General features: G+C 44.8%; 104 protein-coding genes, 1 tRNA gene and 1 pseudogene (1 of these 106 running past the window's edge). 63 read left to right on the top strand and 43 right to left on the bottom strand.

The annotated features are described in order from the left end of the window. A protein-coding gene (gene nagE / locus IJ23_RS17220; protein ID WP_005384985.1) for an N-acetylglucosamine-specific PTS transporter subunit IIBC crosses the window boundary here: on the top strand, nt 1-915 show its 3' portion. The gene continues 579 nt to the left of window position 1, outside the view; only the last 915 of its 1,494 coding nucleotides appear in the window; its start codon lies off the left edge, out of view; the stop codon is at nt 913-915. 276 nt (nt 916-1,191) lie between these two features. Continuing rightward, nucleotides 1,192-2,862, top strand: coding sequence for a glutamine--tRNA ligase (gene glnS, locus IJ23_RS17215; protein WP_005382124.1), 1,671 nt, complete (start codon nt 1,192-1,194; stop codon nt 2,860-2,862). Nucleotides 2,863-3,083: 221 nt separating this feature from the next. Here the strand turns inward: glnS and fcrX are convergent, their stop codons facing one another. Further along, nucleotides 3,084-3,533 carry a ferric iron uptake transcriptional regulator FcrX gene (gene fcrX, locus IJ23_RS17210; RefSeq protein WP_005382141.1) on the bottom strand — a complete coding sequence of 150 codons (450 nt, stop codon included), beginning with the start codon at nt 3,531-3,533 and terminating at the stop codon, nt 3,084-3,086. Between the two features lie 200 nt (nt 3,534-3,733). Between fcrX and IJ23_RS17205 the strand changes: the two genes are divergently transcribed. Further along, nucleotides 3,734-4,237: a DUF4442 domain-containing protein gene (locus IJ23_RS17205; protein WP_005382144.1), complete on the top strand. Its 504-nt coding sequence runs from the start codon at nt 3,734-3,736 to the stop codon at nt 4,235-4,237. Between the two features lie 52 nt (nt 4,238-4,289). On the opposite strand, the gene fldA is transcribed toward IJ23_RS17205, so the two are convergent. The 3 genes from fldA to IJ23_RS17190 form a co-directional block, all read right to left on the bottom strand. Further along, a complete protein-coding gene (gene fldA / locus IJ23_RS17200; protein WP_005382146.1) occupies nt 4,290-4,823 on the bottom strand; it encodes a flavodoxin FldA in 534 nt (177 codons plus the stop codon). A gap of 48 nt (nt 4,824-4,871) precedes the next feature. Next, nucleotides 4,872-5,093, bottom strand: coding sequence for a DUF2788 domain-containing protein (locus tag IJ23_RS17195; protein WP_005393038.1), 222 nt, complete (start codon nt 5,091-5,093; stop codon nt 4,872-4,874). A gap of 112 nt (nt 5,094-5,205) precedes the next feature. Then, nucleotides 5,206-5,973: an alpha/beta fold hydrolase gene (locus tag IJ23_RS17190; RefSeq protein WP_017819953.1), complete on the bottom strand. Its 768-nt coding sequence runs from the start codon at nt 5,971-5,973 to the stop codon at nt 5,206-5,208. 92 nt (nt 5,974-6,065) lie between these two features. Between IJ23_RS17190 and seqA the strand changes: the two genes are divergently transcribed. Then, entirely contained in the window at nt 6,066-6,608 is a 543-nt protein-coding gene (gene seqA, locus IJ23_RS17185) for a replication initiation negative regulator SeqA (RefSeq protein WP_005382149.1), read from the top strand. Between the two features lie 92 nt (nt 6,609-6,700). Next, the gene (gene pgm / locus IJ23_RS17180) at nt 6,701-8,347 is read left to right on the top strand and encodes a phosphoglucomutase (alpha-D-glucose-1,6-bisphosphate-dependent) (protein WP_033906916.1); all 1,647 of its coding nucleotides are present in this window, start codon (nt 6,701-6,703) and stop codon (nt 8,345-8,347) included. 61 nt (nt 8,348-8,408) lie between these two features. Here the strand turns inward: pgm and IJ23_RS17175 are convergent, their stop codons facing one another. Then, nucleotides 8,409-9,182, bottom strand: coding sequence for a DUF1853 family protein (locus IJ23_RS17175; protein ID WP_033906915.1), 774 nt, complete (start codon nt 9,180-9,182; stop codon nt 8,409-8,411). Between the two features lie 231 nt (nt 9,183-9,413). Here IJ23_RS17175 and IJ23_RS17170 point away from each other — a divergent pair, with 231 nt between their 5' ends. Continuing rightward, nucleotides 9,414-10,172 (top strand): Nif3-like dinuclear metal center hexameric protein, encoded by a 759-nt coding sequence (locus IJ23_RS17170; protein ID WP_033906914.1) that lies wholly within the window; start codon nt 9,414-9,416, stop codon nt 10,170-10,172. A gap of 92 nt (nt 10,173-10,264) precedes the next feature. On the opposite strand, the gene IJ23_RS17165 is transcribed toward IJ23_RS17170, so the two are convergent. Then, nucleotides 10,265-11,554 carry a citrate synthase gene (locus IJ23_RS17165; RefSeq protein WP_005382163.1) on the bottom strand — a complete coding sequence of 430 codons (1,290 nt, stop codon included), beginning with the start codon at nt 11,552-11,554 and terminating at the stop codon, nt 10,265-10,267. 396 nt (nt 11,555-11,950) lie between these two features. Between IJ23_RS17165 and sdhC the strand changes: the two genes are divergently transcribed. The 8 genes from sdhC (at nt 11,951) to sucD (ending at nt 21,660) form a co-directional block, all read left to right on the top strand. Further along, nucleotides 11,951-12,343, top strand: coding sequence for a succinate dehydrogenase cytochrome b556 subunit (sdhC, locus tag IJ23_RS17160; protein WP_017634811.1), 393 nt, complete (start codon nt 11,951-11,953; stop codon nt 12,341-12,343). Then, nucleotides 12,337-12,681, top strand: a complete 345-nt coding sequence (gene sdhD / locus IJ23_RS17155) for a succinate dehydrogenase, hydrophobic membrane anchor protein (RefSeq protein WP_005382169.1) — start codon at nt 12,337-12,339, stop codon at nt 12,679-12,681. Before sdhC ends, sdhD begins: the two co-directional genes overlap by 7 nt. Next, the gene (gene sdhA / locus IJ23_RS17150; protein ID WP_005382172.1) at nt 12,682-14,448 is read left to right on the top strand and encodes a succinate dehydrogenase flavoprotein subunit; all 1,767 of its coding nucleotides are present in this window, start codon (nt 12,682-12,684) and stop codon (nt 14,446-14,448) included. A gap of 15 nt (nt 14,449-14,463) precedes the next feature. Next, on the top strand, nt 14,464-15,174 hold the full coding sequence (locus tag IJ23_RS17145; protein ID WP_005382174.1) for a succinate dehydrogenase iron-sulfur subunit: 711 nt from the start codon (nt 14,464-14,466) through the stop codon (nt 15,172-15,174). Nucleotides 15,175-15,345: 171 nt separating this feature from the next. After that, nucleotides 15,346-18,171, top strand: coding sequence for a 2-oxoglutarate dehydrogenase E1 component (sucA, locus tag IJ23_RS17140; protein WP_005382176.1), 2,826 nt, complete (start codon nt 15,346-15,348; stop codon nt 18,169-18,171). 28 nt (nt 18,172-18,199) lie between these two features. Further along, entirely contained in the window at nt 18,200-19,408 is a 1,209-nt protein-coding gene (gene odhB, locus IJ23_RS17135) for a 2-oxoglutarate dehydrogenase complex dihydrolipoyllysine-residue succinyltransferase (RefSeq protein ID WP_005382177.1), read from the top strand. A gap of 213 nt (nt 19,409-19,621) precedes the next feature. Continuing rightward, nucleotides 19,622-20,788, top strand: coding sequence for an ADP-forming succinate--CoA ligase subunit beta (gene sucC, locus IJ23_RS17130; RefSeq protein WP_005382179.1), 1,167 nt, complete (start codon nt 19,622-19,624; stop codon nt 20,786-20,788). Beyond that, complete coding sequence (gene sucD / locus IJ23_RS17125) at nt 20,788-21,660, top strand: succinate--CoA ligase subunit alpha (RefSeq protein WP_005382181.1); 873 nt, start codon at nt 20,788-20,790, stop codon at nt 21,658-21,660. Before sucC ends, sucD begins: the two co-directional genes overlap by 1 nt. Before the next feature lie 119 nt (nt 21,661-21,779). Here sucD and znuB read toward each other — a convergent pair whose 3' ends face one another. After that, the gene (gene znuB, locus IJ23_RS17120) at nt 21,780-22,565 is read right to left on the bottom strand and encodes a zinc ABC transporter permease subunit ZnuB (RefSeq protein WP_005382183.1); all 786 of its coding nucleotides are present in this window, start codon (nt 22,563-22,565) and stop codon (nt 21,780-21,782) included. Beyond that, complete coding sequence (gene znuC / locus IJ23_RS17115; protein ID WP_005382185.1) at nt 22,558-23,346, bottom strand: zinc ABC transporter ATP-binding protein ZnuC; 789 nt, start codon at nt 23,344-23,346, stop codon at nt 22,558-22,560. Before znuC ends, znuB begins: the two co-directional genes overlap by 8 nt. Nucleotides 23,347-23,424: 78 nt before the next feature. On the opposite strand from znuC, the gene znuA reads away from it, so the two are divergent. From znuA to IJ23_RS17090, 5 genes are all read left to right on the top strand, one after another. Beyond that, entirely contained in the window at nt 23,425-24,312 is an 888-nt protein-coding gene (znuA, locus tag IJ23_RS17110) for a zinc ABC transporter substrate-binding protein ZnuA (protein ID WP_033906913.1), read from the top strand. A gap of 202 nt (nt 24,313-24,514) precedes the next feature. Next, nucleotides 24,515-27,892, top strand: coding sequence for an AraC family transcriptional regulator (locus IJ23_RS17105; protein WP_033906912.1), 3,378 nt, complete (start codon nt 24,515-24,517; stop codon nt 27,890-27,892). 832 nt (nt 27,893-28,724) lie between these two features. Next, nucleotides 28,725-28,952, top strand: a complete 228-nt coding sequence (locus tag IJ23_RS17100) for a FeoA family protein (protein WP_005382190.1) — start codon at nt 28,725-28,727, stop codon at nt 28,950-28,952. Next, nucleotides 28,952-31,228, top strand: a complete 2,277-nt coding sequence (gene feoB / locus IJ23_RS17095) for a Fe(2+) transporter permease subunit FeoB (protein ID WP_033906911.1) — start codon at nt 28,952-28,954, stop codon at nt 31,226-31,228. The genes IJ23_RS17100 and feoB overlap by 1 nt, the downstream gene beginning before the upstream one ends. Beyond that, on the top strand, nt 31,225-31,455 hold the full coding sequence (locus IJ23_RS17090) for a FeoC-like transcriptional regulator (RefSeq protein WP_005382192.1): 231 nt from the start codon (nt 31,225-31,227) through the stop codon (nt 31,453-31,455). The genes feoB and IJ23_RS17090 overlap by 4 nt, the downstream gene beginning before the upstream one ends. A gap of 108 nt (nt 31,456-31,563) precedes the next feature. Here the strand turns inward: IJ23_RS17090 and IJ23_RS17085 are convergent, their stop codons facing one another. The 3 genes from IJ23_RS17085 to argS form a co-directional block, all read right to left on the bottom strand. Next, nucleotides 31,564-32,085 (bottom strand): YqhA family protein, encoded by a 522-nt coding sequence (locus tag IJ23_RS17085; protein WP_005382193.1) that lies wholly within the window; start codon nt 32,083-32,085, stop codon nt 31,564-31,566. Nucleotides 32,086-32,235: 150 nt separating this feature from the next. Beyond that, nucleotides 32,236-32,664: an HIT family protein gene (locus IJ23_RS17080; protein WP_005382194.1), complete on the bottom strand. Its 429-nt coding sequence runs from the start codon at nt 32,662-32,664 to the stop codon at nt 32,236-32,238. A gap of 124 nt (nt 32,665-32,788) precedes the next feature. Continuing rightward, complete coding sequence (gene argS / locus IJ23_RS17075; RefSeq protein WP_025517318.1) at nt 32,789-34,522, bottom strand: arginine--tRNA ligase; 1,734 nt, start codon at nt 34,520-34,522, stop codon at nt 32,789-32,791. Between the two features lie 220 nt (nt 34,523-34,742). Between argS and IJ23_RS17070 the strand changes: the two genes are divergently transcribed. Beyond that, nucleotides 34,743-35,342 carry a VOC family protein gene (locus tag IJ23_RS17070; RefSeq protein ID WP_017634806.1) on the top strand — a complete coding sequence of 200 codons (600 nt, stop codon included), beginning with the start codon at nt 34,743-34,745 and terminating at the stop codon, nt 35,340-35,342. Nucleotides 35,343-35,416: 74 nt separating this feature from the next. On the opposite strand, the gene purU is transcribed toward IJ23_RS17070, so the two are convergent. Then, complete coding sequence (purU, locus tag IJ23_RS17065; protein WP_005382206.1) at nt 35,417-36,250, bottom strand: formyltetrahydrofolate deformylase; 834 nt, start codon at nt 36,248-36,250, stop codon at nt 35,417-35,419. A gap of 218 nt (nt 36,251-36,468) precedes the next feature. Here purU and IJ23_RS17060 point away from each other — a divergent pair, with 218 nt between their 5' ends. The 7 genes from IJ23_RS17060 (at nt 36,469) to rnd (ending at nt 43,961) form a co-directional block, all read left to right on the top strand. Then, nucleotides 36,469-38,409, top strand: a complete 1,941-nt coding sequence (locus tag IJ23_RS17060; RefSeq protein ID WP_005382210.1) for an ATP-dependent DNA helicase — start codon at nt 36,469-36,471, stop codon at nt 38,407-38,409. 29 nt (nt 38,410-38,438) lie between these two features. Next, complete coding sequence (gene tsaB, locus IJ23_RS17055) at nt 38,439-39,140, top strand: tRNA (adenosine(37)-N6)-threonylcarbamoyltransferase complex dimerization subunit type 1 TsaB (RefSeq protein WP_033906910.1); 702 nt, start codon at nt 38,439-38,441, stop codon at nt 39,138-39,140. A 60-nt stretch (nt 39,141-39,200) separates the two neighbouring features. Further along, the gene (locus IJ23_RS17050) at nt 39,201-39,506 is read left to right on the top strand and encodes a hypothetical protein (protein ID WP_033906909.1); all 306 of its coding nucleotides are present in this window, start codon (nt 39,201-39,203) and stop codon (nt 39,504-39,506) included. A gap of 41 nt (nt 39,507-39,547) precedes the next feature. Then, nucleotides 39,548-40,105: a Slp family lipoprotein gene (locus tag IJ23_RS17045; RefSeq protein WP_005382214.1), complete on the top strand. Its 558-nt coding sequence runs from the start codon at nt 39,548-39,550 to the stop codon at nt 40,103-40,105. A 6-nt stretch (nt 40,106-40,111) separates the two neighbouring features. Further along, nucleotides 40,112-40,966, top strand: coding sequence for an alpha/beta fold hydrolase (locus IJ23_RS17040; protein ID WP_005382215.1), 855 nt, complete (start codon nt 40,112-40,114; stop codon nt 40,964-40,966). A gap of 106 nt (nt 40,967-41,072) precedes the next feature. Continuing rightward, nucleotides 41,073-42,764: a long-chain-fatty-acid--CoA ligase FadD gene (gene fadD / locus IJ23_RS17035; RefSeq protein ID WP_033906908.1), complete on the top strand. Its 1,692-nt coding sequence runs from the start codon at nt 41,073-41,075 to the stop codon at nt 42,762-42,764. Nucleotides 42,765-42,842: 78 nt separating this feature from the next. Then, nucleotides 42,843-43,961 (top strand): ribonuclease D, encoded by a 1,119-nt coding sequence (gene rnd, locus IJ23_RS17030; protein ID WP_031777213.1) that lies wholly within the window; start codon nt 42,843-42,845, stop codon nt 43,959-43,961. A gap of 77 nt (nt 43,962-44,038) precedes the next feature. Here the strand turns inward: rnd and minE are convergent, their stop codons facing one another. From minE to minC, 3 genes are read right to left on the bottom strand one after another with little or no spacing between them, the layout of a single operon-like run. Next, on the bottom strand, nt 44,039-44,302 hold the full coding sequence (gene minE, locus IJ23_RS17025) for a cell division topological specificity factor MinE (protein WP_005388332.1): 264 nt from the start codon (nt 44,300-44,302) through the stop codon (nt 44,039-44,041). A gap of 2 nt (nt 44,303-44,304) precedes the next feature. Beyond that, on the bottom strand, nt 44,305-45,117 hold the full coding sequence (minD, locus tag IJ23_RS17020; protein WP_005388331.1) for a septum site-determining protein MinD: 813 nt from the start codon (nt 45,115-45,117) through the stop codon (nt 44,305-44,307). Between the two features lie 17 nt (nt 45,118-45,134). Further along, the gene (minC, locus tag IJ23_RS17015; protein WP_005382304.1) at nt 45,135-45,797 is read right to left on the bottom strand and encodes a septum site-determining protein MinC; all 663 of its coding nucleotides are present in this window, start codon (nt 45,795-45,797) and stop codon (nt 45,135-45,137) included. Between the two features lie 197 nt (nt 45,798-45,994). Between minC and IJ23_RS17010 the strand changes: the two genes are divergently transcribed. From IJ23_RS17010 to IJ23_RS16995, 4 genes are all read left to right on the top strand, one after another. Continuing rightward, on the top strand, nt 45,995-46,276 hold the full coding sequence (locus IJ23_RS17010) for a YcgL domain-containing protein (RefSeq protein WP_005382303.1): 282 nt from the start codon (nt 45,995-45,997) through the stop codon (nt 46,274-46,276). Nucleotides 46,277-46,324: 48 nt separating this feature from the next. Further along, on the top strand, nt 46,325-47,296 hold the full coding sequence (locus IJ23_RS17005; RefSeq protein WP_033906907.1) for a lytic murein transglycosylase: 972 nt from the start codon (nt 46,325-46,327) through the stop codon (nt 47,294-47,296). Between the two features lie 88 nt (nt 47,297-47,384). Further along, the gene (locus tag IJ23_RS17000; protein WP_033906905.1) at nt 47,385-48,329 is read left to right on the top strand and encodes a LysR family transcriptional regulator; all 945 of its coding nucleotides are present in this window, start codon (nt 47,385-47,387) and stop codon (nt 48,327-48,329) included. 257 nt (nt 48,330-48,586) lie between these two features. Then, nucleotides 48,587-49,786: a NupC/NupG family nucleoside CNT transporter gene (locus IJ23_RS16995; RefSeq protein WP_005382298.1), complete on the top strand. Its 1,200-nt coding sequence runs from the start codon at nt 48,587-48,589 to the stop codon at nt 49,784-49,786. 68 nt (nt 49,787-49,854) lie between these two features. Here the strand turns inward: IJ23_RS16995 and folD are convergent, their stop codons facing one another. Next, complete coding sequence (folD, locus tag IJ23_RS16990) at nt 49,855-50,715, bottom strand: bifunctional methylenetetrahydrofolate dehydrogenase/methenyltetrahydrofolate cyclohydrolase FolD (RefSeq protein WP_005382297.1); 861 nt, start codon at nt 50,713-50,715, stop codon at nt 49,855-49,857. A 203-nt stretch (nt 50,716-50,918) separates the two neighbouring features. Between folD and IJ23_RS16985 the strand changes: the two genes are divergently transcribed. Further along, nucleotides 50,919-50,995: transfer RNA gene (locus tag IJ23_RS16985), tRNA-Arg, on the top strand. Between the two features lie 163 nt (nt 50,996-51,158). Then, complete coding sequence (locus IJ23_RS16980) at nt 51,159-52,850, top strand: class I SAM-dependent methyltransferase (RefSeq protein ID WP_033906904.1); 1,692 nt, start codon at nt 51,159-51,161, stop codon at nt 52,848-52,850. Nucleotides 52,851-52,944: 94 nt separating this feature from the next. Here the strand turns inward: IJ23_RS16980 and IJ23_RS16975 are convergent, their stop codons facing one another. Genes IJ23_RS16975 through IJ23_RS16895 form a run of 17 tightly spaced genes read right to left on the bottom strand, consistent with a single transcriptional unit; the run spans nt 52,945 to nt 68,159 of the window. After that, nucleotides 52,945-54,168 carry a beta-ketoacyl-ACP synthase gene (locus IJ23_RS16975; protein ID WP_033906903.1) on the bottom strand — a complete coding sequence of 408 codons (1,224 nt, stop codon included), beginning with the start codon at nt 54,166-54,168 and terminating at the stop codon, nt 52,945-52,947. Beyond that, a complete protein-coding gene (fabG, locus tag IJ23_RS16970; protein WP_033906902.1) occupies nt 54,165-54,890 on the bottom strand; it encodes a 3-oxoacyl-ACP reductase FabG in 726 nt (241 codons plus the stop codon). Before fabG ends, IJ23_RS16975 begins: the two co-directional genes overlap by 4 nt. Next, nucleotides 54,887-55,351 (bottom strand): hotdog family protein, encoded by a 465-nt coding sequence (locus IJ23_RS16965; RefSeq protein WP_033906901.1) that lies wholly within the window; start codon nt 55,349-55,351, stop codon nt 54,887-54,889. Before IJ23_RS16965 ends, fabG begins: the two co-directional genes overlap by 4 nt. Continuing rightward, a complete protein-coding gene (locus tag IJ23_RS16960; RefSeq protein WP_033906900.1) occupies nt 55,344-56,531 on the bottom strand; it encodes a beta-ketoacyl-[acyl-carrier-protein] synthase family protein in 1,188 nt (395 codons plus the stop codon). The genes IJ23_RS16965 and IJ23_RS16960 overlap by 8 nt, the downstream gene beginning before the upstream one ends. A gap of 20 nt (nt 56,532-56,551) precedes the next feature. Beyond that, nucleotides 56,552-57,163 (bottom strand): DUF3261 domain-containing protein, encoded by a 612-nt coding sequence (locus IJ23_RS16955; protein WP_005388318.1) that lies wholly within the window; start codon nt 57,161-57,163, stop codon nt 56,552-56,554. Beyond that, nucleotides 57,160-59,502, bottom strand: coding sequence for an MMPL family transporter (locus IJ23_RS16950; protein WP_005388317.1), 2,343 nt, complete (start codon nt 59,500-59,502; stop codon nt 57,160-57,162). The genes IJ23_RS16955 and IJ23_RS16950 overlap by 4 nt, the downstream gene beginning before the upstream one ends. Next, the gene (locus IJ23_RS16945; RefSeq protein ID WP_025766971.1) at nt 59,474-60,094 is read right to left on the bottom strand and encodes a LolA family protein; all 621 of its coding nucleotides are present in this window, start codon (nt 60,092-60,094) and stop codon (nt 59,474-59,476) included. Before IJ23_RS16945 ends, IJ23_RS16950 begins: the two co-directional genes overlap by 29 nt. After that, a complete protein-coding gene (locus IJ23_RS16940; protein WP_005388315.1) occupies nt 60,094-60,540 on the bottom strand; it encodes an acyl-CoA thioesterase in 447 nt (148 codons plus the stop codon). The genes IJ23_RS16945 and IJ23_RS16940 overlap by 1 nt, the downstream gene beginning before the upstream one ends. Beyond that, on the bottom strand, nt 60,540-62,093 hold the full coding sequence (locus IJ23_RS16935) for an HAL/PAL/TAL family ammonia-lyase (RefSeq protein WP_005396014.1): 1,554 nt from the start codon (nt 62,091-62,093) through the stop codon (nt 60,540-60,542). The genes IJ23_RS16940 and IJ23_RS16935 overlap by 1 nt, the downstream gene beginning before the upstream one ends. After that, nucleotides 62,077-63,783 (bottom strand): glycosyltransferase family 2 protein, encoded by a 1,707-nt coding sequence (locus IJ23_RS16930; protein ID WP_031781190.1) that lies wholly within the window; start codon nt 63,781-63,783, stop codon nt 62,077-62,079. The genes IJ23_RS16935 and IJ23_RS16930 overlap by 17 nt, the downstream gene beginning before the upstream one ends. Continuing rightward, nucleotides 63,776-64,144, bottom strand: a complete 369-nt coding sequence (locus IJ23_RS16925; RefSeq protein ID WP_005388312.1) for an ApeI family dehydratase — start codon at nt 64,142-64,144, stop codon at nt 63,776-63,778. Before IJ23_RS16925 ends, IJ23_RS16930 begins: the two co-directional genes overlap by 8 nt. A gap of 10 nt (nt 64,145-64,154) precedes the next feature. Next, nucleotides 64,155-65,555, bottom strand: coding sequence for an AMP-binding protein (locus tag IJ23_RS16920; protein WP_033906899.1), 1,401 nt, complete (start codon nt 65,553-65,555; stop codon nt 64,155-64,157). A 4-nt stretch (nt 65,556-65,559) separates the two neighbouring features. Continuing rightward, nucleotides 65,560-66,120 (bottom strand): hypothetical protein, encoded by a 561-nt coding sequence (locus tag IJ23_RS16915; protein ID WP_005388307.1) that lies wholly within the window; start codon nt 66,118-66,120, stop codon nt 65,560-65,562. Continuing rightward, on the bottom strand, nt 66,120-66,377 hold the full coding sequence (locus tag IJ23_RS16910; protein WP_005382279.1) for an acyl carrier protein: 258 nt from the start codon (nt 66,375-66,377) through the stop codon (nt 66,120-66,122). Before IJ23_RS16910 ends, IJ23_RS16915 begins: the two co-directional genes overlap by 1 nt. 15 nt (nt 66,378-66,392) lie before the next feature. Continuing rightward, nucleotides 66,393-66,653 (bottom strand): phosphopantetheine-binding protein, encoded by a 261-nt coding sequence (locus IJ23_RS16905; protein ID WP_005382278.1) that lies wholly within the window; start codon nt 66,651-66,653, stop codon nt 66,393-66,395. Between the two features lie 13 nt (nt 66,654-66,666). Next, nucleotides 66,667-67,434, bottom strand: coding sequence for a lysophospholipid acyltransferase family protein (locus IJ23_RS16900; protein ID WP_033906898.1), 768 nt, complete (start codon nt 67,432-67,434; stop codon nt 66,667-66,669). After that, on the bottom strand, nt 67,431-68,159 hold the full coding sequence (locus IJ23_RS16895; protein ID WP_033906897.1) for a beta-ketoacyl synthase chain length factor: 729 nt from the start codon (nt 68,157-68,159) through the stop codon (nt 67,431-67,433). The genes IJ23_RS16900 and IJ23_RS16895 overlap by 4 nt, the downstream gene beginning before the upstream one ends. A 76-nt stretch (nt 68,160-68,235) precedes the next feature. Between IJ23_RS16895 and IJ23_RS16890 the strand changes: the two genes are divergently transcribed. The 13 genes from IJ23_RS16890 (at nt 68,236) to IJ23_RS16830 (ending at nt 84,814) form a co-directional block, all read left to right on the top strand. Continuing rightward, nucleotides 68,236-68,634 (top strand): hypothetical protein, encoded by a 399-nt coding sequence (locus tag IJ23_RS16890; protein WP_005382272.1) that lies wholly within the window; start codon nt 68,236-68,238, stop codon nt 68,632-68,634. A gap of 27 nt (nt 68,635-68,661) precedes the next feature. After that, nucleotides 68,662-69,729, top strand: coding sequence for a class I SAM-dependent methyltransferase (locus IJ23_RS16885; RefSeq protein WP_033906896.1), 1,068 nt, complete (start codon nt 68,662-68,664; stop codon nt 69,727-69,729). 7 nt (nt 69,730-69,736) lie between these two features. Further along, entirely contained in the window at nt 69,737-70,981 is a 1,245-nt protein-coding gene (locus tag IJ23_RS16880; protein ID WP_033906894.1) for an NAD(P)/FAD-dependent oxidoreductase, read from the top strand. A gap of 210 nt (nt 70,982-71,191) precedes the next feature. Then, entirely contained in the window at nt 71,192-71,932 is a 741-nt protein-coding gene (locus tag IJ23_RS16875; RefSeq protein ID WP_081008346.1) for a transglycosylase SLT domain-containing protein, read from the top strand. 99 nt (nt 71,933-72,031) lie between these two features. After that, nucleotides 72,032-73,240, top strand: a complete 1,209-nt coding sequence (locus IJ23_RS16870) for a DEAD/DEAH box helicase (RefSeq protein ID WP_033906892.1) — start codon at nt 72,032-72,034, stop codon at nt 73,238-73,240. A 250-nt stretch (nt 73,241-73,490) separates the two neighbouring features. Then, nucleotides 73,491-74,153, top strand: a complete 663-nt coding sequence (locus tag IJ23_RS16865) for a potassium channel family protein (protein ID WP_005388291.1) — start codon at nt 73,491-73,493, stop codon at nt 74,151-74,153. After that, a complete protein-coding gene (locus IJ23_RS16860; protein WP_025766961.1) occupies nt 74,150-75,517 on the top strand; it encodes a TrkH family potassium uptake protein in 1,368 nt (455 codons plus the stop codon). The genes IJ23_RS16865 and IJ23_RS16860 overlap by 4 nt, the downstream gene beginning before the upstream one ends. A 360-nt stretch (nt 75,518-75,877) precedes the next feature. Continuing rightward, a complete protein-coding gene (locus tag IJ23_RS16855) occupies nt 75,878-78,862 on the top strand; it encodes a M6 family metalloprotease domain-containing protein (RefSeq protein WP_200877257.1) in 2,985 nt (994 codons plus the stop codon). Nucleotides 78,863-79,034: 172 nt separating this feature from the next. Next, nucleotides 79,035-79,847 (top strand): hypothetical protein, encoded by an 813-nt coding sequence (locus IJ23_RS16850; protein ID WP_033906890.1) that lies wholly within the window; start codon nt 79,035-79,037, stop codon nt 79,845-79,847. Nucleotides 79,848-80,023: 176 nt separating this feature from the next. Continuing rightward, the gene (locus tag IJ23_RS16845) at nt 80,024-81,493 is read left to right on the top strand and encodes a protein adenylyltransferase SelO (protein WP_033906889.1); all 1,470 of its coding nucleotides are present in this window, start codon (nt 80,024-80,026) and stop codon (nt 81,491-81,493) included. A gap of 212 nt (nt 81,494-81,705) precedes the next feature. Next, complete coding sequence (locus IJ23_RS16840) at nt 81,706-82,704, top strand: TRAP transporter substrate-binding protein (RefSeq protein ID WP_017634784.1); 999 nt, start codon at nt 81,706-81,708, stop codon at nt 82,702-82,704. A 70-nt stretch (nt 82,705-82,774) separates the two neighbouring features. Continuing rightward, nucleotides 82,775-83,449: a TRAP transporter small permease gene (locus IJ23_RS16835; RefSeq protein WP_005382256.1), complete on the top strand. Its 675-nt coding sequence runs from the start codon at nt 82,775-82,777 to the stop codon at nt 83,447-83,449. Nucleotides 83,450-83,452: 3 nt separating this feature from the next. Continuing rightward, nucleotides 83,453-84,814, top strand: coding sequence for a TRAP transporter large permease (locus tag IJ23_RS16830; RefSeq protein ID WP_005382255.1), 1,362 nt, complete (start codon nt 83,453-83,455; stop codon nt 84,812-84,814). Nucleotides 84,815-84,847: 33 nt separating this feature from the next. On the opposite strand, the gene IJ23_RS25605 is transcribed toward IJ23_RS16830, so the two are convergent. The 3 genes from IJ23_RS25605 to IJ23_RS16820 form a co-directional block, all read right to left on the bottom strand. After that, a complete protein-coding gene (locus IJ23_RS25605) occupies nt 84,848-85,030 on the bottom strand; it encodes a hypothetical protein (protein ID WP_021034161.1) in 183 nt (60 codons plus the stop codon). 78 nt (nt 85,031-85,108) lie between these two features. Continuing rightward, on the bottom strand, nt 85,109-86,446 hold the full coding sequence (locus IJ23_RS16825; RefSeq protein WP_033906888.1) for a sigma-54-dependent transcriptional regulator: 1,338 nt from the start codon (nt 86,444-86,446) through the stop codon (nt 85,109-85,111). Between the two features lie 4 nt (nt 86,447-86,450). Beyond that, entirely contained in the window at nt 86,451-88,256 is a 1,806-nt protein-coding gene (locus IJ23_RS16820) for an ATP-binding protein (protein WP_033906887.1), read from the bottom strand. Nucleotides 88,257-88,295: 39 nt separating this feature from the next. On the opposite strand from IJ23_RS16820, the pseudogene IJ23_RS25600 reads away from it, so the two are divergent. The 8 genes and pseudogenes from IJ23_RS25600 to IJ23_RS16785 all read left to right on the top strand — a co-directional run bounded on the left by IJ23_RS25600 (nt 88,296) and on the right by IJ23_RS16785 (nt 97,720). Beyond that, nucleotides 88,296-88,508: pseudogene (locus tag IJ23_RS25600) on the top strand (hypothetical protein). Between the two features lie 274 nt (nt 88,509-88,782). Further along, a complete protein-coding gene (gene tig, locus IJ23_RS16815) occupies nt 88,783-90,090 on the top strand; it encodes a trigger factor (protein ID WP_033906885.1) in 1,308 nt (435 codons plus the stop codon). A gap of 105 nt (nt 90,091-90,195) precedes the next feature. Then, nucleotides 90,196-90,822 carry an ATP-dependent Clp endopeptidase proteolytic subunit ClpP gene (gene clpP / locus IJ23_RS16810; protein WP_005382347.1) on the top strand — a complete coding sequence of 209 codons (627 nt, stop codon included), beginning with the start codon at nt 90,196-90,198 and terminating at the stop codon, nt 90,820-90,822. 70 nt (nt 90,823-90,892) lie between these two features. Continuing rightward, a complete protein-coding gene (clpX, locus tag IJ23_RS16805) occupies nt 90,893-92,173 on the top strand; it encodes an ATP-dependent protease ATP-binding subunit ClpX (RefSeq protein ID WP_033906884.1) in 1,281 nt (426 codons plus the stop codon). 130 nt (nt 92,174-92,303) lie between these two features. Beyond that, on the top strand, nt 92,304-94,655 hold the full coding sequence (gene lon, locus IJ23_RS16800; protein ID WP_005382343.1) for an endopeptidase La: 2,352 nt from the start codon (nt 92,304-92,306) through the stop codon (nt 94,653-94,655). A 191-nt stretch (nt 94,656-94,846) separates the two neighbouring features. Further along, nucleotides 94,847-95,119: an HU family DNA-binding protein gene (locus IJ23_RS16795; protein ID WP_005382341.1), complete on the top strand. Its 273-nt coding sequence runs from the start codon at nt 94,847-94,849 to the stop codon at nt 95,117-95,119. A 201-nt stretch (nt 95,120-95,320) separates the two neighbouring features. Further along, the gene (ppiD, locus tag IJ23_RS16790) at nt 95,321-97,180 is read left to right on the top strand and encodes a peptidylprolyl isomerase (RefSeq protein WP_005382334.1); all 1,860 of its coding nucleotides are present in this window, start codon (nt 95,321-95,323) and stop codon (nt 97,178-97,180) included. A 255-nt stretch (nt 97,181-97,435) separates the two neighbouring features. Beyond that, nucleotides 97,436-97,720, top strand: a complete 285-nt coding sequence (locus IJ23_RS16785; RefSeq protein ID WP_031777211.1) for a ComEA family DNA-binding protein — start codon at nt 97,436-97,438, stop codon at nt 97,718-97,720. Nucleotides 97,721-97,818: 98 nt separating this feature from the next. On the opposite strand, the gene rrtA is transcribed toward IJ23_RS16785, so the two are convergent. Next, on the bottom strand, nt 97,819-98,370 hold the full coding sequence (gene rrtA, locus IJ23_RS16780) for a rhombosortase (RefSeq protein WP_005382331.1): 552 nt from the start codon (nt 98,368-98,370) through the stop codon (nt 97,819-97,821). A 3-nt stretch (nt 98,371-98,373) separates the two neighbouring features. Between rrtA and IJ23_RS16775 the strand changes: the two genes are divergently transcribed. Further along, nucleotides 98,374-98,988, top strand: coding sequence for a tRNA-uridine aminocarboxypropyltransferase (locus IJ23_RS16775; RefSeq protein WP_033906883.1), 615 nt, complete (start codon nt 98,374-98,376; stop codon nt 98,986-98,988). A gap of 6 nt (nt 98,989-98,994) precedes the next feature. Here the strand turns inward: IJ23_RS16775 and IJ23_RS16770 are convergent, their stop codons facing one another. The 3 genes from IJ23_RS16770 to IJ23_RS16760 all read right to left on the bottom strand — a co-directional run bounded on the left by IJ23_RS16770 (nt 98,995) and on the right by IJ23_RS16760 (nt 102,222). Next, nucleotides 98,995-100,317 (bottom strand): anti-phage deoxyguanosine triphosphatase, encoded by a 1,323-nt coding sequence (locus IJ23_RS16770; protein ID WP_033906882.1) that lies wholly within the window; start codon nt 100,315-100,317, stop codon nt 98,995-98,997. Nucleotides 100,318-100,332: 15 nt separating this feature from the next. Next, the gene (gene yfbR, locus IJ23_RS16765) at nt 100,333-100,917 is read right to left on the bottom strand and encodes a 5'-deoxynucleotidase (RefSeq protein ID WP_017634778.1); all 585 of its coding nucleotides are present in this window, start codon (nt 100,915-100,917) and stop codon (nt 100,333-100,335) included. Between the two features lie 90 nt (nt 100,918-101,007). Then, nucleotides 101,008-102,222 carry a pyridoxal phosphate-dependent aminotransferase gene (locus IJ23_RS16760; RefSeq protein WP_005384283.1) on the bottom strand — a complete coding sequence of 405 codons (1,215 nt, stop codon included), beginning with the start codon at nt 102,220-102,222 and terminating at the stop codon, nt 101,008-101,010. 217 nt (nt 102,223-102,439) lie between these two features. Between IJ23_RS16760 and IJ23_RS16755 the strand changes: the two genes are divergently transcribed. From IJ23_RS16755 to IJ23_RS16725, 7 genes are all read left to right on the top strand, one after another. Then, the gene (locus tag IJ23_RS16755) at nt 102,440-103,747 is read left to right on the top strand and encodes an isochorismate synthase (protein WP_033906881.1); all 1,308 of its coding nucleotides are present in this window, start codon (nt 102,440-102,442) and stop codon (nt 103,745-103,747) included. Beyond that, nucleotides 103,744-105,462 carry a 2-succinyl-5-enolpyruvyl-6-hydroxy-3-cyclohexene-1-carboxylic-acid synthase gene (menD, locus tag IJ23_RS16750; RefSeq protein WP_033906880.1) on the top strand — a complete coding sequence of 573 codons (1,719 nt, stop codon included), beginning with the start codon at nt 103,744-103,746 and terminating at the stop codon, nt 105,460-105,462. Before IJ23_RS16755 ends, menD begins: the two co-directional genes overlap by 4 nt. Continuing rightward, nucleotides 105,449-106,276, top strand: coding sequence for a 2-succinyl-6-hydroxy-2,4-cyclohexadiene-1-carboxylate synthase (gene menH / locus IJ23_RS16745; RefSeq protein WP_033906879.1), 828 nt, complete (start codon nt 105,449-105,451; stop codon nt 106,274-106,276). Before menD ends, menH begins: the two co-directional genes overlap by 14 nt. Then, a complete protein-coding gene (gene menB, locus IJ23_RS16740; RefSeq protein WP_005382318.1) occupies nt 106,269-107,135 on the top strand; it encodes a 1,4-dihydroxy-2-naphthoyl-CoA synthase in 867 nt (288 codons plus the stop codon). The genes menH and menB overlap by 8 nt, the downstream gene beginning before the upstream one ends. Nucleotides 107,136-107,260: 125 nt before the next feature. Then, on the top strand, nt 107,261-108,250 hold the full coding sequence (gene menC / locus IJ23_RS16735) for an o-succinylbenzoate synthase (protein WP_033906878.1): 990 nt from the start codon (nt 107,261-107,263) through the stop codon (nt 108,248-108,250). After that, on the top strand, nt 108,235-109,662 hold the full coding sequence (menE, locus tag IJ23_RS16730) for an o-succinylbenzoate--CoA ligase (RefSeq protein ID WP_033906877.1): 1,428 nt from the start codon (nt 108,235-108,237) through the stop codon (nt 109,660-109,662). The genes menC and menE overlap by 16 nt, the downstream gene beginning before the upstream one ends. A 100-nt stretch (nt 109,663-109,762) precedes the next feature. Continuing rightward, nucleotides 109,763-109,951 carry a hypothetical protein gene (locus tag IJ23_RS16725; RefSeq protein ID WP_033906876.1) on the top strand — a complete coding sequence of 63 codons (189 nt, stop codon included), beginning with the start codon at nt 109,763-109,765 and terminating at the stop codon, nt 109,949-109,951. Here IJ23_RS16725 and IJ23_RS16720 read toward each other — a convergent pair. From IJ23_RS16720 to IJ23_RS16710, 3 genes are all read right to left on the bottom strand, one after another. Continuing rightward, complete coding sequence (locus IJ23_RS16720) at nt 109,948-110,877, bottom strand: YeiH family protein (RefSeq protein WP_152560946.1); 930 nt, start codon at nt 110,875-110,877, stop codon at nt 109,948-109,950. The two genes, IJ23_RS16725 and IJ23_RS16720, sit on opposite strands and share 4 nt — an antisense overlap. Before the next feature lie 114 nt (nt 110,878-110,991). After that, nucleotides 110,992-112,866: an MFS transporter gene (locus IJ23_RS16715; protein ID WP_033906874.1), complete on the bottom strand. Its 1,875-nt coding sequence runs from the start codon at nt 112,864-112,866 to the stop codon at nt 110,992-110,994. A gap of 13 nt (nt 112,867-112,879) precedes the next feature. Then, complete coding sequence (locus tag IJ23_RS16710; RefSeq protein WP_005382308.1) at nt 112,880-113,470, bottom strand: TetR/AcrR family transcriptional regulator; 591 nt, start codon at nt 113,468-113,470, stop codon at nt 112,880-112,882. Nucleotides 113,471-113,863: 393 nt separating this feature from the next. Here IJ23_RS16710 and IJ23_RS16705 point away from each other — a divergent pair, with 393 nt between their 5' ends. Then, nucleotides 113,864-114,736 carry a Tim44 domain-containing protein gene (locus IJ23_RS16705; protein ID WP_005384268.1) on the top strand — a complete coding sequence of 291 codons (873 nt, stop codon included), beginning with the start codon at nt 113,864-113,866 and terminating at the stop codon, nt 114,734-114,736. Nucleotides 114,737-115,343 lie beyond the last annotated feature (607 nt).

The raw sequence follows: 115,343 nt of genomic DNA, 5'->3' as shown, positions 1-115,343 counted from the left end.
GAAGCAGGTGCAGGTGTTTACGCATTCTTCAACCGTCTTCTAATTCCTGTTGGTCTGCACCATGCACTAAACTCAGTGTTCTGGTTTGATGTTGCTGGTATTAATGACATTCCAAACTTCCTTGGCGGTGCGAAATCATTAGCTGAAGGCACGGCAACGGTAGGTGTTACGGGGATGTACCAAGCGGGCTTCTTCCCAATCATGATGTTTGGTTTACCAGGCGCTGCTCTAGCGATGTACCATACTGCGAAATCAAAGAATAAAGAGAAAGTGGCATCTATCATGATTGCAGCTGCGTTTGCTTCATTCTTTACAGGTGTAACAGAACCACTTGAATTTGCATTCATGTTCCTTGCTCCAGGACTGTACGTTCTTCACGCAGCGCTGACTGGTCTATCAGTTTATATCGCGGCATCAATGCAGTGGATTGCAGGTTTCGGTTTCTCTGCTGGTTTAGTCGACTTAGTATTGTCGACTCGTAACCCGCTAGCGGTAAACTGGTACATGCTCATTGTACAAGGTCTTGGTTTCTTTGCGGTTTACTACTTCGTGTTCCGTACCGTGATTGTTAAGTTTGGCCTTAAAACACCGGGACGTGAAGATGATGAAGAAGCTTCATCTAACGTGGCTGGATCAAGCAATTCTTCAGAGCTTGCTCGTCAGTACTTGAAAGCACTTGGCGGTCATGACAACCTAAGTTCTATCGATGCCTGTATTACTCGTTTGCGCCTTTCTGTGAAAGATATGAGCGTTATCAATGAGAAAACTCTGAAAGATCTTGGAGCTATGGGAGTTGTGAAGCTAGGTACAAACAACCTACAAGTTATCCTTGGTCCACTAGCAGAGATTGTTGCTGGTGAGATGAAGAATGTATCTAAAGATGAAGACTTAAGTGGTGTTCAGCTACCAGCTTAACTGTTTAATAGTGGTGTGATTGTTTGTTATTGGTATTGCAAACAATTGATACTACAACATCGCAAAAGGCCTCCGCAGGAGGCCTTTTTTCGTTTAGGCCCTTTGAATCTGCTTTGCTTTCACGCTAACTCGATAAATATTGTCGTTTTAGAGCGAGTTCTTGTTGTCTAATTGCTTAGAATTGTGGATCATTAGGAACAATGTACTCTGTGAAACCATACTTGGATACAGGGTTCCGTTTTCTCTGACAATACTAATATTTTTGAGGTGCTATAGATGAGTGAAGCTGATGCTCGTCCATCAAACTTTATTCGCCAGATCATTGATAAAGATCTAGCGGATGGTAAACACACTAGCGTGCATACTCGATTCCCGCCGGAGCCAAATGGCTACCTGCATATCGGTCATGCTAAGTCTATCTGTTTGAACTTCGGTATTGCTCAGGACTACCAGGGTCAATGTAATCTGCGTTTCGACGATACAAACCCTGAAAAAGAAGACATCGAATACGTTGAGTCTATCAAGAAAGATGTAAACTGGTTGGGCTTTGAGTGGAGTGGTGAAGTATGTTACTCATCAAACTACTTCGATAAGCTTTACGAATATGCAATTGAATTGATTAACAAAGGCTTAGCGTACGTAGATGAGCTAAGTCCAGAGCAAATTCGTGAATACCGCGGCACACTAAAGGCGCCAGGTAAACCAAGTCCATACCGTGACCGTTCTGTTGAAGAGAACTTGGCGTTGTTTGAAAAAATGCGCGCTGGTGAATTTGAAGAAGGTAAAGCGTGTCTTCGTGCTAAAATCGACATGGGTTCTTCATTCATGGTCATGCGCGATCCAGTTTTATACCGTGTGCGTTTTGCTACGCACCACCAAACTGGTGATAAGTGGTGCATTTACCCAATGTACGACTTTACGCACTGTATTTCTGATGCATTAGAAGGCATTACGCACTCTATTTGTACGCTTGAATTCATGGATAACCGTCGTCTGTACGATTGGGTTCTAGACAACATCACGATCGAAAGCCGTCCACATCAATACGAGTTCAGTCGTTTAAACCTTGAATACACAGTGATGTCTAAGCGTAAGCTTAACCAGCTAGTTACTGAAAAACTGGTTAATGGTTGGGATGATCCACGTATGCCGACTGTCTCAGGTCTGCGTCGTCGTGGCTTCACACCTGCATCTATTCGTGAGTTTTGTAAGCGTATTGGTGTAACGAAGCAAGAAAATATGATCGAGTTTAGTTCATTAGAATCTTGTATTCGTGATGACCTAAACGAGAACGCTCCGCGTGCAATGGCTGTACTGGATCCTGTTAAAGTTGTTATCGAAAACTTTGAAGCAGGCGCAGTAGAAAACTTGACAGTTGCCAACCACCCAAATAAACCTGAAATGGGCGTGCGTGAAGTGCCATTCACGCGTGAATTGTGGATTGAGCGTGAAGACTTCCGTGAAGAAGCGAACAAAAAGTACAAGCGTTTAGTGCTAGGTAAAGAAGTTCGTTTACGTGGTGCTTACGTGATCAAAGCTGAGCGCGTTGAAAAAGATGCCGAAGGCAACATCACAACGATCTTCTGTTCTTACGATGCAGATACGCTAGGTAAAAACCCAGCAGATGGTCGTAAAGTGAAAGGCGTTATTCATTGGGTGTCAGCTGATAAAGCTCTTCCAGCGGAAATTCGTCTGTACGATCGTTTATTTACGGTGCCAAACCCAGGCGCAGCGGAAGATTTTGCTTCTACTATCAACCCTGAATCATTAGTTGTGATCAATGGCTTTGTCGAGCCTAGCCTAGCTTCTGCAGAAGCAGAAAAAGGTTACCAATTTGAACGTATGGGTTACTTCTGTGCAGACTCGAAAGACTCTTCAGCAGATAATCTAGTATTCAACCGCACGGTCGGTCTACGTGATACCTGGGCAAAAATTGAGAATCAATAATCTCGATTAATGCTGAGAATGATGAAAAAATGCCAGCAAACGCTGGCATTTTTTATACCTACTCCCACAGAGCGCTATATAGATGTGCAAGACTGTGGAGAAAAAGATGGGCGTTTAGTAGCTTTTGTTCTGTAACCAAAGTGCTGACGTCTAAGGTACTTACTTCTAGAAACAAAAAACGCCAGCATGTGCTGGCGTTTACTTTTTAAATTAACAAACCCTTATTTTTTCGGTTTGTGTGCATCTGGATTGTCTTTACAACCACCATCGCTACACTTGCCGTACAAGTATAAGCTGTGGTTTGTTAGTGTGACATTGTACTTAGCTGCAATCTCTTTTTGACGTTCTTCAATAAGATCGTCAGAAAATTCAATTACCTCACCACAGTCTAGGCACACTAGGTGGTCGTGGTGATGTTGAGTCGATAATTCGAAGACTGACTTTCCACCTTCAAAGTGGTGACGAGTTACAATACCAGCATCGTCGAACTGGTTTAGAACTCGGTAAACAGTTGCTAGGCCAATTTCTTCACCTAGATCAATCAACTTTTTGTACAAATCTTCAGCACTGATGTGCTGGCAGTCTGGCTGCTGAAGTACTTCTAGAATTTTTAGCCTCGGAAGGGTTACTTTTAAACCCGCATCCTTCAGCGCCTGATTATTATCTGACATATACTTTCCCGTTGGATCATCTGCAGCGATTTAACAGAATTCAATCTTCCTACCATTATAGGATAAGCGTTCGGAACATTAAACCACGAACTTCAAAGGGTTAATAGAATCTTTTTGTAAATTAGAAACAGGTCCATTATATTACAGCTCTGACCAGTTACAATTGTGTAACATTAAGCTTGGAGAGGGCAGGGATAGCGATGAATAGGCGACTAGCGAAGATATACAAACCAGGAATTGTAAAGTTCGCACTCAATATTTGGCCTCCTTTTTGGGGGGCGGGTATTAAAATCTTACATATTTCTCAAGACTTCCGTACTGTAAAGGTACGTTTAAAGCTTCGCTGGTGGAATAAAAATGCCAATCGCACCCAATATGGCGGCAGTATTTTCTCTTTAACTGATCCTATTTACTCGTTGATGCTGATGGGGATTCTACGAGAGGAATATTATGTGTGGGATAAAGAGGCAAGCATTAACTTTATTAAGCCGGGGCAAAGTGATTTGTTTGCAGAATTTGAGGTCACTGAAGGGATGCTGGAAAACATTTATCAAATGACACGGAATGGAGAAAAGTGTTTTCCTGAGTTTATTACTCATGTAAAAGATAAACAGGGGAATGTGGTTTCAGAGGTTCAACGCAAGCTTTATGTAAGAAAGAAACCTCAGTATCGCGAAGAGGAAGTACTTACCGATGCTGTGTGACAATACATACAAAAAGACCTCCAAGTGGAGGTCTTTGCATCATTCAATTTGATTAGCCTTCTAGCTCAGCTAAACACATCTCTTCATAGATCTGTTTAACCCAGCTTTCAACACGCTCGTCAGTCAATTCTGGTTGGCGGTCTTCATCAATACATAGACCTACGAATTGGCTTTCGTCACCTTCAACAAGTGCTTTAGACGCTTCAAATTCGTAGCCTTCTGTCGAGGTATGGCCAAGAATTGTGCCGCCTTTAGATTCAACGATATCACGGACTGTGCCCATCGCGTCACAGAAGTATTCTGCGTAGTCTTCTTGGTCGCCACAGCCAAAGATAGCCACTAGCTTAGTAGAGAAGTCGATTTGCTCAAGCTCAGGGAAGAAGTCATCCCAATCACATTGTGCTTCGCCGTAGTACCAAGTTGGGATACCTAGAAGAAGAAGATCGAAGTTATCAATGTCTTCTTTGCTGCTTTTCGCGATGTCTTGAACGTGAACTAGATGTTTACCTAGTTGCTTTTGAATCATCTTTGCAACGGCTTCAGTATTACCTGTGTCGCTACCGAAGAAGATACCTACACTTGCCATAGAGTCTATACCTTTACATTGTTTGTTATTGGCGATGCTACTAAGGGTTTAACCTAACCCTGAGCCTTCCCAAGTTAGCTGAATTACACCTTTTGCAATAAAGCCAGCACAGCCTAGGAAAAGGACTAACCACACAATACGACGACCAAAAACAGGTACATTGCCTTGCTTTAGCACATCTTTTATCGCCATCCCGATGAAAAAAAAGATAGCAGCAAAAAGAAGATCGAGTCCAATAGACTCGAGCATATCCATATAGTCGTAAAGCATTTTAGCCCTTCATGCCGAAAAATCTTGGGCGCACTATACCACTGTTAAACGGTAAAGTTAATGCACTACAAGAAGGGTTATTTCAATAATCTAGTGTTGCTTTTCGAATTTGTTAACTCGAAATGTATTTTCGAATGACTCTCATTACTTCTGTCGGTTTCTCGGCGTGTAACCAGTGACCAGTGCCAGCGATAATGTGTGCTTTAGCATGGTTAAATTGTCGCTTCACTGCCGGCTGATGTTCTGGCATTAAGTAGTCAGAGTCGCCGCCTTTGATAAACAAAGTTGGGATATCTGTTGGTGTGATTTCTTGCCAGCCAATAATTTGGTCATAATTCTCAAAAAGGCTCGGTACGTTAAACCGCCAATCCATCTTATCGCCATTTTTGTACAGTGATTTAGAGAGAAATTGTCTTACACCATCGAGTTCAATATGTTGAGCTAGGATATCCATGGCTTGCTGTCGATTTGCTGGTTTTTCATTAATAACAGCATGTAAGCCGTTAAAAACATTATCGTGACGGTTCGTAGTGTAGGCAACAGGCGCCATGTCGAGAACGACTAACTGCTTGACTACATTTGGCGCAATGTCCACAAGAGCCATCGCGACTTTTCCGCCCATGGAGTGACCAATAACAATAGATGGCTCAACGTTTAAGTGCTGAAGGAGCTGAGCCACATCTTTTGCCATATCGGTATAGTTATGGACTTCGGAGTGGAAAGAGAGGCCGTGATTTCTCAGATCAATACTGATCACCGTGTGATCTTTAATAAGATCGCGGGCGAGTAGACCCAGATTACTTAAACTACCAAACAATCCGTGAATCAAAACAACTGTTTGGCCTTGGCCTTCCTGCTTATAGTTGAGTAATGCTGACATTTTATCTTATTCGTGATGGGTTTAACGTGGAGTATCCGCGTGGATCTCGTTATAATCCCCCAGAGTTTAAACATTGAGAATGTGAAAAGCGAATGAAAACAATTGAGGTTGATGAGGATCTATACCGTTATATAGCTAGTCAAACTAAGCATATCGGTGAAAGCGCCTCGGATATTTTGCGACGCCTTTTAAACCTTGATGGTCAGTTGCAGGAAGCTAAAGCCGCGCCTGTAGTAGAGAAGCCACAAGGGATTGTAGTAAGTAAAGATGCGGGTAAAACGGAATCTGTTGATGTAGTGAAAGAAATGCGTTCGCTGCTTATTTCTGATGAGTTTGCCGGTCTAAAAAAAGCGATTGATCGCTTTATGTTGGTATTATCGACCTTACATAAATTGAATCCAGAAGGTTTCGCCCAGGCTACGAATGTAAAAGGACGCAAACGCGTGTACTTTGCAGATAATGAAGAAACCTTGCTAGCAAACGGTAATACGACCAAGCCAAAAGCCATTCCTGGCACACCGTTTTGGGTTATCACGAATAACAATACAAGTCGTAAAAGACAGATGGTTGAACAAGTGATGGCACACATGGGGTTCCAACCTGACTTAATAGAAAAAGTAACAGGTTCAATCTAAGAAACCTGATAGAAGCCTCATAATGCGTCGCAGTGAGCGGATATTATGAGGCTTTTTTAATTTTATTTGTATTGAAAGAAAGGATGTCAAACATGGCTATGCACCCTCGTGCTGGGCAAAAAGCGCAGCAGGAAGATCTTCACAATATCCCAGCACTCGTTGCTAACTACTTCTTACTTCAACCAGACGCGGCAAACGCAGAACACAAAGTTCAATTTGGTACTTCTGGCCACCGCGGTACTGCAGACAAGCACACTTTTAACGAAAACCACATTTTAGCGATCGCTCAAGCGGTAGCAGAAGTTCGTTCTGAGCAAGGCACAATTGGCCCGTTGTTTGTGGGTAAAGACACGCATGCGCTATCTGAGCCTGCTTTCTCAAGTGTGATTGAAGTACTGATTGCAAATGGTGTGAAAGTGATTGTCCAACAAGACAACGGTTACACGCCAACACCGGGTATTTCACACGCGATTCTGACTTACAACATCAAACACGATGAAAAAGCAGACGGTATCGTTATTACTCCATCACATAACCCACCACAAGACGGCGGTATCAAATACAATCCGACACATGGTGGTCCTGCAGAAGCTGAGTTGACTCAAGCTATCGAAGATCGTGCGAACGAACTGATTGCTGAAGGTTTACAAGGTGTGAAACGCCTACCACTAGCAGAAGCAAAAGCATCGGATCTGTTTGTAGAGATGGACTTGGTGAAGCCATACATCGATGACCTGGTGAACGTTATCGATATGGAAGCAATCCAAAAGGCGAACCTGAAGATTGGTGTAGATCCATTGGGTGGCAGCGGTATCGATTACTGGCGTCAAATTGGTCAGGCATACAACCTAGACCTAACGCTAGTAAGTGAATCGATCGATCCTTCTTTCCAATTCATGTCGCTAGATAAAGACGGCGTTGTGCGTATGGACTGTTCTTCTCCTTACGCAATGGCGGGTCTATTGGCACTGAAAGACGAATACGATTTAGCATTTGGTAACGATCCTGACTACGACCGTCACGGTATCGTTACGCCAAAAGGTTTGATGAACCCGAACCACTTCTTAGCCGTTTGTATTGACTACTTGTACCGTCATCGTGACGCGTGGGGTAAAGACGTCGCTGTTGGTAAAACACTAGTTTCAAGTGCGCTGATTGACCGTGTTGTTGCGGATCTAGGTCGTGAGCTATGTGAAGTGCCTGTTGGTTTCAAATGGTTTGTAGACGGTCTGTACACTGGTAAGTTTGGTTTCGGCGGCGAAGAAAGTGCTGGTGCGTCTTTCCTTCGTAAAGATGGCACACCTTGGTCAACAGACAAAGATGGCATCTTGCTATGCCTTCTAGCAGCAGAGATCACTGCGGTAACGGGTAAGAACCCTCAAGATTACTATGAAGAGCTAGCGGCGAAGCACGGTGAGTCGAAGTACAACCGTATTCAAGCTGTAGCAAATGGCCCACAAAAAGACGTATTGAAGAAGTTGTCACCAGAAATGGTTGCGGCTGAAACTCTAGCAGGTGATGCGATCACTGCTCGTCTAACGCATGCACCAGGCAATGGTGCTGCGATTGGTGGCCTTAAAGTAACGACGGCTAACGGTTGGTTCGCTGCTCGTCCATCAGGCACAGAGGACATCTACAAGATTTACTGTGAAAGCTTCAAAGGTGAAGAACATCTGAAACAAATCGAAGCTGAAGCACAAGAGATCGTTAATCAAGTGTTTGCAGCCGCTGGTTTGTAAAACATCCAATGGTCAATGTATCTAGCAAAGGGTTGATGTGAAAACATCAACCCTTTCATGTTTAAGTGCCCCGAACCGCTTTATCTCCGGGCCATGAATCTGGTACCACAAACCAGAATTGACCGTCTTCCGTTTGTGCGTGTATGAATCGATCTAAAGGCTTTTCAATAGGTTGAGAGAAATCGTCTGTACCGGTCGCCCAGCATGGTTTATGTAAATGATAAAGGGGTTTACCAATTAAATCCCATTGACGTTGATAGCACCAGTAACCACTAATCTGACTTGGATTTAATTCATAACCCAAGCACTCCTTAGGAGTTGGCTCTGGAGTAAACGGATTAATATAGAGTCGTCCTTGCATCATTAGGCGCTCTTCTGGAGAGTCGTTTAAAGGAATTATTTTTTGAAATTCCGGGCGATCGCTCATTTTCAGCTGATGCGTGAGCATTCTATCCAATTTTACATGTAACTGGTCGTGAGCATTCGGGCCATACCAAATGCCGTTGTAAAGAAGATAAAACTTAATCGCCACTTCCCAATGTTCTATCTGATTTGATTCTGTATTCCTCAACACTAAATCGACAGCACCAATGGTCTTACCTTCCGCGTCGTTTAACTGAATTTCTTCGGCAATAATCTGATATCGTTCTGAATTAGAAAGAGCCGCAGTGCATAGGTGCTGATATAAAAAACCCAGTCTCGGATTACCATTGTATTGTTCTGAGCTATTCAAAGGTTTGACCGAGATATCTTCTAAGGTTGCAAACGGAGGGGTTAACTTGAAAAGCGGAGGTGAAGTGGCGATCCATTGGTAAAAGCGTTGCAGTTGGTTCATCCGTATCCCTAAATTTATGGTGAGGCGACAAGCTTTGTTATTGTAACTAAATTTGCTTTTGAGGGTAGGGTGGCTAGCATCGATATTAGGGTTCGAGATACACTTTAAAGACCTAAATGATATCAAGGTGCCAGATGTCAAAACGTTGTTGTATCAACTAGGTTGCATTCTTTCGTCTGATTCCATCAAGAGGTTATTTAGGTTTACATGCGCTAGAAATTGGAAGTAATAATGAATAACTTAAAGCTAGAACAGATTCTTAATGACAAACTGTCACCGCAGTTAATTAAAGATTACGCACCAAATGGGTTACAGGTAGAAGGGAAATCAGCGGTAAAGCGTGTTATCACTGGCGTAACCGCCTCTCAAGCCTTAATCGATAAAGCGATTGAGCTTAATGCAGACGCATTGCTTGTTCATCATGGCTATTTTTGGAAAGGTGAGCCTGAGCCAATTCGTGGCATGAAAGGTAAACGAATTCGTAGTCTGATCAAAAACGATATCAACTTATATGGTTATCACCTTCCTCTAGATATTCATCCAGAGCTAGGCAACAACGCTGAATTAGCTCGCTTACTTGAAATCGAAGTAGAAGGTGGGCTTGAAGGGCACCCTCAGTCAGTTGTTATGTTTGGGCGCTTGAAAAAGCCGATGTCTGGTGTTGAATTTGCGAGTAAGATCAACCAAGTTCTTGATAGAGAGCCTCTGCATATCGCTCCAGAGAATACCGATAAGATGATTGAGACAGTCGGCTGGTGCACTGGTGGAGGGCAGGATTTCATTGAACTTGCTGTACAGCACGGGCTGGATGCATTTATCTCTGGAGAAATTTCAGAGCGCACCACTTATACCGCTCGTGAAATGGACATTCATTACTTTGCTGCAGGTCATCATGCTACTGAGCGTTATGGTGTTCAGGCCTTAGGCAAATGGCTAGCGGATGAATATGGCCTACATGTGGAGTTTATCGATATTGATAATCCGGTTTAGCGTTCTCCATTAATAACGTTAAACGCAAAAAAGAAAAAAGGGTTGAGACGAAAATCTCAACCCTTTTGTTTGTCTATCTTCGTACTAAAAGATCATTCACGTTCGTGAAGTGGAGAAAACTCACGTTGTGTTTCGCCAGTGTATAGCTGACGAGGACGACCGATGCGGTTCAGTGGATCGCTGTGCATTTCGTTCCAGTGAGCAATCCAGCCGATGGTACGAGAAATCGCGAAGATAACCGTAAACATAGAAACTGGAATACCAATCGCTTTAAGAATGATACCTGAGTAGAAGTCTACGTTCGGGTACAGCTTCTTAGACACGAAGTACTCATCAGAAAGCGCAATGCGCTCAAGTTCCATTGCAACGTCTAGCAGAGGGTCTTGAATGTTTAGCTCTTTGAGAACTTCATGACACGTTTCGCGCATTACTGTCGCACGTGGGTCGTAGTTCTTGTAAACGCGGTGACCAAAGCCCATTAAGCGGAATGGGTCATCTTTGTCTTTCGCGCGGTCTACATATTCAGGGATGTTATCGACGCTGCCAATCTCTTCTAGCATTCTCAAGCAGGCTTCGTTTGCACCACCGTGAGCAGGTCCCCAAAGGGATGCAATACCAGCGGCAATACATGCAAATGGGTTCGCACCAGAAGAGCCAGCTAGGCGTACAGTTGATGTCGACGCATTCTGTTCGTGATCCGCGTGTAGAGTGAAAATCTTATCCATCGCACGGGCAACCACAGGATTTACTTCATACTCTTCGCAAGGGTTTGCGAACATCATATGCAAGAAGTTCTCAGCGTAGCTAAGGTCGTTACGAGGGTAAATAAATGGCTGACCGATAGAGTATTTGTAACACATCGCCGCCAGTGTTGGCATTTTTGACAGCAGACGGTACGCTGCAATTTCGCGGTGTTCGTCGTTGTTAATGTCAAGAGAGTCGTGATAGAAGGCTGCAAGTGCTCCAACTACACCACACATTACCGCCATTGGGTGAGCATCGCGTCTGAAGCCATGGAAAAAGCTTGCGATTTGCTCGTGTACCATTGTGTGACGAGTAACGGTCGTTTTGAATTGCTCGTATTGTTCTCGGGTAGGGGCTTCACCATAAAGAAGGATGTAACATACTTCTAAGTAATCTGCGTTATTGGCTAATTGATCAATCGGGAAACCGCGGTGCAAAAGAATACCTTTGCCGCCATCGATGTACGTGATTGATGATTCACAAGATGCAGTGGCAAGAAAACCTGGGTCAAAAGTAAAGTAACCATTGGCTCCCAGCTTACGAACGTCAATTACAGGTGTACCTAGCGTACCGTCCATAATTGGCAGTTCGATTGGCGCTTGACCTTCAACATGAAGGGTCGCTTTCTTATCCGCCATAACAATCTCCTTTGTTTATTATTTAATCCGTCCAGGATGTTTATGTGCCATTTTTGTACTGTTGTTAAAGCTTAAAGTCAATTTTTCTCCATCTTTGTGTGCACTTGTTATGATTTTTCTCATGAAAATCGTTAAAAATCTGTTCTATGTAGCATAATTTGTTACACCAATTGTATTAGAATGTTGCTCGCCGTATATTGGCAAAGAAAATTTTAGTTAAATCCTTATAAATTCGGGGCTAGAAACAAAGAGTGAGGTTTGTTGCTGGATTCCGTTTGTTAACAACTTGTTTACAATTATCTGAGTGGTTACTCGCGATATTTGTTAAATAGATGTTAACTTTTGTACGTTTGGAAGCTGAAATTGGTTATAACAATAAATGCTCAATGGAGCTGAGTGAGCAAGCCCGTGAAAGAAAGAAAGTCAAGACCTGTTAATTTAGATTTACAGACCATCCACTTTCCTATCACAGCAATCGCATCCATCCTACACCGTGTGTCTGGGGTAATTACGTTTGTTGCGGTGGGTATATTACTGTGGTTACTATCCATTTCTCTGTCATCCCCAATGGGTTTTATGGAAGCCGCTGACATCGTCGATAGCTTCTTCGTAAAATTCATCCTGTGGGGAATTCTTACTGCACTTGCCTACCACATCGCAGGTGGTATCCGTCACTTATTGATGGATCTAGGTCACTTTGAAGAACTAGATTCAGGCACGATGAGCGCTAAAGTCGCGTTTGGTGCAACAGCAGTATTATCATTATTGGCGGGGATCTTGGTATGGTAAAACACGTATCTTCATTTGGTCGTAATGGTGTACACGATTTCCTACTAATTCGTGCAACTGCAATCATTATGACGCTATACACGATTTATCTGATTAGCTTCTGTGCATTTTCAGATATCTCTTACGCATCTTGGACCCAATTCTTTGGTGGTACCTTCACTAAAGTATTCACCATGTTGGCACTTGTCTCGATCCTGATTCACGCTTGGGTTGGTTTGTGGCAGGTATTAACTGATTACATTAAGTGCGCGAAACTACGTGGCGCACTACAACTTGGTGTTATTGCCGTTCTATTCGGCTATGTCTTCTCTGGTCTATTTATTCTGTGGGGTGCGTAAGTGTCTATTCCAGTTCGTGAGTTTGATGCCGTAGTAATCGGCGCTGGTGGTGCAGGTATGCGCGCTGCACTACAAATTTCAGAGCAAGGCCTATCATGTGCTTTGTTGTCAAAAGTATTTCCAACACGTTCTCATACTGTGTCTGCACAGGGCGGCATTACCGTTGCTCTGGGTAACTCGCACAAAGACGATTGGCAATGGCACATGTACGATACCGTTAAAGGTTCCGACTACATCGGTGACCAGAACGCGATTGAATACATGTGTAAAAATGGTCCTGAGTCAGTTATCGAGCTTGAAAAAATGGGTCTTCCATTCTCTCGTTTTGATAACGGTACCATATACCAACGTCCATTCGGTGGCCAATCTAAAGAGTTTGGTGGTGAGCAGGCTGCTCGTACAGCCGCTGCTGCAGACCGTACTGGTCACGCACTTCTTCACACGCTTTACCAGCAAAACGTAAAACACAAAACAACCATCTTCTCGGAGTGGTACGCTTTGGATCTTGTGAAAAACCAAGACGGCGCAATCATGGGTTGTACTGCGATTTGTATGGAAACGGGTGAAATCTGTTACTTCAAATCGAAAGCAACCATTCTAGCTACAGGTGGTGCAGGTCGTATTTACGCATCGACCACTAACGCGCACATCAACACGGGTGATGGCGTTGGTATGGCACTTCGCGCAGGCGTTCCAATGCAAGACATGGAAATGTGGCAGTTCCACCCAACAGGTATTGCCGGCGCGGGTGTTCTAGTGACGGAAGGTTGTCGTGGTGAAGGTGGTTACCTTCTAAATAAAGATGGTGAACGCTTCATGGAGCGCTACGCACCAAACGCGAAAGACCTTGCTGGTCGTGACGTGGTTGCTCGTTCAATGATGATTGAAATTCGTGAAGGCCGCGGCTGTGATGGTCCTTGGGGTCCACATATCAAGTTGAAACTTGATCACCTTGGTAAAGAAGTACTTGAATCACGTCTACCAGGTATCTGTGAACTGTCTCGTACATTTGCACACGTTGACCCAGTGAAAGAGCCAATTCCAGTAATTCCAACTTGTCACTACATGATGGGTGGTGTACCTACTCAAGTCTCTGGCCAAGCAATTAAGCAGAAGGCCGACGGTAGCGAGATGGAAGTACAAGGCCTTTACGCATGTGGTGAGATTGCTTCTGTATCGGTACACGGTGCTAACCGTCTGGGCGGCAACTCATTACTAGACTTGGTCGTATTTGGTCGTGCTACTGGCTTGCACCTTGGCGAAACGCTAGCAGCGCAAGCAGAAGCTCGTCCTGCAACAGAATCTGATATTGAAGCGTCTCTAGCGCGTACTATGCGTTGGGAAAACAGCACTGGTGGTGAAGATCCAGTTCAGATTCGTAAAGACCTACAAGCATGTATGCAAAACAGCTTCTCGGTATTCCGTGAAGGCGATGCGATGGCAACCGGTCTAGAAGAGTTGAAAGTGATTCGCGAACGTTTGAAAGATGCGCATCTAGCGGACAAGTCTTCAGAGTTCAACACGCAGCGTATTGAGTGTCTAGAACTTGATAACCTGATGGAAACCGCGTTTTCAACTGCCGTTGCAGCAAACTACCGTACAGAGAGTCGTGGCGCACATGCTCGTTTCGATTTCCCTGAGCGTGATGATGAGAACTGGCTATGCCACTCTATCTACAATCCGGAAACAGAAGCGATGACTAAGCGTGATGTGAACATGACGCCAACGCATCGTGAAGCTTTCCCGCCGAAAGTACGTACATACTAAAGGGAGGATACGACTATGAAATTAAACTTCTCTTTATACCGTTACAATCCGGATGTGGATACTAAGCCTTACATGAAAGAGTATACCCTTGAGGTAGACGAAGGCTCAGACATGATGGTGCTTGATGCATTGATTCTGCTAAAAGAGCAAGATCCAAGCATCGCGTTCCGTCGCTCATGCCGTGAAGGGGTATGTGGTTCTGATGGTTTGAATATGAATGGTAAAAACGGCCTAGCGTGTATCACACCGTTATCTGCTCTACAAGGCGATAAGATAGTTATTCGTCCACTACCAGGGTTACCTGTCGTGCGCGATCTTATCGTTGACATGACGCAGTTCTATGATAACTATGCGAAAGTTAAACCATTCTTGATTGATGATGGTGCATTACCACCATCACGTGAGAACCTACAATCGCCTGATGATCGTGCGCATTTAGATGGATTGTACGAATGTATCATGTGTGCATGTTGTACAACGTCTTGCCCATCATTCTGGTGGAACCCTGATAAATTCATCGGCCCAGCTGGTCTTCTCGCAGCGTACCGTTGGCTAATTGATAGCCGCGATACGGCAACAGATGAACGTTTGTCTGATCTTGATGATGCATTTAGCGTTTTTCGTTGCCATGGCATCATGAATTGTGTAAGTGTTTGTCCTAAGGGATTAAATCCGACGAAAGCCATCGGTCACATTAAGTCGATGTTGGTTAATCGTTCGGTTTAATTTACTCGCTCTTAGGAATGTCGCAGTGTTGCGGATCACCCGATATGACCGCTTCACTGCTTCAGTAATATTCGAGTAAAGAATACAAAAATTGCCGACCGTATTTTTAGTCGGCTCTTATAGCTCGGCAAAGACCGAAGCAAACGTGAAAACTACTGGTTAAGGGAAAATATGCACAACGGCGTGATGAAGGCATGGCTCGAGTCTTCACACTTGGCTGGCGCCAATGCAACGTATGTAGAGGACCTCTACGAACTGTATCTAAGTGATCCCGATCTGGTAAGTGAGGAGTGGAAACGTGTTTTTGAAGGCTTGCCTAAGCCATCAGAAGAAGTGGCAGAACAACCACATTCACGTGTCCGTGACTACTTCCGACGACTCGCTAGAGAAACAAAGCATTACAATGTCCAAGTTAGTGACCCAGATGTCGATGCAAAACAAGTAAAAGTTCTACAGCTAATCAACGCATACCGTTTCCGCGGGCATGAAGCTGCAGAATTAGACCCACTAGGTCTATGGCAACGCCCAACAGTGGCGGAGTTAGACCCTGCTTTTCATAATCTTACCGAAGATGACTTCGAAGAAACTTTCAACGTAGGTTCTTTTGCTGTTGGGCAAGAAACCATGAAGTTGAAAGATATCTATGAAGCCCTCAACAAAACTTATTGCGGTTCCATCGGTGCTGAATACATGCACATGACTGACACAGAGCAAAAGCGTTGGATTCAGCAACGCCTTGAGTCTGTCGTAGGCCAGCCATCATTCAACAAAGATGAGAAGCGCACATTCCTAGAAGAGCTAACAGCCGCTGAAGGTTTGGAGCGTTACCTCGGGGCGAAATTCCCAGGTGCAAAACGTTTCTCTTTAGAAGGTGGTGATGCGCTGATTCCGATGACGAAAGAGTTGATCCGTCATGCGGGTACAAGTGGAATGCGTGAAGTGGTTATCGGTATGGCTCACCGCGGTCGTTTGAACATGCTGGTGAACGTACTTGGTAAGAAACCTCAAGACCTGTTTGATGAGTTCGCAGGTAAACACGACGAAACTTGGGGTACGGGTGATGTGAAATATCACCAAGGTTTCTCTGCTGATTTTGCGACTCCAGGCGGTGATGTTCACTTAGCACTTGCATTTAACCCATCGCACCTAGAAATCGTAAACCCGGTAGTCATGGGCTCAGTTCGAGCACGTCAAGACCGCTTGGGTGATAATCAAGGTAGCAAAGTGCTTCCTATCACCATCCACGGTGATTCAGCAATCGCTGGTCAGGGTGTGGTTGCCGAAACTTTCAACATGTCTCTTGCTCGTGGGTTCCAAGTTGGTGGTACGGTACGTATCGTCATCAACAACCAAGTAGGCTTTACGACGTCTAATCCTCGTGACACGCGTTCTACGATGTACTGTACCGACATCGCGAAGATGGTGCAGGCGCCAATTTTCCATGTAAATGCAGATGACCCTGAAGCAGTTGCTTTTGTTACTCGCATTGCATTGGATTACCGTAACGAGTTCAAGCGCGATGTCGTGATCGATCTTGTATGTTACCGTCGCCACGGTCACAATGAGGCGGATGAGCCAAATGCGACTCAGCCTTTGATGTACCAGAAAATCAAAAAGCATCCTACACCACGCAAATTGTATGCAGATGTTCTGATCGACAAAAATGAGTCAGATATCGAGACAGCGACTCAGTTAGTCAATGAGTATCGCGATGCATTGGATCGCGGTGAAGTGGTTGTTAAAGAATGGCGTCCAATGGCGTTGCACTCTGTAGACTGGTCCCCTTACTTAGGGCACGAATGGGATATGGAGTGGGATTCAAAATACGACAAGACACGCCTTATTGAGCTAGGCAATCGTCTGTGTCAGTACCCAGAAAGCCATAAACTGCAAAGCCGTGTTAATAAGCTATACAACGATCGTCTAGCAATGATGACCGGTGAAAAAGCTATTGACTGGGGTATGGCTGAAACATTGGCGTATGCTACATTGGTTGACGATGGCAAGCGTATTCGTCTTTCTGGTCAGGACTCGGGTCGTGGTACTTTCTTCCACCGTCACTCGGTTCTTCATAACCAAACCGATGCAAGCACTTACATTCCATTAGCGAATATTCATGACAACCAAGGGCCATTCCAAGTCTTTGACTCAGTATTGTCAGAAGAAGCTGTGTTGGCGTTTGAATACGGTTACGCAACAGCCGAACCAGGTGGTTTAACTATCTGGGAAGCACAGTTTGGTGATTTTGCCAACGGTGCACAAGTTGTTATCGACCAGTTTATCTCGTCAGGCGAGCAAAAGTGGGCGCGTTTGTGCGGTCTTACTATGCTTCTACCTCATGGTTATGAAGGTCAAGGTCCTGAGCACTCATCTGCACGTTTAGAGCGTTACCTTCAGCTTTGTGCTGAGCAAAATATGCAGGTTGTGGTTCCTTCAACACCGGCTCAGGTGTACCACATGATTCGTCGTCAGGTTGTACGCCCAATGCGTCGACCTCTCATTGTTATGTCGCCGAAATCTTTGCTGCGCCACCCTCTATGTACTTCAACGATTGAAGACTTGGCGGATGGTACATTCCAATCTGCAATTCCAGAAGTAGATGATTTAGAACCAAGCAAAGTGAAACGTGTCGTGTTCTGTGCTGGTAAGGTTTACTTTGACCTACTAGAGCAGCGCCGTAACAACGAGCAAGACGATGTTGCTATCGTGCGTATTGAACAGCTTTACCCATTCCCAATGGAAGAAGTACAAGCAGCAATTGCTCAATACACTAACGTTGAAGACTTCGTGTGGTGTCAGGAAGAACCTCAGAACCAAGGTGCTTGGTACTGTAGCCAACATAACTTCCGTGCCGCTATTCCTGCAGGTGCAAATCTTAAATACGCAGGTCGCCCAGCTTCTGCTTCGCCAGCAGTTGGCTACATGTCGGTGCACTTGAAACAACAAAAAGCGTTGGTTGAAGACGCTCTGAACGTGAACTCAAAAACTTCGAATTAAGAATTAGAAGTTAAAGGAAGAAACAGATATGACAATTGAAATTCTGGTTCCAGATTTACCTGAATCAGTTGCTGATGCAACCGTAGCGACATGGCACAAACAACCAGGCGACGCAGTAGAGCGTGACGAGGTTTTGGTTGACATCGAAACAGACAAAGTTGTGCTAGAAGTTCCAGCTCCGGAAGCTGGCGTTTTAGAAGCTATTGTTGAAGCAGAAGGTGCGACAGTACTTTCTAAACAAATCATTGCTAAATTGAAGCCAGGCGCAGTTGCAGGTGAACCAACTGCAGACAAAACAGAAGGTACTGAAGCATCTCCTGATAAGCGTCACAAAGCTGCGCTTAGCGAAGAAAGTAATGACGCACTAAGCCCAGCAGTGCGCCGTTTATTGGCTGAACATGGCTTAGAAGCAAGCCAAGTGAAAGGCACTGGTGTTGGTGGTCGTATTACGCGCGAAGATATTGAAGCGCATCTTGCGAACGCTAAATCTGCGTCAAAAGAAGACTCGCCAGCAGTGGTTGACGTGCCGGCAGCGGCTCGCAGTCAGAAACGTGTTCCAATGACTCGCCTTCGTAAGACAGTTGCTAACCGTCTGCTAGAAGCGAAGAACAACACGGCAATGCTAACGACGTTTAACGAAGTGAACATGAAACCAATCATGGACCTTCGTAAGCAGTACAAAGATCAGTTCGAAGAGCGTCACGGTATTCGTTTAGGCTTCATGTCTTTCTACGTGAAAGCAGTAACAGAAGCGCTTAAGCGTTACCCAGAAGTAAATGCTTCGATTGATGGCGATGACATTGTTTACCACAACTACTTCGACATTAGCATGGCGGTATCAACGCCACGTGGTCTAGTTACACCTGTCCTAAAAGACTGTGACAAGCTTGGTTTCGCTGATGTTGAAAAAGGCATCAAAGAGCTGGCTATCAAAGGTCGTGATGGCAAGCTAACGGTAGACGAGCTAATGGGCGGTAACTTCACTATCACAAACGGTGGTGTGTTTGGTTCACTTATGTCTACACCAATCATCAACCCACCTCAATCAGCGATTCTTGGTATGCATAAGATCCAAGAGCGTCCGATGGCAGTGGATGGCAAAGTTGAAATCTTGCCGATGATGTACCTAGCGTTATCTTACGATCACCGCCTAATTGACGGTCGTGAATCAGTTGGTTTCCTAGTAACGATTAAAGAGTTACTAGAGGACCCAGCACGTCTCCTATTAGACGTTTAATATCGCTAAAACGTCTAGTTATCGTAGGTAGCTAGACGTTAAAAATTTCAATGGCTAGACTAGCTCAACGTTTGGCCTTCATTTGAATCCTTCAGTATGAGAACTCATGATGAAGGATTTATTTGAGAAGACCCTACAGACGTACAAGCAGCCAAGACTGCAGCGTTATGGAAATAATAAATCCCTTAAGGGAAAAACAAACGGAATATCGAAATGAATTTGCATGAATACCAAGCCAAACAGCTGTTTGCAGAATTCGGTTTGCCTGTGCCAGAAGGCTACGCGTGTGATACACCACAAGAAGCTTTTGAAGCCGCAGGCCGTATTAGTACAGCCAAGAAAGTAGTTAAATGTCAGGTTCACGCTGGTGGCCGTGGTAAAGCGGGTGGCGTAGAGCTACACGATACAAAAGAAGGCGTTAAAGAGTTTGCACAGAAGTGGTTAGGTAAAAACCTAGTGACTTACCAAACTGACGCTAACGGTCAGCCAGTAACAAAAATCCTTGTTGAAGAAGCTTCAAATATTGCGAACGAACTATACCTAGGTGCGGTAGTTGACCGTGCTAGCCGTAAGATTGTTTTCATGGCTTCTACCGAAGGTGGTGTGGAAATTGAAAAAGTTGCGGAAGAAACGCCGGAACTCATCCACAAAGCAGCAATTGACCCACTAGTAGGTCCACAAGCTTACCAAGGTCGTGAGCTAGCGTTCAAACTTGGTCTTGAAGGCGACCAAATCAAACAATTCGTTAAGATCTTTATGGGTCTTGGCACTATGTTCTCTCAGTACGATCTTGCTCTGCTAGAGATCAACCCACTTGTGATTACTGGCGAAGGCAACTTGCTATGTCTTGACGGTAAGATCAACATCGACTCAAACGCACTGTATCGTCAGCCTAAGCTTCGTGAAATGCACGATCCTTCACAAGAAGATGAGCGTGAAGCACACGCAGCTCAGTGGGAGCTGAACTACGTAGCACTAGACGGTAACGTTGGCTGTATGGTTAACGGTGCAGGCCTAGCAATGGGTACGATGGATATCGTAAACCTACACGGCGGCAAACCAGCTAACTTCTTAGATGTAGGTGGCGGCGCGACGAAAGAGCGTGTTGCTGAAGCATTCAAGATCATCCTATCTGATGACAATGTGAAAGCGGTACTTGTTAACATCTTCGGTGGTATTGTACGTTGTGACATGATCGCAGAAGGTATTATCGGTGCGGTTAAAGAGGTAGGTGTAAGCGTACCTGTTGTTGTTCGTCTTGAAGGTACTAACGCTGACCTAGGTCGCGAAGTTCTCGCTAATTCTGATGTTGATATCATTGCTGCTGAGTCGCTAACTGACGCTGCTCAGAAAGTTGTTGCTGCTGCGGAGGCTAAATAATGTCTGTATTAATTAACAAAGACACTAAAGTAATCTGTCAGGGTTTCACTGGTGGTCAAGGTACTTTCCACTCAGAGCAAGCTATCGCATACGGTACGCAAATGGTTGGTGGTGTGTCTCCAGGTAAAGGCGGCCAAACTCACCTAGGTCTACCTGTATTCAACACAGTACGCGAAGCAGTAGAAGCGACTGGCGCAACAGCGACAGTCATCTACGTACCAGCACCTTTCTGTAAAGATGCAATCCTAGAAGCGATTGACGCGGGTATCGAGCTAATCGTAACGATTACTGAAGGTATCCCTACTACAGATATGATCGACGTAAAAGTGAAGCTAGAAGAAACTGGCGTTCGCATGATTGGTCCTAACTGTCCGGGCGTTATCACTCCTGATGAGTGTAAGATCGGTATCATGCCTGGTCACATCCACAAGAAAGGCAAAGTAGGTATTGTATCTCGTAGCGGTACTCTAACTTACGAAGCAGTTAAACAAACCACTGACGAAGGTTTCGGCCAGTCTACTTGTGTTGGTATCGGTGGTGACCCAATCCCGGGTTCAAACTTCATTGATATCCTAAAACTGTTCCAAGAAGACCCTGAGACAGAAGCGATCGTTATGATCGGTGAGATCGGTGGTACTGCAGAAGAAGAAGCAGCAGCATACATTAAAGAAAATGTAACGAAGCCAGTGGTTTCTTACATTGCTGGTGTAACTGCGCCTCCTGGTAAGCGTATGGGCCATGCTGGTGCGATTATCTCTGGTGGTAAAGGTACTGCTGAAGACAAGTTCGCTGCACTAGAAGCGGCTGGCGTTAAAACTGTGAAATCTCTAGCAGAGATTGGCCAAGGTCTACGTGAAGTGACGGGTTGGTAATCGACCACACTACTTAATAAGTATTAAAAAGCCTGCGACTTCGCAGGCTTTTCTTTTTCCGTTTCCGTGGGTTTATGTTTGTTGTTAGCAAGGTCTTTCGCGTTTAATGCTCAATGCGATTATGCTTTGCTTTTAATCAGCTGGCTCAGCATAAATAAGGATGTTGCGCTGATCACTACAGAAGGGCCGGCCGGTGTATCGAAGTGCCATGATAGGCTAAGCCCCATCAGTACTGCCACTGAGCCAATAATGGATGCGAACAATGCCATTTGCTCTGGTGATGAAGAGACTTTACGTGCTGTTGCGGCTGGGATAATTAGGAGCGAAGTCATGATCAACGCGCCAACGAACTTCATACCTACTGCGATTACTACACCCACCATTAGCATTAACACCAATCTAACTAAGTCTGTATTCACGCCCTCAACAGCGGCAAGTTCTTCACTAACAGTGCTAGAAAGCAGTGGGCGCCAGAAGACGTACAAACACGCACTTACCGCAACAACACCTGCGTAAATAAACATCAGGTCTTGTGGAGAGACGGCAAGTAAGTCCCCAAATAGGTAGCTCATTAAATCGACGCGCACGTTTTCCAAAAAGCTAACCGATACTAAACCGATAGAGAGTGCACTGTGTGCCAAGATACCTAACAACGTGTCTGTAGCCACAAGTTGTTGCTTTTGCAGAGTGACAAGCAAAACGGCCAGAGCTAAACAGCAGACGAGTAGCGCAAGGTAGAGATTTACGTTGAGCAAGAAGCCCAGCGCTAAGCCCATTAACGATGCATGAGCTAGGGTATCTCCGAAGTAAGCCATTTTACGCCAAACGACAAATGACCCAAGTGGACCGGCAATGATCGCGATACCAATACCAGCAAGAATAGAAGGTAGGAGAAACTCAATCATGATGGTGATGTCCGTGTTTATGGTGGGAGCATGATGTCGCATCACCGCTTACTGGCGTTCCGGATAAATCGTGATGATGGTGCTCATGGTCGTGATGATAAAACGCGAGAGACTCTCTCGCTGCATTGCCAAATAGTGCGATGTAAGAAGGGTGCTGAGTAATAGTGGCAGGTGAACCTGAGCAGCAAACATGGTGATGCAGACAAATAACATCGTCCGTTTTCGCCATCACTAAATGTAAGTCATGCGATACCATAAATACGCCACAATCAAAGCGGTGACGAATGCTCTCAATTAAGTCATAGAGATCGATTTGACCTTGGATATCCACTCCCTGAGCTGGTTCATCTAATACCAACAGCTGAGGACGCTGAAGCAGAGCGCGCGCCAGTAACACTCGTTGGTTTTCACCACCGGATAAGCGATGCATATTACTATTAAGTAAATGTTCAGCGCCAACAAGCCTTAATGCATCAATGCACTCCTGCTTACTGTATTTTCCTGCTAAATTTAGGAAGCGGGTTACATTCAATGGAAGGGAGTCATTGAGCTTCAACTTTTGAGGAACGTAACCAATTTTCAGTTTTCTTTGTCGGTTCAACTTGCCGCTAGTTGGCTTTTGAAGACCTAAGATAACTTTGACTAACGTTGATTTTCCCGCTCCATTGGGACCAATTAGGGTAGTTATTTTGCCCTTTTCTAATTCCATACTAATGTTATCGAGAACTCTGCGGCCATCGAACTCGACGCATAACTGCTCAAGATGGACTAAGGAAGACATGAATGAAACTCATTTGCAAATCAATAATGTTATAATGTAACATTATCTCACTTTCCACGCCATATCCCAAGTAAAACTATGAAAAGAGCATTAATTCTTGCTGCCTCAGCAATGTTAACACTTCCAGCACAGGCAGTAACGGTACTGACGAGTATCAAACCTATTCAGTTGTTAGTAACAGAGCTTACTCAAGGAGTAACTTCACCAGACGTGCTATTGCAGTCTAACACATCACCCCATGACTATGCTTTGCGTCCATCGGATGTTAAAAAGGTCGCTTCGGCTGATTTGGTTATTTGGTACGGACATGATCTTGAACCGTTTCTAGAGAAAGTTGTTTCGGATAGATCGAATACTTTGACTATTAGTCAAATTCCAAATCTAGAATTGCGTGAATTTGATAGTGAGCACAACCATGACCATGATGGGCACGATCATGGCTCACATGATCCGCACTTTTGGCTAGGTGTAAGCCAAGCACAACAAGTGGCCAAGGCTGTTGTGAATCAACTTGTATCACTTGATCCGGAAAATGCAGCTCAATATCAAGCGAACCTCAAAAAGTTTGAACTCGAGCTAAAAGACACTGACCAACAGATAAAGCAGAAGCTGGCACCAGTAAAAAACAAAGGTTACTTTGTATTCCATGATGCTTACGGTTATTTCGAAGATCGTTATGAACTAAATCAAATGGGGCATTTTACTGTGAGCCCAGAACGAAAGCCAGGAGCGAAGACCTTAATTCAAATTCGTCAAAAGCTAAGTGGTGGAGATGTGGCTTGTGTATTTTCTGAACCTCAGTTTACCCCGGCTGTCGTTCAGAGCGTAATGAGAGGCAGTGACGTCGCTAAAGGCGAGCTTGACCCGTTAGGGAGTACAATTGAAGCAAAACCTGGCAGTTACTTTACTTTTCTCAACAATATGGCGAATAGTTTTGAGCAATGCTTGAACAAAAAGTCAGATTAAGTGCTGTCGTAATGTAGGAGTAGTCTTTTTAACGTGATCCAGTAGTAAGAATTACAACCTTTGGTAAGGCGAGCCTTTTCTCAGAAAGTAATTGAGATATCATTACCAATAATTATCAGCTCAAAATAACCGTATCAATCCATGCTTTACAAACGATGAACGGTCACTTTCCGAGCACAAATTGATACAAAAGGTTTTCGTCTTGCTACGCCAATTAGCCCTTGCTCTGTTGGGCTTTGTCTTATCCTACCAAGCATTTGCGCTTCATAATGCAAATGCAATCTTTTACCCTTTGCCAACTCAGGCAAAGGGTACTTTTATCGCGGCTAAAAAGTTGTTCTTGGGTGAAAAGGGCGGTTTGTGGATTCATGACGTACACGGACGAGTCCTGTTTTACGATGGTCAAACTATATTACCTAAATCAGGTAGCTTCCTACAAACGTCGGCTAAGCAGTTGGCTTATCATAAAGGTGCTTTTTGGACCTTTATTGAAAATGAGGTCTATCGAACCTATCCAAATCAGGAACGACGTTTAGTCTTTAGTTTAAATCCAGGCTCACAAATAAGAAAAATAGGGTCTTCAAAGAACTATATTTGGGTGAGTGATGGCGCGCATTTCTATACCTACAATATCGACACTAGCGAATTAAACTCTTTCTCTCTATTGCAGCTCTATCAACATAGTAATAATAGCTACGTTTACATTAATGATGCGGTGCTAGTTGAAACGAAGTGGGCACTAGCAACGACTTCCGGCTTCTATCTTTCTGAAGGTGATAAGTTTGACCATGTCGCTGCCTCAGGTCAAAACTACATTGAGAAAGTCTATTATTCACACACGCGAAGAGAAATTTTGATAGGTACATTGCGTGGCGCTTTAATTTTCAACATTTACCAGCCTGATAAAGAAGTGATTAGAATTGGCGGCTCACATGTTTTGACATTCGCAGAGACAAATCAAGAGTATTGGGTGGGGACAGAGCATGGCCTTTATTTGTACTCATTTTTTTCAGGTGAGGTCACCGAAGTCGCGCCTGCAAGTTTTCTTGAGTTAGAGTTAGACAACACGAAGATTTATTCGTTGTTGAGCGACAATATAGGAGGGATGTGGATTGCGACTAACCAAGGTATTCGTTATTACTCGCTATTTAGTAAAAAATTTGAACGAGTGACCTTTAGTAGTTATGACTCACACACCCTATCAGGACGAATTCGGCAAACTATTGAAGGTCCTGATGGTGCGCTTTGGTTTGCTGATGACCGAAAGATTTATCGTTCAGGAAAGAGTGGGATTAACCAAGTCTTAGAGTTGGAGTCGCAGATCAATGAATTTGCGTTTCAAAACGGCATGCTTTGGCTTGCAACCTCAAAAGGGCTGGAAATATTTGATCTAAATGGTCTCAACAAGATTACATTTCCTTATTTACAGGTTATGGCCGGACATGCCGTAGAGCATGTGACCGTTGATGGTGATGACCGTCTTTGGGTATCAAGCGGATACCATCTTTACAATGTTGATACTGCTGCACAAAGCGTACGAAACTTTGGAAGTGAGTGGCTAGTAAGTCAGTATTTGCCTGCTAAGGTTACGCGCCTATATGATATTGAAGATGCCCTATTAATAGGCACCGATCATGGCGTATACCAATACAGTAATGACAACATCCAGTTTATCCGTTTTTCAGAAAAGTTTGGTGAATCATTAGACATGACCACGGCGGTTGATGGCAGCCAGTGGTTTGCTTCATCTTATGGTGTGTTTAAAACTGATACACGAAGCGATGAAAAACGTGTTGTTGAAATGAGTGAACCCAACGCCAGACCTGCTTGCTTGATCAGAGACAGGCAAGGTGTATGGTTAGCTTCCTCTGTCGGTTTAAGCTATTACCACCTTTCGGGTGAGTTAGTGAAACATTACTCATCGTCATCAGGCTTAATGAACAATGAGTTCCTCCCTGGTATTTGTAGCGTTATACAGCAGACAGAAATTGGTGAGCGAGAGCTTGTTCTGGGGTCGAAGTACGGACTCGTAAAAGCAGAAGCATCCAAGCTGCTTGTATCTAATCCCCCAGAGTCTAAGTTTATTGTTAGCCAAGTTGTGCTTGAAAATGAAGTTCTGCAAGTTGGTAGTGCCGATCTGAATGGGCTCACACTGCCATATGGATCTTCGCTGAGTTTTTTATTCGGTGTGATGCCAAAACCAGACAGTCAAAATTTGTACTATCGATTGAACAACGATGACCCATGGCAAACGTTAGAGGGGGGCCAACTGACACTCGAGCACCTTAGTTCCGGTGAATATCACTTGCAGGTCAGTAATGCGTCTCAAGTTGCCGCTGGAGTCGTTGGTTTAGAATCTCACTTTATCGTCCTTCATCCTTGGTACCTATCGCGATTTGCTATTTTAGGCTTTGTCGTAGCTAGTATTGCGGTCGTCGCATTACTTGTTTTCTGGCGCTCTCGCTACGTTGTACAGGCTAACCGTGATCTAGCAGCTCAAGTGACTCTCAAAACGAATCAGTTAAGACATCAAAGTAGAGTGTTGCTTACGAGCAACCAGCAATTACGTAAACAGATTCAAGTTAGAAACCTACTCGTAGACCATGTAGCTCTATCCATAAAATCAAGCGTCGACTTTATTGTGGCGAAACTACCTATGCCTCTGGACACTGCGACAGAGGATCATTTGGCTAAAACGAATTGGCAGTTAAATGAACTCAAAAGCGTTCCAAGTGATGTAAGTGGTGGGAGTCAGAACTACGACTTGAGTCAGATAACTCAGTCAGTGGTTGATGTATGGCAAGATGACTTTGCAAAAGCGGGTATTTTGGTAGAGCTAGAAGATGAGAGCAAGCAGAGCCGGGTTGCTCTGGAAAGTTTTAATCTTGATGTTATTTTCAATAGCATTTTTGCCAATATCATCAAGCGCTCTTTCCGAGGTCAAACGGTTAGAATTATGCTAGAAAAGGGGCATGATATTGTGTCATTGAGCTTTCTTGATTACGGGACGCAATTACCTAATAAAGTCGCGACTGGGCTTCCATCTAACTTAAATCACTCTGAGTTGAGTATTGACCACCTTGCCCAACTAGTGACAACGAGTGGTGGTTATTTGGCTGTCTTCTCTTCTGATGCTCAAAACAAAGTCGAGATTACATGGCCATCTGCGAAGGAAAGGAGTTATCTGGATGAACCGCAGCAAGAACTCAATCCTGTAACTATTGCAGAAGATCAAGTCACACCAGAGAAAGAGTGGTTGCAAAAAGTCTATCAATTAGTGGCAGAGCATTACCATGATCCTGAATTTGGCACTGCGTCAGCCGCTAAAATGCTGTATATGTCTGAACGCTCTTTGCAGAGACGTTTTAAATCTGCCTCGTCAAGAACGTTAAAAGACTATGTCACAGAGGTTCGTTTGGAAACGGCGTGTGAAAAGTTATTGGCGGGTGAGAAAATCAGTGAAGTCGCCTTTAACTCTGGCTTTAATGATCCATCTTACTTTAGCCAAAAGTTTAAGCTGCATTTTGGTTTGCCCCCATCCAAGTTTGCTTTGACTCAAGAAAGCCAAGAAATTAACTAGAAAACCTTCATTATACGCTCCCTAGTTAATAGTTAAGATGCTGGGGAGCTGCATACAGTGCTCTATTATTGCTGCAGTTGCTAACGCAGTAAGTTTCATTGTTTCTTCATCACATCTAGCCTACAAATCCATTCTCAACACGTAAGCACGATCACGTTCTATCTGTTAGTCGCGATGTTCATAGCAATAAGCATAAATGGCTTCAAGAGAATGATTTACTGATAGTTGCAACAAATAAATGACAGTTGTATTGCTGTATCAAAAGAGCGTTGTTCATTTGGGGGAGTGATGGCATGCGACATTCGTGAAAACGAAAACTGTGTTGAAAAGATGGATAAGGTAAAGAAGTTTTGAAAGAGGTGAAAAAAATATCGTGGTATAGCCGGGGGGACTATACCACGGGTGTCAAGGACACCTTCGCTTGCTGCCGGAGTGACATGTTGCCATGCCACCTCTGGAATTTATTAGAGAGGTTGCCCTCTCGATGGAGTAACTATACGAGAGGTTACTTATTTTTCTTATAAAAATAACGCCATGTTTATATGAGAAAAGCGACAACGTTTTGTTTTTTAATTAACCCACTGTTTTAATTTGCATTTTTTGTTTTCTATCTTGGTTTGTGACATTTTTGTTTCGTTAGGTGTCATTTTTAATTGTTAATTTTGACGTAAATAACGAGAGGAAATTTACGAAGTTAACGTTTGAAAGCGTGAAAACATTTACGGAATCTTTGATTTCACACAAGGATTGAAGGGGTATAGGGGAGTAATATTGGCAACCTAAACTTATTAAATAATAATATTTCTCATTAGCAATACTCTTAAGGGCCACTATGAAGTTATCAGAGATTAATCCTGGCGATACGGTGACGATTCGGTTGTTAGATGGTCTTTCATCAGATATCAGAAAGAAACTCATGGTAATGGGGCTGCTTCCCAATACAGAAGTCAAAGTGATTCGACGTGCGCCAATGGGCGATCCTTTACAAGTCGAAGTCCGTGGTGTGTCTGTCGCATTGCGAGAAACAATTGCTCAGAAAATTGAAGTGGAGCGAGTGTAATGCAATATCAAGTGCTAACCGTAGGTAACCCTAATAGTGGTAAAACGACGCTATTTAATGGTTTAACTGGCGCAAAACAGCAAGTTGGTAACTGGGCAGGCGTCACGGTTGAAAAGAAAACGGGACAATTCAAGCATGCTGGGGATGAGTTTTTGCTCACTGACCTTCCGGGTATTTACTCATTAGACAGTGGTAATGATAGTAATAGTATTGATGAATCCATCGCATCGCGTGCGGTTCTAACTCATCCTGCTGATCTCATTATTAACGTGGTGGATGCTACAAGTTTAGAGCGCAGCTTATATATGACGCTGCAACTTCGCGAACTTGGTCGCCCTATGATTGTTGTCCTCAACAAGATGGATGCGCTAAAGCGTGAACGTCAGATGATTAACGTTGCAGAGCTTGAGAAAACGTTAGGTTGTCCGGTTGTCAGTTTATCTGCAACCAATAAAACTCAAGTGGCAGAGTTTAAAGAAAAGCTCCATAAATCCATCGTTCAAGGAGTGCCACTTAAAGAATTGTCTTTGCATTATGGTGAGAAGATGGAGTCGGCAATTCAAACGGTTTCCGCACTTTTTAACGACCAAACCGTCGCTCATCGTGCACTAGCGATTCGTGCGCTTGAAAAAGACACAATGGTGCTCAATAGTCTTTCTGATATTGATAGAAGCAAAGTCTTGGAAGTCATTACGACGTTAGATTTGGATATCGATTTGCATGTCGCGGATACTAAGTACACGCATCTGCATGAACAGTGTAAAAAAGTTCGCCGAAGCGAAGGCAAGTTAAGTCGTAGTGTGACTGAAAGACTCGACCAGTTTATTTTGAACAAGTGGATTGGAATTCCTTTCTTCTTTGTTGTTATGTACCTGATGTTTATGTTCTCGATTAACATCGGTAGTGCATTTATCGACTTTTTTGACATTGGTGTGGGCGCATTGTTGGTTGATGGTGGGCATCACTTGTTAGACGGTCATTTGCCTGTGTGGTTAGTGACGGTTCTTGCTGATGGTATCGGTGGTGGTATCCAGACGGTTGCAACCTTCATTCCGGTTATCGCGTGTTTGTACCTGTTCCTAGCGGTACTTGAGAGCTCAGGTTACATGGCTCGTGCAGCATTCGTACTAGATAAAGTGATGCAGAAGATCGGCCTACCGGGCAAAGCATTTGTACCGTTGGTTCTTGGTTTTGGCTGTAACGTTCCGTCAATCATGGCAACTCGTACTCTAGACCAAGAACGTGAGCGTAAACTGGCTGCATCTATGGCGCCATTTATGTCATGTGGTGCTCGTCTGCCTGTATACGCGCTATTCGCTGCGGCATTCTTCCCAGGTTCTGGCCAGAACATTGTATTCGCACTTTACCTACTTGGTATTGTGGCAGCGATCTTCACAGGTCTTTTCCTTAAGCACACGCTTTACCCAGGTAGCAGCGATAGCCTAGTGATGGAAATGCCAGATTACGAGCTTCCGACGCTACAAAACGTGGTGATCAAAACTTGGCAAAAGCTAAAGCGCTTTGTACTTGGTGCAGGTAAAACCATCGTTATCGTTGTTGCTATTCTGAGTTTCTTCAACTCATTGGGTACTGATGGCAGTTTTGGTAATGAAGACAGCGAAAACTCGGTGCTTTCTAAAGCTGCGCAAGTTGTAACTCCAGTATTCGCGCCAATCGGTGTTCAAGAAGATAACTGGCCAGCGACGGTAGGTATCATTACTGGTATCTTCGCAAAAGAGGCGGTAGTTGGTACGCTTAACAGTCTATACACGACGCCAAGTGACGGTGAAGACGCAGAATTTGATCTAATGGGCAGCCTAGAAGAGGCAGTAATGAGTATCCCTGAAAACTTAGCCGGTTTGAGCTACTCAGATCCACTAGGTATTGAAGTGGGTGACTTAACTGACTCAAATGCCGTTGCCGAAGAACAAGAAGTCGATGCTTCTATCTTCGGTAACATTAAATCGCAGTTTGCTTCTGGCAATGCCGCATTTGCTTACCTAATCTTTATCCTACTGTACACTCCTTGTGTGGCGGCGATGGGTGCTTACGTACGTGAGTTTGGTCATAAGTTCGCACGCTTTATCGCGGTTTGGACAATGGGCTTGGCTTACCTATGTGCGACGTTCTACAACCAATTGACGCATTTCGCAGATAGCCCAGTAACAAGTGGTATTTGGATGGCTGTGATCGTAGCTATCTTCTTTGGCACATACCGTGTGTTCAAACAAGTTGGTAAGAAACAAAACGGTGCATTAGAGGCGCAAGTAGCATGATTTTAAAAGAGCTTTATCAATACATTGCAGACAAAGGAACCGTCTCCCAGTCAGATCTGGCTAAACAGTTTGGGATGAGTGAAGATGGCGCCGACGCGATGTTAAACGTGTGGATTAAGAAGGGCAAAATTAGCCGCCTAGTCGACACTAATAAAGCTCATGACGTGACTCGTGTTCGCTACTCAGTGACTAAACAAGATGGTTTGTCTCTGACAGTCACCATGTAGCGACTATCAAAATTAGTCACCTAAAAATTATCACGTAAAAACGACAAAGCCGCATCAGCAATGATGCGGCTTTTATTTTGCTGGTTATTGTTTGTGAATACAGCGAAATTAATGTTCTTCAGAGTGTTTAGTCGCGCCTAACTCTAGGAACTTTAAACCAAGACTTAAAACTAAAATCGAAATAGGTAATGTTAAGATCGTCCAATCTAAGCTGTCGAAGTTAATCAGCACGAGCTCTAAGAACTTCACAAACAAGATCACGATGATGACTTCAGCCAAAATGTTTTTTAGATGGCCGATGTTTGGGGTTCTGATCCAATGCAAAACCGACTGCTCTTGTGTTTTCGCTTTAGCTTTGTTGGAAATAAATAGTGTGTAGATGCCGTGAGCAAAGATGAACAAAACTAGTGCGACAAGAAACGTATCCAGTGACTTGATCAAATAAGCGATCGCGATGTCTGCTTTATCTAAATGTGCGAGTGCTTCTGGAGGTGTTTGATTGAGAATGAAGACCGCAAATGCCGAATAGGTTTTTGCTGCACCCATAAGAAAAAGCAAGAATGAAGCAGCCATAGAACAGATAATGGCGATCCAGCTGACGTATCGGAATGTGTTGAAGACTTGTTTCATGATGACCCTCTCTAACTGAGCTGGTAGTCTAAACAAGTTTTATTTTAGTGATAATCCCAGAAAAATGAGAAAGATTGTTACAAATACGTATTAATCTTTCTCTGTCTATTTCAGCCGTATTCAAAGGCGAATTATTTTCGCTAGCAGTGCTTATGCTTTTTGGAAAATAGAACTCAGTGACAGCACATTTTTAATGCGACCAAGCAATTCGTTTTGCTCTTCTTCTGTACGGAATTCACCTTTGGTGTTACCCCAAACCGGTCCCGGCCATGCTACGTCATCTTTGAAGCGAGCAATATGGTGAATGTGCAGCTGTGGCACCATATTACCTAGCGCACCAAGGTTTAGCTTGTCTGGACGGAATGTTGCTTCCAGTGCTTGGCTTACCGCTTGAGACTCTAGCAAAAACTGTTGCTGTTCTTGCATTGGCAAGTGGTGAAGCTCTTTTAGGTTTGCACGTTTAGGGACCAAGATAACCCATGGCACGGCGTTATCTTTATGCAGAAGCGCCACACACAGTGGGAAGTGGCCGATAACGGTGGTGTCTTTTGCCAGTTGAGGGTGCAGTTCAAAACTCATTATGTTGTCCGATTTGAATTGAATGACATCAGTATACGCCAGATAAAACAAAAGGTTGACGCTTTCACGTCAACCTTTGTCATCATTTAGCTTGTGCTACTTAAGCTACCTACGTAAAAGCGGATTACATACGCTCTAGAGTATCAATACCTAGTAGAGACAGACCTTGCTTGATGGTCTTCGCTGTTAGCGCAGCTAGTTTCAGACGGCTTTGTTTCACAGCTTCGTCTTCAGCAACTAGGATAGGGCACGCTTCGTAGAAACTAGAGAACTGACCTGCTAGTTCGAATAGGTAGCTACACATGATGTGCGGTTGGCCTTCGCGAGCGACAGATTGAACCGCTTCTTCGAACTGCATAAGTTTAGCAATAAGTGCTTTCTCTTTCTCATCAGTGATTTTGATGTCGCCTTGGAGAGCGTCCATAGCAACACCAGCTTTAGCGAAAATAGAAGCTACGCGAGTGTATGCATATTGCATGTATGGTGCTGTGTTACCTTCAAACGCTAACATGTTGTCCCAATCGAACACGTAGTCAGTCGTACGGTGTTTAGATAAGTCAGAGTATTTAACCGCTGCCATTGCAACTGTTTTAGAGATCTTCTCTTTTTCTTCCGCATCTAGCTCAGGGTTTTTAGATTCGATCAGTTGTGCTGCACGAACTTCTGCTTCATCTAGAAGGTCGGCAAGGCGAACGGTACCACCCGCACGAGTCTTGAATGGCTTACCATCTTTACCAAGCATCATGCCGAACGCGTGGTGCTCAAGAGATACTGACTCAGGTACGTAGCCTGCTTTACGAACAATTGTCCAAGCTTGCATTAGGTGCTGGTGTTGACGTGAGTCGATGAAGTAAAGCACACGGTCTGCGCTTAGCTCTTCATAACGATATTTTGCACATGCGATGTCTGTTGTTGTGTATAGGAAACCGCCATCGCGTTTTTGAACGATAACGCCCATTGGTTCGCCATCTTTGTTCTTGTATTCATCTAGGAATACAACTTGCGCGCCATCATCTTCAACGGCAAGACCTTGTTCTTTTAGGTCTGCAACGATCTTAGGAAGCATGTCGTTGTACATGCTCTCGCCCATCACGTCGTCACGAGTCAGTGACACGTTTAGACGGTCGTAGTTGCGCTGGTTTTGGATCATGGTTACATCAACGAGTTTTTTCCACATTTCTGCACAGTACTCGTCACCGCTTTGCAGTTTTACCACGTAGTTTCGCGCCTTTACTGCGAACTCTTCATCTTCATCGTACAGCTTTTTCGATTCGCGGTAGAAGCCTTCAAGGTCCGCAAGTTCCATAGAAACTTCGCCAGACTCTTGTTGTACACGCTCAAGGTTTGCGATAAGCATACCGAACTGAGTACCCCAGTCGCCGATGTGGTTCGCACGGATCACTTTGTGACCTAGGAACTCAAGAGTACGTACTACCGCATCACCGATGATGGTTGAACGTAGGTGACCAACGTGCATTTCTTTAGCAACGTTTGGTGCAGAGTAGTCGGCAACGATAGTTTGAGCTTCGTCTGCTGCAACGCCAAGACGTGAGTCAGCCAGTGCTGCTTCCGCTTGTTTTGCTAGGAACTCTTCGCTTAGGAAAATGTTGATGAAACCAGGACCAGCGATTTCTGTCTTGCTTGCAATACCATCTAGGTCTAGAACATCCAGTACTTTCTGTGCAAATTCTCGTGGGTTAGTACCCAGTTTTTTAGCAACGCCCATTACGCCGTTTGCTTGGTAGTCACCAAATTGTGGCTTTGCTGATTGGCGTACTGCCGCAGGACTGCCTGCAGGTGCGCCAGCGGCTTCTAGAGCCTGAGATACTTTGTCATTAATAAGTGCTTGGATATTCACACGCGTTTCCTTCAATTCAAGGACGAAGAACTCGGCGAAGTAAGTGCCGAGTTCTGTTGGAGTTCACAAAAATGGGGCTAATGATAACAACTTTATTGCTTTTCATACAGAGAGGAATTGGGGAAATTTATACTTTTTCGATTGAATGGAAATGTGGTTTGGTTTGAGTTTACTATTGCGCTCAGAGTAATGAGATAAATCGCCCCAAAAGAGAGCCACAATGACGACTCAACTAGTTGAAAAACGCCTAGCGCCTAAATTGATGATCCAAGATCTGGATGCATTTATGGCGAAGATTGAAGAGCTTGCATCCCTGTTAAAACTGGATCTGAGCTTTGCTCAAGCTGACCATATTGCGCTGCGAATTAATGATACTGAAACAGCAAAAGCCGCGCATGAAGCATGGAATCAATACGGTAAGGTGATTTCACAAGCGAAAATCAACGGTCGCCCAATCATCGTTATCGAATTCGATAAAGCGTTGGAAAGTCGTGGCTGGAAGATTGAGTGTCTGGAACTGCCATACCCTGCGGAAGGCAAAATCTACTCAACTGAAAGCTGGGAACATGTGGAGTTTGTTATTCCGTCTCATGCCGAAACTGCAGACGAGTTTCTTGCTGATTTGAAACACACTTACCCAGCGTTTGGGGCGCGTTTTAATGAGTTGGAAGAGCTGGGTGTGAAGATCAAACTGTCGAGCCCGAAAGGGGATGGCGAACGCTTGAACAACCCAACGGTGGCGTTTAAGTACCAAGACATTTGTATCAAACTGCACCCGCATTCACTTAAGCGTATTGTGGAGTCTGAGCAGGCTGAATAAGCAAGTTTTGAACGACTAGAAAGAAGAAAGGTTTGCAAATGAGCAACCCTTTCTTTCATTCAAAAGCGATGAACTTAAAGGATCACTGTCTTATTCCCATAAACAAAGACGTGGTCATTGATCACTTTATTCAAAGCCTTACTCAATACGTTCTTCTCTACATCGCGTCCCGCTTGCGCCATATCTTGGGCATTGAATGTATGGTCGACAGGAATTACGTCTTGCTTGATGATCGGCCCTTCATCTAAATCATTAGTCACGAAGTGTGCTGTTGCACCGATGATTTTCACACCGCGATCGTAAGCTTGTTGATATGGCTTCGCGCCAATAAAAGCAGGTAAGAAGCTGTGATGAATATTAATGATTTTGTGGTGATATTTCTCAACAAACGTCGGCGTTAATACGCGCATGTATTTAGCTAGCACCAAAAAGTCAGCATCGTATTGATCGATCACTTCTAGCATCTTCTGCTCGTGTTCTTCACGGCTAAGGTTTTCATGGGTCACGTGGTGGTAAGGAATGTCGAAGCGCTCAGTGAGAGTTTGCAGTTTGTCGTAATTCCCCACCACAGCGGCGATCTCAACATCTAGGCTTCCATCGTAGGTTTTCATCAGAATATCGCCTAAACAATGCGCTTCTTTTGTGACGAGAATGACGATGCGCTTACGGCGAGAGCCAACCAATTTACGCTTAGCACCTTGCGGGAGAGCTTGGTCCAAGTCGGCAAGAAACGTTTGATCGTTGAAGTATCCCTCTAGCTCCGTTCTCATGAAAAAGTGGCCACTGGTATTATCAACAAATTCGTTATTGTGAACGATGTTGAGTTGGTGCTTGTAACAGATATTAGTAATTTTCGAGATGAGACCCGGGGCGTCAGAACAGTGGGTCAACAGTGTTTTCTTTTCCATAAATCAGGTACTTCCATGCATTAATATTTTAGCGTACGAATTTGTTATTATTCCCTGGCGGGTGTAACTGTACTGCCATGTTTCACCATAAATAATCTATTCTTACTTTGGTTTCAACAAAATATCCGCGTGTCGCCGCAAGCTGGTCAGATTGTGGGCTGATGTCACTCCTATTCCTCTGATATACTCTCGATAATTTTTCAAACTCAATACCAAGCATGATCGCAAAAACTTTTTCCTCTGATGGCGCGTTAGGTAAGGCCATTCCTGGCTTTCAAGCTCGTCAGCCACAAATCGATATGGCGGAAGCCGTCAGCAGTGCGATCAAAGATCAAACCCAGTTGGTGGTGGAGGCAGGAACCGGAACCGGTAAGACCTTCGCATACCTAGTCCCTGCGCTGTTGAGCGGTAAAAAAGTGATCATCAGTACAGGCTCGAAAAACTTGCAAGAGCAGTTGTACCATCGTGACTTACCGCTCATGGTCAATGCGCTTGGTTTTTATGGCCAAGTGGCGTTATTAAAAGGGCGTTCTAATTATCTGTGTTTGGATCGTTTGAGCCGCCAAATGGTCGAAAGCCACACTAATGAATCTGACCCGACGTTATTAACTCAACTGGTTAAAGTGCGTGCTTGGTCATCAGAAACCAAAACAGGTGACCTTGGTGATTGTGATGATCTGCCAGAAGACAGCATGATCATTCCGACCATCACCTCAACCAATGATAACTGTTTAGGTAAAGAGTGTCCGAGCTACACCGATTGCTTTGTATTGAAAGCGCGTAAGCGAGCCATGGATTCCGACATTGTTGTAGTGAACCATCACTTGTTTCTTGCTGATTTAGCGATCAAAGAAACAGGATTCGGTGAACTGATTCCAGAAGCCGATGTGTTTATTTTTGATGAAGCTCATCAGTTGCCAGATATTGCGAGCGAATATTTCGGCCAGTCAGTTTCAAGCCGCCAAATTCACGATCTTGCCAAAGACATTGAAATAGCCTACCGCACCGAAGCCAAAGATATGCGTCAATTGCAAAAAGTGGGCGACAAACTCATGCAAAGCGCAATGGACATGCGGATTGTATTGGGTGAGCCAGGCTTTCGTGGCAACTGGCGTGAGGCGTTGCAATCAGGTTCTATTAAGCGAGAATTATTGCGCTTAACTGACAGCCTCGAATTGGCGATTGATGTACTCAAAATAGCCTTAGGGCGCAGTCAATTACTGGATACCGCCTTTGAACGAGCAAATTTGATCAAAGGCCGTATCGACCGGGTATGTGATGTCGATATTACCGGTTACTCATACTGGTACGATACCTCGCCTCGTCATTTCGCTCTGCACATTACGCCTCTTTCTGTCGCGGACAAGTTCCATGAGCAAATAGAGATTAAACAAGGCGCGTGGATTTTCACGTCAGCAACCCTAGCCGTATCGGGCGATTTCAAGCACTTTACTGAGCGCCTTGGCCTCAAGCCTACAAAGCAATTTTCTCTGCCGTCCCCCTTTGATTATCAAAAGCAAGCGCGCCTTTGTGTGCCAAGGTATTTGCCAGAGCCAAACAGTAACGGCTTAGCGGATAAGTTAGTCCGAATGCTTGCTCCGGTGATTGAAGAAAATGATGGTCGCTGCTTCTTTTTATGTACCTCGCACAGCATGATGCGTGAACTAGGTGAGAAGTTCCGAGAAGTACTTGAGCTGCCTGTGTTAATGCAAGGGGAGATGAGTAAGCAGAAAACCTTGGCGGAGTTTATGGAACTGGGTAACGCTTTACTCGTGGCGACGGGCGCTTTCTGGGAAGGGATTGATGTTAGAGGTGATGCGCTGAGCTGTGTTATTATCGACAAATTACCGTTTACCGCCCCTGACGATCCGTTACTCAAAGCCCGTATCGAGGATTGTCGATTACGTGGCGGTGAACCATTTGCTGAAGTACAAATCCCGGATGCAGTGATTACGTTAAAGCAGGGAGTCGGGCGATTAATTCGAGATCAGAAGGATCACGGTGCGTTGATCATTTGTGATAATCGCCTCGTCACGCGAGACTATGGTGGTATTTTCCTCGGAAGTCTACCACCTATCCCAAGGACGCGAGACTTAGATGGAATCAAAGCATTCCTGAAAGCAGAACAATCTGTCACAGACGCAAGTGCTGAGGCATAACCCAATAAATGAGAGTTGTAGAGAGTTAAATGAGCGCAAAAATTCTTGCTATCGATACAGCGACTGAAAACTGTTCAGTTGCGTTGTTGGCTAATGATCAAGTGATTTCACGTAGCGCGGTTGCACCACGCGATCACACCAAAAAAGTACTGCCAATGGTTGATGAAGTACTCAAAGAAGCGGGCCTGACTCTACAAGAGCTGGATGCGTTAGCGTTTGGACGTGGTCCAGGTAGCTTTACTGGCGTTCGTATCGGTATTGGTATCGCACAAGGTTTGGCGTTCGGTGCTGACTTACCTATGATCGGCGTTTCAACGCTGGCTGCAATGGCTCAAGGTAGCTATCGCTTACATGGTGTGACCGATGTCGCTGTGGCCATTGATGCACGTATGGGTGAAGTTTACTGGGCACGTTACACTCGCCAAGCAAACGGTGAGTGGGCAGAGATGGATGCAGAGTGCGTAATTCCACCAGCACGTCTCGTTGAAGAAGCACAAGCAGACGACAAAACGTGGACGACAGCAGGTACTGGTTGGGATGCTTACCAAGAAGTATTAGCAGACCTACCGTTTAATTTGACGCATGGTGACGTTCTGTACCCTGATTCACAAGACATTGTGATTCTTGCTGAACAAGAATTTAAAAAGGGTAATACCGTGCCGGTCGAAGATTCGAGCCCTGTTTATTTACGTGATAATGTGACATGGAAAAAACTTCCTGGTCGCGAATAGTCCGTTTTTCATTAACCTGACAAAAAGCAGGGCGTTTGCCCTGTATTTTTATGGAGTGCTATGGCGTCGATTAATGGCTTGCCTCCTTCTTTGATTCCCGGTGCAAATCGCACTAATAAAGCCAGTCAAAAGAAGCAGGTAAATAAATCACAAACAAAGCAGCCTGTAGGTCAGCCTTCAAAGGTTGCTAACGCCGTGGCGCACTCCATAAAACACGTGGATGAGTCCCAAATTCACCGAGCTCAAGTGCAATATGACCTTCCTGAAGGGGGCGCACGTAAAGCAATGGAGCTGTACATGGATGTCATGAATCGAGCTAAAAAAGAGGAACTGGCTCAATTACTTGGTGTCGATATTTACGTGTGAGATCTCCCCAGCTTGGGGTTACAAATATTGAAAGGTGGTTTATGAAGGTTTTTGGACGGTTTTTTCTCGCATTATTTGCTACGGTTGGTTTGTCTGCGTGTAGCTCGTTGCCAGAGGAGCTAAATGCAAGCACAGAATTGGTCGTTACAGACTATAAAGCTTTTGCTGAGTCTCAGGGGCAAGTGAGTGAAGATGTTCGCCTTGGTGGAATCATCGCTAAAGTGGATAACTTTAAAGATAAAACGCGTCTAGAGATTGTAAACCTTCCTATCAGTAAGTCTGGTAAACCTGATATTGATGAAGAGCCTACGGGGCGTTTTGTCGCCTATTTTGATGGCTATTTAGAGCCTGTCGCCTTTAGTGAAGGCCGTTTGGTGACGGTTGTAGGCAAAGGAGCAGGGGAAGAAGAAGGAAAGATCGGTGAGCACGGTTACATCTTCCCGGTAATTAAGGGGGAAGGGTACCGTTTATGGAAAATTGAAGAACGTGTACGCATGTATGACTCGCCAACCTACTTTTACCCATGTTACTCGATTAACTGCCGCATGTGGCGTAATGATTTCCCACAAGACGGTAAAGTGATAAAACAGGTCAAATAATCTGCGATGCATGAGCGTCAATTCGAGCTTCCTGCCGGCAAAATGGCAGCCCTTGAGATAGGGAACGAGAAAACGGCTGACTTGTCAGTCGTTTTTCTTCATGGGTGGTTAGATAATGCGGGCAGCTTTAAAGCGCTCATGGAGCAGTTGAATCAACTTAATCCTCACTTACACCTCCTCGCCATCGATCATTTTGGTCACGGTTTATCGAGTCATAAATCTCACGATAATTATTACCCCTTTCACGACTATATTGCCGATTTGTATCAGTTTTTGGACGAATTATCACCAAACAGACTGATATTAGTAGGGCATTCACTTGGTGCTTTAATCGCAAGTTGCTATAGTGCAGCGTTTCCAGAGCAGGTCGAAGCTCTTGTGCAAATTGAGGGAGCAGGACCTCTTCATGAGGATCCTACTAACAGTTTGCCTCGTCTTCGCGATGGCGTTTTAAGTCGAATAAGACAGCAAAACAAGCCAGAGCGAGCCATTGCCTCCTTCGATCTGGCGTTAAAATTACGCATGCAAGCCAACCAATTAACCGCTGAGCAACTTCTACCGATAGTCGAGCGTGGAACAGAGCAGCGAGGAGATAAATGGTATTGGCGGCATGACGCCAAGTTAAAATGTGCGTCGCTTTACCGAATGGCGCAAGCGCATGCTAACTCGATTACCAGCCAAATACGTTGTCCTCATTTGATTGTATTAGGCGATCAAGGATTTCAGAATTTACCATCTAACCAAGCTGATTGGGGAGAGAACCCACCGCAAGTGGTTTCTGTCAAGGGTGGTCATCACTGTCATTTAGAGCAAATACTCGAGGTCGCAACGCGAATTCTTGGTGTAGTTAACAAAATTTAAACAAGTGTTTGAGAGTTGCGTGCTCAAGCACGTTCGCTGTGCTGTAATAGCTTTCAAAATAAAAAGGACGCTATTTTTTAGCCAGTTATAAACGAGGAGTAACATCGTGGATAAACCATGGCTTTCACGTTATCCAAGTGACGTACCTGAAACCATTAATCCAGAGCAATATGAGTCTTTGGTAGAAATGTTTGAACAGTCTGTACAAAAATATGCAGACCAACCAGCATTCATGAACATGGGCTCGGTTATGACCTTCCGTAAATTGGAAGAGCGTAGTCGCGCATTCGCAGCGTATCTGCAAAACGAGTTAAAACTGCAAAAGGGTGACCGCGTTGCTCTGATGATGCCAAACTTACTGCAATACCCAGTAGCATTATTTGGTATTTTGCGTGCAGGTTGTATCGCCGTAAACGTTAACCCACTTTACACTCCTCGTGAACTTGAACACCAATTGAATGACTCAGGTGCGACGACGATTGTGATTGTGTCTAACTTTGCGAACACGCTAGAACAAATCGTCGATAAAACACCAGTCAAACACGTAGTGTTAACCAGTCTTGGTCAAATGCTGCCACGAGCGAAAGGTACGATTGTCGATTTCGTGGTGAAATACGTAAAAGGTATGGTTCCTAAGTACGATCTACCGGGCGCAATTTCAATGCGCAAAGCACTGCGCAAAGGTCGTCGTCTACAATACGTTAAACCGTTTATGTCTGGGGATGACATTGCATTCCTGCAATATACGGGGGGGACGACAGGTGTCGCGAAAGGTGCGATTCTGACTCACCGCAACATGATTGCGAACGTTTTACAGGCAAAAGGCGCGTACGGACCGGTCTTGTCTCCGGGGCGTGAATTAGTCGTGACAGCGTTACCGCTGTATCACGTATTTGCTCTTACCGTAAACTGTCTGCTGTTTGTCGAAATGGGTGGTCGTAACTTACTTATTACCAACCCTAGAGATATTCCAGGGTTCGTGAAAGAGCTACAAAAGCATCCGTTTACTGCGATTACGGGCGTGAATACCTTATTTAATGCATTGGTCAATAATGAAGATTTCCATGAGTTGGATTTCAGTAATCTACGTTTAGCTGTTGGCGGCGGCATGGCAGTGCAGCGCTCAGTGGCAGAAAGATGGCAAAAGACCACGGGTTGCTATTTGCTCGAAGGTTACGGTCTAACAGAGTGTTCTCCGTTGGTGGCGGCATATCCGCATGATCTTGTTGAATACAATGGCTCTATTGGTCTGCCGGTACCATCAACAGAAGTTCGTATCGTGGACGAAGAAGGTAACGCTCTTGCGAATACTGAAACTGGCGAACTTCAAGTTCGTGGTCCTCAGGTTATGCAAGGTTACTGGCAACGACCTGAAGCAACGAAAGATACGATTAACGAAGACGGCTGGCTATCAACCGGCGACATCGTTAAGTTTGATGACGAAGGCTTCCTGCATATCGTTGACCGTAAGAAAGACATGATCTTAGTATCAGGCTTTAATGTTTACCCGAACGAAATCGAAGACGTTGTAGCACTTCACGGCAAAGTACTTGAAGTTGCTGCTATTGGTCAGCCGCATGAAGTGTCTGGTGAATTAGTGAAGATTTATGTCGTGAAACGCGATCCGAGCTTGACCAAAGACGAAGTGATCGCGCATTGTCGAGAACACTTAACTGGCTACAAAGTTCCGAAGTTGGTTGAGTTCCGCGAAGACTTACCTAAAACCAATGTCGGTAAGATCTTGCGTCGTGTTTTACGCGAAGAGAATGACGCTGAACTTGCGAAGAAAAGCGCATAAGCCGATTTCGTCGAGTCGAGAGATTTAAAAAATGATAGAATGCCAGCGTTTTGCTGGCATTTTTATAGCGAGAAGTATGTGAACTATCAAATTATTACTAAAAACAAAGACCTAGAAGAGGTTTGCACTCATGCCCGAGAGGCAGACGTAGTGATGCTGGATACCGAATTCGTTCGTATTCGCACTTTCTACCCGCAGTTAGGTCTGATTCAGCTTTTCGATGGTAATCGCCTCTCGCTGATTGATCCGACTGAATTAACGGATATGACGCCGTTTGTAGCGCTATTAAAAGATACTTCTGTGCTAAAAGTGCTGCACGCATGTGGTGAAGATTTAGAAGTTTTCCAAAACGCTTTTGGTTGTACACCATTCCCTATGGTGGATACGCAGCTGATGGCCGCTTTTCTCGGTCACGGCCTATCGACAGGCTTCGCATCGCTGGTGGAAGAATATTTAGGCGTAGAGCTCGACAAAAGTGAATCACGTACCGACTGGATGGCTCGTCCACTGACACAAAAGCAATTAGATTATGCTGCCGCAGATGTTCATTACTTGTTACCGTTATACGAAAAGCTGTTCGATAAGGTGACGCAAGCAGGTTGGTGGGAAGCTGTACAGCAAGAAAGTGATTTACTCGTTTCGAAACGTATTCGCGTAACCAATGAAGAGAATGCCTACCTTGATATTAAGGGCGCTTGGCAATTAAAACCTTCTGAGCTGGCGATTTTAAAGCCATTGGCGACGTGGCGTTATCGTGAAGCAATCAAACGAGATTTAGCGCTGAACTTTATCTTCAAAGAAGGTGATCTATTAACGGTCGCTCGTCTTGGTTTAACGAACTTTAAGAAGATGGAAGCAGAAGATATTGATATCCGAGCGATTAACCGCCATGGCGCGAAGATTGCCGCGATTGTTAAGCAAGCGAAGCAAACACCTTCTGAAGAGTATCCTGCGAAAATTGAGCGTTTAATGGACTATCCGGGTTACAAGCAGGTCTTCAAAAATATGAAAGACTTGGTGAAATCGGCTTCGCAGAAGTCAGGTTTAGCCACGGAGTTCCTTGCCTCTAAAAAGCAGATCAATCAGTTGATCAGTTGGGTTTGGAAAAAAGATCGTGACCCAGAAGTATTGCCTGATTTGATGCAAGGGTGGCGTTTGGATTTACTCGGCGACAAGATGAACAAAGCATTAAAGTAATGAAAGATGAAAAAGGTTGGCCTCGATGCCAACCTTTTTCGTTCTAATTAGAGCATTCGTCTGGCGAGAGAAACTGATTACTTTTCTTCGTCTGGTAGCTTCACATTCAGCTCAAGAACTGAGATATCGTCGTCTTTGTGCTCAAATGTTAAGTCAACCATATTTGGATCAATTGCTACGTACTTGCTGATCACCTTCAAGATGTCTTCTTTTAATTGAGGCAAGTAAGACGGCGCAGGATCATTTTGGCTGCGGCGCTCTGCGACAATGATTTGCAAACGCTCTTTAGCTAGATTCGCAGAAGTTTTCTTCTGTGGACGGAAAAATTCTAATAATGACATGTCTAGCCTCCAAAGAGTCGTTTAAAGAGTCCTTTCTTCTCCTCAGTAAGGAAACGAAATTCAACCTGATTGCCTAATAAGCGATCAACGGTGTCAGAATAAGCCATACCCGCATCGGTGTTATCGTCAAAAGTGACTGGCACACCTTTGTTTGACGCGTTAAGCACGGCTTGGCTTTCTGGAATCACGCCCAGTAGTGGAATATGTAAGATCTCCTCAACGTCTTCAACGCTTAGCATTTCGCCTTGAGTGACGCGAGATGGGTTGTAGCGAGTCAGTAACAGATGCTGTTTTACTGGCTCTAGCCCCTGTTCTGCACGCAGTGACTTAGAATCTAAAATACCGAGAATGCGGTCAGAGTCACGTACAGAAGAGACTTCTGGGTTCGTTGTGACAATGGCTTCATCGGCATAGTACAAGGCCATTAACGCGCCTTGCTCGATACCTGCTGGTGAATCACAAATAATAAAATCAAAGCCCATTTCATCAAGTTCACCGAATACGCGCTGAACACCATCTTTTGTCAGTGCGTCTTTATCACGAGTTTGAGAAGCAGGAAGAATAAATAGGTTGTCCGTGCGCTTATCTTTGATCAGCGCTTGGTTTAATGTCGCTTCGCCGTTAATGACGTTTACAAAGTCATACACGACGCGGCGCTCACAGCCCATGATTAGATCGAGGTTACGCAAACCGATGTCAAAATCGATCACCGCGGTCTTTTTTCCCTTAAGAGCTAGACCAGAGGCGATGGCTGCGCTTGAAGTGGTTTTACCAACGCCACCTTTACCAGACGTTACTACAATAATGCGTGCCATTTTTTTTCCTTTTTAGATTAAATCGCGAGAACTTCTAAATGTAATGATTCATCGGCTTTACTGATCATTACTTTCTTTTGCCAGTACTCGCTTTCAATTTGATCGCTTAACCAGTAGTCACCCGCAATGGATACCAGTTCTGCTTGTAAATCGTGGCAAATAATACGCGCTTCCTGCTGACCACTTGCTCCTGCAATCGCACGACCTCGAAGTGTGCCATGGATATGAATAGAGCCGTCAGCAATGACTTCAGCACCTGCACTTACGTGCGCTAGCACCACCAAATCACCATCTTTTGCGTAGATCTGTTGTCCTGAGCGGACAGGCGTACGAACTACTTTCGTTGGTGCCATTTTGGCAGGTGCTTGGCTTGGCGATTTGCTCGCCGACATAATGGCGAAGCCAGCTTCGGAAGCAAGGTTTTGTACACGCTTGTCTTTACAGCCCGTTACACCGACCGGAATAAAACCGGCATCTGAGATGCCTTGTTTAAGCTTAGGGAAATCAATGTCGCCTTGTACTTTTGCTATATTGATTACCAAAGGCGCGGATGCAAAAAAAGAAGGTGCTTGAGAAACTTTTTCTTGCAAAAATTCGACAGTCTTTGCGATCTCATTGTCAGAAAGGTGTAAAACTGACAATGTAAAACTGCTACCTTTAAGGTCTGGTGAATGGGTCATCGTGGACTTCTTGCCTTTATTGAAAGAGCGTTGCCTTAAACTAGGTATGTCATGTTATATTTCATCCTTTGACGCAGCAAGTTCTCTCGTGGGCAAATAGGTGAATTAATCTCAAATTTGCTATTAAGTTTGCGAGAATTTGACGTTTACAACCTAATCCGCACTCAACGCGGCTAAATCAGCATAAAAGGCGTGTCATGCTTTGTTCTATTTATAAAAGCTCGAAAAAAGAAGGTACTTATCTCTATATTCCGAAAAAGGATGATTTTTCACAGGTTCCTGACACCTTAATGCAGATGTTCGGTAAGCCTATCGCTGTCATGACGATTAAACTTGATGGCCGTAAATTGGCACAAGTTGATATCGAAAAAGTGAAGGCTTCATTACAAAATGATGGCTTCTTTCTTCAGGTTCCACCGCCGCCGGAGAACCTATTAGAAAAGTACAAAGAACAAAAAGCCCAGCAGAAAGGCGAATAACGTCATCGTTTTTCATCTGGGATTTCTGCCTTGCTCAAGGAGGGCAATATGAAAAAGATACTGGCTACCATGCTTAGCGTTGGTATGTGTACCTCGGTTTTTGCAAGTAGCGAGGGTTTTGATGAATACTTGAATAAGCTGCGTGCTGAAGCTCGTGATAAAGGTATCTCAGAGCAGGTCATTAGTGCTGCTTTTGCTAATGTTGAGTACAAGCCCCGAGCAGTAAAAGCGGACCGAAACCAACCAGAAAAGAAACTGACATTGGATGAGTACATTCCTCGCGCGGTGCCTGAGTGGAAGGTGAAGCAAGCCAGACAACTCTACAAAGAGCATTACACCGAGCTAAAGCGTATAGGCGATGAGTACGGTGTCCACCCGCGCTTTATTGTGGCACTTTGGGGAGTTGAAAGTAACTTTGGTAAGTTTACCGGCAACTTTAAAGTGATTGATGCACTATCCACAATGGCATTTGAAGGCCGTCGTGAAGAGTTTTTCCGTAAAGAGACCATGTCGGCACTTCAGATCCTCGATCAAGGCCATATTGAGCTAGAGAACTTTAAAGGCTCATGGGCTGGTGCGATGGGTCAATGCCAGTTTATGCCAAGCTCTTTCCTTCGTTTTGCTGCTGACGGCAACGGTGATGGTAAAAAAGACATATGGCAATCTGAAGCGGACGTGTTTGCATCAACCGCTAACTATTTGAGCAAGTCTGGTTGGGATGATAAATATACTTGGGGTCGCCAAGTTAAGGTTCCTAAAAATATTGATCGCAGCCTAGAAGGGCGCACGGCTGAAAAAGGCAAATACCTTCAAGAGTGGAGCCAATTAGGTATCACAAAATATGACGGTAGCCCGTTGCCAAAACTGGATGAAGACATCAAAGCATGGTTGATCATGCCGGACGACGAGAATGGTCGTACGTATCTGGTTTACAATAACTACAACGTATTGATGAAGTGGAACCGCTCTTACTACTTCGCACTTGCTGTGAGTCACTTGGCTGACCGCATTAAATACTGATCTGCCATCAAACAATTTGGCATTCAGTCTTCAATACAAGGGCTCTTCGGAGCCCTTTGTTTTTTCTATAACCAAATCGAGGTAAAGCGTGTTATCTGAACTTGCCGCACAAATGGTGATTTTCTCCGCTCTTCTTAAACACAAAAGCTTCACAGCTGCTGCAAAGAGCTTAGGCGTGTCGGTGTCTCATGTGAGTAAACAGTTGAGTCAGTTAGAAGCGTCTCTTGGTATCAAGCTTGTTCAACGCACTACGCGAAGCTTTACGCCGACTGAGGCAGGGAAAACCTTTTTTCATCACTGTGAGCAAGTGGTACAAGCGGTGAGCAGCGCCACATTAGAGATGGAAACCCAGCGGGATGAAGTGGCAGGTTTGGTACGTCTTGGGTTGTCGCAATCATTTGGTACCTTACACATTATTCCAGCGATTCAAGAGTTACGCGAACTGTATCCTCAACTTCAAGTGGAAGTACATCTGTTTGACTATAAGGTCGATATGTTAGCCGAAGGGCTCGATTTATGGGTAACCAACAACGAGCATTTGCCTGAAGGTTACATTGCGCAGCGTTTGACGGATTGCCAGTTTGTTGTTGCGGCATCGCCAGATTACTTATTGAAACATGACACGCCAACAGAACCGGATGACCTATCTGCTCACAACTGCCTCATATACAGAAGCTGGGAGCGTGACTATACGGGGTGGGCGTTTACCAAAGATCAGAAAGAATTGAACGTAAAAGTCTCGGGTAACTATTCAGTGGATCTGGCAGAAGCCGTCCGGGACGCGGCTATTGCAGGTTGGGGTATTGCCTACCTTGCCACTTACTTGCTGGGTGATGAGTTCAGAACGGGTAAGTTAATACAGCTGTTACCTGACTGGAAAGCCAGCCAGTCGATGCCGTTTTATGCGGTATACCCAAGCCGCCAACATATGCCAAAAAAAATATCCGCAGTGATTAACTTTATCAAACAGAAGATCGGCAACCCTTGTCATTGGGACCAACGTTTAGCACCTTACATCTCTATTCCTAAATAACAGGATCAATGACGTTGTAGAACGACACATAAAGTGATTCACTTCACAAAAATTTTTCCTGAATCAGAAACATATTTTCCATATGGAAATAATTAAAATAAGCAAACGTTTATCTTCAATAAATTCAATTGGTTATTTTGTTGGTCAGTTATTGGTCGCTTAAACTTTTCACACTGTTAACATCCTCAACTTGCAGCATTTTGAGTCCGCTATACAATCCGGTGCCTTCCATATCCCCCTTCTGTCGGATTCATTTTATGAACTCAATTATTGGTATCGTAGCCATACTATTCCTAGCATGGCTACTTTCTACAAATAGAAAAAATATAAAGCTGAGAACGGTGTCGTTTGCGTTTGCTTTGCAGGTACTGTTTGCGTTGTTGGTTTTATATGTACCAGCAGGACGAGATGCGCTGAATTCAGTGAGCAGTGTTGTGTCGAATTTGATCAACTATGGTCAAGAGGGCATTGCGTTTTTATTCGGTAATTTGGCGACAGGGGGCTTCACCTTTGCGATCAATGTTCTGGGTATCATCGTTTTCTTCTCCTCTCTTATCTCAGGTCTTTATCACATTGGTGTGATGCCAAAAATCATTAACTTTATCGGTGGTGGTATTCAAAAGCTGCTGGGTATCGGTCGTGCTGAGTCTTTGTCTGCTACGGCGAATATCTTTGTTGGCACCATTGAAGCACCATTAATGGTAAAGCCTTACCTAAAACACATGACTGACTCGCAGTTCTTTGCAGTTATGACAGGTGGTTTAGCGTCAGTTGCTGGCGGAACGTTGGTTGGTTATGCATCACTGGGTGTCGACCTCAACTATCTTATTGCTGCTGCATTTATGTCGGCACCTGCCGGCTTGTTGATGGCAAAAATTTTAATGCCAGAAGATACGGATAAAGCAGCAGATATCGACATTAGCCAAGTTGAAATTCCACGTGCAACCAACGTAGTAGAAGCATTAGCCGATGGTGCCATGGCGGGTGTACGCATTGCTGTATCGGTCGGTGGTACGTTACTGGCGTTTATTAGTGTCATTGCAATGCTAAACGGTATGTTAGGTTGGATAGGTGATCTGATTGGGACACCATTAAGTTTTGAGCTCATCCTAGGTTTTGTGTTTGCGCCAGTCGCTTGGTTGTTGGGTATACCATGGCAAGAAGCAACCACAGCAGGCTCGCTGATTGGTAACAAGATCGTGGTGAATGAGTTCGTCGCTTTCATCCAGCTTGCAGAAGTGAAGTCTCAACTTAGTGAACACTCACAAGCAATCGTGACGTTTGCTTTGTGTGGCTTTGCAAATATCTCAAGCATGGCGATGCTGATTGGTGGGTTGGGCTCTTTGGTACCAGAAAAGCGTGCATTTGTTTCTAAGCATGGTTTCCGTGCGATTATCGCTGGTGTCATGGCGAACTTAATGAGCGCTTCTATTGCGGGCGTGATTTTAAGTCTGTAATTGAAATAGATATCAACAATTAGCAAAAAGGCTCCTTGCGGAGCCTTTTTCGTATCTGAAGTTTTACGTTATTTGTCTGTGTGGAACTGTTCGCAAGCGAGCATCGTGTTCTCAATTAAACTTGCGACGGTCATTGGGCCAACGCCACCAGGAACAGGAGTAATAAAGCTCGCACTTTCACGTGCTTTGTCGTATTCCACGTCACCAACTAGTTTGCCTGAATCAAGACGGTTAATACCGACATCGACCACCACTGCGCCTTTTTTAATCCACTCACCAGGGATGAAGTTAGGCTTACCAACCGCAACCACGACAACGTCAGCTTGACGCACATGACTCTCTAGGTCTTTGGTAAAACGGTGACATGTTGTTGTTGTGCAGCCCGCAAGCAGCAGCTCAAGTGTCATTGGACGACCAACAATGTTTGACGCGCCAACCACAACCGCATGTTTACCACGTAGCTCAATGTTGTAACGGTCGAGTAGGGTAATGATGCCCTTTGGCGTGCAAGAGCGAAGCTTTGGAATACGTTGCGCAAGACGACCAACGTTGTAAGGGTGGAAGCCATCCACGTCCTTCTCTGGGTGAATGCGCTCTAAAACATGTGTTGTGTCTATGCCTGCAGGAAGGGGTAATTGCACTAGAATGCCGTCAATTTCATCATCGTTGTTTAATTCATCAATCAGCGCTAGTAACTCTTCTTCTGAGCTAGACGCAGGAAGGTCAAAAGACTTAGAAACAAACCCAACTTCTTCACATGCGCGGCGTTTGCTACCGACATAAACCTGAGAAGCAGGATCTTCACCAACTAGAACCACTGCTAAACCAGGAGCACGTAGCCCAGCTTCAACACGTGCTTTAACACGTGCAGCCACTTCGGATCGAACAGTTTGGGAAATGAGAGTTCCGTCTATATTTTGAGCAGTCATGACTTTCCTTATAAATTAAGAAGGCAGATTATCTGCGGCGCATTGTCGCAGAATTTCTTATCAACATCCATACGCAAACGTTTGCTTTGTGGTGTTTTTGAACATTAAGCGTTTTAATGGACTTTTTTTAGGCATTCAGATCAGAATGTTATGAAAACCCGTTGATTTACCCGTTTGAACTCGTATAATCCTGTCCCTGTAGCGCGCCCTTAGCTCAGCTGGATAGAGCACGTCCCTTCTAAGGATGTGGTCATTGGTTCGAATCCAATAGGGCGTGCCATTTATTCAAAAGCCTCGATAACTCTTTGAGTTGTCGGGGCTTTGTCGTTTTTAGGTTTTTGGCTGTAATTGCCACTCTATCTACAACTTTTGAATGGCATTCTAGCCATTGCAATTTCTAGCAATTAATATGGACGCATATTAATTACCTTTCGTTAACCTTTATGCCTGCCACTTCTAACTTTTATGACCGACACGCCGACTCTTTCGCGAAGCAATACACATCGATCCAGTTTGAGGATGTCCACGCGAGTTGGAGAGTCTTCTGGCCCCAGGCTGGAGATCGTGTGTTAGATGTTGGCGCGGGCTCTGGTCGAGACGCGAAATGGATGGCTGAGCATGGGTGTGAAGTTGTTGCGATTGAGCCTGCTCAAGCACTTCTAAGGCTTGGTAAGTCTTACTGTGGCGATTCCGTTACTTGGCTTGAAGATGCATTACCTAAGCTTGAGAAAACCATTAATCTTGGCTTTCGCTTCGATTTAATTCTTGTCAGTGCGGTATGGATGCATCTTGCGCCTACGCACCGTGAACGTGCATTTCGCAAACTTGCAAATTTGTTAGCGCCTAATGGTCGATTGGTGATTAGCCTTCGTCACGGTGACTTTTCTGACGGTCGTAAAGCTTATCCCGTATCGGTTGAAGAGCTCGAAAAGTTTGCAAAGAATAGCGCTTTAATGGTGAGAAACGTATCTCTCGATGACGATCAGTTAAAGCGAACGGGTGTATCTTGGCAAACTGTAGTGATGTCTTTGCCTGATGATGGTTCCGGTGATCTGAATAAGGTTCGCCACATTATCGTCAATGATTCCAAATCGGCTACCTATAAGCTCGCACTACTACGTACTTTACTACGTATTGCAGACGCTCATTCTGGTGCAGTGGTTGATCGCAGCGAAGGTAAAGTTGCAATCCCATTAGGATTAGTTGGCTTATATTGGATTCGTCAATTTAAGCGTTTAATCGATAAAGAGAACATCCAGCAAAGCTCGAACTCGTCTAAAGGGCTAGGTTTTATAAAGCCCGATGGCTGGGGCAGACTTTCCCATTTAAGTCCTGATGATCTTGCTATAGGCACGACATTTTTTGGTGAAGATGCAGTGGCGCTTGATAAAGCGATAAAAGACAGCTTAAAAACCATAAAAGATGGTCCCGTCACTTTTACCTATCAAGGTGATAAATCAAACCCTTACTTTGAAATGATTCGTTCAGCTAAGAAGCCAAAACGTTCAATTGTTGTGGATAGCGAGTTCCTCGAAGGTTATGGGCTGTTTGTGTTGGATGAAAGCCTTTGGGATTGTTTTCGATTGTATAACTCTTGGATTGAGCCGCTGGTGGTCAACCAATGGATTATGGAAATGCAACGATTTCGGTCTAATCAAGAGCGGGGTATTCCACTGCAAACGTATCATGATTGTTTGGTCTGGATTGATAAAGACCATGATACGCGAGTCGTGCGAAAGAGAATTGAACAGTTGAAGCTCAGCCATTGCGACATTGTCAGTGTATGGAGTGGAAGCAAATTACGAAATGAGTATCACGTTGATCACTGTTTGCCATTTGTTTATTGGCCCAACAATGATAAGTGGAACTTACTACCAACATCTAAGGTTGAAAACCTAAACAAGCGTGATCGTATTCCTGCTAGCTATCGATTAAACGCATCCAAGCCGCGAATTTTGGATTGGTGGCAGTTAGCTTGGGGAGAGACGGATAATTTGAGTCGGACGTTTTTTACCGAGGCTTCATTGTCGCTACCAAATGTGCCTGCATCTTGTCAAGATTTTGAGCATGTCTTTGAAGCGATGGGATTACAAATTCGTGGTGTTAAAAGTCGCCTTTGTATCGCGGAATGGTAATGTCTTGTTTGCCGTTACAGCGTGATATATGAACCTGATAGGCAACCAACAAAAAAGCGCTGGTTAACCAGCGCTTTTGCATTTATTAAGGGCATTACATCTTTTTAAAGATGATGGAGGTGTTGATGCCGCCAAAGGCGAAGTTGTTACTCATCAAATATTTCACGTCCAGTTCTCGGCCTTGTCCGGCGATGTAGTCTAAATCGCCACATTGCTCGTCGAGGTTTTCTAGGTTGAGCGTTGGGTTGAACCAACCCGTGTGCATCATTTCTAAACCTAGCCACGCTTCAATCGCGCCACACGCGCCTAGTGTGTGGCCAAAGTAGCTCTTGAGTGAACTTATTGGCACTTTGCCCAGAGCATTCGCTGTTGCGTTACTTTCTGCAATATCGCCGCGGTCGGTGGCTGTGCCGTGAGCAGATACATAGTCGATCTTCTCAGCAGGAATGCTCGCGTTTTGCAAAGCCATTTCCATACAGATTTGCATGGTTTCCATCTGTGGTTGAGTGACGTGTGCGGCATCACAGTTGCTGGCAAAACCGATGATTTCTGCATAGATTTTCGCGCCACGAGCGACGGCGTGTTCGTACTCTTCCAGAACTAGCGTTCCCGCACCTTCACCAATCACCAAACCATCGCGATCGGAGTCATAAGGTCTTGGTGTGCTTTTCGGGTCTTCATTCTTCAGACTGGTGGCAAAAAGGGTATCGAAGACAGCGGATTCCGTTGGGCACAATTCTTCAGCGCCACCAGCAACCATGACCGTTTGGTAGCCGTGCTTGATCGCTTCGTAGGCGTAGCCGATTGCTTGGCTGCCAGAGGTACATGCACTGCTGGTTGGGATCACTCGGCCTTTCAAACCGAAAAATAGACCAACGTTCACTGCCGTGGTATGCGGCATCATTTGCACGTAAGTCGTTGCGGTGATCGCTTTAGTGGTTTTCTCATTCAGCATGACACCAAATGCGCCGATTGCGTCAGTACTGCCTGTTGATGAGCCGTATGCGATACCCGTTTGACCATTGGTGAGTACGTCGTTACCAATCAAACCTGCTTGGCTTAGTGCGTTTTCTGTTGCGACGGTCGCCAATTTGGAAACACGCCCCATGCCGCGTACTTGCTTGCGCTTGTAGTGCTTTGGCAGTTCAAAATCTAAAATTGGTGCCGCGAGCTTGGTGTTCAAACCATCATACTGTTCGTAAGAAGGCATGTATTGCGTCGCGTTCTGGCAGTCACGCAGTTTTGGTTCGACAGATTGCCAATCGTTACCAAACGCAGTCACGCCTGACATTCCGGTTACAACAACTCGACGGCTCATACTAGGCCTCCGTTTACCGAAATGACTTGGCGAGTTACATAGCCTGCGATGTCAGACATAAGGTAACTGACTAAACCAGCAACTTCTTCTGGCTCTCCCATGCGGCGCAAAGGAATTTGCGGCATCGCATGTTCTTTCACGTGTTCGTCTACCATGCCTGTGTCGATAAGTCCCGGTGCAACGCAGTTGACGGTGATTTTGCGTTTTGCCAGTTCAAGCGCGAGTGATTTTGTTGCACCAATTACGCCCGCTTTCGCTGCGCTGTAGTTAGTTTGACCACGATTCCCCATTAGGCCAGAGACTGATGCAAGCGTAACAATTCGGCCGCCTTTGCGCTTTTGCACCATTGGCATAACACAAGGGTGAAGAACGTTGTAGAAGCTATCTAAGTTGGTATGAATCACACCATCCCATTCTTCTTCGGTCATCGCAGGGAAAGCGGTATCTTTTGTGATGCCAGCGTTGTTTACGACGCCATAGTAAGCGCCGTGTTCGGCGATATCGGCTTCTAGCTTCTCACGACAATCTGTACGGTCACTGATGTCGAATTGGATAAGACGACCGCTACCACCATGCTGTTCGATGGTGTTTAGGGTGTCTTGCGCGCCTTGTTGATCGCCCATGTAATGGACAATGACTTGGAAACCATCTTTGGCTAATTGAACGGCAATGGCTTTACCGATGCCTTTGCTGGCACCTGTAACGAGGACTTGTCGGGTCATTGTTGACTCCTGATTTTCATTTCTTGTAATTTTTCTTCTGATGGAACGTAAACGTTCAATTGGCAAGTCGCTACAACAGTTCCTTGTAGCTCAATACGGGCTGAAAAAACCGCCATACCGTTATCTTCCATAACTTTTTCAGCATACACATCGAGCACCTGTCCGCGAGAAAACGTATCGCATTCAGACGTGTATCGACGGCTACCAAGTAAAAAGCCAATCGGTGGCGCTTGTTCTTTCATTAATGCGTGGTAACCAGACCACGCCGCGACAGATTGCGCCATAAACTCAATGCCAACGTAAGCTGGCACAGTTTGAGAGGCCGAGTCGAAGAACGGGTTGTGTTCTGCGATATCAACCTGGCAGTGAATCGTATCTTGTTGAACATCCAAAGCACGATCAACCAAGATCATTGGTTTGTCGTGTGGCAAAAGTTGTTCGATGGGAGGAAATTTAGTCATGAGCGTAACCAAAAATAAGACTAATATTATTGCCACCAAAAGCAAAAGAGTTGCTGAGAATCGCTTTGTTACCCAGTTTGGTTGGCGTCTCAACTAACGATATATGGATATCGTCTGCTTTGGTTTCGCAGTGTTGTATTGGCAAATCAAGGTTGTACTTGAGAATATGCCAAGCGATCGCGGCTTCCGTAGCACTTGCTGCACCTAATGTGTGTCCGGTAAGTGGCTTTGTCGAGCTTACGGGAACGTAGTCTCCAAAGCAGCGATGAATGGCTTTGCTTTCCATCGCATCGTTTAACGGCGTTGCTGTGCCATGCGCGTTGATGTAACCAATGTCTTGCGCTGTAAGTCCTGCATTGGCCAACGCTTTTTTCATCGCTTCTTCTGCGCCTAACCCTTCTGGATGTGGTGCGGAAATATGGTGTGCGTCTGAGCTGTCGCCAGCTCCGAGAAGAGCAACGGGCGCAGGTGTTTTGCTTAGCAACATTAATGCTGCGGCTTCGCCGATATTGATGCCGTTGCGATGTTGGTCAAACGGTTTGCAAAGAGTATCGGATAGAGCTTCTAAACCGTTAAAGCCGTTTAGTGTTAGGCGACAAATGGTATCTACACCACCCACAATAACCGCATCAACAATGCCAGAGCGAATCAGGCGTTGCGCGGTTAAAAAGACACGACCACTAGAAGAACAGGCGGTTGAAACTGAGTAATGTGGGCCGCTCAAATCAAAGTAGGCGGCAATAAAATCGCTGCAGTTTCCAAGCTCTTGTTTGGTGTAATGGTAGTCGACAGGAAAATTACCGTTTGCCAGCTTTTCACCAAATGCGATTTCGCCATCTGAAATGCCAGATGTGCTGGTGCCGATCACGACCGCGATACGGTCACGACCATATTTAGCAATGGCGTTACGCACGTCGCCTTCGATTTGCTGCAAAGCCGAAAGTGCGAGGCGGTTGTTTCTCGTATCAAACTGGCTGAGTGCGGGTGGTAATTGCGGTAACGTCTGTGCGATTCGACCGATTACTGTTTGGCGGCCTGAATTTAAAATATCTCGGTCAACCACCATGTTGGATGGCTTCGCTCCCGATAAACACTGGTGGATGAGCGCATCATCTTGTCCCATGGCAGAGTGAAAGCCACAGGCCTGAATATACAAAGGTTGAGAAGAGCGAATAGGCATATTGTTATTCTAAATTTTTCTTAATTAATCTGATGTTGCAGTGTTTGAATAGAAATTGAAAACTGATGTTTGAGGTGATGAAAATCAATCTTACCCTCTAACTTGTTAGAAGAGCTGTATTGAATCTCAATGATCTTTTCACCGTCGCTATCAAAGATGGCGCGAGAATTATTTTTATCAATAATTCGCCACCTTACCTCATTTAACGATCCTTCCCAAGCGGAACTCGGCCAGAGCGTGATCATCAGGTTAAATAATACCTGTTCTGGCTGCGGTAGCGAACCTTGTAAACCGTTGAGCACTTCGGTTTGAATTTGTTCTCCATCGTAAGACAGTGAGAGTACTCTTGTCCCCCAGGATGAGAAGCCTGCCAGCACCACTTCGTTGTTGGTCACTTGCAGTTGTACCGGAAGTTGCTCAGATGTGGTTTTACCATCTATTGCCCAAGAAGCCGTAATTAACTGACTGGCAGACAACTGATAGCCCAAGCTTGCGGGAGTGGGCAAGCTAACTTGGGTGTGCTCGGCAATGTCGACCTGAGGCGTCGATTGGTGAGGGACCAAGCTGCATGCACTTAAAAACAGGCTCAGTGCGAATAACGTCGCGCAGCGAAAGGCGCGATTGAAAATCATGACGTCGTTTCCTCTGTTTTAATTGCAATCGGAGAGAGCAGCCAAGCGACAAAAATACCACTTAACACCGTAATGCCAAAACTGTGAATCGCGTGAGTTTGGCTGAGTGACAGCAATCCAAATGACAACACAGTGGTCATTGCCGAAAGGGTGATCGCCAATAGTGTGCTCACACTGCGGGCTTTCTCGGCAAAGAACAGAGTGTAATCGATCCCTATACCAAGAATGAGCACCAAGCCAAGCAAGTTGAACAGGTTTAATGTTGTTCCCATCGCGACAGCAGTTGCCAGACCGCAGGCGCAAGCAATCAATGATGGCAGTAAAACTCGCCAACTGTGTTGCAGACCGTACCGCTTGATTAATACCAGAAAGATCACAGCACTGGCGGCTGCCAATAGCTCCATGATTTTGATTCGGTATCCACCAAATAGGGCGGATATTTCTTCAGCTTTGTTTAGGTAGACAACATCAGACTGTGATTTGGCAAATGCCTTAACAACAGCGGAGTCTTGCAATTGGTTTAACACCACTACCGTTGCCGATTTTCCTTTGATCTTACCCAAATGAAGAAAACGTACAGGCGCTGATACCGGGTTTTGCAAGTACTGTTCAACCGTAACAGGGATAAAGTCGGCGTCCATTTTGGGCTTTTTACTTAAGCCCAGCCCGGAAGTAAGTGGGCTGGATTGTGTCGCGTAAAGATCGCGAATCAATTGATAGTCTTGTTGCTGACGTTCCACTGAGCTCAAGTAGCGGCTCAGGCTCTGGTAGCTTTCGATGGTGCTGTCCGCTTTCCACGCTTCTAAAGTTGGTATCAAAGACTCCAGCTTTTTCATTAGGCTTTCGTCATCGTCGGCGGTAACGACCAACATTTGCTGCGAAGATTGCATGCCACTGAGCGTCGTAATCAAGGTTTCTTGCTGCTTGAGATCTTTCGGCATCGTTTGCAGCAGACGAATGTCGTCATCGTAGTTCAATTGCAGCAAGAAAAAACCACTCGCAACCACACATAACATCGGTAATCCGACTTTAATTCGAGGTTGATTCCAAAGTGTTAACCATTTCGCCAACAGTGATTGTCCCGGTAAATTCGAAATGGTGCGCGATGGGTTACGAGCCAGTATCGGATACCAAGCTACCACTGTGATGTAAGCGGCAATCAGACCAATGGATGAAAACAGCGCAAGCTGCTGCAAACCAGGAAACGGCGCCACTAACATGCCCAAATAGCCGATCAAACTGGTGATTAAGCCAAGTGTGATCGCTATGAAAATATGCTTTAACCCTTGCTCGCTATCCCATTCATTTCCCGCCGCAAGGCGTTCGGTTAGGTAGTGGAATGCGTAGTCGATAGACACGCCGATCAAACTTGCGCCAAACACTAAGCTGAACAGATGGACTTTTCCAAAAATCCACGTCGTAACGGACAACGCAACGAGCAAGCCAATGGTGATTGAAAGCAGTGCGAGAGACAGTGGCACCACACTACGAAAGACCAATACGAACAATGCAATGATACCGAGCAGAGAGAACACACCGATGGTACTGATCTCCGATTTTGCACTTTGCGTACCAAAGTCGGCGTAAAATAGAACGCCAGTATGTGCGACTTCAGCGCCATATTTCTGCGCGACGCTTTGCTCTAGCGCTTGAATGTCAGGGACGGCAAGCTGCCCAGTTAGGCTATAAGGCGAGTCTTTTAGCTCAGCAGTAATAAGCAAGTATTGAGCACCGTCTTTTTCGACGGACAGATAGCCGTTATCCAATCGGAAAGAGGACGATTGCTGGGTAACTTGGCTTAAATAATCACGAAATAGCAAGAAAGGATCATTTTGTAACTCTTGCCCAGTCACTCCAGAAAACGGGTTGTACAGAGACTGAATCACATGCTGCACTTGCTGTTCTGGATTTTTGCTTAAACGCTCTCGTTGTTCAGGCGTCAGCAATTGGAAACGGTGCTTAAAGTAGTAACTCGCCCAAGCTTGCTGCTCTTGAGGTGAGATTTTTCCCACCACATCGCGAAAATGATTACTTTGTCGTAACCCCTTATCAAATTCAGTGGCCGCTGCAAAAAGGGCATTTTTGTCCGGCGCTGTGATCACGAAAATGACTTTGTCGCTCATACTTGCCGAGACCGACTCAAAGGCTTGCTCAGCCACCGGGTTTTGTTGGTTCTTCGGCAGCAGTTTTAAAATGTTGGTCTCAATCGGAGATTCTGCACTCCAAACCCATTGTTTGAGTAGCAACGCGCCCGCTAAAACAACGAGATTGAGCCAAACCAGAGCAAAGGTGTGAGTGCCAAGACTGAGTTTAGAAACGGAATTGAGCGTCTTCGGCATCCGTGAGTTCCTGAGGTAGAGAGGTCTGGTTCGTATACGTGATTTCGGTCTTATCGCCACGCAGCTCTTGTAGGGTTAGGCGATCAATGTGCGTTTTACCGGAAAGAGTGATGGATTGAAACACCGCATTTAATGGCGACTGTTTTGGCACTAAAACGAGCTGCCATTGATTGTTCTCAACTGAAAAATCGAGTGTGAATTGTTCTTGCAGTGCAGAAGTATCCCCGTGGAACACGGATAAAAACACATGGCTAAAGTAGAACGCCATTGGGTTTTCTTCAGCAGAAATCGTTTTCGGAGCTTGGTCGGCAAAAGTCTGACGAAGTTTGTTTTCCGTCAATACCAAATTGACTGCGAAAGGTTCAGTTTGTTGCCACAACAAGCCATGTGTTTTGCTCAGTGTGAACTGACCTTTAGAGGTTAAAGGTTGACTAAACATTTCCAGATGACGCTGCTGCGTAAAATCTCCGCGTACGATTTCATGCTGAGACAACTGCTGTTGAAGCGATGCCAAATCCGTTACGTTTGCTGTCGGTGTGGCCAGTGCTGGAACAGAAAATATCAACAAAAAAGAGAGTAACCACTTTTGCATTAGTTCAGGCTCCCATGGTTGTGCCATTGCTCTACTTTATCTAAAAAGACTGCTGGAGAAACAAAGCACATCTCTTGCTTTTCAATGGATACGGCGACTTGCGTTGTATGCGCTTTGCACATACGTTGATTCGTTTCGGCGTCGTAAATCACGTAATCCACACGCAAGCGGTTTTCCCACTCCGTGAGTTGCGCGGTAATGCGAATGGTGTGATTAAACGGAATCGCCTTGACGTATTTAACGCGCGTGTCGATGATCGGCCACATATACCCAGAGTCTTGCATATCGCGATAGCTGTATTGGATCTTCTCCATCAGCACACGACGCGCTTCTTCAAAATACCGAAAGAAGTTGCCGTGATATATCACGCCCATCGGGTCAGCATCTTGGAATGAGGTGACCATAGTCACCTCCGCTTCTAATGGGTAGAGAACCTGCTCTTGCATTATACCTCCGCGTAGAGTGGCCAATGACGTTGCTGAATGCGTTCAATGAAATGACGCAAATCTTGTTCCAATGGGCGATCTTCAATCACAAACTCAAACTCGCTCAGCACGGCGTCACGAATTACTCGCAAACTCTGACTCATGTGGTGTTCGTCCAATTCGTTATGACGACGACGAATCTCAACCGCTTGAACGCTTGCTAGGAGTGAAGCCGCAGCAACTTGCTCTGTTAACTCAAGTACGCGTAGGCAGTCACGAGCCGCAATGGTGCCCATGCTCACTTTGTCTTGGTTGTGACATTCGGTTGAGCGAGAAAAAACGCTTGCTGGCATGGTGTTTTTCAACGCTTCTGCCGTCCAAGCTGAGATACCAATCTGAACCGCTTTAAAGCCGTGGTTGATCGGTTTACGCTCGCCTTCTGCACCGGTTAAGTTAAACGGCAGGCCGTTATTGAACTTGTAATCCATCAGTTGCGCCATCTGACGGTCCAGCAAATCAGCTAAGTTGGCAATGTTCACTTTCAACGTATCCATCGCCATTGCGATATGACCACCGTAGAAGTGACCGCCGTGCAGAACGCGCTCGTTGTCGCCATCGATGATTGGATTGTCGTTGGCACTATTTAGTTCATTCTCAATCAATTGACGTAGCCAAGGCAGTGAGTCTTGCACCATGCCAATCACGTGTGGCGCACAACGCAGCGAGTAACGATCTTGCAGTCGGTCGCTATTGCGTGGCGGACGTTCAGCATTAAGATCATCACGCAGCCAAGCCGCAACTTGCTGTTGACCAGGGTGAGGTTTTACCGCAAACAGCGCTTCATCAAAGTGGAAGTCATTACCTTGCATACCCACAGAGACCATCGCGGTAATCTTGGTGCATAGCTGAGCTAGGTATTCTGCGCGTTTGTAGGCAAGACAGGCGAGGGCAGTCATCACGGATGTACCGTTCATTAACGCCAAACCTTCTTTTGGTTTTAGGCGAATTGGCTCAATGTCCAGCTCTGCAAATACTTCTTGTGTTGGTCGCACATCGCCTTTGTAAAGCACTTCACGCTCGCCAATTAAGGTCGCCGCTAGGTAAGACAGAGGCGTTAAATCGCCACTTGCGCCCACCGAGCCCTCTTGTGGAATACGCGGCGCAATGTCGTGGTTGATAAGCGTAACGATTTGGTTCAACAGATCGTGAGACACGCCAGATACGCCTTGCGACAATGAACATAAACGTGTTGCCAGCACCGCACGAGCTTGCTCATGAGAAAGGATTTGACCTAAGCCACAACCATGGAAGCGTGTAAGGTGCAACGGAAGTTCATCCACAAGAGCGGGTGGAATCGCCACAGTACATGAATCGCCGTAACCCGTAGTCACGCCGTAAATAACGCCTTCTTCTTTCAGTAATCGTTCCAGAAACGCCACGCCACGATCAATTTTCGCGGTAAATTCTGGCGAGGTGTTCATGTTTGCCTTTGCACCTTGAGCAATGGCAACGACATCTTCGATGGTTAAAGATTGGGCACCAAAAGTGATGTTGTGATTATTGTTGTTTGTCATGTGGCTGATTACTTAAAGTCCAGAAGTTAAAAAAGTTGTACCACTGTAACGGCGCTTGCAGTGTGTGGTGTTCTAATCTGTGTGCGTACTGTTGAACAACGTGTTCTAGTGCCTGCTGACGTTCCTTGCGCGGTAGCGTGATTTGGTCACTAAAGTGTTCAAAGTACACATTAAAATGCGGAGTGTTCGCTTCATCGTCGCGTAGGCCGAAGAGTAGGTAAACCGGCGCTTTTAATACCGAGGCTAGCATGAATGGGCCTTGCGGGAATGGTGCACGTTTACCAAGAAAATCTGCCCAAACGACACGATTTTCTTTGCTGGTGGAAGTGCGATCGCCAACGATCACCACCCATTCGCCTTGCTCGATTTTTTGTTGAAGCAGAATCGCGGTGTCTGGTCCCATTGAGCTGACTTGAATTAGATTCAGTTCCGAATTTGGGTTTACCGCCTTCATTACCGCATTAAATTGTTCAGCGTGTTGGGTAAATACCAAGGCATTGATTTTGACATGAGAGTGTCGACGACCAAGCGCGCGGCAGAGTTCGATATTGCCAAGGTGCGAGCCTAATATGAGCACGCCTTGTTTTTTCTGCGCCATCTCTTCGAAATGATGTTGGCCGTGAATGGTTAGGTTGTCGACATTAAAGTCACCTTGCCATGCTGCCAGTTTGTCGAGCATGGTACGCCCAAAAGAAAGCAGATGATGATAGCTGTCCAACTGTTTTGGCAGTGCGATGTTCTGCTGCGCTGCGTAGCGCTGCAAGTTTTGCAGGTAAATCTCAGACGCTTCACGGGCAGATTTACCCGTGAAGTGGTAGTAGCGCATGACTAATTTTAAAATCAGGTCAAACGCTTTTCTGCCGAACAAGCGGTAAACCGCGAGCAAGGTTTTGATGCCTAAAATCGTGCCTTGTTCTTTTCGTTTCGACCAGTGGGCATTGCTGTCGTCTGTGTGACTGCGCTTTCTGGCGAGTAGCGAAGGAATGCGCGGCAACATGCCAAAAAATAGGCGAGTGTGCATCCAGCTTATCTTGATGTTGTCCCACAATGCGTCGAAGTGGGAAATGCCACCTTCAGGGTAGATCACGCGCGTTGGAACAAAATCAATGTCGACGCCTTCCCAATACATTCGCACTAGAATTTCGATATCAAAATCCATGCGTTTGCCGATGCTGTACTTGTTCAACACGGCGACCGTTTTCGCCACTGGGTAGGCGCGAAAACCGCACATGCTGTCTTTGATAGACAGTGACAAGGTTTCTATCCACACCCAAACGTGTGTAGCGTAGCGACCATACAAACGGGATTTGGGTACGCTCTCGTCGTATATCGGTTGGCCCGAAATCAGGTTATCTGGTTTTGTTTCGCTGGCGCTGAGCAATTTCGGCAATGCTTCTAGGTCGTGCTGACCATCTGCGTCGATTTGAATGGTGTGCGTAAAACCAAGTTGGTGAGCTTGATGTAGGCCTGCCATCACCGCGCCACCTTTGCCTTGGTTTTCACTCAAACTAATCAGTTTTATCAGCCCTTGCTCACTCAACGCTGAAAGTGCTTGTTTGGTGTCTTCATTGCTGCCGTCGTCCACGACAAGCACTGGCAAATCGAAAGAGGATAACGACGCAACCACGTCTGCAATTGTGCTGCCGTGGTTGTAGCAAGGAATTAAAAAGCAGGGACGGTAATCACTCACGTGACTCACCCAGTTTCATTTTGCCTGAAGAGTGAGTCACCAAGGTTTCACCGTTTTTCGATGTGTACTTAAAGGCCAATTTCTCGCGCTCATTGTCCCAAGAGAGTGAGAGACAAACGTCGGCGTTTGGCAGAATCGGCTCTTGAAACTTGATGACTTCCATTCCTTTAAATACCTTGGGAGTGTTCAAATATTGAACGGCGTAGAACAACGCCCAGTCAATTTGAGTGACGCCGGGTAAAAGAGGAAAGTCACTGAAATGACCTTGGAAATCTAAGATGTCAGCATCCACACGCAGCGAAAGCTCTGCGGTGTGGTCACTCACTTCAATATTCTGAATGGTTGGTTTTCTTTTATCCATGTTACTAGCTTTATTGGAATAGTTTTTCAATTTCAGCAACTTGGCGTTTGCCTTGGCTGTTCAATGGAATTTCGGCGACCACTCGGAATTTTCTCGGGATAGCGATCGGTTCTAGCCAATTGCGCAGTGCCTTGCGAAGCTCAAGCCAAAATTTGCCTTTACCAAGTTCATTAAGCACATCGCTGCCTTTATCGTTAAGTACGATGATCGAGACTAACGTGAGGCGACCAGATTCTTCCATTGGGATCACCACGCTTTCTTGAACCCACGGCAATTGCTCTAAACGTTTTTCCACTTCGACAAGGGAAATACGCTTTTCTTCGACTTTGACGATTCGGTCAGTGCGTCCACGCAATTCAAAAGAAATACTATCATGGAAATAGCATTCATCCGCAGTTTGGTACCAAGTGTTTTCATCAATGTGTGGCGAGCGGAGCTTTAAACAATTCTCATGGTTAAGCTCGGCTTCAACACCAGGGAATAACGTCCAGGGAGTGCTGGCTACGTGCTGCTGACGGTAAGCGATGCCGCCGGTTTCTGTGCTGCCAAAAACTTCAATAGGAAGTGACCCAAACAACAGCTGGCTGTGTTGCGCGGCTTGGTTTGGCAGGGGGCCACCAGAAGAAAATACGCACCGAATCGCAACCGGATTATGCTCTTCACCGAGTCGTTTTAGTAACGCAGGGCTGCTTACTAGCGTGGTGTCAACATCGGCGTGATGGACAATTTGCTCTGGGAACTCAAGGTTGTGTGCTGAAAATGGACGTGCAGAACACAAAGGCCACAATACACGAAACAGCAAGCCGTAAATGTGCTGATGAGAGACGGTGCTTTCAACGCGTGTGCTGGCAACCGTGTCGCCCCACAGGTTATCTAGAATAGCAACTTCGATATCGAGCTGTTTCAGCGTTTTTGCAATGGCTTTTGGTGTGCCGCTTGAACCCGAAGTAAATAGCGTTACTGGTATTTCTGCCAGGTTTAATTCACGCCAAAAATAAGGTTGTTTGGCCTCTGGCTCGCTAATCACGGTGGTTTCTAGCAATGATTGAGCTTCGATCAAAAGCGAGCTCACGAGTTTTGGAGCCGAGACATCGGCATCATGCAGCAACAAATCGTAGTGCTCACTGAGCTCTTTGAGTGCTTCTGGTTGGTAATTACCAGGTAATACAATGGATTTTCCTGCATAACAACAAGCAAAAAAGCCAACGGCAAACAGGTAGCTGTTGCCAAAACACAACGCAATGTTTTGCGTTGGTTGGGTTTCTAGCTGTTGAGTAAGTGTTGCGACGTGCTGTTGGAAATCACCCCACGTGATAACCGTATCGCGATCGTAAGAGACTGGGGATTGCTCAGACCTCTCCGCGATGAACAAGGTCGCTAGGGAGGTAAAGCTCGAATACGTTGTATTCATACGATTAGTGTTCCTTTCGAACAAATTGACGCACGATCCATTCTCCAGCGAACAAGCCACCAGCAAGTAAGTAGCTGATGAGGCCGTTATAAAGCGTCCATATTTTTACTGGTAGGAAACAGGTATAGAGTGCAACGGCAGCGTTGAGCGTAAAAAAGGCGCACCAAACCATCGTCACTTTGCGAGTGTAAGCCACGCCACTAGCCGGAAGGTCGGGTTCTTGCAAGCGAGCAAGCCTCTCTATGATCGATTGCGGCTGTTTTAAGCTCAGTCCAAATACACACAGCATACATAAATTGACAACGACAGGGTAAAACTGAAGCCACCCGTGTTGTTTAAACACCATGCCAAGTGTAATTAGAACAATGCCAACAGCGCCCGTAGCGAGCGCCAAGAATTTAAACTCTTTTAGTGGGGTCTTATTTACGACGAAAACACGCAAAAGTAACGCAGCAATTAACAAGCCCCCAACTAAGTTCAAGCCATATTTATCTATACCGAAATAGACGGCGAAGGGGTAGGCAAGCAGTACAATTGCAGACAGACCAGTCAGCAATTGGCGCATTAACTTTCCTTCAATAACTCAGTAACAGCGTTAACCACATCGTCAACGGTTCTTACTGCACTAAACTCTGCTGGCTTGATTTTTTTGCCAGTGACATTCTGTAGGTGTACGACCAAATCAACGGCGTCAATGCTATCAAGATCGAGATCTTGGTATAAGTGCGCATCTGATTGAATGTCGGCTGCGTCAATTTCGAACAGCTCAACAAGCGCATCTTTAACTTGTTCAAATACTTGATCTTTATTTACATCAGTCATGAATATACCTACAACTTATTCATTAGTTTGAGAAGAAACGTATTTCGCTAGATTTGCTACAGACGCAAAGTGTTCGCGCGTATTTGAGTCGTCGGCATCAATAACGATGTTGTATTGTTTTTTTATTGCGAGTCCAAGCTCAAGCGCGTCGATAGAATCTAAGCCAAGCCCATCACCAAAAAGTGGTGCATCCGTTTCAATATCATCTACGGTTAAATCTTCAAGGTTTAAAGCATCAATAATAAGTTGCTTAATGTCGTTGTGTAACTGTTCCACTGGGACCTGCTTATTAATAAAAGTTTTCTGGAAAAATGTTTTCAGCTAGGTGCTGTTGTAAGCGTCGCGCCGCTATTGTCGGCGACGTAGTTTGCTTTATAAAGGGGGTAATCTCAACTTTATCCTTAACTTCAACCCTGAAAAAGGGCTTTGTTGCCGGTACTTGATACCATTTTTTCTCTTTTGTGAGGAAACTTGGCGTTACCGTAATATGGACAACTCTTAAATCTCGTTCTGTTCTTACCGCAATTTGTGCTGCACCGCGTTGTAATTTCGGCTCTACACCTGGTGTTGTTCTTGTTCCTTCAGGAAATATAAGCAACACGTTGCCTTTGTTAAATCGTTCATCACAAAGTGCTAATAAATCATCCGGTGCTTCATTGGGAATATATCCGGCTGTTTTTACGATGTGCTTCATAAAAGGATTCGACCATATTGCCGATTTTACTAAACAGTCGCAGCGATTTAATTGTGAAGCAATGAGAACGTAATCGATTAAACTAGGGTGGTTGGCAACAATTAAACAATTACGATCTTGTTGAAGAATATCGGCACCAATAATTTGATAATCGATTGCGCCACTTAGCTTCATCAATTTACAAAATGTGTTGAATGAATATCGAATCGCACCCTGAACTTTATATTCGCGTTCCGTTTGGTCTGAAACAAAAATACGAATGGTCGGAATAACAATGAAACTCAGTACTAAACCACCTAACCCAAATACTGAAAAACAAAAGCCTGTTGCTAGCACACGCCAATACTGATTTAAGCGAGTCATTTTTTGTGCCATTCCCAAGCTTGTTGCGGAGCGAAAATAGTCCACTGGCTTTTATCTAACAAGTATTGTTGCAAAAATACTAAACCTTGAGGAAGAGGATGACCGGAACGTTCTGCGTTTATGGAGCTTTGTATCGCGAACTTGTCTCCATGAGAAAGTATCAAGCCAAGTCCAAACCCTTTGTATTGTTGGTTTTCATATTCTAAGTAAGAGTCAGGCATAGGCTCATCAAAATCAACAAGCAGTACTTTTTTGTCAGGATTGTCGGACAAAAACAGCCATGCTTCTAATATTGCGCTTTGGAATGTGTTTTCTGCCGCAGCGATAGAAGTTAGGGGAATGGGTTGTTTAGTTGCGATAGTGGCAAGCCCTGCGGCGGTATTGTGCACCGATTGAGAAAAAGCCATCGGAGACGCCTCTTCTCCATTAATTATATCTTCAACTAGTGCGACGCTGCGATGCAGTTCACCATGACGGCTTGAAAATACAAGGTAATCAACTTGATGTTGATTAAGTATTTCGATTGCAGTTTGTACCGCCAGTTTACTGAGTGGGCTCATTCTTCTGCGCATCATCGCAGGAATATTTGCAACATTGATTTTGCCATCTTCTGGCCATTTTATCTCTGTTGCCCATTGTTTCCATTCATTGGATTCGGATAAACCGAATGAATTCGCTGTCCACGCATCAATATTGAACGAAATGTTGATCTTCGAGTTTGGCATATTGGGTTAAATTGTTTATTTTACAGCTCGATACAAATTGGGGTTGACCCAAATTCACAATAAAAAGGAAATTATCATGTCGCGTTTTAAGCTGTATGTCTCGTTATTATTAACTTTGCTTCTTGTTGGTTGTGGACGAGTACAACCTGTAATGAATGTGGAGGATACTCCAGTTGCTTATGATCTTCAAAATAAACAAGTAAAAATGGCCATAGTGCAATCAGCAACTAACCGAGGCTGGACGATCGAAGAAGTAAGCCCTGGTGTTCTTATTGCAAAAATCCACGTTCGTAAACACTCTGCAGAAGTAAAAATCCCATACAATAATAAATATTACTCAATTATTTATCTCAACTCAGTAAATCTCAAAGCAAGTGATGGCAAAATCCACCGCAATTACAATCGTTGGGTAAACAACTTGAATGTTGATATTCAGCGAGCTATTGCATTGTTGGGCAATCAATCTCAACAATAAAACTATTAATTGCAGTTAGGTTTTTCCGTGTTAAATCAAAATAATGACCCTTTTAATGCTTTTGAAGCGAAGACAGAAGCTCAGAAGTTATCTTTTGCACCAATCGTGTTCCAGACCGCCAAAACGCTTCGAGATTTAGGTATTTTAGCCGCTTTAGACAGCGCTGGCGCTCAAGGCATGAGTGCCACAGATATTGCCGAGAAAACGGGAGTATCAGAATATGGTGTTAAAGTACTGTTGGATATGGCGATTAGTGCGCATATTGTTTTATGGGAACGACCTAACTATTCGCTTGCAAACCTTGGTTTTTACCTTCTTCATGATGGTATGACGAATGCAAACATGGATTTTACGGCAGATGTTTGTTACGCCGCGATGATGCATTTGACGGAAGCAATTCAAGAAGGTAAACCGTCTGGTTTGAAAGAGTTGGGCAATTGGGAGACCATCTATCAAGGTCTATCGACGTTACCAGAACAAGCCAAACAGAGCTGGTTTAAGTTCGATCATTTCTATTCGGATCGCTCGTTCCCACTTCTGCTTAAAGAGGTATTTGCAAGCAAGCCAAAGCATCTTGTGGATATTGGCGGAAATACGGGAAAATGGGCGATTCAGTGTTGTAAACATGACCCTGACGTTCAAGTGACGATTGTTGATTTACCGCAGCAATTAGAAGTAGCGATGAAGAATGTTTCAAAAAATCAGTTCGTCGAGCGTGTACGTCCATACCCTGCAAACATGCTTGATAAAGCACAAACATTGCCGGAGCATGCTGACGTTTGGTGGATGAGCCAGTTCTTGGATTGCTTTTCCCCAATTGAGATCCTCAATATCCTTAAAAAAGTTAAAGCCCAGTTAACGAAGGGAGATACTATTTACGTATTGGAGCTGTTTTGGGATGCTCAAAAATACGCGGGAGCTTCCTATAGCCTTAATGCCACTTCTCTTTATTTTACCTGTTTAGCTAACGGTAATAGTCGCTTTTATCGCAGTGATGATTTCTTAGAAATTGTCGAAGCGGCAGGTTTATCTGTCGTTGAAAGAACCGACAATATTGGCCTTGGTCATACCTTATTAAAACTACAAGCAAACTAAATTCAGAATGAAAACAGAGCTCAAGCAAGTTGTTGTCGTAGGAGCGGGGCCATCAGGTTCAACCGTTTCTGCGTTATTAAAATCGCGTGGCATAGATGTTGTTGTCTTAGAAAAAGAGACTTTTCCACGTTTTTCCATAGGAGAAAGCCTACTCCCTGCATGTATGGAAGTTGTTGAACAAGCAGGAATGACTCATGCAGTAAAGCAGTTTGGTTTCCAGTATAAAGATGGTGCTGCATTTCGTCGTAATGGCGTATACACCCAGTTCGACTTTACAAACAAATACACGCCAGGACCGGGCACGACGTTTCAGGTTCAACGTGCCAACTTTGATAAAGTATTGGCAGATAGCGCTGAAGAGCAAGGCGTAGAGATTCGCTATCAGCATGAGCTGCTCAACCTAGTGTTTGAAGGGAAAAAGTCTCGATTAGAAGTGCTCGACTCAAATAAGAAGGCTTATCAAATCGAAGCAGATTTTGTGCTGGATGCAAGTGGCTTTGGGCGTGTTTTACCACGCTTGTTGGAGCTAGAAGAACCTTCTTGTCTTCCGCCTAGAAAAGCGATCTTTACCCATATCGAAGATCATATCTCTCCCCAAGAGCCGGAATACGATCGCAACAAAATTTTAATTTCAGTTCATCCTGAAAATCACGACGTATGGTACTGGCTAATCCCATTCTCTAATGGTACCTGTTCGTTTGGTGTGGTGGGTGAGCCAGAATTTTTCGAAAAATACCCAGAAGATAAGATTGCAGCGTTGCAGCAGTTAGCCAATGAAGAGCCGGGTTTGGCTGCTTTATTGCGAAACGCGAATTACCCGAATCCAGCAGGCGAGTTGGGTGGCTATTCTGCTAACGTCAAACGTTTAGCGACAGAGCACTACGCGTTGCTTGGTAATGCAGGTGAGTTTCTTGATCCTGTATTTTCATCGGGTGTCACTATCGCCATGAAATCGGCAGAGTTTGCAGCGGACTGCTTGGTTCGTCAGCTGAATGGTGAAAAGGTTGATTGGCAAGAAGAGTACTCGCAACGCTTAATGGTGGGAGTGAACACATTCCGCACTTATGTGGAAGGCTGGTACAACGGCACGTTGCAAGATGTGATTTTCTATCAAAACCCGAACCCACGTATTAAACAGATGATTAGTGCGATTTTGGCTGGATATGCTTGGGATACGAATAATCCTTACGTTAAACAAAGTGAGCAGCGTTTGTCGACGCTTGCAGAACTGGTTCGGGAAGCTGAACTGTAAGAATATACATTCGCTTATCCGAGAATCAGTAAACTTAGGTCTTACCAAAAAATTGGTAAGACCTTTTTAATGCCTCTTTACTTTTACTTCTAGCGTGTTGGAGACACATTGACCACTTACATCGGTGTGTATCGAATTTGAGAATTTTTATGGTGACATTGATCACATCCAGGATTCCTGTTGCTGATATTTATATTAAATTTGTAGGAAATGGATTACATTCTGGGAGTGTTCCCTACATCCGGCTTCGTTGTGAAAACGGTTTATAAGCAACTGTATAAGTTAGTAAAGTTCCAAAAACTACATCAAAAAAAAGACAAGTTTCTTACCAAATCAATTCGCTTGGTGAGTTCGAGCCATCGACTACGCCAAACGCTTCCTCTACTTTCTAAAATTGTTGAAGAACATGACGCATCAACGGTCTCTTCGATTGCAGATCCCGAGAACGCGGTCGCGTGGGGAGGTAAAGTTTCTCCAGAGTTCAAATCTAAAGTCATTCGTATTAGTAAAGAGCTAAAGATCAATCCTAATCATCTTATGGCGTGCATGGCATTTGAAACTGCTGAAACTTTCAGTCCAAGCATCAAAAATGGTTCCGGAAGCGGGGCTACAGGGTTAATTCAATTTATGCCCTCTACCGCAGAGTCATTAGGAGTGAACACAAAGACTCTTGCGAGAATGAGCGCGCTTGAACAACTTGACTATGTGAAAGCGTACTATTGGCCCTATCGAAATAAAATTAATAGCTTAGAAGATGCTTACATGGCCATTCTCTACCCTGCTGCGATTGGTAAACCGCCGTCTTTCGTTTTGTTCAGACAAGGCTCAATTGCCTATCGACAGAATGCAGGTATCGATCGCCACAACACGGGGAAAATCACGCTTAATGATGTTTCCTACAAAGTGAGGAAAAAATTAGAAAAAGGTTTGCAGCCCAATTTCATGGGCTAAGATTGTGTCATGTTCCTAGTTTTTCGCGCATGAATCCTTCTGTTACTTCACGGGGATTCTGATACACTACGCGCCCATTTCCTCTGTTGAGACCTTTCTATGCCATTTTCTAAGCTTGGTTTAAGCGCATCGATTGCTGATGCAGTAAAAGCGCTAGGTTATGAAAAACCCACTTCTATCCAACAAAAAGCCATTCCAATCGTATTGCGTGGCCGCAATTTAATTGCAGCAGCGCAAACGGGCACAGGTAAAACGGCCAGTTTTGTTCTGCCAATCTTAGAAAAGCTTAGTCGAGGCGAAACGCAACGTAAAAAACGCGCTCGTGCGATTATCCTAACGCCAACACGCGAACTTGCGCTTCAGGTTCATCAAAGTATTGAAGCTTATGGTAAAAACTTACCATTACGCTCAATGGCGATGTTTGGTGGTGTGGATTATGCACCACAAAAACAAGCCTTGATCGAGGGTGTCGATATTGTGGTAAGCACGCCTGGGCGCTTGATTGATCTGTACGGTCAACGCGCGATTCACTTTGATGAAGTGGAAACGCTAGTGCTTGATGAAGCCGACAAAATGTTGGATATGGGATTCATCGATGCGATCGACAAAATCGTCGACTGTATGCCAGAACATGTGCAAAGTTTGCTGTTCTCAGCGACGTTATCTAACCCTGTTCGTGACTTGGCGAAAAATGCGATTATTGATCCTGAAGAGATCACGATTGCAAAGCACAGCGCCTCAAAATCAAATATTAAACAGTGGATCACGACCGTCGATAAAGACATGAAGTCGTCGCTGTTAAGTCACTTGCTTAAAGAAAATGACTGGTCGCAAGTACTGGTATTTATTGAAACTAAACACGGCGCAGCCAAACTGGTAAGCCAACTTGAGAAACGTGGCATTGTGGCAGAAGCATTCCACAGTGGCCGTAATCAGCGTGTTCGCCAGGAATTAATAGAAAAGTTTAAAGCGGGTGAAATCCAGTACTTAGTCGCAACCGGCGTTGCTGCGCGCGGTATTGATATTGATAATCTGCCAGTTGTCATCAACTACGATTTACCTTACCCAGCGGATGAGTATGTACATCGTATTGGTCGTACAGGTCGTGCTGGCGCGAAAGGTGAGGCGATATCACTGGTTTCAAAAGACGACTTTAAGAACCTCTGCATGATTGAAAGTCGTTTAGGGCACTTGCTAGAGCGAGTGGAAATTGAAGGTTTTGCGCCAAGAAAGCCAGTACCAATTTCAATTTTAAATTACGTGCCTAAGAATAAACGTAAACCGCACGATAAGCGCGAATCAAAATAGCCAGTTTATCCCATGATCTAAAAGCCGCATTCTTGCGGCTTTTTGCGTTTTTAGGCATCCAATTATGTAGCCATCGCGACGGTTTCTATTCGGTAATGAGGAAAAAAGTTAATCAGTGTCATACGCTTAACACGTAAAGTGAATCAAGGTGCGTTAAGCTTTTGTCAATTATCTGTCCGCAGGTTTGCACAAGGTAAGGAATGGGCGCAAACTTTTTTGCTTGCTAATGAATGCATAAGATGGGGCACAAATGAAAACAGGTGATAAGCAATTCGCCGTTATTGGTCTTGGCCGATTTGGTTTGGCAGTGTGTAAAGAGTTACAAGATTCAGGTGCTCAAGTTTTAGCCGTTGACATAAACGAAGACAGAGTTAAAGAAGCCGCCAGTTTTGTTAGTCAGGCGGTTGTGGCTAACTGTACTCACGAAGAGACGGTTGCTGAGCTCAAACTTGATGATTACGACATGGTGATGATTGCCATCGGAGCGGATGTCAATGCCAGTATTCTTGCGACATTGATTGCTAAAGAGGCGGGAGTAAAGTCAGTATGGGTTAAAGCCAACGACCGGTTCCAAGCTCGTGTTCTGCAAAAAATTGGCGCAGACCACATTATCATGCCGGAGCGTGACATGGGGATACGTGTCGCGCGTAAAATGCTCGATAAACGGGTTCTTGAGTTCCACCCATTAGGCAGTGGCTTAGCTATGACGGAGTTTGTGATTGGCTCTCGTTGGATGGGTAAGACACTAAGTGATTTGGCCCTGTGCAAAGTCGATGGCGTGCAAGTGCTAGGGTTTAAACGGGGCCCAGAAATTACCAAGGCACCTGACCTTAATACCACACTAGAAATTGGTGACCTAATTATTGTGGTCGGCCCTCAAGATGCGCTCGCAAATAAATTAAAATCGCTATGACGTATTTTCATCAGAAAGGTGTTTTTTACGCACCAGATGGTAAACAAGAGAAAGCGAAAGGCAATGAACCGCGAATTATATTGCTCAGTTTTCTCGGTGTTTTACTGCCTTCTGCGGTATTGCTAACCTTGCCAGTTTTTTCTGTTACGGGCCTGTCGATAACGGATGCTTTGTTTACCGCAACGTCCGCTATTAGTGTGACAGGGCTTGGTGTTGTCGATACTGGGCAACACTTTACGCTTGCGGGTAAAATCTTGCTGATGTTTTTAATGCAAATCGGTGGATTGGGGCAGATGACTTTGTCGGCGGTCTTACTCTATATGTTCGGCGTGCGTTTGAGTTTGCGTCAACAAGCGCTGGCGAAAGAAGCATTAGGGCAAGATCGGCAAGTCAATCTAAACCGACTAGTAAAGCGGATTGTTGTTTTCGCGCTTGTTGCAGAAACGGTCGGGTTTATTTTTCTCTCTATCCGCTGGGTCCCTGAAATGGGCTGGCAGACTGGTATGTTTTACGCCTTGTTTCATGCAATTTCTGCATTTAACAACGCTGGGTTCGCGCTGTTTTCTGACAGTATGATGAGCTTTGTGAATGATCCGTTGGTTATCTTTACACTGGCGGGGCTATTCATTTTTGGCGGGCTTGGCTTTACTGTTGTGGGTGACATCTGGCTAAACTGGCGCAAAGGTTTCCACTTTTTGCATCTTCACACCAAAATCATGCTGATTGCGACACCGATATTGCTCTTAGTCGGAACGATGATGTTTTGGTTACTTGAGCGAAGCAACCCAAACACAATGGCGTCTTTACCTGCAACAGGGCAATGGTTGGCGGCATTCTTTCAATCTGCGAGTGCTCGAACGGCAGGGTTTAATAGTGTTGACTTGGCGTTGTTTACCCAGCCAGCCTTACTGGTCATGATTGTTCTGATGTTAATTGGAGCGGGTTCCACCTCAACGGGGGGCGGTATTAAAGTTTCCACATTTGCTGTTGCGTTTATGGCTACGTGGACCTTTTTACGCCAAAAGAAACATGTGGTTATGTTTAAGCGAACCATAAATTGGCAAACTGTGACTAAGTCATTGGCAATTATCGTTGTGAGCGGAGCCATCCTGACAAGTGCAATGTTTTTATTGATGCTTACCGAGAAGGCCAGCTTTGATAAAGTTATGTTTGAAACCATTTCCGCATTTGCCACAGTGGGGCTCACCGCCGGTTTGACTGCGGAACTTTCTGAACCTGGTAAATACATTATGATCGTGGTGATGATCATTGGTCGTATTGGGCCGCTCACGCTTGCCTACATGTTGGCACGTCCTGAACCTACCTTGGTCAAATACCCAGAAGACGCCGTTCTTACAGGTTAATATAGCGTTAAACAATGGCCGCGCGACCATTACGAGCATTGATTAATAGCAGTGCTCGTACATTTATAGAATATGTGGAATGTTGCCCAGTTTTACCTATAAATTCGTAGAAGTTCATTTCTTCTTCCTTTCGTTTCGATACTATTCATTCACTCAATTTATATTCTCAGAAGCTACGCTCATAACAGCGTTTTGGAATCCGACGCTTTTGTAGTGTGACACCAAACTACGTCGTGTTATCTGAGCGAATTGATACCAGCTTTCGTCAATAGTCACTCAGTCTTACTCTATGTCCATAGGGTTACTTTGTGTTTGTTGTGCTTGGTATGAATGAACGAATCGAAAAGATGGAGTCGTACTTTGAAATTCAACACACTCGCCATGGCTATGCTAACTGCGCTTCTTGCAGGGAAGAGCATGGCAACTACTCCGCCATCGCCGGTTTGGCATACTATTGCGTTGAGCGATGGTAGCTCCAGTGAGGCAATTCTACGTGGAACGGCAGATTTCCACTGGTTTGAAGATAAGCAGGGCAATGCCTTACTTCAGGAAGACGGCGTTTGGTTTTTCGCGCAGATTCAGCGTGAGTCAGACACGCCAATATTGACCTCGACAGGTGTGGTGAAAACGCAGTCGAGTGAGCCACCTGAGTCGGCGAAGTTTCGCCCGGATTTACAAGTTAAACCGCAATTATCTTCTCTAAAAACCATTGAGCCGATGGCACGAAAAAACCTACTGCGTTCGGCGCAAGGTTACCAGGCGATGAGCAGTTCAACGGTGAAGCAGCAGCCCCTATTGGTTGTGCAAGTTTCGTTTGATGACCAAGCAATGGTGCATGATTTTGAGCAACGCGTATTTAATACCAATGGTCAAAGCGTTGTGGATTACTTTGATAAAAACTCTCAAGGTAAATTCAAAGTTGTTCCTGCACTTGAGAGTTACGGCACCGCCAATGACGGTGTGATAGATGTGACTGTGGCACAAAGCCACCCTAACTGTCACTCTAGTTCGACTGATAAGACATGCACCGCCAAGTTGAATGCGGTTTTCACCGAGGCTTATCAAAAACTGGATCCATACTTTAATCTTTCGGCCTACGACAGCAATCAAAATGGTACCGTAGAACCGTCAGAACTCTCTGTCATGTTTATTTTTGCGGGGGGAGATCGTTCAACAGGGGTTCTCAACCGTCCTGCGATTTGGCCGCACAAATTCTCTCACGATGATGTCACACTAGATGGTAAAAAGATCACAGACTATTGTGTGTTCGCTGACTATCAAGTTGATCATCAAGCGACGTTGGGCGTGATCGTACACGAGCTTGGCCACTTAATGCTTGGCTTGCCGGATTTGTACGCAAGGAACAGTGATGCCTCGATTGGCTCTTGGGGCGTGATGGGTGGCGGTTCATGGGCGCAGAAACCGGGAGATTCATACGCTGGTGACACTCCGGTGAACATGAGTGCATGGAGCAAACACGCTGCTGGTTTTGTTGTACCAACGGTAACTCATGAAAGTCCAGCGCCTATTTCTGTGAACAACGACGATGTCAAGCTGGTGTATCTCGACCCGTACTTGAAAGAGTTTGGTCCACGTGTTTACTTGGAAAATCGCACCTTTAGCGGTTACGACCGAGCATTGGCGGCTGAAGGTATCCTGGCGACGTCGGTCAATGTCCAGAACCGCTTTAATGATGTTGGCGCGATGCAGGTTCAAATCATGCAGGCTGATGGTCTGAATGAGTTAGAAAATGATGGTAGGAGTGACGCTGACGATTTGTACCCTAATGGTGGCGATGTCATTTCAGATACATCGACCCCGGGTCTGAGAGCGATCACAGGGTTTGATACTGGGGTTCGTATTTCCAACATTGCCAGCAACACCAACGGCGGTAGCTTTTCTCTTGAGCATACAAACGAACCAAATAAATCAGCATGGCTGAACTCTCTTCATCAAGGTTATGTGTACGCGAGTGGGAGTAACACTCTGGCGGTGTCACTGGACTTGAATAGTGATACAGAGCTTGATGGCCTTCAACTTTATGCGCAAAGAGATAGCGCTCAAAGTGACATGACTTATCGAGTTTGGCGATTCCCATTTTCTGGAAACATTGGCTATCGATTAATATTGAATCAAAACAACGCTGAGCTTTTACAGCAAGGTAACTTCCAAAAGTCATCTCGAATTTTATTCCCCCAATCAAGCCAATTGAGTGCGGGTCAGCACTTATTGGTCGTTGAATTGGAAGGCGGTCAATTTGATGCAAACTTTGACTTCGGCCGCTTGCTAAAAACTGAAAAAGCCTCCCTACCTGTAATGTGGACTGGTGATTACAGTGAGATTGGCACGTTTGGTCTAGAAAAAGCCGGGTTCTCTTATATTCCGTTTGCAGCATTATTAAATGTGGATGCGAGCAACTTGGTTGAAGCGAAATCTGATTCGTTACAAACCAATAAAAATACGCCAATCAAACTGAACCTGATGGACAATGATTTCATGGCGGTAGGGTATCAGTTCAATGTGGACATTGTGCAGAAGCCTGAGCACGGCACCATCTCTGGTAACCAGTACCAACCTGAAGCTAACTTCGTTGGTCTGGACACTTTCCAATATCGTTTGTTGTCGGTTGATGGTGCGTACTCATCTTCAATCGTGAATGTGCAGGTGGAAGTGCTTGGCAGCAACGAAGCGCCAGTGGCCGTGATTGATGTTGATAATAAAGACATGACGGTTGGGCAGCGAGTCACGTTGTCTGCGTTAAATAGTACGGATGCTGATGGTGACGTGTTGAGTTATAAATGGGAGCAGTTGGCTGGCACTTCAGTTTCTCTTGGCAATGCAACCAGTGTTAGCACAAGCTTTACGGTGCCTCAAGGTGCAAAAGCGGTTGAGGTTCTGACATTCCGTTTAACCGTGACTGATCCTAGTAATGAAACGTCCAGTGCTACCGTCGATTTAACCATGAAAAACGCAGCGCCACTTACGCTTGCAGATACGGCGACCGTTGCCGTTGGTGAAAGTATTCTGATTGATGCAGCGAGCAATGATTCGGATGTGAACGGCGATAAACTGGTTGTAGAAAGCGTACAGAACGTAACGGGTGTGGGAAGTGCGAGTGTAGAGAATGGCAAAATCCGTTTTCAAGCACCGGATAGCCCTACTGACGGCATCAAGCTGCAATATACGGTTTCAGACGGTCATGGTGCCACTGCTACGGGGGAAGTTATCGTGACGGTTGTTGCTTCTTTGAAGACAACGACATTCAAGAACTCTGAAGGTAGCGGCAGTGTTTCTTATTGGGCTTTGATGTTACTTGCAACATTAGGCTGGCGACGTCGCGTCTAAAACGGTATTGAATTGCGGTATAAGCCACTCACATTGAGTGGCTTATTTTTTATCTGATCTATTTTGGTTTCGTTCTCATTGTCTTATGAGATGTGTTTCTCATTATTTTTAAAGCGATTTTTCTACTCTGCGGTTACCCTAGGGGCCGATTTTTATGAACTAAGGATGTTATATGTCTACCGAGGGCTTTTCTGTTTCGGAAATATGCCGAGAAGCGGCAGTGATGGTCAGAAGGAATCTACTCGCAATTGTTATTGCTTGTATTCCGTTGATTATCGTGCACTCAATTTTTGCTTTTATGTATCCTGAAATGACGGGGCAAGATCAAGCGAACGTTCAAGAAGGCAATGTCGCAGGATTTTATTTCGTCACAATTATTTTGTACCCACTTGTTGCCGCTATGGCGGCTGTGCGTGTGCATCGAATTTATTTAGCCGGCGATTACATGCACTCTGCGTTGGATGTATTTCGTTTGTCAGCTCGAGAATTCCGTTTCATAGGCTGGTGGATACTGTTTGGACTGATGATGATGCTCGTTATTGGTATCCCGATCTTTGTGTTGTCGTTTATCTACATTGCAGAAAGTGGTGAAGCCGACTTTGTTGCTATGGCTATTATCACAACGATTGCAAGCATTCCTGGCTATTGGGTAATGGCGCGATGGTCATTTGTGTTGCCAGCGACAGCAATGGATCATCAGCCGCGCAGTTTGCGTCGTTCGTGGAACCAGAGCAGACCATACAACAAACAAGTATTCATTTTGATGGGACTAATTCCATTGGGTGCGGGCTTGCTCAGTCAGCTGATCTTTAGCCACTTTACGAATCTCTTTATGTTGAGCCTCGTCGGTGTGGCCTATGGTATTTTTGGCGCGTACCAGCTGGCATTGTTATCGTTGAGCTATAAAACGGTAGTGGATATCGAACGCGCTCGTTTTGATACGCCATCACAGCCACCAAAAACGGGTGAAGAATTTTCCGCTTAACCCTTTGATCGTTTTTACATGCTACCTCCGTTTAGGAGACGGTCTGCGGCAGGTTGATACCTTCCTGCCGCCTTCGCGTTATTCACGCAAAATACCCATGCCCATTTCATGGCTGAATGACAGGGACATTCACACGTATACTCACAACAGTACTTCTTTTTATTAAGGAACCCTACATGTCCATTTGGCAACGGGTCAATTTCACCCATCGCTTTAGTCAATTACCGTCAGCGTTCTATACGTTGGTCGAGCCACAACCCTTGGATAACACTCGCTGGGTCGCTTGGAATGGTGAGTTTGCACAGCAGTTTGGTTTACCAGCAGAGCAAAACGATGAGTTATTGGCGGTTTTTTCTGGGCTAAGTGAATTCGAACAATTTCGTCCTCTTGCGATGAAATATGCAGGCCATCAGTTTGGCGTTTACAACCCAGATTTGGGCGATGGACGTGGATTACTGTTGGCAGAAATTGAGCATCAGGATGGTACTTGGTTTGATCTTCACCTCAAAGGTGCAGGGCTAACGCCTTACTCGCGAATGGGAGATGGGCGAGCGGTATTACGCTCGACTATCCGTGAGTACCTGTGCAGTGAAGCCATGGCAGGCCTTGGGGTTCCCACGACACGTGCTCTCGGTATGATGGTCAGTGATACACCTGTTTATCGAGAAAAAACGGAATCGGGCGCTTTGTTACTTCGAATGGCTGAAACCCATGTTCGATTCGGTCACTTTGAGCATTTCTTTTACACCAACCAGTTAGCAGAGCAGAAGCTGTTGGCGGATAAGGTGATTGAGTGGCACTTTGCTGATTGTGCATCGGCGGAGAAACCATATGCCGCGATGTTTGACGCCATCGTGACTAAAACAGCCGAGATGCTCGCATATTGGCAAGCTTTTGGTTTTGCGCATGGTGTGATGAATACCGATAACATGTCAATTCTTGGGCAAACTTTTGACTATGGTCCGTTTGGCTTTCTTGATGATTATGAGCCGGGATACATTTGTAATCATTCAGACTACCAGGGTCGTTACGCATTTGATCAACAGCCTAGAATTGCGCTTTGGAACCTGTCAGCACTGGCGCATGCGCTATCGCCACTCGTTGAACGAGAAGATTTAGAATCGTCGTTGAGTCAATTTGAAGTTCATTTAAGCCAGCAGTTCAGCCGCCTCATGCGTGAGAAGTTGGGCTTAAAAACTAAGATAGCGGAAGACGGGCGTTTGTTTGAAGCTATGTTTGAGCTTCTTCACCAGAACAAAACGGACTACACTCGCTTCTTCAGGACACTTTCAAACCTTGATAATGCGCCTTCCCAAGCCGTAATCGATTTATTTCTCGACCGAGAAGCAGCGCGAGCTTGGCTTGATCTGTATTTAGCTCGGTGTGAATTAGAGGTTGATGAACTAGGGGACCTGATTTCAACCGAACAGCGTTGCAAACAGATGCGTCAAGCCAATCCCAAATACATCTTGCGTAACTACTTGGCTCAGTTGGCGATTGATAAAGCGGAAGAAGGGGACTTTAGCGAATTACACCGATTGGCCGAACTGTTAAAACGCCCATTTGATGAGCAAGCCGAGTTTGATGATTATGCGAAATTGCCGCCGGAATGGGGGAAGAAAATGGAGATAAGCTGTTCTTCATAAATGGGTCATTTCCCACCCATTTGTATCTTTTTCTTGGGTGGAATTCACTCGTTACACTTCTGATTCATGTTAATGGGCTTTGTTAATTTATTGAAATACATATAAATTTTAACATGGTCCATTAATTGCTCTTTGTTGAACATCCGTACCCATCGCCTAACACCTAGTTACTCATGGACGGGATGGGATGTGATTCAACAAGGAGAATAATAATGTTTAAGCCTCTAACTCTACTATCTGTCTCTGCACTTGCTGTTACCAGTTTTAATGCTGCCGCAAATTGTGACCCGGGTGAAACGGTCATCAAGTTTAGCCATGTAACGAATGCGGACAAACACCCTAAAGGCATCGCGGCTTCGTTACTTGAAAAGCGCGTCAACGAAGAGATGAACGGTAAAGTCTGTATGCAGGTGTTTCCTAACTCAACACTTTATGATGATGACAAAGTGTTGGAAGCGCTACTGAATGGTGATGTTCAACTCGCTGCTCCTTCTCTTTCTAAGTTTGAGAAATTCACCAAGAAGTACCGCCTTTTCGATCTTCCTTTCTTGTTCGATGATGTCGACGCGGTTGACCGTTTCCAAAACTCGGAAGCGGGTGAAAAGCTGAAAAATTCAATGAAACGTCGTGGCCTACAAGGCATTGCGTTTTGGCATAACGGCATGAAGCAAATGTCAGCCAACAAGCCGCTCATTTCTCCAACTGATGCTGAAGGACTTAAGTTCCGTGTTCAAGCGTCTGATGTACTCGTTGCTCAGTTTGAGCAGCTAGGTGCTAACCCACAAAAAATGTCGTTCAAAGAAGTTTACGGCGGCTTGCAAACTAAGGTTATTGATGGTCAAGAAAATACTTGGTCAAACATTTACGGCAAAAAATTCTTCGAAGTTCAAGATGGCATTACGGAAACGAACCACGGAATTCTGGATTACTTAGTTGTGACGTCAAACGACTTCTGGAAAAACCTACCAGATGATCAGCGCGAGCAGTTAAATACCATTATTCAAGAGGTAACTGCGCAGCGTAATGCTGAGTCAACCAAAGTAAACCTTGCGAATAAGAACAATATCATCGAGGCAGGTGGTGTGGTTCGTACTCTAACGCCAGAACAGCGCCAAGAATGGGTCACTGCACTTCAACCAGTATGGAAGAAGTTCGAAAAAGACATTGGTTCTGACCTAATCGAAGCCGCTTTGGCGTCTAACCAAAAATAATAACACCTAGCACATTTAGCCCTCTCAAACTGAGGGGGCTCTTTCCCCCTACAGACGACGTGATGTAATTATGGAACAGACTTTTTTTGCCAAGGCTGGACGAATCACCGATGCCATTGAAGAGACTTTGATTGCTTTCTTCTTGGGTGCCATGACCTTGCTGACCTTTGCCAATGTCATCTTTCGTTATGTCTTTAACGACAATATTCTTTGGGCGCTTGAGCTCACCGTTTTCATGTTCGCATGGATGGTGTTGGTTGGCGCATCTTATGGTGTGAAAAAACACTTTCATATTGGTGTCGATGTCATTATTAACATCGTTCCGGAAGGTAAACGAAAAGCCCTGGCGCTTTTTGCAGCAATGTGTTGCTTAGCCTTCTCTATTTTGCTGTTAATTGGCGCTTGGAACTACTGGTATCCGTTCGCTACTGACCGAGCGTGGTATGAAACGGACGATATTCCGATGCCTGAAATGCTCCAGTTCATGGCCGACTGGTTAAATGAGGGAGAGCGTTATGAAAAGCTGCCACGTTTTATTCCTTACTTCGCTTTGCCACTTGGAATGGCGCTACTAACGTTTAGATTTGTTCAAGTCACGTGGCAAATCGCTACTGGTAAGCTCGATCGCTTGATTGCAGGACATGAAGCGGAGGAAGAGCTCGAATCTCTTAAAGCTGAGATGAGTGACGCTGAAGACGTAATGGCTCCAAAGGCCTCGCAAGACGCTAAAAACAAGGAGCAATAAGCCATGGATATCTTATTTCTATTTTTGATGGTAATTGGCTTTATGCTGGTTGGCGTGCCAATTGCTATTTCGCTGGGCCTTTCCAGTGTTCTTTTTCTTTTAATGCATTCGGATGCCTCTTTAGCGTCAGTTGCTCAAACGCTGTTTAATGCATTCGCGGGCCACTACACGCTATTGGCTATTCCATTCTTTATATTGGCTTCAAGCTTTATGTCGACGGGTGGCGTAGCAAAGCGGATCATTCGTTTCGCCATTGCCATTGTAGGCTGGTTCCGCGGCGGTTTGGCGATGGCTTCGGTTGTCGCGTGTATGATGTTTGCCGCGTTGTCAGGTTCCTCACCTGCAACGGTTGTTGCCATAGGTAGTATTGTTATCGCAGGTATGATCAAAAACGGTTACTCAAAAGAGTTTGCCTCTGGGGTAATTTGTAACGCAGGTACGCTAGGGATTTTGATCCCACCTTCGATTGTGATGGTGGTGTATGCAGCCGCAACGGATGTGTCAGTTGGACGTATGTTCCTTGGTGGTGTGATTCCCGGTTTGCTGGCGGGTGTCATGTTGATGATCGCGATTTACATTGCCGCGAGAATCAAGAACCTTCCAAAGCAACCTTTTGTCGGTTGGAAAGAAACTTTTGATGCCGCCAAGGATGCAAGCTGGGGCTTGTTGTTGGTCGTCATCATTCTTGGTGGTATCTATGGCGGTATCTTTACGCCGACAGAAGCCGCTGCGGTTGCTGCTGTGTACTCATTCTTTATTGCTAACTTTGTATACAAAGACATGGGGCCATTTGCAGACAAGAAAAACACTAAACCTGCGCTCGTTAAAATCTTCCAAACCTTTGTTCATAAAGACACCAAACACACCCTGTATGAAGCGGGCAAACTCACCATCATGCTGCTGTTCATCATTGCTAATGCCTTAATTTTGAAGCATGTTTTAACGGAAGAACGCATCCCGCAAATGATCACCGAGTCGATGCTCTCCGCTGGTCTCGGACCCATCACTTTCTTGATTGTGGTGAACGTCTTGTTGTTGATTGGTGGTCAGTTTATGGAGCCATCAGGCTTGTTGATCATTGTTGCGCCGCTCGTGTTCCCAATTGCGATTGCATTAGGCATAGACCCAATTCACTTGGGCATAATGATGGTGGTGAATATGGAGATAGGAATGATAACGCCGCCCGTGGGTCTTAACTTATTTGTGACCGCTGGTGTTGCCAAAATGTCGATGATGAACGTAGTGAAGGCAGCATTACCCTGGGTTGGAGTGATGTTCTTATTCCTAATTATCGTCACATATGTACCATGGGTTTCGACTTGGTTGCCTACTACCTTGATGGGGCCGGAGATCATTACCAAGTAATGGAAGCCAGAAAGTAGAAAGAGGTGTGAGAATTCACACCTCTTCGTCTATTGACTTGTAACAAGTTTTGCGCGGGTCTGAATTAATTCGACGTTCATAGTGTCGCCACCTCTTTTTATTTTTGCGACGCTCTTCACCGAATCTTCTCTCTTCTTGATAGCAACCGTCTACGAGCACGGTATCTGTAACAATCGGTATTCTCACTTTTTCGTTCATATCTATAACAACCATGATAAACCCGTTGTTAAAAATTATGATTCAAGTTGAATATAATGCCAGCTATTTGAACGTGTTTTATTTGTAAAGGTCTTTATTTATTTGGTAGCGCTGCATCTTGTCGTAAAGAGTTTTTCTTGGCACATTCAATTGGCACATTGTCTGTTTAATACTACCGTTGTTTTCTAATAAAGCGCCTTCAATGGCTGCTCTCTCAAACTCCGCCACTTGCTCTGCAAGGCTTGAGAAAGACTTAGTAACTGGGTTCGATTCTCCCAACTGAATTAACTTACCCAATAGCACAAAACGCTCTGCAGCATTTCTGAGTTCTCGAACATTGCCAGGCCAGTCATGGCTCATCAGTTGCGCTAGATCTTGGGGTGACAAGCTAGGTGAGCTTTTGCCATAACGTGAAGCTGCTACCAACAGAAAGTGGTGAAAGAGGGCGGGAATGTCTTCTTTTCGTTCGCGTAGTGGCGGGAGATCCAGGGTCACGACATTGAGCCGATAGTAGAGGTCCTGACGGAAAGTACCTTCTTCAGCTGCGTGTTTTAAATCGACCTTTGTTGCGGCAATCACTCGAATATCTAAAGGCAATAATTCATTTGAACCGACACGCTCAATCACGCGCTCTTGTAATACCCTCAATAAACGAATTTGGGCTTGAATAGGCATCGACTCGATCTCATCCAAGAAAAGTGTGCCGCCTTGTGCAAACTCAAATTTACCGATACGACGGCTTTCGGCGCCAGTGAATGCGCCTTTTTCATGGCCGTAGAGTTCACTCTCAATTAAGTTCTCTGGAACCGCTCCACAATTTACGGCGACAAAGTTTTGGTTCCGGCGAGAGCTTTGCTCATGTAAAGAACGAGCGATTAACTCTTTCCCTGTACCGGTTTCACCAAACAATAAAATATCGGCGTCGGTATCGGCGATTTGGGTGATGGTCTCTCGTAATATTTGGATGCTAGAGGTTTCACCAATAACTCGTGGACCAAGGGTTTTACTGGCTTTAAGTGACAGGCGCAGTTTTTCATTTTCATTGGTTAGTTTGCGCTTCTCAATCGCCCGCTTAACCGTTTCAACCAAATGTTCTGGCGCAAAAGGTTTCTCAATAAAGTCGTAAGCGCCTTGATGAAGGGCTTGCACAGCCATGGAAATATCACCGTGTCCAGTGATCATGATGACGGGTAAGTTTGCATCGCGTTGAGTCAAAGTTGTCAGCATATCCATACCAGAAATGCCCGGCAAACAGATATCAGTGACCACGACGCCAGCTTCTTCTCCTTGCTGCATCGCTATTAAAGCCGATTCTGCATCCACAAAAAACTTGGCGTCGATATCCGCCAGTTCAAAGGTCTGTTCTATAGCGATTCTGAGATCGGCCTCATCATCAATAAAAAACACCTGACACATGATCTTATCCTTTTGATGGTTCAGTGTTGTAAGAAGTGATAGGTAAACACAATGAGAATCGAGCGCCGCCTTGTTCTCGATTATGGGCACATAATTTTCCATTCATACTGGCTAAGATTTGTTGCGAGATAGAGAGACCCAAACCTAAACCGTTCAGTTTAGTGGTTAGAAACGGTTCACATAAATCAGAAAGTGAGAAAGAGCCAAGCCCTGGGCCATTATCATCAACATGAATCCAAACCAAATCAGTGTGCTCATCGTGTTCTACAGATAATTCTACCTGTTTGTCTTGTTGCTCTTTGAGTGCTTCTATCGCATTAGTCAGTAAATTGACCAACACTTGCTCCAGTTGAATAATATTGATCTGCACTTCAACATCATGCTCTGGCAAATTTGTTTCTAACGTGACGCGCCCTGATTTAAATGCGGGCTTCATCAGTTCTTTTACAGAGGCAATAACAGGGAACAGTCGAGATTGAGCCAACTCGTCACCACTGGTTTTTTTGGCGAAAGAGCGAAGTTGCTGACTGATATTTGCCATACGGTCAGTGAGAGCAGAAATGCGAGTGAGATTATCTTCCACTCGCTCATATTTTTCTTTTTTTAGAAACAGCTTGCCGTTCTCCGCAAAGCTACGAATTGCCGCAAGTGGATTATTCAGTTCATGGCTGATACTGGCCGACATTTGTCCTAACACCGCGAGTTTCGCTGCTTGCACCAATTCGTCTTGAGTAACGCGTAAAGTTTGTTCGGTATCGATACGCTGTGCGATCTCCGCTTGCAACTCGGCAGTCCGTGCCATGACTTGATATTCCAACTTTTGATTTGCTTCTTGTTGAATTCGTTCAAGTTGCAAGTGACGCTGTTGACGGTGATAGATAAGCTGACCAATTAAAAACAAAACCATGAATGCTAGAGTGAGTACAAAGATGTAACCCATGGTGAACCAAACGATCGACTGTTTAGGAGACAGCACACGAATAGTCAGTTTGAGTTCGGGTAGGGGCAGCGAAGAGACTACCAAGGTTCCTTTATTGTATGGGTAACCCTGTTTAAGCTCAGAATGCACCTCGTCCAAACTACCCACTAATCCAAGCGTTTCAATTGGCGCATCAAGATATTGTTGGCTTGCCCAAACTTGCTTTTTCTCTTTTTTTGTCAGTGGTTGTAAGCTTTTGAGCAGCCATTCACTTCGGCTACTCATGAAAACAATTTCGTATGGGTCGCTGGCGACAAAAACACTGTTTGGTTGCTGCCAGTTGTCCTCTATCTTACTTAGGTCCATCTTCACCACGACGACACCAAGTACACCGCCAGCGTATACGATGGGATAAGAATAGTAGTAGCCACGTTTACCAGATGTTGAGCCCAGTGCGTAGTATTGGCTTCTTTTGCCTACAATGGCTTGTTTGAAATAAGGGCGAAATGCAAAATTTCGCCCGATAAAGGAGCGCTCTTTACGCCAGTTGCTGGCCGCGATCGTTGTACCCCATTGATCGATTAAGTACGTATCCGCTGCTTCAATCACGCCATTAACGGATTCTAAATACCGATTAGTGATTTCCAGTTGCGCACTGTTGTTGGGGTGCAGAAGCGCTTGATAAAGAGGATCATCTTTAGCGAGAAGATTTGGAATATGGGCGTACTTATCGAGTTTATTTTTTATATGGCCAGAAAACTGCTCCAACTGTGATTGGTGTTTATCAAGTAGAGATTGATAACTGGTCTGCCAAACCCAATGGCCACCGATAATTGCGGACAGGAAATAGAAAGCAAAAAATGTCAGCAGAATCCGTTTTTTTTGCGACATCCTTACACTCCTTACAACTTCCTTTGGTCACGTAAGAAAATGTTAATAGTTTGTAGGAAGGATTAGGGATTTAGTTTTCAACTCTGTGGAGTAAAACAAGAGCAAGATCTCTTTTTAGGCTTTTCGATAAAAAAACCGGTCGATTCTCTTGAAAAAGTCGCTATTGTCCCCATTCTAGATATGCTGGCAATGCTTAGACGGTGTCTGAATCGCATTTTTGAAGAAAAAATGGGTCAGCATTCGAGAATTTAGCGCAGACAATGTCCACATAGTGGCTATTGGCTCGACAGGGTTGCGACAGATCGCTAGAATGTCGCGTCTAAAAATTCTGTCCTGAGGCTAATAGGAGATACCTTTGGTTATTTTATCGAAGATATCACTGATTAGTCCGGTACTGACAACCAGTATCGATACTCGATTTTAAATTAGGTGTTCGGACAGAACACTACACAAGGATGAAGCGTAAGCTCCTCTGAGTTTCGCTCATACGCTCGGAAAACCGAGCCACTTTAGAGGTTTATATATAATGCAAGTTACTGTTGAAACGCTAGAGGGCCTAGAGCGCCGTCTAAACATTACTGTTCCAGCTGCAAACATCGAAGACGCTGTAACAGCTGAACTACGCAACATCGCTAAAAACCGTCGTTTCGATGGTTTCCGTAAGGGTAAAGTGCCTCTAAAAATGGTTGCTAAGATGTACGGCAAAGCAGTACGTCAAGACGTTCTTGGTGAAGTAATGCAACGCCACTTCATCGAAGCTATCGTTAAAGAGAAAATCAACCCAGCTGGCGCTCCAACTTTCGCTCCTGTAGAGAACAAAGAAGGTTCAGACCTAGTTTTCACTGCAACTTTTGAAGTTTACCCAGAAGTTGAGCTTAAAGGCCTAGAGAGCATCACTGTTGAAAAACCATTAACAGAAGTTAAAGATGCAGACGTAGAAGAGATGATCGATACTCTACGTAAGCAACAAGCAACTTGGGTTGAAGTTGAAGAAGCAGCAGAAGATGGCAAACGCGTAAGCATCGACTTCGTTGGTTCTATCGACGGTGAAGAGTTCGAAGGCGGTAAAGCTGAGAACTTCCCTCTAGAAATGGGTGCTGGTCGCATGATCCCTGGTTTCGAAGACGGTATCGCAGGTAAAACTGCTGGTATAGAATTCGACATCGACGTGACTTTCCCAGAAGATTACCACGCTGAAAACCTAAAAGGTAAAGCAGCTAAGTTCGCAATCAAAGTGAACAAAGTTGAAGCTCGTGAACTTCCAGAACTAAACGACGAGTTCGTTGCTAAGTTCGGTGTTGTTGAAGGTGGTGTTGAAGCACTTAAAGCTGAAGTTCGTAAGAACATGGAACGCGAACTTAAGCAAGCTGTTAAGAACCGCATCAAAGAGCAAGCGATTGACGGTCTAGTTGAGCAAAACGACATCAACGTACCATCAGCGCTTATCGAGCAAGAAATCCAAGTTCTACGTCAACAAGCTGCACAACGCTTCGGTGGTAACCCAGAAGCTGCTGCTCAGCTTCCACGTGAACTGTTCGAAGAACAAGCTAAACGTCGCGTAGTTGTTGGTCTTCTACTAGGTGAGGTAATCAAATCTGAAGAGCTAAAAGCGGACGACGAGAAAGTTAAAGCTCTAATCGAAGAAATGGCTACTGCATACGAAGATCCATCAGAAGTTATTGCTTACTACGAGCAAAACGAAGAAATGATGAACAACATGCGCAACGTAGCTCTAGAAGAGCAAGCAATCGACGCGATCATCGCTAAAGCACAGGTTTCTGAGAAAGAAGTAGGCTTCAACGAGCTACTTAACCAACAACAACCTGCTGCTTAATAAGCAATATCTTGCGTAGAAGGTTGACTTAACGTTAACTATTCTGCTAACAATGGTCCGTATGATAGTCATCATCCGGGCCATTTATTTTAGGGACATAAGAATATGAGCTACCAAGAAAAAAATGCAATGTCGCCAATTATGGACGCGCTAGTACCAATGGTGGTTGAACAAACTTCCCGAGGCGAACGCTCTTACGACATCTACTCACGTCTGCTGAAAGAGCGCGTGATTTTTTTAACGGGTCAAGTGGAAGACCACATGGCAAACCTTGTCGTGGCTCAGCTACTTTTCCTAGAATCTGAAAATCCAGATAAAGATATTTTCCTATACATCAACTCGCCAGGCGGCAGCGTAACAGCTGGTATGTCTATTTACGATACCATGCAGTTCATTAAGCCAAATGTCAGCACTGTGTGTATGGGTCAAGCATGTTCAATGGGTGCCTTCCTGCTTGCAGGTGGTGCGCCAGGTAAGCGTTACGTACTGCCTAACTCTCGTGTAATGATCCACCAACCATTGGGTGGTTTCCAGGGTCAAGCTTCTGATATCCAAATCCATGCTCAGGAAATCCTGACGATTAAACAGAAGCTAAACAAGTTGTTAGCAGAACATACAGGCCAACCTCTTGAAGTCATTGAGCGCGATACTGATCGTGATAACTTCATGTCATCAGAGCAGGCTGTGGAATACGGTATCGTGGATGCAGTGTTAAGCCACCGTGGCGAGTAATTAGCCAGCGCATTTTGGCAAAAATTGATATACACTCATTCATGAAGAGTAAAGGCTAAGAGGTTAGCGAATGACAGATAAAAGCAAAGAAAGTGGCAGCGGTAAATTGCTGTACTGTTCTTTCTGCGGCAAAAGTCAGCACGAAGTTCGCAAGCTAATCGCAGGTCCGTCAGTGTACATTTGCGACGAGTGTGTCGACTTATGTAACGATATTATTCGCGAAGAAATCAAGGATGTTCTCCCTAAGAAAGAATCTGAAGCGTTACCAACGCCAAAACAGATCCGTGAACACCTTGATGACTATGTGATCGGGCAAGATTACGCGAAAAAAGTGCTCGCAGTTGCGGTATATAACCACTACAAGCGTTTACGCAATGGTGATACAACGAGCGAAGGTGTGGAGCTTGGTAAGAGTAACATCCTTCTAATTGGTCCTACAGGTAGCGGTAAAACACTACTTGCGGAGACATTAGCTCGATTCTTGGATGTGCCATTTACAATGGCAGACGCGACGACACTAACCGAAGCCGGTTACGTAGGTGAAGACGTTGAAAACATCATCCAAAAGCTTCTGCAAAAATGTGATTACGATGTAGCTAAAGCGGAACGCGGCATCGTTTACATTGATGAAATTGATAAGATTTCACGCAAAGCTGAAAACCCATCTATTACGCGTGACGTATCTGGTGAAGGTGTTCAGCAGGCGCTACTAAAACTTATCGAAGGTACGGTTGCATCGGTTCCACCTCAAGGTGGTCGTAAGCATCCTCAGCAAGAATTCCTACAAGTGGACACATCTAAGATCCTGTTCATCTGTGGTGGTGCTTTTGCTGGCTTAGACAAAGTGATTGAGCAGCGTGTTGCAACAGGTACAGGTATTGGCTTTGGTGCTGAAGTTCGTTCGAAGAATGAATCGAAGACAGTAGGTGAGCTATTTACTCAAGTTGAACCTGAAGACTTAGTGAAGTACGGCCTCATTCCAGAATTCATTGGTCGTCTACCTGTAACAACAACACTGACTGAGCTTGATGAAGAAGCGTTGATTCAGATCCTATGTGAACCGAAGAACGCACTGACCAAGCAATATGCAGCATTGTTTGAGCTAGAAAACGCCGAACTTGAATTCCGTGAAGATGCGCTGCGCGCTATCGCGAAAAAAGCAATGGAGCGTAAAACAGGTGCTCGTGGCTTACGCTCGATTCTTGAAGGCGTGCTACTTGAAACCATGTACGAATTACCATCTGCAACAGACGTTAGTAAAGTCGTGATTGATGAGTCCGTCATTAATGGCGAGTCAGATCCACTGCTTATTTACAGTAACGCAGACAATCAGGCAGCTGGAGCAGAGTAAATTCAGCCATAATGAAAAAGGAGGTAAGTAATTACCTCCTTTTTTTATTTCTCTTATTGAATCCAAACAATTAGCCCCCATATACTGCCTTAAGTAATACGTTAAACGTGAAAGCGGAAGAGAGAATTATATGAACTTGGAACGTTCCGAGCGTATCGAGATCCCGGTACTACCTCTACGTGACGTAGTGGTCTACCCACACATGGTTATTCCATTGTTTGTTGGTCGTGAGAAATCGATTAGCTGTCTAGAAACGGCGATGGAAACCAACAAACAAGTTCTTCTTGTGGCACAAAAGCAAGCGGACACTGACGAGCCTACGGTTGACGACCTATTTGACGTAGGTACGGTAGCCACCATTCTCCAGCTCTTGAAGCTTCCGGATGGCACAGTAAAAGTATTGGTCGAAGGCCAGCAGCGAGCAAAAATCAATCACTTTAAAGAGAGTGACTTCTTCCTAGCGGAAGCTGAATTTGTTGTTACGCCAGAATTGGATGAGCGTGAGCAAGAAGTGATTGTTCGCAGCGCGATTAATCAGTTTGAAGGGTTCATTAAGCTAAACAAGAAGATTCCACCAGAAGTGCTAACGTCACTTAATGGTATCGACGAAGCCGCACGCTTAGCGGATACCATTGCGGCTCATATGCCGTTAAAGTTGGTGGATAAGCAGCAAGTGCTTGAAATTGTTGACGTCACTGAGCGTCTGGAATTCCTGATGGGCCAGATGGAATCAGAGATCGACTTGCTGCAAGTTGAAAAACGAATTCGTGGTCGCGTTAAAAAGCAAATGGAAAAATCTCAGCGTGAGTATTATCTGAATGAGCAAATGAAAGCGATTCAGAAAGAACTTGGTGAGATGGAAGACGCACCAGACGAGTTCGAAACGCTACAGAAGAAGATTGACGAATCAAAAATGCCTCAAGAGGCACGTGAAAAGACAGAGCAAGAGCTGCAAAAGCTCAAGATGATGTCTCCAATGTCTGCTGAAGCAACAGTGGTTCGTAGCTACATCGATTGGATGGTCAGCGTTCCTTGGGCTAAGCGCTCAAAAGTTAAGAAAAACTTAGCGAAAGCAGAAGAGGTTCTTAATGAAGATCACTACGGTCTAGAACGCGTCAAAGAACGTATCCTTGAATACTTGGCGGTTCAAAACCGTATCAACAAGCTAAAAGGTCCTATCCTTTGTCTTGTTGGTCCTCCTGGTGTCGGTAAAACATCTCTTGGTCGTTCAATTGCTTCAGCTACAGGCCGTAAGTATGTTCGTATGGCGTTGGGTGGTGTGCGTGATGAAGCGGAAATTCGTGGTCACCGTCGTACTTATATCGGCTCATTACCAGGCAAATTGATCCAGAAGATGTCGAAGGTTGGTGTGAAGAACCCGCTGTTCTTATTGGACGAAATCGACAAAATGTCTTCCGATATGCGTGGTGATCCAGCATCGGCTCTGCTAGAAGTACTTGATCCTGAACAGAATAACTCGTTCAACGATCACTACCTAGAAGTGGATTACGATCTCTCTGACGTTATGTTTGTTGCGACATCGAACTCGATGAACATCCCGGGTCCATTGTTAGACCGTATGGAAGTTATTCGTTTATCTGGTTACACCGAAGACGAGAAGCTGAACATTGCAAAACGTCACCTTGTTGATAAACAAGTGAAGCGTAATGGCTTGAAAGCGGATGAAATCGTCATTGAAGATTCTGCGATTATTGGCATCATTCGTTACTACACGCGTGAAGCGGGTGTCCGTAACTTAGAGCGTGAGATTTCTAAGATCTGCCGTAAAGCGGTGAAGAACATCTTGCTGGATAAGGACATCAAGTCAGTAACGGTAACGATGGACAACCTAAAAGAGTACTTAGGTGTTCAACGTTTCGATTACGGTAAAGCGGATGAAAGTAACCGAATTGGTCAAGTAACTGGCCTAGCTTGGACAGAAGTGGGTGGCGATCTATTAACGATTGAAACTCAATCAATGCCAGGTAAAGGTAAGCTGACACAAACGGGTTCTCTTGGTGATGTGATGCAAGAGTCTATCCAAGCAGCAATGACAGTGGTTCGCTCTCGTGCAGAAAAGCTAGGTATCAATACTGACTTCTACGAGAAGAAAGATATTCACGTACACGTCCCGGAAGGCGCGACACCAAAAGATGGCCCAAGTGCGGGTACAGCAATGTGTACAGCATTGGTTTCTTCTCTAACAGGCAACCCTGTGAAAGCAGAAGTAGCGATGACGGGTGAAATCACACTGCGTGGTGAGGTTCTACCTATCGGCGGCCTAAAAGAGAAGTTACTTGCGGCACACCGTGGTGGCATTAAGACAGTGCTAATTCCAAAAGATAACGAGCGTGATTTGGAAGAGATTCCTGATAATGTTATCGCGGATCTGGAAGTTATCCCTGTACAGTGGATTGATGAAGTACTGAAAGTCGCACTAGAGCGAGACCCGACGGGCGTTGAGTTTGAGTCTCAAAAATAGTGATGTGTAGCAAAAATAAGTAAAAGTTTACGCTGATAAGCCCAAAAAGGCTTGTCAGCGTTTTTTTTGGGCGCTAAGTTAGTTTCGATAGCTGCTAGCCCTTGATGAATAAGGGGTGGAGCATATTTTCTTAACAATGGAACGAAAGTCATCACAAAAATAATCACAGATGACACAAAGGGGAAATTACAGTGAATAAAACTCAGTTAGTAGAACAAATCGCAGAAAATGCAGATATTTCTAAAGCGTCAGCGGGTCGTGCTCTAGATGCATTCATCGAAGCAGTAAGCGGAACTCTTCAATCTGGTGATCAAGTCGCTCTAGTTGGCTTTGGTACATTCAGCGTTCGTACTCGTGCTGCACGTACTGGTCGTAACCCAAAAACTGGTGAAGAAATCCAAATCGCAGAAGCAAAAGTACCAGCTTTCAAAGCTGGTAAAGCACTGAAAGACGCTTGTAACTAATCACGGCGTTATTTCTGTAACCGGCCATTTGCTTAACTTTTGCTCAAACAATAAGTTTCGAACAAAAATTTACAAACTTCGAGCCGAACTTTCTTAAATTATGCGCATCATACTGATGCGCATTTCTTTTTCTGATATTATTGCGCCATTATTTCTATTAGATAGAAGCAGTAGGCTTCAATTGTGGAGAGCAGTTAAATTATGATGGATCGACTACGCGAAGGCGTGAATAGCATCGCGGTCAAAATTATCCTTGGACTTATCATCCTGTCTTTCGTATTTGCAGGTGTAGGTAGCTACATCGTTGGTGGTAGCAACAACTCTGCAGCGAAAGTCGGTAACACTGAGATTCCTCGTGGTGAGTTCGAGATGGCATACCAAAATGAGCGTAACCGTATGCAAGCTCAGTTGGGTGACTACTTCTCTCAAATGCTGGCTGACCCTGCATATGTTGAATCTTTCCGCAAATCCGTTTTAGATCGAATGATCAATGACGTGTTGCTTGACCAACAAGCTGAAGCTTTGGGTCTGCGAATCAGCGACACTCAAGTGCGTAGCATGATTCTAGACATGCCTCAGTTCCAATCTAATGGTCAGTTTGATCAAGAGATCTATCAAGCTTCTTTGCGTCGTGCAGGCTTTTCGCCAGACTCTTTTGCTGAGTACATGCGTCGTGAATTGGTTCGTGAGCAACTGCTGAATGCGCTACAAAACAGTGAATTTATTCTGCCGGGTGAAGTACAAGCAGAAGGCAAGCTGTTCACTCAAACTCGTGATATTCGCACGATTCAGATCGACTTAGCGGAGTTTGCGAAAAATATTGAATTGACCGACGAAGAAATTCAAGAGTACTACAAAGCAAACCCAGACAACTTTACACGCCCAGAGCAGGTTAAAGTCTCTTACATCGAACTGTCAGCTGAAGCGCTAAAGGAACAAGTTAATGTTTCTGATGCTGAGGTGAAAAAGTACTACGACGAGCACTTAAACAAATACTCTTCAGAAGAGCAACGACGTGTCGCTCACATTCTTGTAGAAGGGGACGATGAAGCAAAAGCGCAAGCTATCCTAGATGAGCTAAACGCGGGTGCAGATTTTGCGACGCTTGCTCAAGAGAAATCTGACGATTTTGGCAGCGCTGAAAACGGTGGTGACCTAGGTTGGATTGAGCGTGATGTGATGGACCCTGCTTTTGAAGAAGCGGCATTCGCACTGAAGAATCCTGGCGATACGTCGGGTCTAGTAAAGTCGGACTTTGGCTATCACATTATCAAGCTTGAAGAGCTAAAAGATTCTGTGGCGAAGCCATTTGAAGAAGTCGCTGCTGAAATCAAACAAGAGATGGTCGACCAACAAGCGATCGATCAATTCTACGAGTTGCAAAATGAGCTTGAGCGCGTAGCGTTTGAATACCCAGACTCATTGTATGATGCTTCTCAAGCGGTTAACCAAGAAGTGAAGACAACGGACTTTATTTCTCAGGTTGATGCACCTGAAGTGCTTCGTAGCCCTGCGGTAATGCAAGCTATCCTAAGCCCTGAAGTTAAAGAAGATGGCCTAAACTCTGAAGCTATCGAAGTTGCGCCTGAGCATATTATCGTTGTTCGTGTTGAAGATGCGCGTGACGAGACAGTTCTTCCACTAGAAGAAGTGAAAGATCAGGTTGTTGCAGAGCTATCTCGTGTTAAAGGTGAGCAAGAAGCGATGGAGCTTGGAACACAAGTCGTTGCGGCATTGAAAGAAGGTAAGACGAACGTGCTTGCTGAAAACAATCTTGCCTTTGGTGAACAAGAGACAGTAGATCGTCGTTCTCCGTTGGCAACAACGGTATTCGCGATGGCAAAACCAGTCGATGGTAAACCAGTATACGGTCAGTCTAAAGATCTTGAAGGTAACATCATTATCATCGAGCTTGATGCTGTAAACGCAGAGCTAGATAGTGAGTTAGAAGATCAAGTTGCGATGCAAATGCAGCGTGCATCTTCTCAGCAAGACTTATCATCTGTACTAGCCGTACTGCGTGCAAATACTGACATTGAGTACTTTGTTGTGAGCAACTAAGCACAATTAGTGTAATTTGTATGTTGAATAAAACGGACCGCATAAGCGGTCCGTTTTATTTTTGTCTTTATGAACTTCAATCATCAATAGGCATTACTTAAATTAGTGCGCGTTTAAGTGATAGCGGCCGTTGTGAATTCCGGGTCATCTCAGTTTGTTAAATGCATAACCATATTGCTTTCCATTGCAAACTTGATAGTGACTCGCTCTCGACGACTGTTTTTAGCCTACTATTTTGGAGATTGTATGTTCAATATGAAATGGATTTTGACATTGTGCTTATTTGTTTTTGCACCTTTTAGCATGGCTGCGGATTCAGCCACTGACAAATATGAAGGAATTGAAATTACTGTAAATATCAACACGGCCACTGCTGAAGAAATTGCGACCATGTTGAAAGGTATAGGTGAGAAGAAAGCGCAGAGTATAGTGGACTACCGCGAGGAGCATGGCCCTTTTAAAACGGCAGCAGATTTGAAGAGCGTAAAAGGCATTGGTGAAGCGACAGTTAAGAAAAACGAAGACCGCATTTTACTGTAGCTTGATGTATCGCAGATATTGAGTCTGAATTCAGAACAATATCTGTTTCCCTATTACTGCTTTCCCGAACCAGCCCCTCTTTCGTGGTTCGGGATTTTTTATCCGAATAAACGACGGCGAAGGCCTTTTTCCAGTAAAGCCATCACTAACCCACCGAGTGCGCCAAACATATGAGCATCAATAGCAACGTTTGCACCGATAAGCTCAGCAGTACTGCTGGATGGGCCATAGACCTGCTCCCATGCTACTTTGGCGATTAGTCCTCCAACTAACAACACACTGCTTCTTCTGCTTTCAAAGACTTCTCTGAGCGCCCAAAATCCAAACAATCCGTGTAATACGCCGGATAAACCCACGTATACCGACATGTTGGTAAACAAATTCAGCGCACCAACACATGCACATAAGATTGAAAAAACGATAAGGAAGTTACGAGTGCTTGGGCGAAAAATAAAAGTAATGATCCACAATCCGGCGAGGTTCATTCCTAAGTGCGCAAAGTTGGTATGTGTGAGATTTCCTGTTACGATTCGCCACCATTCACCATGGCGTATATTGTAGCTGTGCCACTCGGTTAGGCTTGCCATTGGTTCAAATTGAAGTATCAAACAGATCACGCTGATAATACTCAGCAAGGTATAAAGGTTCACTCTATGTCTCGTTATTGTTCTCGTTGTGGAAAATCGCAAAAAGCGTGTATTTGCCAATGGATTGTACCGCTGGCAAGCGAGGTAGAACTTATCATTCTTCAGCACACGAGTGAAGAACATCGTCCGCTTGGTACGGCACGGATTCTCAATTTGAGTTTAGATAACTGTATTTGTTTGATAGGAGAGGACTTTTCTTGTGATGATGCCTTAAATCACTTATTAGCGGATGAGTCATATCAACATTTTGTTCTTTACCCATCAGAAGAGTCACGATGCATTTCTGAAATGACTCAAGCGAGTCATAGTGTATCTAAGAAAATACGTTTGATTTTGCTCGATGGTACGTGGAAAAAAGCGTACAAAATGTGGCAACTCTCAAGCAACTTACATCCACTCCCAACCGTGCAGTTGCCTAAGCAACTACAAGGGCACTACACCATTCGTAAGGCGCCCTCTGAGAATAGCTTATCGACAGTCGAGGCTGGTTATCATTCGCTTCGCTTGCTTGAACCCGAGGGAGACTTTACACCGCTGATGCGTGCGTTTGAAAAGATGATCGAATTCCAAATCGCCCAGATGCCTCCGGGCGTTTTTGAAAAGAATTACTTGAAAGGTTGAGTGTTACTAAAGAACGATGGAAGAGAAAAGTTGGCGGTGTAGCTTTTGCGCGTGACCATCGGTCATTGCAGAAATATAATCGGCGATGACCCTCATTTTATTGCTCTCGCTCTTCGCCTGACACCACAGATCTCTTGTATGAACGGGTAGTAATCGCTCTGGGTCTGCTGTTAACGCTTCAAAAATATCCATAATAATTTGCTGACCCTTATACTCAACGATCTGGACCTGCGGGACTTGGATAACGAAGGTGCTGACAAAGTGCTTGAGTACGTCAAGTGCACGTGCCATCTGTGGTTCTAAACACGCATTCCAAGACAGTAACGGGTTATTAAACGGCTCATCCACCGTTTTGATTGAAATGCTGGTCAGTAGCGCGTTAACCATACCACCGATAGCATCTTTCCGCTCATGGTGCTTACCGCTAAATAGCATCTGTCCGATGGAATCGATATGAGCTTCAAACCACGAGTCGCCACAGTCCGCTAATTGACTTGCTGCGCCTTCTTGCCATTGCTGACGTGTCACCATACCAAGTACGATTGCATCTTCTAAATCATGAACACCGTAGGCGATATCATCTGCTAGCTCCATGATTGAGCAATCGAGTGATTTAAAACGCGTTTTACTGTGCTCAAACTCCGATTCTGGCGTTGAACGCATCAGACTAAGCAATGCCTTGTCGTTGTCAGAAAGCGGTGCAATTACCCAATCAAATAAGTCTTTATCACAATCATAAATGCCTTTAGCTGGGCTCCAATCTTTTGCTTTTAGTTTACGTTGATGCTCGGCTGGTTGAGGCAACTTGACGGAGCGTGTTTGACTAATGAGGGCAGGGTACTTAATCAAACCAAGCAGTGTGCGGCGTGATAAATTCATTCCGAAATGCTCAGTATAAGGCTCTAACTTAGTGACGATACGAAAGGTTTGGGCGTTCCCCTCGAAGCCGCCATGTTCGCGCATTACGTAGTTTAGAGCGACTTCTCCCCCATGACCGTATGGAGGATGCCCGATGTCGTGAGCCAAACATAATGAATCAATTAAGCTGTCTGATGGTAATAGATCGCGGAACTCTGGCTGTTTTTTCTTTAACTGGGCGACGATACCGGTCCCTAGTTGCGACGCTTCTAAGGAGTGTGTTAACCGACTGCGGTGAAAGTCTTCCAAGCTATTACCGTGTACTTGGGTTTTTGCTTGTAGGCGTCGAAATGCAGCCGAGTGAAGAATGCGCGCTCGGTCTCGTTGGTACGGGCTCCGATGGTCGTCTCGACGGATTTTATGCTCATCATCATGGCGCTCTTGCCATTGCGGGTGTAATTCAAACGACACGATTATCTCCGTAAGCTAACTGATTTCATCTAACGATAATTCGAAACTTGGGGCAAAGGTATTGAGAAAGTAATCCATTTCAGGCGTTCTGCGTTCTTGCAAAGTGACGTCTAAGCGTTTTTTTGCCAGAGCGAACTCATGGTTGCCGGCGCTTAGTTCTTCGAGACATTTTAAATAGGCACAGATGGAATCGGCTTGCTTAACGATTTTTGCGTCCTCTTCATGTGCAGAGTGAGAAAGAAGATAGGGGGCAAAATCATCGTGGAACTCTTCCGGTAACATGGAGAGTAATTTTTGTTCCGCTGCCGATTCTATCTTCTTATATTCTTTGGCAATTTCAGGATTGTAATACTTCACTGGAGTTGGAAGATCACCCGTTAATACTTCGCTGGAGTCATGGTACATGGCAAGAATAGCGATGCGTTCTGGATTAAGGTTGCCGCCGAACTTTTTGTTTTTAATGAGGGCAAGGGCATGAGCGACAAAAGCAACTTGTAAGCTATGCTCTGAAACGTTTTCTGGTGAGACGGACCGCATTAAAGGCCAGCGTTGGATCAGCTTCATTCGAGCCAGGTGGGCGAAAAAATGGCTTTCTTTCATGGCTTTCTCCGTTTCTGGTGTAAAAAAGGAACTCACTAGGAGTTCCTCTAAGCATATGAGAGATCAGCACTAATTACTACCAGTGATTCATTACTGGCTGTAGGTTGATAGGAATCTTTCAAAACGTCCAATGGCGATTTCTAAATCTTCAACGTGCGGTAGTGTCACGATGCGGAAGTGGTCTGGTTTTGGCCAGTTAAAACCGGAACCTTGCACCAGTAAGACCTTCTCTTGTTTTAAGAAATCTAAAACCATCTGCTGATCGTTCTTGATGTTGTACATTTTAGTGTCGATTTTCGGGAAGAGGTACATCGCACCCTTAGGTTTAACACAAGAAACACCAGGAATCTGATTGATCAGTTCATACGCTCGGTTGCGCTGCTCTAATAAGCGTCCGCCTGGTAAAATCAGTTCATTGATACTCTGGTATCCACCTAACGCGGTTTGAATGGCATGTTGCATTGGTACGTTTGCACATAAACGCATCGATGAAAGCAGCTCCAAGCCATTCACGTATCCTTGAGCTAGATGTTTAGGCCCCGTTAGGAACATCCAGCCACCACGGAAACCACAAACACGGTAGGCTTTTGAAAGGCCATTGAATGTCATGACTAGCACGTCTTCAGTGAGTGTAGCGACTGAGGTATGTGTTGCACCGTCGTACAACACTTTGTCGTAGATCTCATCTGCGAAAATGATCAGTTTGTGCTGGCGTGCTATCTCAATCACTTCAAGTAGGAAGTCACGGCTGTATACCGCACCTGTCGGGTTGTTCGGGTTGATCAGAACAATGCCACGTGTCTTTGGTGTGATTTTCTTTTTGATGTCTTCAAGGTCTGGGTACCAGTCAGCTTCTTCATCACATAGATAATGAACCGGCTTACCACCAGATAGTGCAACTGAAGCTGTCCATAACGGATAGTCTGGTGCTGGGATCAGCATTTCGTCGCCATTGTTTAATAGCGCTTGCATGGCCATTACGATCAACTCAGACACGCCGTTACCTACATACACATCTTCGACATCTAGCGAGCGTATACCTTTACGCTGATAGTGTTGGACCACAGCTTTACGAGCAGAGTAAATACCTTTGGAATCACAATAGCCTTGAGAAGTCGGCAGATTACGAATCACGTCGACTAAAATCTCATCAGGGGCGTCAAAACCAAATGGGGCAGGGTTACCAATGTTTAGCTTTAGGATTTTATGCCCTTCTTCCTCCATGCGCTTAGCATGTTTGAGTACAGGACCTCTAATGTCGTAGCAGACATTGTCGAGTTTTGACGACATCCCGATATTTTGCATTGTTTAATTCCTAAAAATTCGTTAATTTCTTTATTAAAATACAATAATTTGTTTTTTATTAGAATATATATCTGTAAATAATCTGTCTGCTGGTTAAGTTTTGCTCGCTTGCTATCACAGGATTTTGCAAAAGATCGCATACGACCTTGATTTGCTTTGGGTCTAAACTTAGAGTAGCCGTCAGTTACCATTTATCCTCACATACAACGAGGTTGATTTGTCACAGTTCCATCAAGCCGTAAAGAGAATTATCGAGCGAGTTCAGCAATCGGAAGGCAATCAAACACGTCTGGTCGAGCCCCTTAGCGAGAAACCCAATTTCTCATTTATTGATTGGCTTGATGCACAACCACTTTTCCCTAAGTTTTATTGGCAGTCCCGCGATACACGTGAAGAGGTCGTTGCACTAGGGCAATTGCACGCTTTTGTTGAGCCAGGTCCTGCTTATACCATTCTAGGTGAAGGGCAAAGAGTTTGGGGCGGGCGCTCTTTTGATGGGCAGCATGAGAAGAATCGCCGCTGTATGCCTTCTTTTTTCTTTTTGCCTCAAATTGAGTTAATTCGTTTTGACCAACAGTGGTCTCTCGCAGTTAATATTTCAGAAGACAAAGCGCGAACTCTAGCTGGGTTGAATAAACTGGTTTGTGAGGTCGCAACCTTAGCTCCAATTTCGTCTCACATCCGCTCTATTGTTCATACGCCAAGTCAGCCTCAATGGAATGAGTTAGTTCATAAGGTTCTGACTGGTATAGAGAATGATGATTTTAAGAAAGTGGTTTTAGCGCGTCGCTCTACCGTGCAGCTTGATAACACATTAAGTGCTGCACAGCTACTTAAAGCAAGTTACTTAAATAACCATCATAGCTTCCATTTCATGCTGAGCTTAGACAGTAAGCACAGTTTTATGGGGTCTACGCCAGAACGTTTGTATTCTCGCGTAGGGCATGAGCTACATACCGAAGCGTTAGCAGGTACGATTGGTCGGGGGGACAATGCCACTCAAGATATGGAGTTGGCGAATTGGTTATCCCAAGACCAAAAGAACCTCAACGAAAACCAGTATGTGGTGGACGACATCATTGATCGTCTATCACCGCATTCTGAAATGGTTGAAGTGGAAGCTGAACCGAGTTTGGTCAGACTACGAAAAGTGCAGCACCTTAAGCGAAATATTCACGCTAGTCTAAGAGCGGGGATAAATGGTGTTCAGTTGTTATCGGCGCTTCAGCCAACAGCGGCGGTTGCTGGCTTACCCCGACAAGAGTCGATGCAATTTATACTGGATAATGAGCCGTTTGCACGCGGCTGGTACGCAGGCTCTATGGGTTACATTAGCCATGAGCGTGCAGAGTTTTGTGTCGCAATCAGAAGTGCGCTTGTGCTCGGTGAGCAAGTACAACTGTTTGCGGGCGCAGGGATTGTTCCAGGCTCCATTGCAGAACATGAGTGGGCAGAACTTGATAAGAAAATGTCGACGTTACTTACGCTGATTTCTGATCATCCGCCATTGGGAGTCGCATCATGAGTCATGACCAAGCGGTGCTCAATCGAATTTGGTCAGAAACCATATTGATTGAGCTTCAGCGATTTGGCGTTAAGCATGTTTGTATCGCTCCCGGATCTCGTTCTACGCCTTTGACTTTAGAAGCGGCAGAACAGTCCGACTTTTCCATTCATACTCATTTTGATGAGCGTGGATTGGGCTTTATGGCTCTTGGTTTAGCGAAAGCTACTCAGGAACCCGTGGCAATTATCGTTACCTCTGGTACGGCAGTGGCGAACTTATTACCGTCGGTTGCCGAAGCCAAACTTACTGGTGAAAAACTGGTGCTGCTGACAGCAGATCGTCCAGTAGAACTTGTCGGCTGTGGTGCAAACCAAGCGATAAATCAATTGGGTATTTTTTCACATCATGTTTCGGCCAGTTTGAATTTACCAAGCCCAAATTTAGCAACGTCGCTTAACTGGTTGCTGACCTCTGTTGACGAAGTGATGTTTACTCAGCAATTGCAGGGTAGTGCCGTTCATATTAATTGTGCATTTCCAGAGCCTTTGTATTCCAACGGCGCAAAAGCGGATTATCAAACCTACTTAGATTCGGTCGCCGGATGGCGAAAAGGAAGCGGCACTTATACTCAGCGTTTTAGCCATTTGTCACAGGCGAACATCCCGCCTTTTTCAGACAAAAAAGGCTTGGTTGTGATTGGCAGCTTACCGCTTGAACAAGCGAAGTCGGCGCAGGCATTTGCACAAAAGATGGGATGGCCAGTACTTGCAGACCCGCAAAGTGGTCTCAGTTCGGATTGGGCGTATTACGATGTATGGCTTCAACTTCCCGAGTTCGCAAACGAGCTTGAATCTTGTGAACTTATTATCCAATTTGGTAGCCGAATCATCTCCAAACGTTTGAACCAATGGATTGATAAACAAGTATCGAAAAATCAACAAAGTAAAGACGTTCAGTATTGGTATGTCTCACCTTGTATGGACCGGAATAACCAAAATCATCTGGCGCAAATGCACTGGGTTGAGCCTCCTAAAACGTGGGTTTCTCGCATTAGTTTTGAGAAGTCAATATTTGCTGGGTGGGCTGATAGGTTAGCGAATGACGTTAAGCGAGTTCATCAACGTATCGCAGAAGCCTTCCTATCTGATTCAGCGTCTGCCATTGACGAAATTGCGTTGGCAGCAGACATCAACGAGCGCACAAAAAACGTAGATGTTTTCTTGGGTAATAGCTTGTTTGTTCGGCTTGTTGATATGTACGGAAAATTGGATGGTGTAGAGGTTTTCACTAATCGAGGCGCGTCAGGGATTGACGGTTTGTTTGCTGCGGCATCAGGCGTGCAACGGGCAAGAGGTAATCCGTTACTAATGTATATCGGTGACACAGCAGCACTTTATGATCTCAATTCTCTGGCGCTATTTTCTCACAATAAACTGCCGGCGATACTTGTTGTTACTAATAATGACGGCGGTGCGATTTTTGATATGTTGCCAGTACCACCAGAGCGCAGAACGACATATTATCAAATGCCTCATGGTTATCAGTTTGAACACGCGGCAAAGCAGTTTGGTTTGGCGTATTTGCATGTTTCTACACTGGAGCAATTCCAATCATCTGTAAAAGAGCATTTATGTCACGGCCAAGGAACGTTGCTGGTCGAGGTTCAAACCCCATCTAACCAAGCTGCTGAGACACTCAAGGCATTTAATAAGAGTCTGAATGCTTTACTTTGAACGTTTCCCTGTATTAGAAAAACACCAAAGTAGAACGTTGCCCACTTTGGTGTTTTTGCATGGCTTACTCGGTAGCGGTGCCGATTGGCTCGCGTGTTTAAATGCATTACCCGAATATGAACGTGTTACGGTTGACCTCCCTGGTCATGGGCATAGCCAATCTATTTCTTGCAGCGATCTGAATGATTGCTGCAAACTTCTTGGTTCCACACTATCTTTATTATTTCCCTCACAACAACCACTTATTTTGATTGGTTACTCTATGGGCGGCCGCATTGCGATGCATGGTATTGCCCATCAATGCTTTCCAGATCTCAATATTGCAGGCGCGATTATTGAAGGGGGAAACTTCGGGCTTCAAACTGAGTCAGAGAAACAGGTGAGATTAGAGAATGATGCTCGCTGGGCAATGCGTTTCAAAACTGAACCACTTGAACGTGTTTTGAACGATTGGTACCAACAAGCGGTGTTTTCTTCACTAAACCATGAGCAAAGACAAACATTCATTGCGAAGCGAAGTGATAATCTTGGCTCAGCGGTGGCGAATATGTTGATGGCGACATCGTTAGCCAAACAGGCATATTTGTTGCCCTCACTGCAAAAGCAGAACATACCAGTGTATTACTTGTGTGGTGAGAAAGACCAAAAATTTAGCCAACTGGCACAACGTAGCGGGTTGGCGTATCGACAAGTTGAAGGCGCTGGTCATAACGTCCATCAAGAGCAGCCCAAACAGTTTGCGATACATACCAAGCAAATAATTCAGTCTCACTTTGGTGAGAGTAACGAGAACAATGGGAATCACCATGGCTAAAACAGTAGGCATTTCTGAAGAAGAACTTTACGCTCCGGTTCAATGGAAAGATTGCGGCGAGAAATACGAGGACATTCATTACCATAAGTCTGAAGATGGTATCGCGAAAATCACCATTGCGCGTCCTCAAGTGCGTAATGCGTTTCGTCCTCAAACGGTAAAAGAGATGATTGATGCGTTGGCAGATGCGCGTTACGACTCTGGTGTTGGCGTGATCATTCTGACAGGTCTAGGTGAAGACGCATTCTGTTCTGGCGGTGACCAGAAGATCCGTGGCGACTACGGCGGCTACAAAGATGACCAAGGTACGCACCACCTAAACGTATTGGACTTCCAACGTGATATTCGTACTTGTCCAAAACCAGTGATCGCATCGGTAGCTGGTTGGGCTGTTGGCGGTGGTCATGTACTGCATATGATGTGTGATCTAACAATTGCAGCTGACAACGCTCAATTTGGTCAAACAGGCCCTAAAGTGGGTTCATTTGACGGCGGTTGGGGCGCATCTTATATGGCTCGTATCGTAGGCCAAAAGAAAGCTCGCGAAATTTGGTTCCTATGTCGTTTCTACAATGCTCAAGAAGCGGTAGACATGGGCCTAGTAAACACAGTTGTACCACTAGCGGATCTAGAGAAAGAAACCGTTCGTTGGTGTCGTGAAGTACTACAGCACAGCCCAATGGCATTGCGCTGCCTGAAAGCTGCATTAAACGCAGATTGTGATGGTCAAGCGGGTCTGCAAGAGCTAGCGGGTAACGCAACGATGATGTTCTACATGACTGATGAAGGCCAAGAAGGTCGTAATGCCTTTAACGAGAAGCGTCGCCCAGACTTCGATAAATTCCCTCGCAACCCATAATCCGTCTAAATGAGGAGCGTGTTAGCTCCTCTGTTCCTTTTTTCCTGAGCGCCTCGCCCTCTGGGAGGCTGGTGGGATTGCTCGTCAGAACGCTCAAATATACGGCATTACATAGGACTTGAATTATGCGTGAAGCGAAAATTTATCGTTATAGCTTGCCCATGGATAGTGGTGTCATCCTACGTGACAACAAGCTAACCGAACGTGTTGGTTATGTTGTTGCGCTTTCCGAAGATGGTAAAACAGGGCTTGGAGAAGTCGCTCCTCTTCCTGGTTTTAGCTTAGAGAGCACCGAAGATGCGGGTGTTCAGCTACAAGAACAGGCGGAGCGTTGGGTAGCAGAGTTGGATGTGGATTATGCCAAGATGTACCCGTCGGTTGCGTTTGGTTTATCGATGGCACAGCTTGAATTAGCTGGTGGCTTACCACAACAAGGTAAATACCAAACAGCGCCACTATGCACTGGCGACCCAGATGAGCTCATTCCAAAGCTGAACGAAATGGAAGGTAAGAAAGTCGCTAAGGTGAAAGTTGGACTTTATGAGCCAATTCGCGATGGCATGCTTGTGAACCTTTTTCTTGAATCAATCCCTCAATTAACGCTTCGACTCGATGCCAATCGCGCTTGGACACCAGAAAAAGCGCAGCAGTTCGCTAAGTACATTGCTCCGTCTCTGCGTCAACGAATCACGTTTCTAGAAGAGCCGTGCCGCTCTCCTGGCGATAGTCTCTCTTTTGCGATTAATACTGGTATTGCTATCGCTTGGGATGAAACATTGCAAGATGCGGTTCGTCGTGAAGATTTCCGTCTTGAAGATCTAACTGGTGTGAAAACGATCATCATCAAACCCACACTCATTGGTTCAGTGGATTTTTGTATTACACTGATAGAGAAAGCGAAGTCACTGGGGATGAAAGCAGTGATTAGCTCGAGCATTGAATCCAGTCTCGGTTTAACTCAATTAGCGCGCTTTGCCCAATGGCAGCTGCCTGATGAAGTTCCAGGTTTGGATACGATTGGCTTACTCAAAGCTCAGCTAGAGCAGGGCTGGCCTAAGTGTGAACTTCCCGTTCTTCCTCTAAAAGACCAGGAGATTGTGTGGCATTCTGCGTAGACAATATTGCGAAGGCACCATGGAAATATTGGGCTCAAACGAGCCCTTTTTCTATTGCACTCAAGACATCAACAGAAGTATTAAACTGGCAACAACTCTCGAAGCGTATTGACCAATACACTCACTATTTGAATGACTTGGGTGTAACTCGGGGGGATGTGCTGACTTTGGTTGGCAAGAACCAAGTAGAAACACTGTTGTTTTATCTTGCCTCCAAACAGTTAGGTGCGCTCGCTGCGCTGACCATGGAACAACCACTAGATAAGTTGCAGGGTAAGCTTGCTACACTTTACAGGCCTGATCAAACTCGGTTTATCTGGTTTTCTCAGGAGTGCGCTTCGACCTTTTCTGAACATGATATACAAAAACTCAAGGCAACATTGCTTTCATCGCCTGTAGTATCACAGCAAGAGAGTGATTCGTTGACTGAAGATAGCTATCATCATGACCGGCTCGCTTCAGTAGTATTTACTTCTGGCTCTACAGGGGAGCCTAAAGCTGTGGTTCATACACATCGACAGCATCTTGCGTCTGCAGAGGGCTTGTTGCAGGAGTTCATTTTCACTCAGCAAGATGCTTGGCTATTATCGCTTCCGCTGTATCACGTCTCTGGATTGGCGATTGTCTATCGTTGGCTATATGTCGGAGCAACACTAAAAGTCGGTTCAGGGAAACTTGTTGATGATGTTCAGGGCGTATCACACGCTTCTTTGGTTGCGACTCAGCTCAAACGGTTATTGGATGATGATGCACATTTGTCATTGACACATGTGCTACTGGGCGGCAGCCACGTTGATCACGAGTTGGCACTACGAGCAACAGGGCAAGGCATTGAGACATGGTTAGGTTATGGGATGACGGAGGCGGCCTCTACCGTTACCGCAAAGAGAATTGACAGTACCAGTAATGCTGGGCATGTATTGGAGCACCGTAAGATAAAATTAGTTGACCAACGCATTTTTGTTGGCGGTAAGACATTAGCGGCAGGGTATTTCCATCAAGGACATGTTACCCCATTTCTGGATGAGAAAGGCTGGTTTGACAGCAAGGATCTTGGCGAGTGGCAAGGTGATGAATTAAAGATAATCGGCCGTGCCGACAATCAGTTTATCTCTGGTGGTGAGAATATCCATTGTGAAGAGATTGAAGCCGCTTTGAACCAAATTGATGGTGTAGTGCAGAGTATAGTGGTTCCAGTCGAAGACGCGGAGTTTGGTCATAGACCAGTAGCTGTGATTCAGACCAATGGATTGCGCAGCAAGTCGGAGTATGACCAGCACTTGCAATCAAAGTTAGAGAAGTTTAAATGGCCAGTGGGATACCATGTAATGCCAGAAACTCTACTAGAAGGTGGGATCAAAATTTCACGTAAGGCCGTGAAAGAGTGGCTGTTGTCATCACTTCAGCATTAGTCAATTTTGCTATGTATTAGTCATAAAGAGAATTTCGTATCCTTATAACTCTGAATCATAATTATGCTTCTTCGTGGAGAGAAAATGCATAAGGTTCAGGATGGCAAAGCTAGTTTTAATTGCGGCAGTAGCACTACAAATTGGTATCGCGATAAGTAGTGAAGGGCTAGCCCGCTCTCTTGCAGAGCTAACGGCATTTTTGGTCGCTATTGCGTTGGTCGTTATATACAAAAATAGCAAACGGGAAATACCGTCCCCTCAACGCGATAAGCAGACCACCAATATCTAAAACAGTAACCAACTCAGAGAAGTGGTCGAAATTAACACCCACAGAGTCACACCAAACAACAGTGGCTTAGCTCCAGCAGACTTTAGTTTTGAAATTGAAATGCTGCAACCTATCAAGAACAGACATACAACCAACGCTTGCTTTGCTCCAATGAAAATGCCGTGATAGACCATTTCAAATTGAGGAAAGAAGTCGCTAAACGCGATAGCTGCACAGTACCAAAAAATGAAATAAGGGATAGCTAGTTTTTTCTTTCCATTCTCTTTTTGGCCTCTTGAAAAGATGATGGCACTGATCAAAGCAACAGGAATGATCCATAAAGCGCGCGCGAGTTTCAATGTTGTTGCCGTCGTTAGTGCTTCTTCCCCATAGGCCGAGGCAGCCCCGACAACAGAAGATGTGTCATGAATGGCAATCGCAGCCCATGTGCCAAACGTGTGTTGATCTAGCCCTAAAGCATGTCCAATCACAGGAAACACAAAGAGTGCAATGGAGTTCAGGACAAACACTGTTGCCAGTGCTAATCCAATCTGCTCGTCTTTCGCTTTAATCGCAGGTGCCACAGCAGCAATTGCGCTACCACCACAAATTGCAGTACCTGATGAGATTAAGTAAGCGGTTACTCGCTCCAATTTAAGTACCCTGGCAATGAGAGTACCCATGATCAGTGTGCCTGTAATAGTGGCGATGATCAGGCCGATACCATCCGATGTGACTGCAAGTGCTTGCTCAAAGTTGATGCCAAAGCCTAAGCCAATAATCGAGTAAGACAGCAGCTTTTTAGTAAAAGAAGCGATGGGCAGCTCGGAAGGCACAAAACCAAAACTTGCGAGTAGAAAACCGATAACTAGAGCAATGGGAGAGGAGGCAAAGGGGGTTAAACAAAAAAGTAACGCCAATCCAAACAGGAGGTAGTTTCTATTCAAGGTTTTTATTCGCTGTTGTGAATGAAAGGGAGAGTATATCGCACTGGGTGTGGTCAGTTTGTCTTAATGATTTGAACACATGTTCAGTTATCCTAAACATGTGTTCAAGTGTATTTATCGCCAGTCGCCTCTAAGTTGATGCACTTTATCGAACATTGTTTTTGCCGTTGCTTCATTTGGTGGCACCGGTTGTCCTGCCTCAATTTCTAGCTTTGACCAAAATCGAGTCGGTAAGCCACAGCATGCGCGACCTTTTGCGCGGCTGAAATAGCTTCCCCATAAGCCTTTAAGTGCAACAGGTATGACGGGTACTGGGCTACGACGTAGAATGATATCAATACCGCGCATGAATTCATTCATTTCACCATCTGAAGTTAATCTTCCTTCAGGGAAAATACAGACGATATGACCTTCGCTTAGCGCAGCTTCCACATCGTTAAATGCACGTCTGATAGAGCTTCTGTTACTCGCTGAAATTGGAATTACCCCAGTTCGACGTAAAAAGCGCCTTAAAGGAGGTAGGTTGGCGTAATCTTCCTCCATCACAAAACGAATCAACCTTGGGCATACGGCACTAAGTAGCAATGCATCCATGTAGCTTACATGATTACATACAATCAATGCCCCACCATGCTCGGGTAGGTTGTGTAGATTCTTATGCTTAACTCGATAGATGGTGTGCGTAAGCATCCACATGACAAAGCGAACTACAAAAATAGGAATTTGCAAAAAGATGTAAGCGGCGACTAAGAAATTTAAAACGGCTAACAATGCAAACAGCTGAGGAATTGTCATCTTGATTACACTTAGGCACACAATACCTAAGACAGCGCTGCCGACCATAAACAGAGAGTTAAAAATGTTGAGCCCTGCGATGACTTGAGCACGTTCGGTTTCCTTTGCTCGATGCTGCATTAATGCGTAAAGAGGCACGATAAACAAACCGCCCGAAGCGCCAATCATCAATAGGTAGAAAAATAATGGCCAAAAAGGCTCATATCTAAAGAAGTCTACAAAGTTATGGAAAGTAGGTAGATCATTGGGAATGGAAGTGGCCATTAGGTACCCAAATACCGTAATGCCAAAGGCACCAATTGGCACAATACCGACTTCGATACGATGGTTTGAGATCCAATTGCAAAGTAGCGACCCTAGCGCGATACCAATGGAAAATAGAGCGAGCAAGAAAGACACCGCACTCTCGGTGCCATTTAGGTAAATCTTAGTGAAATTCGGAAATTGTGTTAGATATGCGGCGCCTAAAAACCAAAACCAGCTTATTGCCATTATGCATTGAAAAACAACTCGATCGGATTTGGCGATAGAGAGCGTGTGTTTGGTTTGCTTGTATGGTTGCCAACGAAAAGAGAGATTGGGCGCGCTGGCTGCAGCAAAGGGGATTGAGCGGCTCGACAAGTAGCCTAACAATGCGAAGATCACGACACAAAATGCGGCGAGGTATTTTGCGTTGTCTGCAGAGGCTATAATCCCAGCGCCTAAGGTGCCAATAAGGATGGCGATAAAGGTACCAGCTTCAACAAGAGCATTGCCGGGCACTAACTCTTTAGCATTTAACTTTTGAGGCAAAAGGGCATATTTAACTGGGCCAAAAAATGCTGACTGTGTGCCCATTAAAAACAGTAGCAATAAAAGCACACCATAACTTTCGGTTATGAATCCGATGGCACCTAACAGCATGATGGCTATTTCAAATAGTTTGACCTTACGAATAAACCATGACTTTTCATATTTGTCGGCTAATACGCCAGCGGAAGCAGAGAACAGAAAGAACGGTAGAATGAACAAGCCTGCCGCAAGGTTGATGAACAAATTGCTCGAAATAGGCAGTGCACTGGAGCCAGCGAATGCGACAAACAACAGCAAAACGTTTTTAAAAATATTGTCGTTGAAAGCGCCAAAAAATTGAGTAATGAAATAGGGCAGGAATTTTCTCTGCGTAAGTAAGGACGGCTGTCTGTCGGATGACATGTATAATCCTTTGTTACCAGTTCGTGAGGTAGTTGGAAAGAAGATTACTGATCAACTCTTTGCCATCAATCGGTTCACTAGAGAAAAACTTATCATCGACACTGAGTAAAGTAATGCCATGTACGCCAGACCAAAGGACTCGACTCGCTTGAATCACTTCGGATTCAGTACGATGTGGTGCGATTTGAGCCAATAGTGACTCTAGCATTCCCGTCATACCATCGATACGTTTGGCATGCCATTCCGGAAGTTCTGCTCCATTCATGTTGTGTTCGAACACTAACTGCCAACGGTATGGGTGTTTTTGAGCAAAATCGTGGTAGCAATAAGCGAGTTCAAAAAGCGCTTGATGGGAGTCTTTGCTGTCATTAGTCGCTTTGCGTGCTTCTTGAGATAACTCATCTAAAGTTTGAGCGACAACATGAAGCAACAACAAATTATAATTACCAAAAACATTTACCAATGTGCTTGGCACGTAACCAATCATGTTAGCGATTTTACGAAGACTGAGTTCGTGGTAAGAATTCTCATCTAAAAAGTTTTTGACCGTTGTTAACGTCAAATTCACTAACTCTTCTCGGGTGTGATCGTTTCTGCGCGCCATACTCTCAAACTACTTTATTGAACATCGTTCAATATGATAGTCAGCTACCTATTAACCGTCAACAAGGCAATGTGTCCAAGTGCCCTCAAGGTGTAGGATTCTGAGCTGTGTCACTGATTCTAATTCAAGTAAAACAATCTGGAGTATTAGTGAACTTATTCCATACTTTTTTTTACATTGATCAAGCGCCTTCAGCTGAATTGTAAGCAGTGTGAGCAGTCTGCATTTTTGGCAATATTCTGATACATGTCAGCTTCTATAAGCTATTTTCATCAATCGGTATACAGAGTATGATGACTTAAAAATCATCTTTGGCGTGCTACTGTTTGAAACAACGATTGTTTCGTCTTGAAAATGGGGCACTATCTTAGATAGCTAACTTTAAGGATAACGATGAAACGTTTATTTTCTATTGTTGCTTTATTGATGTTTACTGTTGCTGTAACGCCTATCGCGGAAGCGAAGAAGTTTGGTGGCAGTAAGTCTTTCGGTAAGAGCTACAAAACCGCACCAGCACCGAAACAACAGCAACAAAACACCAATACGGTCGGCAAAGATCAGACGACAAAGTCTTCAAGTAAGAAAGGCCTTATGGGTGGTCTGCTAGGCGGACTTCTTGCTGGTGGTCTACTTGCTGCATTCTTTGGCGGTGCTTTTGAAGGTATCCAGTTTATGGATATCCTAATTATTGGTTTGATTGCCTTTGTCATCTTTAAACTAATGCGCGGTATGCTAGGTGCGAAGCAGGGCAGTATGAACCAGCATCGTCAACAGCCTGCATTTGGTGGCAACGCATCTAAGTTTGAGCAACCAAACATGCAAAACTTTGAGCAACAACCAAACACAAATAATGGTGGCTTTGGTGGTTTTGGCGCTCAAACAGACGTACCACATAACTACCCACCGGGTTTTGACCAAGCAGCGTTCATTAATGGTTCTCGTGAACACTATCGAATCCTGCAAGGTGCGTGGAATCACAACCAGCTAGAAACTATTGAAGAATATGTTTCTCCAAGCTTGTTTGAAGACCTAAAAGCAGAGCGCGCGAAGCTCGACGGTGAGCAGCATACTGACGTAATGTACGTTGATGCGGAGATCGTCCGTGCTGATTACGATGCAAATAAAGCACAGCTTAGTCTGCAGTTTAGCGGTCGTTACCGTGACACAGTAGAAGGTGTTGAAGAAGAAATCGAAGATATCTGGCACCTAGAGCGTGACTTGACTGCGCCTAATGCGCCATGGTTAATCGTTGGTATTCAAGGCTAGTCACCTTTAAACCAATTTAGTCACTAGTAAAAATCCCGCATCCCCTGCGGGATTTTTTGTATCTATCATTTATATTTCTTGTACGTGTTTTTATACAAACATCACTAATTGAGTCCGTTTGGTAATTTTGCGAACCCACTTTTTCTAGTAAGTCCTCAAGTGTTTTCCTAGTTATATTGAACATTCATATTAAGGCCATACGAACTAACAAAATCAAAATAGCTAGTACATTGTTTGTAGGGTAAAGATCTGCTCCTCAGCCTTTTGTTTGTGGAGCTTCACATGGGGTTGGTTGCTTTAGTGAGATTGAGTATAGGTTATACCAATCGTAGTAAATAACTGGTCATTCTAGCTTGTTAAAATACTCGATAACTGCGTTGCAATTTTTGATTGCAGAATAACTACTTATCGAAAAATTGCGCCTTGTTCTCAAGCATTTTCCCTACGCTATTTCTGATCACTTATTTACTGTGATAGGTATTAAATCGAGCAGAGTTTCGGTGAGGAGTGAAAGGTTCGTGGTAGTAGGACTATGCTATCAAGATCCTGAAACGAAAAAAGCCAGCTCAATGAGCTGGCTTCTTCAATATGGTGGAGGGGGACGGAT

Origin of the sequence: Vibrio sp. OY15 (assembly GCF_000742455.1) — a bacterium.
Classification (GTDB): domain Bacteria; phylum Pseudomonadota; class Gammaproteobacteria; order Enterobacterales; family Vibrionaceae; genus Vibrio; species Vibrio alginolyticus.
Note: the sequence above shows the minus strand (reverse complement) of the source record. Positions and strands in the feature narration are given on the sequence as shown.

Excerpts from the sequence above, each read along its gene's own strand:
- glnS (WP_005382124.1), top strand. The coding sequence starts at position 1,192 with ATGAGTGAAGCTGATGCTCGTCCATCAAACTTTATTCGCCAGATCATT.
- fcrX (WP_005382141.1), bottom strand. The coding sequence starts at position 3,533 with ATGTCAGATAATAATCAGGCGCTGAAGGATGCGGGTTTAAAAGTAACC.
- IJ23_RS17205 (WP_005382144.1), top strand. The coding sequence starts at position 3,734 with ATGAATAGGCGACTAGCGAAGATATACAAACCAGGAATTGTAAAGTTC.
- fldA (WP_005382146.1), bottom strand. The coding sequence starts at position 4,823 with ATGGCAAGTGTAGGTATCTTCTTCGGTAGCGACACAGGTAATACTGAA.
- IJ23_RS17195 (WP_005393038.1), bottom strand. The coding sequence starts at position 5,093 with ATGCTTTACGACTATATGGATATGCTCGAGTCTATTGGACTCGATCTT.
- IJ23_RS17190 (WP_017819953.1), bottom strand. The coding sequence starts at position 5,973 with ATGTCAGCATTACTCAACTATAAGCAGGAAGGCCAAGGCCAAACAGTT.
- seqA (WP_005382149.1), top strand. The coding sequence starts at position 6,066 with ATGAAAACAATTGAGGTTGATGAGGATCTATACCGTTATATAGCTAGT.
- pgm (WP_033906916.1), top strand. The coding sequence starts at position 6,701 with ATGGCTATGCACCCTCGTGCTGGGCAAAAAGCGCAGCAGGAAGATCTT.
- IJ23_RS17175 (WP_033906915.1), bottom strand. The coding sequence starts at position 9,182 with ATGAACCAACTGCAACGCTTTTACCAATGGATCGCCACTTCACCTCCG.
- IJ23_RS17170 (WP_033906914.1), top strand. The coding sequence starts at position 9,414 with ATGAATAACTTAAAGCTAGAACAGATTCTTAATGACAAACTGTCACCG.
- IJ23_RS17165 (WP_005382163.1), bottom strand. The coding sequence starts at position 11,554 with ATGGCGGATAAGAAAGCGACCCTTCATGTTGAAGGTCAAGCGCCAATC.
- sdhD (WP_005382169.1), top strand. The coding sequence starts at position 12,337 with ATGGTAAAACACGTATCTTCATTTGGTCGTAATGGTGTACACGATTTC.
- IJ23_RS17145 (WP_005382174.1), top strand. The coding sequence starts at position 14,464 with ATGAAATTAAACTTCTCTTTATACCGTTACAATCCGGATGTGGATACT.
- sucA (WP_005382176.1), top strand. The coding sequence starts at position 15,346 with ATGCACAACGGCGTGATGAAGGCATGGCTCGAGTCTTCACACTTGGCT.
- odhB (WP_005382177.1), top strand. The coding sequence starts at position 18,200 with ATGACAATTGAAATTCTGGTTCCAGATTTACCTGAATCAGTTGCTGAT.
- sucC (WP_005382179.1), top strand. The coding sequence starts at position 19,622 with ATGAATTTGCATGAATACCAAGCCAAACAGCTGTTTGCAGAATTCGGT.
- sucD (WP_005382181.1), top strand. The coding sequence starts at position 20,788 with ATGTCTGTATTAATTAACAAAGACACTAAAGTAATCTGTCAGGGTTTC.
- znuB (WP_005382183.1), bottom strand. The coding sequence starts at position 22,565 with ATGATTGAGTTTCTCCTACCTTCTATTCTTGCTGGTATTGGTATCGCG.
- znuC (WP_005382185.1), bottom strand. The coding sequence starts at position 23,346 with ATGTCTTCCTTAGTCCATCTTGAGCAGTTATGCGTCGAGTTCGATGGC.
- znuA (WP_033906913.1), top strand. The coding sequence starts at position 23,425 with ATGAAAAGAGCATTAATTCTTGCTGCCTCAGCAATGTTAACACTTCCA.
- IJ23_RS17100 (WP_005382190.1), top strand. The coding sequence starts at position 28,725 with ATGAAGTTATCAGAGATTAATCCTGGCGATACGGTGACGATTCGGTTG.
- feoB (WP_033906911.1), top strand. The coding sequence starts at position 28,952 with ATGCAATATCAAGTGCTAACCGTAGGTAACCCTAATAGTGGTAAAACG.
- IJ23_RS17090 (WP_005382192.1), top strand. The coding sequence starts at position 31,225 with ATGATTTTAAAAGAGCTTTATCAATACATTGCAGACAAAGGAACCGTC.
- IJ23_RS17085 (WP_005382193.1), bottom strand. The coding sequence starts at position 32,085 with ATGAAACAAGTCTTCAACACATTCCGATACGTCAGCTGGATCGCCATT.
- IJ23_RS17080 (WP_005382194.1), bottom strand. The coding sequence starts at position 32,664 with ATGAGTTTTGAACTGCACCCTCAACTGGCAAAAGACACCACCGTTATC.
- IJ23_RS17070 (WP_017634806.1), top strand. The coding sequence starts at position 34,743 with ATGACGACTCAACTAGTTGAAAAACGCCTAGCGCCTAAATTGATGATC.
- purU (WP_005382206.1), bottom strand. The coding sequence starts at position 36,250 with ATGGAAAAGAAAACACTGTTGACCCACTGTTCTGACGCCCCGGGTCTC.
- IJ23_RS17060 (WP_005382210.1), top strand. The coding sequence starts at position 36,469 with ATGATCGCAAAAACTTTTTCCTCTGATGGCGCGTTAGGTAAGGCCATT.
- tsaB (WP_033906910.1), top strand. The coding sequence starts at position 38,439 with ATGAGCGCAAAAATTCTTGCTATCGATACAGCGACTGAAAACTGTTCA.
- IJ23_RS17050 (WP_033906909.1), top strand. The coding sequence starts at position 39,201 with ATGGCGTCGATTAATGGCTTGCCTCCTTCTTTGATTCCCGGTGCAAAT.
- IJ23_RS17045 (WP_005382214.1), top strand. The coding sequence starts at position 39,548 with ATGAAGGTTTTTGGACGGTTTTTTCTCGCATTATTTGCTACGGTTGGT.
- IJ23_RS17040 (WP_005382215.1), top strand. The coding sequence starts at position 40,112 with ATGCATGAGCGTCAATTCGAGCTTCCTGCCGGCAAAATGGCAGCCCTT.
- minE (WP_005388332.1), bottom strand. The coding sequence starts at position 44,302 with ATGTCATTATTAGAATTTTTCCGTCCACAGAAGAAAACTTCTGCGAAT.
- minD (WP_005388331.1), bottom strand. The coding sequence starts at position 45,117 with ATGGCACGCATTATTGTAGTAACGTCTGGTAAAGGTGGCGTTGGTAAA.
- minC (WP_005382304.1), bottom strand. The coding sequence starts at position 45,797 with ATGACCCATTCACCAGACCTTAAAGGTAGCAGTTTTACATTGTCAGTT.
- IJ23_RS17010 (WP_005382303.1), top strand. The coding sequence starts at position 45,995 with ATGCTTTGTTCTATTTATAAAAGCTCGAAAAAAGAAGGTACTTATCTC.
- IJ23_RS17005 (WP_033906907.1), top strand. The coding sequence starts at position 46,325 with ATGAAAAAGATACTGGCTACCATGCTTAGCGTTGGTATGTGTACCTCG.
- IJ23_RS16995 (WP_005382298.1), top strand. The coding sequence starts at position 48,587 with ATGAACTCAATTATTGGTATCGTAGCCATACTATTCCTAGCATGGCTA.
- folD (WP_005382297.1), bottom strand. The coding sequence starts at position 50,715 with ATGACTGCTCAAAATATAGACGGAACTCTCATTTCCCAAACTGTTCGA.
- IJ23_RS16980 (WP_033906904.1), top strand. The coding sequence starts at position 51,159 with ATGCCTGCCACTTCTAACTTTTATGACCGACACGCCGACTCTTTCGCG.
- IJ23_RS16975 (WP_033906903.1), bottom strand. The coding sequence starts at position 54,168 with ATGAGCCGTCGAGTTGTTGTAACCGGAATGTCAGGCGTGACTGCGTTT.
- fabG (WP_033906902.1), bottom strand. The coding sequence starts at position 54,890 with ATGACCCGACAAGTCCTCGTTACAGGTGCCAGCAAAGGCATCGGTAAA.
- IJ23_RS16965 (WP_033906901.1), bottom strand. The coding sequence starts at position 55,351 with ATGACTAAATTTCCTCCCATCGAACAACTTTTGCCACACGACAAACCA.
- IJ23_RS16960 (WP_033906900.1), bottom strand. The coding sequence starts at position 56,531 with ATGCCTATTCGCTCTTCTCAACCTTTGTATATTCAGGCCTGTGGCTTT.
- IJ23_RS16955 (WP_005388318.1), bottom strand. The coding sequence starts at position 57,163 with ATGATTTTCAATCGCGCCTTTCGCTGCGCGACGTTATTCGCACTGAGC.
- IJ23_RS16950 (WP_005388317.1), bottom strand. The coding sequence starts at position 59,502 with ATGCCGAAGACGCTCAATTCCGTTTCTAAACTCAGTCTTGGCACTCAC.
- IJ23_RS16945 (WP_025766971.1), bottom strand. The coding sequence starts at position 60,094 with ATGCAAAAGTGGTTACTCTCTTTTTTGTTGATATTTTCTGTTCCAGCA.
- IJ23_RS16940 (WP_005388315.1), bottom strand. The coding sequence starts at position 60,540 with ATGCAAGAGCAGGTTCTCTACCCATTAGAAGCGGAGGTGACTATGGTC.
- IJ23_RS16935 (WP_005396014.1), bottom strand. The coding sequence starts at position 62,093 with ATGACAAACAACAATAATCACAACATCACTTTTGGTGCCCAATCTTTA.
- IJ23_RS16925 (WP_005388312.1), bottom strand. The coding sequence starts at position 64,144 with ATGGATAAAAGAAAACCAACCATTCAGAATATTGAAGTGAGTGACCAC.
- IJ23_RS16920 (WP_033906899.1), bottom strand. The coding sequence starts at position 65,555 with ATGAATACAACGTATTCGAGCTTTACCTCCCTAGCGACCTTGTTCATC.
- IJ23_RS16915 (WP_005388307.1), bottom strand. The coding sequence starts at position 66,120 with ATGCGCCAATTGCTGACTGGTCTGTCTGCAATTGTACTGCTTGCCTAC.
- IJ23_RS16910 (WP_005382279.1), bottom strand. The coding sequence starts at position 66,377 with ATGACTGATGTAAATAAAGATCAAGTATTTGAACAAGTTAAAGATGCG.
- IJ23_RS16900 (WP_033906898.1), bottom strand. The coding sequence starts at position 67,434 with ATGACTCGCTTAAATCAGTATTGGCGTGTGCTAGCAACAGGCTTTTGT.
- IJ23_RS16895 (WP_033906897.1), bottom strand. The coding sequence starts at position 68,159 with ATGCCAAACTCGAAGATCAACATTTCGTTCAATATTGATGCGTGGACA.
- IJ23_RS16890 (WP_005382272.1), top strand. The coding sequence starts at position 68,236 with ATGTCGCGTTTTAAGCTGTATGTCTCGTTATTATTAACTTTGCTTCTT.
- IJ23_RS16880 (WP_033906894.1), top strand. The coding sequence starts at position 69,737 with ATGAAAACAGAGCTCAAGCAAGTTGTTGTCGTAGGAGCGGGGCCATCA.
- IJ23_RS16875 (WP_081008346.1), top strand. The coding sequence starts at position 71,192 with ATGGATTACATTCTGGGAGTGTTCCCTACATCCGGCTTCGTTGTGAAA.
- IJ23_RS16870 (WP_033906892.1), top strand. The coding sequence starts at position 72,032 with ATGCCATTTTCTAAGCTTGGTTTAAGCGCATCGATTGCTGATGCAGTA.
- IJ23_RS16865 (WP_005388291.1), top strand. The coding sequence starts at position 73,491 with ATGAAAACAGGTGATAAGCAATTCGCCGTTATTGGTCTTGGCCGATTT.
- IJ23_RS16860 (WP_025766961.1), top strand. The coding sequence starts at position 74,150 with ATGACGTATTTTCATCAGAAAGGTGTTTTTTACGCACCAGATGGTAAA.
- IJ23_RS16850 (WP_033906890.1), top strand. The coding sequence starts at position 79,035 with ATGTCTACCGAGGGCTTTTCTGTTTCGGAAATATGCCGAGAAGCGGCA.
- IJ23_RS16845 (WP_033906889.1), top strand. The coding sequence starts at position 80,024 with ATGTCCATTTGGCAACGGGTCAATTTCACCCATCGCTTTAGTCAATTA.
- IJ23_RS16840 (WP_017634784.1), top strand. The coding sequence starts at position 81,706 with ATGTTTAAGCCTCTAACTCTACTATCTGTCTCTGCACTTGCTGTTACC.
- IJ23_RS16835 (WP_005382256.1), top strand. The coding sequence starts at position 82,775 with ATGGAACAGACTTTTTTTGCCAAGGCTGGACGAATCACCGATGCCATT.
- IJ23_RS16830 (WP_005382255.1), top strand. The coding sequence starts at position 83,453 with ATGGATATCTTATTTCTATTTTTGATGGTAATTGGCTTTATGCTGGTT.
- IJ23_RS25605 (WP_021034161.1), bottom strand. The coding sequence starts at position 85,030 with ATGAACGAAAAAGTGAGAATACCGATTGTTACAGATACCGTGCTCGTA.
- IJ23_RS16825 (WP_033906888.1), bottom strand. The coding sequence starts at position 86,446 with ATGTGTCAGGTGTTTTTTATTGATGATGAGGCCGATCTCAGAATCGCT.
- IJ23_RS16820 (WP_033906887.1), bottom strand. The coding sequence starts at position 88,256 with ATGTCGCAAAAAAAACGGATTCTGCTGACATTTTTTGCTTTCTATTTC.
- tig (WP_033906885.1), top strand. The coding sequence starts at position 88,783 with ATGCAAGTTACTGTTGAAACGCTAGAGGGCCTAGAGCGCCGTCTAAAC.
- clpP (WP_005382347.1), top strand. The coding sequence starts at position 90,196 with ATGAGCTACCAAGAAAAAAATGCAATGTCGCCAATTATGGACGCGCTA.
- clpX (WP_033906884.1), top strand. The coding sequence starts at position 90,893 with ATGACAGATAAAAGCAAAGAAAGTGGCAGCGGTAAATTGCTGTACTGT.
- lon (WP_005382343.1), top strand. The coding sequence starts at position 92,304 with ATGAACTTGGAACGTTCCGAGCGTATCGAGATCCCGGTACTACCTCTA.
- ppiD (WP_005382334.1), top strand. The coding sequence starts at position 95,321 with ATGATGGATCGACTACGCGAAGGCGTGAATAGCATCGCGGTCAAAATT.
- IJ23_RS16785 (WP_031777211.1), top strand. The coding sequence starts at position 97,436 with ATGAAATGGATTTTGACATTGTGCTTATTTGTTTTTGCACCTTTTAGC.
- IJ23_RS16775 (WP_033906883.1), top strand. The coding sequence starts at position 98,374 with ATGTCTCGTTATTGTTCTCGTTGTGGAAAATCGCAAAAAGCGTGTATT.
- yfbR (WP_017634778.1), bottom strand. The coding sequence starts at position 100,917 with ATGAAAGAAAGCCATTTTTTCGCCCACCTGGCTCGAATGAAGCTGATC.
- IJ23_RS16760 (WP_005384283.1), bottom strand. The coding sequence starts at position 102,222 with ATGCAAAATATCGGGATGTCGTCAAAACTCGACAATGTCTGCTACGAC.
- menD (WP_033906880.1), top strand. The coding sequence starts at position 103,744 with ATGAGTCATGACCAAGCGGTGCTCAATCGAATTTGGTCAGAAACCATA.
- menH (WP_033906879.1), top strand. The coding sequence starts at position 105,449 with ATGCTTTACTTTGAACGTTTCCCTGTATTAGAAAAACACCAAAGTAGA.
- menB (WP_005382318.1), top strand. The coding sequence starts at position 106,269 with ATGGCTAAAACAGTAGGCATTTCTGAAGAAGAACTTTACGCTCCGGTT.
- menC (WP_033906878.1), top strand. The coding sequence starts at position 107,261 with ATGCGTGAAGCGAAAATTTATCGTTATAGCTTGCCCATGGATAGTGGT.
- IJ23_RS16725 (WP_033906876.1), top strand. The coding sequence starts at position 109,763 with ATGGCAAAGCTAGTTTTAATTGCGGCAGTAGCACTACAAATTGGTATC.
- IJ23_RS16715 (WP_033906874.1), bottom strand. The coding sequence starts at position 112,866 with ATGTCATCCGACAGACAGCCGTCCTTACTTACGCAGAGAAAATTCCTG.
- IJ23_RS16710 (WP_005382308.1), bottom strand. The coding sequence starts at position 113,470 with ATGGCGCGCAGAAACGATCACACCCGAGAAGAGTTAGTGAATTTGACG.
- IJ23_RS16705 (WP_005384268.1), top strand. The coding sequence starts at position 113,864 with ATGAAACGTTTATTTTCTATTGTTGCTTTATTGATGTTTACTGTTGCT.